The following is a 115,343-nucleotide window of genomic DNA, read 5'->3' as shown; positions in this document are numbered from 1 at the left end:
GACCGCCGTGACGGGTCCGGCGATGTTGCGCTGGGACAGCGGCGTGGTCATCGCGCCGTCGACGGTGATCGTGGTGACGGGTACCTCAGTGGTGTTCTGACCGATCACGACCGTCGAGCGGTCCCGCCACGCCACGACGGCGGCCGTCTCCCCCAACGCCCTGCCGATCTGCCGGAACGTCCCGGCGAGCGGCTGCCCGGTCTCCGCGGAGAGGGCGCCGATGAACACCTTGCCGTCGACCACCACCGCCAGCTGCGCCCCGGACGGATCGATCCTCAGACCGGTGAACCGGGAGCCCAGGGCGCGGAGCGGGGCGCCGTCCATCTCCTGGACGGACGGGGCCTGCACCCCGATGCCCACCCGCACCAGCCTCGTGTCGTCGACCATCACCCAGGCGCGCCCGTCCACGGGGTGGAAGGTCGGCCCGGTGAGGGTCCGGGCGACAAGGGCTTCGTCGGGCTCGCCGTCGACCGCGCCGATGAGCAACCGCTGGGGCGCCGCGGGGTCCTCGCCGGCGATGACCGCCAGCGCTTCCCCGTCGTGCGACAGGGTCGCATTCCGTCCCCCGCGGACCTGCGACCACGGGCCGCCCGCCGGTCTGGCGCCGGAGGCGTCCAATCTCACCAGGCCGTCGGCGGCGGTCAGCGCGTAGCGCATCGGTTCGACCGGCGGATACGGGTCGAACGTCCGGACGTCCTCCGTCGTCCACCCGTCGACGAAGCGTTCGTCGAGCGGCGCGCCGTCGCGTTCGAGCCGGTACGGCCCGGGAACGTCCGCGCGGGCCAGGGTCCACACGACCTGCGCGGCGAACTGCGTGGTGGCCTGGCTGCTCAGCACCGGCAGGCCCGTGAAGTCGATGGCGGTCCCGGCTCCCTGCCGCCCATCGGCGGAATCGTCGGGGCGAACCGAGACCGATGCCGGGATCCGGGACAGGACGGCGGACTCGAGGCCCGGTCGGGGCCCGGTGGCGAGCAGGTTGACCAGCGAGAACTCCAGATCGGTCCGGTCCGCGGCGGTCCACCGCGTGTCCGGTACCAGCGAGTCACCGGATCCGGAGAGGAAGAACAGGTCGCGCTGGGCGTAGGTGGAGACGAACTCGGTCCGCTCGATCACGACACCCGGGGGAAGCCGGTCGATCCGCCACTGGCCGTCCTGCCGGGCCAGGCCGATCGTCACCTCGAGTTGCCCGACGTCCTCCCTGAAGATGCCACCGGGGTCGAGCGACCCGACCTTCTCGGCTCGCAGGGTGTACTCCGCCCGGTCGGCGCCGCGGCCGCCCTCGGCGCTGAGATCTGCCCGCAGGACGATGGTGGTCTCCGCCGAATCGTCCCAGGTGTCCGCCGCCTCCGGGGTGAGGAACTGCCGGGCCGCGGCGTGGCGCTGGTCCGCGATCGCCGCGGCCTTGAGGAAGTCGCGGACCAGGAGGTCCGGTTCCTGGTCGGGAACCGGGGTGGGGACGGCCAGCCCGGCACCGGACGGAGAGAAGGTGTCGATGACCTGGGGGGATGACGACGAGGGCAGGGTCGCGCAGCCGGTCGCGGCCAGCACGGTGGCGCAGATCGCCGCGATCGCGACGAGGAGGGCCCGGCTGCGGCTCACGAACGGACCTCCTCGGAACCGGGGACACGCGCCAGGGGCGTCGGGGACCCGGTCCGCACCAGCCGCGCCTCGTCCTCCGGCGTCAGCGGCAGCGGGCTCGAGGTGAGGGTGCCGCCGTGCCGACGGGGAATGGTCAGGCGGAAGCACGACCCCTCGCCCGGGCTCCCCCAGCAGTCCAGACGACCGCCGTGGAGCTTGGCGTCCTCGAGCGCGATCGCCAGACCGAGCCCGGTCCCGCCCGACCGACGGACCCGTGACGGATCGGCGCGCCAGAAGCGGTTGAACACCAGCGACTCCTCGCCGGGCTTGAGCCCCACCCCGTGGTCGCGGACCGAGACCGCGAGGGCCGCCTCCGACCCCCGGAGGGTCACCCGCACCGGCTTGGACTCCGAGTGGTCGAGGGCGTTGGCGATGAGGTTGCGCAGGATGCGCTCGACCCGTCGGGAGTCCACCTCGGCCATCACCGGTTCGGACGGCATGTCCAGCTCCACCTGCACTCCCGCGGACTCCGCGATGTGCGACACGGTGGACACCGCGTCCTCGACCGCCCCCCGGACGTCCAACGATGCCACCGACAGTTCCGCCATACCGGCGTCGTGGCGGGAGACCTCGAGGAGGTCGGTGAGCAGGCTCTCGAAACGGTCGAGCTCGGACTCCAGCAGCTCCACCGCGCGCTTGGTCGGGGGATCCAGGTCCCCGGCCGAATCGGAGATGATGTCGGCAGCCATCCTGACCGTGGTCAGCGGAGTACGCAGCTCGTGGGAGACGTCCGAGGTGAACCGCTTCTGCAGGTCCCCGAACTCCTCCAACTGAGTGATCTGATCGGACAGGCTCTGCGCCATGTCGTTGAACGCCATGGCCAGTCGGGCGACATCGTCCTCTCCCCGGATCACCATCCGTTCCTTGAGGTGGCCGTTGGCGAACCGCTGCGCGATCGACGCCGCCTGGCGGACCGGAAGCACCACCTGTCGGGCGACCATCCACGCGATCGCCGCACTGAGCACGATGATCGCCAGGCCCGCGGTCGCGACGATCCCGCGCATGATCCCGAGGGTCTGTTCCTCGGCGATGAGCGGGTAGACCAGGTAGAGCTCGAGACCGGGGATCGAGGAGTCCGTGGGGGTGCCGATGATGAGCGCCGAGGTCTCCTCGTCGCGGAACACGACCGGCTCGATCTTCTGCGCCACGAGTCCCCGCTGCACCAGCGCCTGGAGATCCGCCGGCACCCGCGCGTCGGCCGGGCTGACGACCTGCCCGCGGCCGGTCTGGTCGGGGACCACCAGGATCGGCTCGAAGGTCCCCGCGTGGACGGATTCACCCTCCGCGGCGATTCCCCGTTCCCCCAGGGCGCTTCGCGCCTGGTCGAGACGGGACTGCTCGCTCGTCCCCTCGTCGGTCGCGGCGATCTGCGCCTCGACGGTGACCCGTAGCCTGCCCGTCTGCTCGACCGCGGCGTCCAGCTTGGTGGAGAGCAACTGGGCGGCCATCTGGCTCTGCAGCATGAACGCGATCGTGAGGATCACCCCCATGGAGAGCGCCAGGGTGGAGGTGACCACCCTGAGCTGGAGGGAACGCCGCCACATCCGGGCGATCCGCATCCCCAGGACCGTGAGATCCAGGTCCCGGAGTCGCTCTCTGAGCGTCGGCGACGAGTCGGCCACGTCCCTGGTGTCGCGCTCGTCGCCGGAGGACGCCGACGCGTCGTCCGTGCGACGGTCGATCACGAGACCGGACCGGCCTTGTACCCGACGCCGCGAACGGTGAGGACGACCTCGGGGTTCTCCGGGTCCTTCTCGATCTTGGCCCGCAGGCGCTGGACGTGGACGTTGACCAGCCGGGTGTCGGCCGAATGGCGGTAGCCCCACACGTGTTCGAGGAGGACCTCGCGGGTGAAGACCTGGCGGGGCTTTCGCGCGAGCTCCACGAGCAGGTCGAATTCGAGCGGGGTGAGCGGGATGGGGGTCCCGTCCCGCGTCACGGTGTGGGCGGGCACGTCGATGCTCACGTCCCCGATGTGCAGGAGTTCGCTCGGCTCGTCCTCGCCGCGACGCAGCCGCGCCCGGATGCGGGCCACCAGTTCCTTGGGCTTGAACGGCTTCATGATGTAGTCGTCGGCCCCGGACTCGAGTCCCAGGACCACGTCCACGGTGTCGGTCTTGGCCGTGAGCATGACGATCGGCACCCGTGACTCACCGCGGATGTCCCGACACACGTCGATCCCGCTCCGGCCCGGGAGCATGAGGTCCAGCAGGACCAGATCGGGCTGGACCGCACGGAAGGTCTCGATGGCCTGGACGCCGTCGCCCACGACCTCGGTCTCGAACCCCTCGCCCCGCAGGACGATGGTGAGCATCTCTGCCAGGGCGGCGTCGTCGTCGACGACGAGGATCTTCGGGGTCATTGTCACCACTTGTGTCGGCGTGTATGTCGGCATGCGTTCATGAAGACCTTACCCGTCCCGTGCGCGCGGGACGGGCCCACGCCTCGGCTCGGGGCCCGACAGCTCAGTGTCCGACCACCACGTCGGCCAACCGTCGCACATCGGGGTCGACGCCCGACACCTGCCAGGGCGAGCGCCATCCGGTGCTGGCCAGTCGACGGTAGATCTCCCCGGTCGCGGTCTGGAGAGCGGCGTCCCTCTCATAGCGGTCCCGGGTCCGACCCGGGTCCGCCGTCTCCCTGGATCCCGCCCTCTCGGCCGCCAGCGCGACAGGGGTGTCGAGCAGGATCTGCAGGTCCGGTGTGGGCAACCCGAGTCGGTCGAACTCGAGCTCACCGATCCAGCGGAGAACCTCGTCCTGCCTGCCGGGGCCGAGCCGGGCCGCCGTGTACGCGGCGTTGGACGCCACGTAGCGGTCGAGCAGGACAACGTCGTGAGAGCCGATCAGGTCGCGCAGCTCACCCAGCGCCGCGTGCCGGTCCAGGGCGAACAGCAGGGCCATCGCGTGCGGCGAGTCGGCGGCGCCGGCCTGACCGCCGTGCAGGGCGTCCGCGGCCAGGTCGGCGTGCAGGGTCCCGTACCGGGGGAAGGCGAGCCGACCGACCGACACACCCCGGTCGGTGAGCTCACCGACCAGAGCGGTCGTCAGGGTGTTCTTGCCCGCACCGTCGAGCCCCTCGACGACGACCAGTCGCGCGACCACCGGTCTGCGGGTCAGTACCGGTAGTGGTCGGGCTTGTACGGGCCCTCGACGTCCACACCGATGTACTCGGCCTGGTCCTTGGCCAGCGTGGTGAGGGATCCACCGAGGGCCTCGACGTGCAGTCGCGCGACCTTCTCGTCGAGGATCTTGGGCAGCAGGTGGACCCCGACCGGGTACTGGTCGGCGTTGCTGAACAGCTCGATCTGGGCGATCACCTGGTCGGAGAAGCTGTTGGACATGACGAACGAGGGATGGCCGGTGGCGTTGCCGAGGTTGAGCAGACGGCCCTCGGACAGCACGATGATCGAGCGGCCGTCATCATCGAAGACGAACTCGTCGACCTGGGGCTTGATGTTGATGCGCGTGACGCCCTCGGCGGACTCCAGTCCGGCCATGTCGATCTCGTTGTCGAAGTGGCCGATGTTGCCCAGGATCGCCTTGTTCTTCATCCGCGTCATGTGGTCGAAGGTGATGATGTCCTTGTTGCCGGTGGCGGTGATGATGATGTCGGCCGACTCGATGGCCTCGTCGACCGTCACCACGTCGAAGCCGTCCATGAGCGCCTGCAGCGCGTTGATCGGGTCGATCTCGGTGACCTGGACGCGCGCGCCCTGACCGGCCAGGGCCTCGGCGCATCCCTTGCCCACGTCGCCGTACCCGCAGACCAGGGCCTTCTTGCCGCCGATGAGGGCGTCGGTGCCGCGGTTGATGCCGTCCAGCAGCGAGTGGCGGGTGCCGTACTTGTTGTCGAACTTGCTCTTGGTCACCGCGTCGTTGACGTTGATCGCGGGGAACGGAAGCACCCCCTCGGAGTGGAAGTGGTACAGGCGGTGCACGCCGGTGGTGGTCTCCTCGGTCACGCCCTGGACGGATTCGGCGATGGCCGTGTACTTGCCCGGGTGGGCCGGCACGGACTCGCGCAGCAGAGCGTGGAAGACCTTCTCCTCCGCGGACCAGGCGGGGTCGTCCGACGGCACGGCCCCGGCCTGCTCGAACTCCTTGCCCTTGATCACGAGCATGGTGGCGTCGCCGCCGTCGTCGAGGATCATGTTGGGATCGGCGCCCGGCCAGGTCATGATCTGTTCGGTGCACCACCAGTACTCGGTGAGCGTCTCGCCCTTCCACGCGAACACCGGCACGCCCGACGGGGCCTCGGGGGTTCCCTCCGGGCCCACGACGACGGCGGCGGCCGCCTCGTCCTGGGTGGAGAAGATGTTGCACGAGGCCCACCGGACCTCCGCGCCGAGCGCGGTCAGGGTCTCGATCAGCACCGCCGTCTGCACCGTCATGTGGATCGACCCGGCGATCCGTGCGCCGGCCAGCGGCTGCTGCTCCCCGTACTCCTCCCGCAGCGCCATCAGACCGGGCATCTCGTGTTCGGCCAGACGGATCTGCTTGCGGCCCGCCTCCGCCAGCGACAGATCCGCCACCTTGAACTCGAGACCGTTGACGGACTGCACCTGCAGATCAGCGGACATGTGTGCGACCAGCTCCTCGTGATTCGTGGAAAGACTCCCGCACCACAGTAGCGGGGCGCTCTACCGGTGCGGCGTCCCCGTCGCCGGATCTCCGACACGGGTGCGGAAGACGGTCGCCCCGTCCACGGCCTCCAGCACGACCTCCGGAGTCGAGGCGGGCACCCACACCGCGTGGCCGGGCCCCAGTGTCTCCGTGGTCCCGTTCTCCGCCACGCGCACTCGCCCGGAGGTGCACAACAGGATCTCCGGCCCGTCTGTGGGATAGCCGACGGGACCGGAGGCGGCGGGGAGCTCGATGCGCGAGAGCGCGAAGTCCGGCTCCGGCGTGGGGTAGTCCATCTCCCCCGGTATCCCGCGGTCTGCCCGGACCGGGCGGACCGTGGGGTCCACCAGCGGGTCGAACGCGAGCACGCGCATCAGCTCCGGGACGTCGACGTGCTTGGGCGTCAGCCCCCCGCGCAGAACGTTGTCCGAGTTGGCCATCACCTCCACCCCCACCCCGCGGAGATAGGCGTGGAGCTGACCTGGTCCCAGGTACACGGCCTCCCCCGGGAGGAGCACCACCCTGTTGAGCAGCAGGGCACCCAGGACCCCCGGGTCCGTGGGGTAGCGCTCGGCCAGTTCCACCACGGTCGTGGCCTCGTGCGACCACCGCCCGGCGACGCCTTCCACCGTGAGGTAGTCGACGGCCCCGGTGACGAGGTCCGCCACCACCGTCGCCAGCGCAGAGTGCGGCATCGTCACGAAGGTGGTGAACACGGCGCGCAGGCCCTCGGCGTCCGGCTGTCCGTCCAACATCGCGCGGTAGGGGCGCAGCGCGGAGACGTCCAACGCGTCCAACAACTCCACGGTCCGGGCCACGGGACGGAATCCCACCAGCGCGTGGAACTCGGTCAGGGCCACCAGGATCTCGGGCTTGTGGTTGGTGTCGCGGTAGTTGCGATCCGGTGCGTGCAGGGCGATCCCCCGCGCGTCCTCCGCGGCGAACCCCTCTCTCGCCCGCTCCGGGGACGGATGTGCCTGCAGCGAGAGCGCCTGCTCGGCGGACAGGAGTTTGACGAGGAACGGCAACCCTCCGCCGTGCTGCGCGGCCACCCGGGCACCGAGTTCACCCTCGGGGTCTGCGGCGATCCGTGCGTCCAACCCCCGCCCGTCCGCGCAGAGCGACGAGCCGGAGTCGTGGGCACCGAACCAGTGCTCGGCGACCGGGTGCGGTGCCGGGGAGAGCGTCCCGCACAACTCGGGGAGCGCGGTCCGGGATCCCCACGCGTACGCCTGGACGACCGGGCTGAGAGCCACCACGGGTCTAGAGCCCCCCCACCAGGTAATACGCGGCGGAAAGCTCTGTCCGTGCCATGAGCGCGGCCACCCTTCCGCTCAACGGGGCCGGTGCGGCGCCGAGCGTGTCCCGACCGCGATCGGAGATCCACTCGACGTCCACGAGCGGACCCGCGGTCACGCGGACGAACTCCTCGTCCGCGCTCAACACCATACCGAGGTGTCGGATCGTCCTGTGCTCGCGCTCACCGTCCAACTCGTCATCGTGGAACAGACTCGCGAGGGGGTCCACGGCGGGCAGGCCTCGGGCACGCTCGGCCTGGGACCGGACCGCGTCCGCGACGGAGGAGGCCGCCGTGACCCTGCCGGCGTCGCAGAACGCCGCCACCGCACGGTCGCAGTACGCCGCCGAGACCGGATCGGCGTGGATCCACACGAGCGGGTCCGAGCCGGAGACGGCGGTGGCGAGGAGCTTGGCCGGGTTGACCGGGGTCGCGAGATCGGGCCCCAGACCCTCGAGTTCGACGTCGACGACGTCCGCGGCCACGCCGACGTCCAGTCCCGGCACGCCGAGGGCGGTGAGGACCGCCATCCCCGCGGCCAGGTGGTGCAGGACCCCCCGGTGCGGCGGGAGGTACGGGAGCGGGGAGAGCCAGACGGCGCGGCCCCCTCCCGACTCGCCCACGGGTCCTTCCTTCGGCACGTCCACCACGACGACGGCGCCCCTGTGGGCGGCGGAGTCGACGGCCGACGCGAGGTCACGGTCCCCGGCGTCGTCGCCCGAGACCAGGACGACATCCAGTGCCCCGACCCAGGTGGGCAGGGCGTGGGCGTGGACGAGTGGCGGAACCGCGGCCCCGCCGACGGTCTCGCAGAGAGCGGCGACCACCCGGGCGGCCTGGCGGGCCCGGGCCGACCGCCCGGTGACCCAGACGAGTGACCGCGGCCGGAACCCCACCAGGCCCTCCAGGGCCCCGGCGTCCACGGCGGTCGCGACCGACCGGAGTTGGGCACCGGCCATCGACGCGTGGAGCAGTGCGCCGGTGGCGTCGGACGAGCGGAGGGCCTCGGCGTCGTCCAGATCGACCCGGCCCGCCCCCGTGTCGCTGGTGAGGTCAGGCACGGACGATCGCGAGGACCTCGTCGACGACTGCGGCGACGCCCTCCCTGGTGGGCGCCTCCGCGTTGAGACGCAGCAGCGGTTCGGTGTTCGAGGCCCGGAGGTTGAACCACGCGCCGTCCCCGAGGTCGACCGTGACGCCGTCGAGGCGGTCGACCGACACGGCGCGACCGGCGAACGCGTCGACGACCTCCTCCATGCGGGCCACCTGCGCCTCCGCGGAGTCCAGGGTCGAGTTGATCTCCCCCGACGCGGCGTACCGGGTGTACTCCGCCATCACCTGCGAGAGCGGGGCGTCCTGTTCCCCCAGCGCGGCGAGGGTGTGCATCGCGGCGAGCATCCCCGAGTCGGCGCCCCAGAAGTCGCGGAAGTAGTAGTGCGCCGAGTGCTCACCGCCGAAGACGGCACCGGTGTCGGCCATCTGCGCCTTGATGAAGCTGTGACCGACGCGGGTCCGGACCGCCACGCCGCCCTTCTCCTCGACCAGCTCGGGGACGGCCCGGGAGGTGATGAGGTTGTAGATGATGGACGCGCCGGGCTCCTTGTCGAGTTCACGCCCGGCCACCAGCGCGGTGATGGCCGACGGGGCGACCGGCTCACCCCGCTCGTCCACCACGAAGCAGCGGTCCGCGTCGCCGTCGAAGGCGAGGCCGATGTCCGCTCCGCTCTCCCGGACCAACGCCTGGAGGTCGACCAGATTGGCCGGCTCGAGGGGGTTGGCCTCGTGATTGGGGAAGTTGCCGTCGAGCTCGAAGTACAGGGGCACGATCTCCAGTGGTAGGCCGCTGAGGACCGCGGGCACGGTGTGGCCACCCATCCCGTTGCCGGCGTCGACCGCCACCTTGAGACGTCGGATGCCCGAGAGGTCGACCAGGTCACGCAGGTACCCGCCGTACCCGTCCAGGACATCACGCTCGGAGACCGTGCCGGCGTCACCGTCGTACGCGGGTACACCCTCGACGAGCTCGTCGGCGATCGTGCGGAGGCCGGACTCCTGACCGACCGGCTTGGCGCCCGCCCGGCAGAGTTTGATCCCGTTGTAGCGGGCCGGGTTGTGACTGGCGGTGAACATGGCGCCCGGGCAGTCGAGCATCCCGGAGGCGTAGTAGAGCTGATCGGTCGAGGCGAGGCCGATCGTCACCACGTCGAGCCCCTGGGACGTGACGCCGTCGCCGAACGCCCTGGACAGCGCCGGGGAGGAGTCCCGCATGTCATGGCCCACCACGACGGTGCCCGACCCCTCGGAGCGCATCAGCCGGGCGAACGACGCGCCGACCTCGCGGACGAAATCCTCGTCGATCTGCTCACCCACGACGCCGCGTACGTCGTAGGCCTTGATGACTGCTCGGACGGACTCGGCGGTGCGTGGCACGTGCTGCTCCAGGGATGAGAGGCGGTCGGACGGTGTCATCCGTCGACCCTACCCGCCGCATTCCCACCCGGCCCGCGCCTCGCGGTCGGGGGCGGCCGGCAGCCGGTCAGCCGAGCTCCGGGTCCGACTCCCGGGCGCCGTCGGCGGGCTCCGCGGACGGGGAGTCGACAGGGTCGTTCGCGTTCGGGACGACCCGCAGGTGGGGGCGGGAACCGGAGGGCTCGACCGGCTCCTCGGCGAGCACCGGGGTGGGGTCCGAGACCCCCAGCCGCCGCAGGCGGTCGGCGTCCACGAGCGCGACCCCCGCCCGCCGCCCGCCGACGGGGCCGCCGGCGACGGCGTCCAGCAACGCGGTGAGATCGGAATCCTCCGCCGAGACGTCGATGTCGGGATGGCGGACCAGATCCCAGCCCCGGGGGCGGTGATGCGCAGGGCGTGCGCCGCGCACAGGTCCCACGAGTGGGGCTCCGGGATCGCCGGGAGCGGTCCGACGACGGCCGTCGAGTCGGCGTAGACATAGGTGAGCGTGGCGACCGCACGATTGGGGCATCCCGGGCGGCAGCAACGACGGTTCTCACTCACGAGACCCCAGCGTAGTCCCGTCGGGCCGCCGCGTGCGCCGCGACCCGCCGCCGCGGTGCCCCGGGCTGTCGGAGGCGGCGGCTACCCTCGCCTCATGACCCCACACGGACCGACCCCCGGCCGGCCGCCCACCGGGAACGCGATCCCGGGCGCCGGACAGAACGACGTGTGCTCGGGCAGCCGGATCTCCGTCCGGGACTTCCCGGGGGATCCCGGACGCCGTGGCCCGCGAGTGGTGACCTCCCGGCGTGCCGCGCGACGGGGGCACGGGCCGCGCGGCCCGATCCTGCCCCCGGAGGTCCCCCGGTGGCGCAGCCGTGCCGCCGAGTTCGACGCCGCTGCGCTCGAGGCGTTCGCCGAGATCGACCAGCACTGGCATTCCCGACTGGTGCACCTGGACCTCGCCGTGGACATGGTGCCGCGGATGCGGTTGAAGCCGGGCGAGACGTGGCCCGAAGAAGTGGTGGCGGACGGCCTGGTCCCGCTCGCCCGCCTGGTCCCGGCGGGCGTCGACCGAGCCGGCCAGCCCACGCGGGCCCGGTTGGTCCTGTTCCGCAGACCGCTCACCCGCCGCGCGCCGGGTGGGGACGACCTCCGCGACCTCATCTACTCCGTGCTGGTGGAACTGGTCTCACAGCATCTGGAGATCTCCCCCGACGACGTGGAGGCCGGCCCCGGCGAGGAGTGACCCGCCCGGGCAGGATCACATCACTGTCACCCTCACATCACGGCGTCACGCTTGATCCGACGACGTTCGCGCTCCGACAGTCCACCCCAGATGCCGAATCGCTCGTCGTTGGCCAGGGCGTACTCCAGGCACTCTGCCTTGACCTCGCATCCCGTGCAGATCTTCTTGGCCTCGCGGGTCGAGCCGCCCTTCTCCGGGAAGAAGGCTTCAGGATCGGTCTGCGAACACAGTGCCCGCTCCTGCCAGCTCTCCTCCTCGTCCTCCGCGAAGAGCGCGCCGGTTCCGAGGTCGACCAGGGCCAGTTCGGGTCCCGCTGCGGTGCGTGACTGTCGATCCACGGTCATCCCCTCGTGTTACGTTGCTCGTCGCTCGTGCGTCTGCCCGGCCCCGCGTGCCGCTCAGATACGAATGACACACCTGTGATTACACACATGCGAGTCGTCCAGGTCAAGCGAATTCGGGGATACCTAGCATTTCCGTGCGCCGCGCGCGGCAGTGACACGCCGGATCTGGTGTGGCGTGGAACACCCTCGGATCGGGGTGGTCGCCCGGAACGCCCGGCCGCCCTGCCCGCGCCGCGACCCCGTCACTACGCTTGGTCGACGTGAGGATCTGTGTAGTGGCCGGTGGCGTCGGTGGCGCCCGTTTCCTGCTCGGCGCACGTCGCCTTCTCGGACTGGACCCTGCCCCGGCAGGTCGGGGCACGCCGGGACGGGAGGCCGATCCCCACCACGCCGCCCCCACACACCGCCTCGACGCGGTGGTCAACGTCGGGGACGACGCGTGGATGCACGGTGTCCGGATATGCCCCGACCTCGACACCTGCATGTACACCCTCGGCGGGGGCATCGATCCCGATCGCGGGTGGGGTCACGCGGGCGAGACGTGGAACTGCCGCGATGAACTCGCCGCCTACGGCGTCCAGCCCGACTGGTTCGGTCTCGGGGACAAGGACCTGGCCACGCACCTGGTCCGTACGCAGATGCTGGGGGCCGGGTATCGGTTGACCGACATCACCGAGGCGTTGTGCACCCGCTGGTCGCCCGGCGTCCGTCTGCTGCCGGTGACCGACGACCGCTGTGAGACTCACGTCGTGGTCCCCGGCGGCCCCGACGACGAGCAGGGTTCCGGCGAGCGGGCGATCCACTTCCAGGAGTGGTGGGTCCGCCACCGGGCGCAGCTGCCGGCCTCGGCGTTCGTGCAGATCGGCGCCGAGGCGGCCCGGCCCACCCCGGAGACCCTCGAGGCCATCGCGGAAGCCGACCTCGTCGTCGTCGCCCCCTCCAACCCCGTGGTCTCCGTCGGCGCGATTCTCGCCGTCCCCGGGATCCGGGCCGCGCTGCGGTCCACCTCCGCGCCGGTGGTGGGGGTCAGCCCCGTGATCGGGGGCGCGGTGCTGCGCGGGATGGCCGATGCGTGCCTCACCGCGATCGGGGTCGAGACCTCCGCCCTCGCCGTGGCCCGCCACTTCGGGGCCAGGTCCGGTACGGGGTTGCTCGACGGGTGGCTGGTGGCCCCCGGCGACGGACCGGCCGGCGGTGCCGGGGACGGCGAGGTGGACGGTATCGCCGTCCGCGAGGCGCCGCTGCTCATGACCGACCCGGACGCCACCGCTCAGATGGTGGCCACCGCCATCGACCTGGCCGGGCTCGAGATCCCCGTGCGGTCGGGGCGATGACCGACGACGCCGTCCCCGAGATCCGGCGGTGGGCGGGCGAGCACGCCGCCCCGTCCGACATCCGACTGTGGGCGCCGGACGGACTACCGGAGTTCCGACCGGGCGACGACCTCGCCCGGATCCTCGCCGGAGCGCTCACCGGTCACCCGAACGGTCTGACCGACGGCGACGTCGTGGTGCTCACCTCCAAGGTGCTGTCCAAGACGGAGGGGCGCATCGTGCCCGCCCCCACCGACCCCGACGAACGGGACGCCCTGCGCCGCCGCCTCGTCGACGAGGAGTCGGTGCGGGTGGTGGCACGGGTCAACCGGACCCTGATCACCGAGAACCGACTGGGCATCGTCCAGGCCGCCGCCGGGGTCGACGGCTCCAACGTGGAGTCCCGCGAGCTCGCCCTGCTCCCAGAGGACCCCGACGGCTCCGCCGCCGCCCTCGCCCGGGACCTCCACCGACTGACCGGAGTGCGCGTGGGAGTGGTCGTGACCGACACCATGGGCCGCGCCTGGCGGACCGGTCAGACCGACGTGGCGATCGGAGCCGCCGGCCTGCGCGTCTCCGTCGGTTACGACGGAGCAGTGGACCGCCAGGGCAACGAACTGTTCGTCACCGACGTCGCCGTCGCCGACGAGATCGCCGCAGCGGCGGACCTGGTCAAGGGGAAGCTGGGCGCCCGTCCCGTCGCGGTGGTGCGGGGGGTGGGGCACCTGCTGGTGGATGACGACGACGGGACCGATACCCCGAGACGGGCCCGCGACCTCATCCGGGACAGCGGGTCGGACCTGTTCAGGCTGGGCACCGCGGAAGCGTTGGCGCAGGGCCGGCGCGAGGCCGTGCCCGGCCGTCGCTCGGTCCGACGGTTCACCGACGAGCCCGTCCCCGCGGAGGTGCTCGCCGACGCGGTGGCCGACGCGCTCACCGCGCCCGCTCCGCACCACAGCACGCCCGTGAGGTTCGTCCGCGTCTCCGGCGCCGCGCGTCACCGGTTGCTCGACGCACTCCGCGCGGACTGGGAGGCGGACCTGCGGGCGGACGGACACTCAGGCGACATCCTGGCCCGCCGCCTCGCCCGCGGCGACCTCCTACGCACCTGCCCCGAGCTCATCGTGCCGTTCGTCGACGACTCCGCCGGCGCCCACGCCTACCCGGACCCTCGGCGCAGGGCCTGCGAGGAGACCATGTTCACCGTGGCCGGTGGCGCCGCCGTCCAGTCGCTGCTGGTCTCCCTCGCCGCACGCGGACTGGGATCCTGCTGGGTGGGCTCGACCATCTTCGCCGCCGACACCACGCGCCGTGAGCTCGCCCTGCCCGCGTCCTGGCGACCCCTCGGGGCGGTGGCCGTGGGGGTCCCGGCCGACCCGGTCGCCCCCCGGGCCCCGCGCCCGGCCGGGGACGGTTTCCTGTCCGTCGAGTAGCGGAGCTACATGTCCGTGGAGTAGCGGATCCCGCCGTCGGGGATCACGACCCCGGGCCACACCCGGGCCCCGCGCAGCAGTTCGCAACGCGCACCGATGTCGGCGCCGTCGCCGATCACCCCGTCGCGGATCAGCGCCCGGTGGCCGATGCGCGCGCCGAAGCCGATGATCGACCGTTCGACCGTCGCCCCGGCCTCGATACGGGCGCCGTCGAAGACCACGGCGCCGTCCAGCCGGGCTCCGGCCCCGATCTCGGCGCCGCGACCGACCACGGTTCCCCCGATGAGGACCGCCCCGGCGCCGACCCCCGCACCCTCGTGGACGAGCGCCTCGCCGTGATGACTCTCGAGTGCAGGCGACGGCGCGATGCCGCGGACGAGGTCCGAGGACCCGCGGACGAAGTCCTCGGGCGTGCCCATGTCCCGCCAGTACGCCGAGTCGACGAAACCGTAGACCCGCTTGCCCTCGGCGAGCAGCTGCGGGAAGGTCTCGCGCTCCACCGAGACGGGGACGCCCTCGGGGATCTGCGCGATCAGTTCACGCCGGAAGACGTAGCAGCCGGCGTTGATCTGATCGGTCGGCGGGTCCTGCGTCTTCTCCAGGAACTCCAGGACCCGGCCGTCGTCATCGGTCGGCACACAACCGAACGCACGGGGATCGGAGACGCGGACAAGGTGCATCGTCAGGTCCGCGTTCCTGGCGTGGTGCAGGTCGAGGATCCGGGTGAGATCGGTACCGCCCAGCACGTCGCCGTTGAACACCATGATCGTCGATGCGGTGAGCTCGTCCAGAACGTTGCGGATGCCGCCGCCCGTCCCCAGCGGCTCGGTCTCCACCACGTACGTCAGTTCCAGGTCGAGGTCGGACCCGTCACCGAAATGCTCCTCGAACACCTCGGCTTTGAACGACGTACCCAACACCACCCGCCGGATGCCCGCCGCCCGGATCCTCGACAGCAGATGGGTGAGGAAGGGCACGCCGGCCGTGGGCAGCATGGGCTTGGGCGCCGAGATCGTCAGTGGGCGCAGGCGGGTCCCCTTCCCGCCCACCAGGACCACCGCCTCGGTGTCTGGGATCAGATCGCGCGGCGCGGCGCCGGAGGGGGTCGTCGAGGTCACAGTCCTGCTCCCGATGTCGTGGCCCCCGGGCCGCGCGCTGGCGCGGCCCGTCCGGGCCGGTGGATGGTCTCGTCGTCCGCGTCAGCGAAGGCCACGCCGGGCGGATCGGATCGCGAGTCGGCACCGTAGCGCGAGACCCACGCGGAGGGCCCAGCGTAACGGGGCCTGCCAGGCGTGCGGATGCCTGTCCGCCTGGAACAGGTACGCGCTGCGGTGATGCGCCCTGAGGGTGAACTCCGGCACGGTCCTGGCCGCGTGGCCCTGGTCGTGGTGGATCACCGACGACGGCACGTAGACGGACTGCCACCCGGCGCGCCCCAGCCGGTCCCCCAGGTCCACGTCCTCCAGGTACATGAAGTAGCGCTCATCGAACCCTCCCACGGCGTCGAAGGCCTCTCGCCGCAGCAGCAGACACGACCCGGACAACCACCCCGCGGTCCGCTCGGAATCCATGTCGGCGTCATCGAGGTAGCGGGCGGTCCACGGGTTGCCCGGCCACACCGGGCCCAGCAGCGCGTGACCGATCCCGGCGCCGAGGCTCGGCACGGCGCGGGCCGAGGGGTACACGGACCCGTCCGTCTCGGCGATCATGGGGCCGAACGCCGCCGCCCTGGGCCACCGATCGGCGGCGCCCAGCAGCGCGTCCACCGATCCCGGCTCGAACCACACGTCCGGGTTGACGACCACCACGAACTCCTGGTCGAAATCGGCCGGTCGCCGGGAGATCTCGGTCACGGCGCGGTTGATCGCGGTCCCGTACCCCAGGTTCCCTCCCGTCGGGAGGAACTCGGCGAAGTCGTGCGCGGCCGCCGCGGCCTCGGGCGCGCCGTCCGTGGAGCCGTTGTCCGCCATCACCAGCCCCACCGGCCGGGTCGTGGACCCGGGCAGGGTCTCCACGAACCGGCTCAGATGGTCGCCGGGAGAATAGGTCACCGTCACGACGGGCAGTCGGGTCGTCACCCGCAACACCCTACGACGCCGCACGCCGATTCCGTCGCCCGGCGCGCGGCGCGGTACCGTGGGGGAATCATCGGCGGCCTCGCGCGGTCCCCGATTCGACGACAAGGACGGTGGATGAGCGCCGAGGTACCAGCGACGCCCCGGCGCGCACCCGCCCCGGGACGCGGCCGGCGCCACGCGACCCCCTCCCGGCCGGTGGGGTCGCGGATCGCCCGCGCCCTCGCCGCCCTCGTCTCCGTCTTCTGCCTCCTGGTCACCGGTGTGGGCTGGTCGCTGTTCAACGGTCTGAGCTCCGACCTGTCCTCCGCCGGCGGCCTCGACATGGGGGACGGCGGGCTCGACGGTGCCGTCGACATCCTCCTGGTCGGCACGGACAACCGGACCGACGCCCAGGGCAACGCCCTCAGCCAGGAGGAGCTCGCCACCATCCGGACCGGTGAGGACGAGGGTGAGAACACCGACACCATCCTGCTCATCCGGATCCCGGAGGACGGGAGCTCGGCGACCGCGATCTCCATTCCGCGGGATGTCTACGTGGAGACCCGGGAGATCGGGGGCAGCAAGATCAACGGGGTCTACGCCGGGTACAAGCAGGCCTACCTGGACCGCGCCTCGGCCGAGGCCCCCGACGGCGCGGTCACCGAGCAGGACCAGCGCGACGCCGTCCAGGCCGGCCGCAACGGGCTGATCAACACCATCCGGGATCTCACCGGCGTGCAGGCCGACCACTACGCGGAGATAGGCCTGCTGGGATTCGTGCTGCTCACCGACGCCGTCGGCGGCGTCCCGGTGTGTCTGAACGAGGACGTCGACGAACCGCTCTCCGGGGCGAACTTCCGGGCCGGGGTCCAGACCGTGTCCGGCTCGGACGCCCTGAGCTTCGTCCGACAGCGGCACGACCTGCCCGCGGGCGACCTCGACCGGATCGTCCGCCAGCAGGCGTTCATGTCCCAGCTGGTCAAGAAGACCTTGTCCGCGGGCACCCTCGCGGACCCGACGAAGCTCGGAGCCCTCGTCGATGCGGCCCGACGCTCATTCGTCATCGACGAGAACTGGGACTTCGTCGACTTCGCGATGAAACTGCAGGACATCAGCGGCGGCAACGTCCGGTTCGAGACCATTCCGGTGACCAGCATCGACTCCTTCACCGAGTGGGGCGAGTCCATCGTCACGGTCGACCCCGCCCAGGTCGCGGAGTTCGTCGGCGGATTCGCCAGTGCCGAGGACGCGGACGAGGACCAGACCCCGACCGACACGCCCGGCGTCGACCCGGCGGCCGTCGAGGTGTCGGTGGTCAACACGACGGCGATCGACGGGCTCGCCGCCCGGGTCTCCGGTTCACTGTCCGAACTCGGGTACGGCGTCGGGGACCTGCTCACCGATCCCGCCGCCGCCTACACCTCACACGTCGCGGCGGGATCGGCTGACGACCCCGCCGCGTTCGCGGTCTCCGACGCGCTCGGCGGACTGCCCGTCCAGGTGGATCCCGCGGTGCCGCCCGGCACCGTCCGCGTGGTGCTGGCCGAGGACTACAGCGGACCCACGGGGGATGCCACCGCGACCGAGTCCTACTCCCCCGAGACCACCGACTACGCGCCTCTGCCACCCTCGATCGCACAGCGTCCGACCTTCGACGCCGGCGGCTCGGACGTCCCCTGTGTGAACTGACCGAACCGCCGTGAACTGACCGAACCCCGACCGACCTCTCGGAGGACGCCCCGTGACCACCGCCGCAGACACCGTGCTCCAACCACTACTCGCGGCGGACCCGGGTGCGCCCCTGGTCACCCACTACGACCTCGCTGCACCCTCGCGGATCGAGCTGTCCGTGGTCTCCACGGCAAACTGGGCCGCCAAGATCGCCGGTCTGCTGCGGGACGAGGTCGCGGTCGCGCCCGGGGACGTGGTGGTGTGCGACCTGCCCGCCCACTGGCTCACCGCCGGGGTCCTCCTCGGCGCCTGGTGGGCCGGGGCCGAGGTGCGGACCGGGCCGGCCGAGGACGCCGTGGCGGTGATCACGACCGCCGACGGCGTGGACCGACACCCCGCCGAGGTCGAGACACTGCTCATGACCACCGACCCGATGGGCCGCCCGTTGGGCGCGGCGGGCGTGGCCGTCCCCCGGGGGTCATCGACCTGGCCGAGTCGTGCCGGATACACCCGGACGCGTTCGTCCCCTCCGGGCGTGGGGAGGCCGCGCTCGACGGCCAGACGGTGGAGGACCTGGCGGACCCGGCACTGGTCGGCCGGGCGCTCGTCGCCGGCCGCGAGCGAGCCGACGCTCTCACCGTGCTCGCCCGGGTCTTCGCCTCCGGCGGTTCCGCCGTCCTCGTCACCGGTTCGGACGCGGATGCGCCCGACGTCGCCGACGTGGCCACGACGGAACGGACCACTCTCACCCTCTGACCGGTCGCCCCCGGACGAGAAGATCCGCCACCCACGCGCCGGATCCGCTCCCCGCGAGGGGGTGGCGGATCCGACCTCGCGAGCGGCGGATCGGCGGGGTTCGGTGCTCAGGCCCGCCCGGCTCAGGCCAGCAGCTGACGCGCCATGACCATGCGGTTGATCTGGTTGGTGCCCTCGTAGATCTGGGTGATCTTGGCATCGCGCATCATGCGCTCGACCGGGAAGTCACGGGTGTACCCGGCGCCACCGAAGAGCTGCACCGCGTTGGTGGTGACCTCCATCGCGACGTCCGAGGCGAACGTCTTGGACGCCGCGGCCATGAAGCCCAGCTTCTGTCCGCCCGGTGCGCTGCCGCGCTCGGCGTTGGCGGCGGCGGTGTACACCATCAGACGCGAGGCCTGGACCTTCATCGCCATGTCGGCCAGCATGAACTGCGTGTTCTGGAAGTCCGAGATCGCCTTGCCGAACTGCTTGCGCTCCTTGGTGTAGGCGATCGCCGCGTCGAGCGCGCCCTGCGCCAGACCCACGGCCTGGGCACCGATGGTGGGGCGGGTGTGATCCAGCGTCTGCAACGCGGTCTTGAATCCCGTGCCCGGCTCGCCGATGATCCGGTCACCGGGGATCCGGACGTTCTCGAAGTACAGCTCCGCGGTGGGTGAGCCCTTGATCCCGAGCTTCTTCTCGGTCTTGGACACGCCGAATCCCTCGTCCTCCGCGTGCACCATGAACGCGGAGATCCCGCCGGGCCCCTTCTCCGGGTCAGTGACGGCCATGACGGTGTACCAGGTGGACTTGCCGCCGTTGGTGATCCACGCCTTGCCCCCGTTGAGGATCCAGTCGTCTCCGTCCTGGCGGGCGCGGGTGCGCATGGCCGCGGCGTCGGACCCCGCCTCGCGCTCGGACAGCGCGTAGGAGGCCATGGCGCCCTCGGCGATACCGGGCAGGACCTTCTGCTTGAGGTCCTCGTCGCCGGCGAGGATCAGGCCCATGGTGCCGAGCTTGTTGACGGCCGGGATCAGCGACGAGGAACCGCAGACGCGCGCGACCTCTTCGATGACGATGCAGGCGGCGACGGAGTCAGCGCCCTGTCCGCCGTACTCCTCCGGCACGTGGACCGCGTTGAACCCCGAGGCGTTGAGGGCGTCGAGCGCCTCCTGCGGGAACCGCTCGTTCTCGTCGACGTCCGCGGCGTGCGGCTCGATCTCCTTCTCCGAGAGCGCGCGGATCGCCGCGCGGAGCTCCTCGTGCTCCTCCGCGGGCTGGTACAGGTCGAAGTCGGGGTTACCGGACATGTGCGGTCCTCCAAGAGGGAATCGTCAGTGTTGATCGCGCGGCGGACACCGTTCGGGGCACCTCCCGGCGATCCCGACGGCGCCACTTCTCCGCCGTTCTCGCCGCGGGGCCTGACGTGCCGCGCCCGACCACCCAAGTTACCAGTCGGGCACCGTCCCCCTTGCCCGGGCGGCGGGGCCCCGCCGACCAGACTCGCCGGGACTCGGGCGGACGGGATCCCCCGGGGCTCAGCCGAGCAGTCTCTGGCGGAGCGCGGCGTCCTTGCGCTCGACCATCGCCTCCAGATCCGCCTGGAACCGCTCCATCCGCGACCGGAGCTCCGCGTCGGAGGCGGCGAGGATCCGGACCGCCAGGAGCCCGGCGTTGCGCGCACCGCCTATCGACACGGTGGCCACGGGCACCCCGGCCGGCATCTGCACGATGGACAGCAGCGAGTCCATCCCGTCGAGGTGCTTCAGGGGCACCGGGACACCGATGACCGGCAGCGCGGTCGCGGAGGCGACCATCCCGGGCAGATGCGCCGCGCCACCGGCACCCGCGATCACCACCCGGATCCCCCGCCCGGCCGCCGAGCGGGCGTAGTCCAGCATCTTCTGCGGGGTCCGGTGCGCCGAGACCACCCCCACCTCGAAGGGGATGCCGAACTCGGCCAGGGCCTCCGCTGCGGCCTCCATCGTCGGCCAGTCCGAGTCGCTTCCCATGATCAGGCCGACCTGCGGCCCACCGGATGGTGTGGTCATTGCGATGCCTCTCCGTCGAAAGGAAATGGGGTCAGCGGTCGAAGTCCCCGACCGGCGGCCCCGTGTGGGGTTCCCAGCCGTCAGCCCATTCCCCGTGGGAGAGCCAGTGGGCGGCGTGCTCGGCCACCGCACGCACCGTGTCCACCTGCTCGGGGTCATCCGGGTCGATACCGGGGTCGGCGAGCACGTTGACATGTCCGATCTTGCGTCCGGGCCGCTCGGACTTGCCGTAGAGGTGGACCTTGGCGTGGGGGAACCTGGCCCCGAGGTGGTGGACCCGTTCGTCCATGCTCATCTCGGGCGTCTCCGCGGCACCGAGGACATTGGCCATCACGGTCACGGGGGCGGTCGGGACGGTGGATCCGAGCGGATAGTCGAGAACGGCCCGCAGGTGCTGCTCGAACTGACTGGTGGTGGCTCCGTCCATGGTCCAGTGCCCGGAGTTGTGCGGACGCATGGCCAACTCGTTCACCAGCACTCCCGGGCGACCGTCGGAGCCGATGACCTCGAAGAGCTCGACCGCCATCACCCCGGTCACGTCGAGGTGCTCCGCCAGGCGTAGAGCGGTGGCCTGCACCGCGGACCGGAGATCGTCGGGCAACCCGGGGGCGGGTGCCACCACGACGGCGCAGATGCCGTCCCGTTGCACCGTCTCCACCACGGGCCACACCGCACCCTGGCCGAACGGCGACCGCGCGACGAGCGCGGAGAGTTCCCGTGTCCACGGCACCCGCGCCTCGGCCATCATCGGCACTCCGGCGTCCAGCTGCTCCTGCGCGATCCGCTCGGCCTGCTCGACCGACTCCGGCATCCACACACCACGACCGTCGTAACCGCCGCGCGCGGACTTGAGGACGATCCGCCCCTGTTGTTCGTCGTGGAAGCGCCGCACGTCCTCGACCGAGTCCACGGCCGTGAACGGCGGGACGGGTGCGCCGATCTCCGCGAGCGCCCGACGCATGACCAGCTTGTCCTGGGCGTGGATGAGTGCCGAGGCCCGGGGCCGGACCGCGACCCCGGCGGACTCGAGTTCCACCAGGATCTCCGGGGGGACGTGCTCGTGGTCGAAGGTCATCACATCGGCGCCGGCCGCGACACCGCGGACCGCGTCGGGGTCGTCGTGGGCGCCGATGACGACGTCGGGCGTCACCTGTGCCGCCGGATCCTGCGGGTCGGCGGCGAGCACGCGGAGGGTCTGGCCGAGAGCCACCGCCGACTGGTGTGTCATGCGGGCGAGCTGGCCACCCCCGATCATCGCCACGACGGGCGAACCGAGTGGATTGCGGCGGATGCGCGAGTCGTCGTTCACGGGGTCCATGTTCTCACGTACGGGCGCCGGGTCACCGACGCCCCGGCAGGCCCCAGCGGGAGCGCGGCGGGGCGACGGATGGCCCGGGCGGGGGGACGGGCGGCAACCGGAGCAGTTCGTCGTAGACCGCGGCGTGGACTCGCGCCACACCGGGGACGTGGTCGATCTCCACCGGCGGCAGGTACCCGCACTCGAGGATGAGGCACCCCGTGCCCAGCGCCCGGTCGGTGAGCGTGTGCCGGAACCGCACCGCACTGATCCGGCGCAGTGGCACGTCGACACACCGTCGTGTCGACCCCGCCGGCCGGTAGAGCACCCGCTCGTCGGTCACCACCAGATCGGTGCGCGCCCACCGCAGCGCGGGCCACAGGCCGAAACGCAGGACCACGAGGAGGTAGACCCCGGCCACCATCGCCCAGGTGGCGGCGCGGTCGCCGGCGTGGACCACCTGCGTCTCGATGAATCCCCCGGCGATCCCGGCGAGACCGGCGCCGATCACCGTCACCAACCCGGGACGCACGAGCGCCCGCCAGTGCGGGTGACTGTGGACGAGCAGCGTCTCCCCCGACGCGAGAACCGAACGGACGAACCCCACGGGTCAGCCGCCCCACCGGTCGTCGGCGGGGCGGACGTGGGTGACGTCCCCGGCGGCCACCGCCACCTCTCCCTCCGGGGTGACGACGACGAGGCGGCCTTCCCTGTCGACACGATCGGCCCGACCGGTCCGGACGACGTCCCCCGGAAGGAGGACGCGCACCTCGGCACCGAGCGTCGAGCAGGCGTCCGAGTACTCGGCCAGCAGCTCGTCCGAGATGGTCGACCCGCTCCCCCTCTCGCATCCGCGCCACTGTTCGTGCCGGCGTGCCAGGGCCTCGAGGACCGCCCGCGCGACGGCGTCGCGGTCGGTGACACCACCGGCGAGAGCGAGCGAGGTGGCGTGCGGGATGGGCAGCTGTTCCCGGGTGAGCGTCACGTTGATCCCCAGACCGACCACCAGCGCCGGTAGTCGGAGGTCGAAGTCGCCCTCCGCGGGCACGGTCGTCATCTCCGAGAGGATCCCCGCGATCTTGCTCCCGTCGACGAGGACGTCGTTGGGCCATTTCAGGGTGGCGTCCACCCCGCCCGCGGTCACCAGACCGTCGCGAACGGCCAACCCCGTGACCAGCGGAAGCCAGCCGAACAGGGCGGGCGAGACCGCGCCGGGACGCAGCAGGACGCTGAGCGCCACCTGCGTCCGCGGCGGCGCCGTCCACGTCCGCCCGAGTCGTCCCCGACCGGCGGCCTGGTACTCGGCCAGGAGCACACTGCGGTCCGCCGCACCCTGTACCGCACGCTCGATCGACTCGGCGTTGGTCGAGCCGGTCTCCTCGAGCACCTCGAGTGAGGTGTAGGGCGCGTCCGGCGTCCCGACCAGCGCACGCCGGAGGGCGTCGGCGTCGAGTGGGCGCGGGGATCCGGGTCCGGTGTCTGCGTGCACGAGGACCAGAGTAGGTCCGAACCCCGCCCGACGGCGCCGCCGGTGCGGGGCAGTATGCCGGGTCACGTCGTCACGGATCCGGCCGAGTCGTTAGAGTCTTACAACATGACGACTGCCTCAGAACCGGACGTGAGTGACGACGTCCCGACCGACGCTGCGACGCCCGACATCCACACGACCGCCGGGAAACTGTCCGAACTGCGTCGGCGCCTCGACGAAGCCCGTGCCCCGATGGGACAGGCCGCGATCGACAGGATGCACGACAAGGGTCTGATGACGGCCCGCGAGAGGATCGAGAACCTCCTCGACCCGGGTTCGTTCGTGGAGATCGACGCCCTCGCCCGCCACCGCGCCACGACGTTCGGCCTGGCCGAGCGCCGGCCGCTGGGAGACGGTGTCATCACCGGGTACGGCACCATCGACGGCCGCAGCGTCTGCGTGTTCTCGCAGGACGCCACCGTCTTCGGCGGTTCTCTCGGAGAGGTCTACGGTGAGAAGATCGTCAAGGTCATGGACCTGGCGCTCAAGACCGGACGCCCGATGATCGGTATCAACCACGGCGCCGGTGCCCGCATCCAGGAGGGTGTGGTCTCCCTCGGTCTCTACGGCGAGATCTTCCACCGCAACGTCCAGGCGTCCGGGGTCATCCCCCAGGTGTCCCTGATCATGGGCCCCTCCGCCGGCGGCCACGTCTACTCCCCCGCCCTCACGGACTTCACCGTGATGGTCGACAAGACCTCGCAGATGTTCGTCACAGGTCCTGACGTCATCAAGACGGTCACCGGGGAAGAGGTCACCCAGGAGGAACTGGGGGGCGCCACCACCCACATGACCAAGTCCGGCGTCTCCCATTACACCGCGAGCGACGAGCAGGACGCCCTCGACTACGTCAAGGACCTGCTGTCCTACCTCCCCAGCAACAATCGTGCCGAGGCCCCCCGGTTCCCGGTCCCGCCGATCGAGGGCGCGATCGAGGACAACCTCACCCTGGACGACCACGAGCTGGACACGATCATCCCGGACTCCTCCAACAGCCCGTACGACATGCACGAGGTCATCTCGCACATCGTCGACGACGGCGAGTTCCTCGAGACCCAGGCGCAGTACGCCATGAACGTGATCGTGGGCTTCGGCCGGGTCGAGGGCCGCAGCGTCGGTGTGGTGGCCAACCAGCCCACCCAGTTCGCCGGCTGCCTGGACATCAAGGCGTCCGAGAAGGCCGCCCGCTTCGTCCGCACCTGCGACGCCTTCAACATCCCCATCCTCACCCTCGTCGACGTCCCCGGCTTCCTCCCGGGTACCGGACAGGAGTTCGACGGGATCATCCGCCGCGGCGCGAAGCTGCTGTACGCCTACGGTGAGGCCACCGTCGGCAAGGTCACCGTGATCACCCGCAAGGCCTACGGTGGGGCCTACGACGTCATGGGCTCCAAGCACATGGGCGCGGACATCAATCTGGCGTGGCCTACGGCCGAGATCGCGGTGATGGGCGCGTCGGGGGCCGTGGGGTTCGTCTACCGCGACCAGCTCAAGCAGGCGGCGGCCAACGGCGAGGACGTCGACGCGCTGCGCCTGAAGCTCCAGGCCGAGTACGAGGACACCCTCGTCAACCCGTACGTCGCCGCCGAGCGCGGGTACGTCGACGCCGTGATCCCGCCGTCGCACACGCGCCTGCAGGTCGCCCAGGCACTCCGCCTCCTCGACCGCAAGGTCGTCGAGGTGCCCGCCAAGAAGCACGGGAACATCCCGCTGTGACCGCCGCAGAGCAGCAGGACCCGGTGGTGGGCGCGGGCGGGGACGCGACGACGGCACCGGCGGAACCGTTCTTCCGGGTCGTGCGCGGCAACCCCACCGCGGTCGAGGTCGGCATCCTGTCCGCCGTCCTGGCGACCGCGCAGGGCAACGCCGTCCACGAGGGCGAGTTCCCCACGGGCATCAAGGACGACTGGGGGTCTTACGAGGAGCGACTGCGGCCGCCGTTCGGGTACAACCCCACGTCGTTCCTCAACCGCCGCCAGTACTGAGCCCGGCCCCCCTGGCGACATCCCACAGCCGCCCCCGACCCTGCACGCCCGCGCGCACCGACGCGCCGGCACGAGTGCAGCGGTGGGGGCGGCGGCGGTTTCCGCACCCCTTCACCACCGCGCCCACCCGCCGCCACACGCACCGTCGCCCCGCCGCGGGGGTCCGCGGCCGTGGCTACGCTGGGCCCATGATCAGAGTCGTCCTCGCCTCCGCCTCCCCGTCCCGCCTACGGATCCTCCAGCAGGCCGGGGTCGACCCGCTCATCCGCCACCCCCAGGTCGACGAGGACGCGCTCCAGGCCGCTCTCGCCGAGGGGACCCCGCATGTACGCGTGGTGGAGGAACTGGCCCGGGCGAAGGCGCAGGACGTCCTCGACCGTGAGGGCGAGTCGCTCGCGGACGAGGCCCGGGGGGCCGGGGCCGACACCCTCGTCGTCGTGGGCTGCGATTCGATGCTCCTGGTCGACGGTCGGCTCGAGGGCAAGCCGCACACCTACGAACGGGCGATGGCGCGGTGGCAGAAGATGCGGGGTCGTCACGGGGTCCTCATCACCGGCCACGCCGTCGTGCTCGCCGACCTCACCGGGGACGGGCCCCTCGTCGTCACCGGGCGAGCGACCGACACCTCCGACACCACCGTCCACTTCGGCGCTCCCTCGGACTCCGACCTCGATGTGTACCTCCGCACCGGCGAACCCCTCGAGTGCGCGGGCGCCTTCACCATCGAGTCGCTCGGCGGGTGGTTCATCGACCGGATCGACGGCGACCCGTCGAGTGTCATCGGACTCAGTCTTCCGCTGTTGCGGCGCCTCCTCGAGGACGCCGGGATACATGCACACCAGGTGTGGCGGCCTGAGCTTCGCGCCTGAACAGCAGGTCAGAGAGGCCGAGTCCCGAAGCACCCGACCCCACGGAGCAGCTCACGGACCCCCAATCCCACACATGAGGGGGGCCTCTCATTAGACTGCTGGAGAATATCGGTCCCCCACCGGGCGCACCGGTCTAAGAGACGTCCATCACCAGGAGGCCCTGAGTGCCCAGTCATGCCAGCTCTCACATCACCAAGGTCCTCGTCGCCAACCGCGGCGAGATCGCCGTCCGTGTGATCCGCGCGGCGAAGGACGCCGGCCTGGCCAGCGTGGCCGTGTACGCCGAGCCCGACGCCGACGCCCTCTTCGTCAAGCTGGCGGACGAGGCCTTCGCCCTCGGAGGCACCACCTCCGCGGAGTCCTACTTGGTCTTCGACAAGATCCTCGACGCCGCCGCCAAGTCCGGCGCCGACGCCATCCACCCCGGGTACGGATTCCTCTCCGAGAACGCCGACTTCGCGCAGGCCGTCATCGACGCCGGCCTGATCTGGATCGGCCCCCCGCCGAACGCCATCCGTGACCTCGGCGACAAGGTCACCGCGCGGCACATCGCCGAGCGGGCCAACGCGCCGATGGCGGCCGGCACCAAGGACCCCGTCGCCAATGCCGACGAGGTCGTGAAGTTCGCGGAGCAGTACGGCCTGCCCATCGCCATCAAGGCCGCCTTCGGCGGCGGCGGGCGCGGGATGAAGGTCGCCCACGAGATGTCGGAGGTCGCCGAACTCTTCGACTCGGCCACCCGTGAGGCCACCGCCGCCTTCGGCCGCGGCGAGTGCTTTGTCGAGCAGTACCTCGACAAGGCCCGCCACGTCGAGGCGCAGGTGCTCGCCGACCAGCACGGCAACGTCGTCGTGGCCGGCACCCGCGACTGCTCCCTCCAGCGCCGCTTCCAGAAGCTCGTGGAGGAGGCCCCCGCCCCGTTCCTCACCGACGAACAGCGCAAGCGGATCCACGACTCCGCCAAGGCGATCTGCAAGGAGGCCGGCTACTACGGCGCCGGCACCGTCGAGTACATGGTCCAGGGCGACACCATCTCCTTCCTCGAGGTCAACACCCGACTCCAGGTGGAGCATCCGGTCACCGAGGAGACCGCGGGCATCGACCTGGTCCTGCAGCAGTTCAAGATCGCGGAGGGCGAGGTCCTCGAGTTCACCGAGGACCCGACCCCGCGCGGCCACGCGTTCGAGTTCCGCATCAACGGTGAGGACGCCGGCCGTGGCTTCCTGCCCGCCCCCGGCACCATCACGGCGTACCACGAGCCCAGTGGGCCGGGTGTCCGCGTCGACTCCGGAGTCGAGCAGGGCGACACCATCGGCGGCCAGTTCGACTCGATGCTCGCCAAGCTCATCGTCTGGGGCGAGGACCGCGACCAGGCGCTGGCACGGTCGGCCCGCGCGCTCGCCGAGTACACGGTCGAGGGCATGGCCACCGTCATCCCGTTCCACTCCCACGTCGTCGCCAACCCCGCCTTCGTGGGAGACGGGAAGGGCTTCGACGTCTACACCAAGTGGATCGAGGAGGAGTGGGACAACCCGATCGAGCCGTGGAGCGCCACCGGCGCCCCCGCCGACGACGACGAGCCGGTCGAGCGGAAGAAGGTCGTCGTCGAGGTGGACGGCCGTCGCGTCGAGGTCTCGCTGCCCGGCGACCTCGCCTTCGGCGGATCCCATAACGGTGGCACCGTCCGCCGCAAGGCCAAGGCACGCACCCGTGGTGGGGCCGCCGGTGCCGCCGCCTCCGGGGACGCCGTCTCCGCCCCGATGCAGGGCACCGTGGTCAAGGTGGCCGTCGAGGAGGGCCAGGAGGTCAAGACCGGCGAACTCATCGCCGTCCTCGAGGCCATGAAGATGGAGAACCCGGTCACCGCGCACAAGGACGGCGTCGTCACCGACCTCTCCGTGGACGCCGGAGCCGCGGTCACCCAGGGCACGGTGCTCTGCGAGATCAAGTGATCCGCTGACCCCACCCGCATGAGACGTCGGCGCCGCCCACCCGGGCGGCGCCGACGTCTCATGCGGGGAGCGCCGTCAGGACTGCGTCCCTCCCCCGCGGGGTTCGTGCCCGGTCAGCCCGGGTGGTCGACCACCGGTTCGGCGACGGCGGGATCGACGGTCGCCTCCACCAGGAACTCGCGGATCTCGGGGACGCCGCGAAGGAAATGATCGGCTTCGTCGTCGGACTCCGTCACCTGGCTCGCCCGCTCGGCCTCGACCCGTTGCTCGAACATCCGGACCTCCCGCTCGACGCGGTCGGGACCCCAGTCCAACACTTCCGCCATGAGTTGGGCGACTTCTCGAGCACAGGCCACGCCTCCGTGCTGGTACTCCATCGAGATCCGGGTGCGGCGCACCAGGACGTCCTCCAGGTGCAGCGCGGACTCCGCCAGCGCGGCGTAGACCACCTCCACCCGCAGGTAGCGGTCGGCGCCGACGAGGGATTCCAGCAGATCCGGGCGGTCCGCAGCCAGATCGAGCACGTCCTCGAGGAGCGAACCGTACCGACCCAGCAGGTGCTGGACCTGTTCCTCCCTGATCTCGTAATCGTCCGCGATCCGGTCCGCGCGGTTGACCATCGCCGGGTAGCCGTCGGCACCGAGGAGCGGGATGCGATCGGTGGTCGAGGCCGGAACGGTCTCCGCGCGCTCGGGCCCCAACTCGGCCACCGCGGCGTCGACCGCATCAGCCGCCATGACCCGGTAGGTGGTGTACTTGCCGCCCGCCACCACCACGGCCCCGGGTGCCGCGCGCATCACCGCGTGTTCCCGTGAGAGCTTGGCGGTCGAGTCGGCCCCGCCCGAGAGCAGGGGGCGAAGGCCCGCGTACACGCCGCGGACGTCGTCTCGATCGATCGGGGTGGTGAGAACGGCGTTGACGTGTCCGAGGATGTAGTCGATGTCCGCCCCCGTCGCCGCCGGGTGGGCCAGGTCGAGTTGCCAGTCGGTGTCGGTCGTGCCGATGATCCAGTACTCGCCCCAGGGGATCACGAAGAGCACTGACTTCTCGGTCCGCAGGATCAGGGCCGCCTCGGAGTCGACCTTGTCGCGGTCCACCACGATGTGAACCCCCTTCGAGGCACGGACCGTGAAACCGCCCACCTCCCCCAACATCTCCTGCAGATGGTCCGTCCACACCCCGGCCGCGTTGAGCACCACCTCGGCGCGGACATCGGTCTCCGCTCCGCTCTCGGCGTCGCGGACCCGCACCCCGGTCACCCGGTCGCCGTCCCGCAGGTACCCGATCACCTGGGTGGAGTTGGCGACCACCGCACCGTGGAGCGCCGCGGTCCGGGCGAGGGTGAGGGTGTGACGGGCGTCGTCGACCAGGGTGTCCCAGTACCGGATGCCGCCCACCACGATGTCCTCGCGAAGACCGGGGGCCAACCGGTGCGCACCCGCGCGGCTGTAGTGCTTCTGCGGCGGGACGCTCTTGGCGCCGCCCATGAGGTCGTAGAGGACGAACCCCGCGGCCATGTAGGGGCGTTCCCAGAACCGGCGGGTCAGCGGGAACAGGAACTTCAGGGGCTTGACCAGGTGCGGGGCCAGTCGGGTCATGCTGAGTTCGCGCTCGTGGAGGGCCTCCGCGACGAGCCCGAAGTCGAGTTGTTCCAGGTAACGGAGCCCCCCGTGGAACATCTTGGAGCTGCGCGAGGAGGTACCGGCGGCGAAGTCGCGCGCCTCCACCACCGCCACGCTCAGGCCGCGCGTCGCCGCGTCGACGGCGCTGCCGGTGCCCACCACGCCCCCGCCCACGATCACGAGGTCGAAGGACTCCTCGGAGAGCTTCCGCCACGCCTCGACCCGGCGTTCCGGGCCGAGTACGGACCTGGATCTGTTCGTGGGCATCGTGCTCCCTCCGGGGCCGGGTATCGGATTCCGGCCGGTCGCGCCCGACTCTACGCCCGGCCGGACGTAGTCTGGCGACGTGACGCGTAACACCTTCATCCTCGCGATCGACCAGGGGACCACGTCCTCGCGGGCCATCCTCTTCGACCACGACGGCCTGCCGGTGCCCGCGGCGACCGCCCAGGTCGAACACCGGCAGATCCTGCCCCGGGCCGGATGGGTGGAACACGACCCGTTGGAGATCTGGGAGAACGTGCGCACCGCCATGGCCCAGGTGGCCGGCCACGCCGATCTCGAACCGGCACTGGTGAGCGCGATCGGGATCACCAATCAGCGGGAGACCGTGGTGGTGTGGGAGCGGGAGACCGGCGAACCGGTGTACAACGCGATCGTCTGGCAGGACACCCGGACCTCCGGGATCTGCTCCCGGTTGGCCGCAGCGCACCCGGACGGAGACGACCGGTTCCGGGACGCCACCGGACTGCCCCTGTCCACGTATTTCGCGGGTCCGAAGATCCGCTGGATCCTCGATCACCTCGATTCCGAGGGGCGGCGGGGCACGGAGCGGGCCGAGGCCGGAGAGCTGTTGGCCGGGACCATCGATTCGTGGCTGGTGTGGAACCTGACAGGTGGCCGCCGCGGCGGCACCGACGGCGAACCGGCCCTGCACGTCACCGACGTCACCAACGCCTCGCGCACCCTGCTCATGGACCTCCGGACCCTCGACTGGTGTGACGAGCTCTGCCGCGAGATGGGGGTGCCGCGGGCGATGCTGCCCGACATCGTGCCGTCCTCGGGGGTGATCGGTCACGTGACCGAGCGACGAATGTTCGGCGGCACCCCCATCGCGGGGATCCTCGGTGATCAGCAGGCCGCCATGTTCGGCCAGACCTGCTTCGACCCCGGCGATGCCAAGAACACCTACGGGACCGGCGCGTTCCTCCTTCTCAACACCGGCACCACGCCCCAGTTCAGTGACAACGGTCTGCTCACCACCGTCTGCTACCAGCTCGGGGACGCCGACCCCGTGTACGCCCTGGAGGGCTCCGTCGCGATGGCGGGCTCGCTGGTGCAGTGGCTGCGGGACAACCTCGGGGTGATCTCGAGTGCCGAGGAGACCGAGGATCTCGCCACATCCCTCCGGGACAACGGCGACTGCTACCTCGTGCCGGCGTTCTCCGGGCTCCTCGCCCCGCGGTGGCGTCCGGACGCGCGCGGGACGCTGGTGGGCCTGACGCGGTTCCACACGCGAGCACACCTGGCGCGAGCCGCGCTCGAGGCCACGGCCTTCCAGTCCCGCGAGATGACCGACGCGATGGCCGCCGATGCCGGTGAGACCGCCGACGCGCTGCGCGTCGACGGCGGGATGGTGGTCAACGACTACCTGATGCAGTTCCAGGCCGACATCCTGGGCATCGACGTGATCCGACCCGAGGTCACCGAGACCACCGCACTGGGCGCCGCGTTCGCCGCGGGTCTCGCGGTGGGCCAGTGGGACTCCCCCGACCGGCTCCGCGAGTTGTGGCGGGAGGACCGGCGATGGCAGCCGCGGATGGCCGAGGACGAGCGCGCACGCCTGTGGGGTCGGTGGAACGACGCCGTCGAACGGACCCTGGGATGGGCGGCCACGGAGAGCTGATCAGCCGGGGGTCGGCGGCCCGGCGTGGAAGACGGCGGGCCGCGAGGGCGTCACCTCCACCCGGTCCCCCACCTCGACGATCCGGCCGCCCGAGACGGGGACCGCGAAGCTCTGCCCGGTCCCGTCGAAGCGCATCCGGACCAGGGTCGACGCGCCGACGAACTCCACGCCCGTGCACACTCCGTGACCCTCTGCTCCGACCCGTCGGACCGCCAGGCTCTCGGGGCGCCACAGGACGGTTCCGTCGCCGTGCGCGGGCGAGTCGAGCGGGACGGTGCCGATCGCGGTCTGCGCGACCCCGCCGTCCGCGGCGGCCGGGAGCAGGACGACCTCTCCCGCGAGCTGGGCGACCTCACGACTGACCGGGTGATAGTAGAGCCGTTCGGGAGTGTCGACCTGGGCGAGACGACCGTCGATGAGCACGGCCACCCGGTCAGCGGTGGCCAGCGCCTCCGCGCGGTCGTGGGTGACGAGGACCGACGTCGCGCCGGACTCCGCGAGCAGCGCCGAGACCTCCGCGCGGACCCGCCCCCGTAGGGCGGCGTCGAGAGCGCTGAACGGCTCGTCCAGGAGGATCAAGCCCGAACCCGGGGCGAGAGCTCGTGCCAGCGCGACCCGCTGCTGCTGACCGCCGGACAGTCGGGAAGGGCGGTCGTCGGCGCGGTCCGCCAACCCGACGAGGTCCAGGACCTCGCGCACCCGGGCCGCGCGTTCCCTCCGGCTCCGCCATCGCGCCAGCGGGTCGACCGGCACGAGTCCGAACCCGACGTTCTTGGCCACCGACAGGTGCGGGAACAGGGCGCCCTGCTGGGGGACCAGACCTATCCCGCGATGTTGGGCGGGCAGCGGGTCCACCCGGCGACCGTCGACGAGAATCCGCCCCGCCGAGACGGGGTGGAGCCCGGCGATCATGCGCAGGACGGTGGTCTTACCCGACCCGGAGGCACCGAGGACGGCCAGCGCCTCGCCCGAGCCCACGGTCAGATCGAGGTCTCGGACCACGGTGGCGCCGCCGTAGCCCCCGGCGACCCCCCGGAGCTCGAGAACGCCACCGGGGCGTCTGTCGCCCGTCATGTGGCACTCACCTGGGTCTCCTCCGAACGAGCCGAGATGGCCGCCCGGGCCGGTACTCCCCGCCCGGACCCGCCCGTACCCCACCCGAAGGACCGGCCGAGCACCACGGCGGGGATCACCGCCACGGCCACCAGCATCGCGGCGTAGGGAGCGGCCTGCGAGTAGGCCGCCACCTCCGTGTGGGACCACATGGCGGTGGCCAGGGTCTGCGTCCCCGTGGGGCGGAGTAGAAGGGTCGCGGGGAGTTCCTTGGCCACGCTGAGGAACACCAGGCTCCCCCCGGCGAGGACGCCCGGCATCGACAGCGGCGCGACCACGCGGACGAAGGTCCGGAACCGGCCCGACCCCAGCGCCCCCGAGGCGTCCTCGAGGGCGGTCGGTATCGCGCCGATCGCGGACCGGACCACTCCCACGGCGAGCGGGAGGAACAGCACCACGTATCCGAACACGAGCATGGGGACCTGCTGGTACAGGCCGGGAACCAATCGGATCCCCACGAACACGACGGCCAGTCCGACCGTGATACCGGGCAGGGCGAAACCGATCTGGGCGACCGCCTCGGTGGTCCGGGCGAGCGGGCCGTCCGACCGCGCCGCGAGGATCCCGATGGGAAGGGCCAGCACGATCGTCACCAGCGCCGCGATGCCGGACACGCCCGCGGTCGTGGCCGCGGCCGAGAGGACCGGATCCCACGAGACGTCGACCTCGGCGGCGGCCCGCACCCACCGGACCAGGCCGACGAGCGGGGCGAGAACGCCGCCGGCCAGGACCACCCCCACCACCAGCAGCGCCGGCGGCATGAACCGTCCGAGCCGGACGCGGTCCGGGAGAGAGTCCACCCCGGCGCCGACCCTCGCCACCTCGCCCCGTCGGGCCCGCCGCTCTCCCACCATCACCACGAGCGCCACCAGGATGAGCACACAGGCCAGGACCGCCGCGGGCACCCTGTCGAACGAGGCCCGGTAGCTGTGGTAGATCCCGACGGTGAACGCGTCGAACCGCAGCATGGCCACCGCTCCGAAGTCCGAGAGCGTGTACAGGGCCACCAGGAGCGCCCCGGCCGCGACCGCGGGCCTGATCTGGCGCAACGTCACACCGAGCACGGCCCTGACCGACCCGCGGCCCAGCGTCCGTGCGACCTCCTCGAGACCGGGGTCGACGCTCCGCAGTGCCGCGGCGGCGGGGAGGTAGACGTACGGGTAACACGAGATCGTCAACACGACGACCGACCCGGGCAGACCGAGGAACCGTGGGAAGTCCGCCACCCACAGGTAGCCGAGGACGTAGGACGGCATGGCGAGCGGCACGCAGAGCAGCGCTCCGATCAGCGGCGCACCGGGGAGATCCGTCCTCACCGTCAGCCACGCCAGGGTCACGCCCACCACCACACTCGCCGCGGTGACCAGCACCACCAGCACGACGGTGTTGACCAGCAGTTCGGCGGACCGACCGGACCGGACCACCTCGAGGGCGTAGGCCGGGCCACGTTCCCCCGCACGGATGAACAGATAGACCAGCGGGATGAGGGCCGCGGAGCACGCCACAGTGGCGGCCGCCCCGAGGAGGGGGCGGCCGCCACGCAGACGGGGACGGGCGTCTATGGCGGAACCGTCAGATCATGCCCACGCGAGTGAGCATCTGCTGGGTCTGCTCGAGCCCGTCCAGGTCCCCGAGATCGATATCGGGCCCCCCGAGGGACTCGAGTGGGGGCAGACCGACGGCGTCCGAGGTGATGCCCGGCACGACCGGGTACTCGCTGTCCTCCTCGAGGAAGTAGAGCTGGGACTGCTCCCCGAGGAGCTCCTGGACCACCCGGAGCGCGTCCTCCTGGCGGTCCGACGAGGCGAGCACACCGACGCCGGCCACGTTGACCAGCGCACCGGGATCGCCCTTGGTCAGGTAGTGCACCCGCGCCCGCATGTTCTCCTCGCCCTTCTCCTGGGCGGTGTTGTACCAGTAGTAGTGATTGGTCAGTCCGAGCTCGACGTCGCCGGTGTCGGCCGCCTCGAGGAGCGCCACGTTGTTGTCGTAGGTCTTCGGCTCGTTGGCCAGGAAGTCGCGGAGCCACTGCTCGGCCGCCTCGTCGCCGCGGTCGACCCGCAGTCCGGTGACGAAGGACTGGAACGAGGCGTTGGTGGGGGCGTACCCGACCTTGCCCCTCCACTCGGGCTCGGTGAGGGCGTCGATGGTGTCCGGGACCTCGGACTCCTCGAGCACCTCCGAGTCATAGACCAGCACGCGGGCGCGCAGGCTCGTCGCGACCCAGGTCCCGTCGGTCGCCCGGTACTGGGCGGGGACCTGCGCGATCGTCGCCTCGTCGAGCGGCTCGAGCAGACCCTCCTTGGACAGGGCGCCGAGCGCACCTGCGTCCTGAGAGAAGAAGATGTCGGCGGGGCTGGCCTGGCCCTCCTCCGCGATCTGGGCGGCCATCTCGGGGGTGCTCGCGTACCGCACCTCGAGGTCGATACCGGTCCTCTCCCCGATCTGCGCCAGCAGCGGGCCGACGAGGTTCTCGCTGCGGCCCGAGTAGACCACCAGCGCATCGGAATCGTCTCCGGCACCGTCCGTGGTGCAGGCCGCCAGCCCCACCACCAGCGAACCGACGGCGGCGAGCGCGGCCAGGCGGCGTCGCATCATCAGGGTTCCTCCCTCACAGTCCCGGTGCCGCGTCGCCGACACCGGGTGTGAGCTTAGCCTAAACTTATTCGAGGCTTCACCCCGGTCCACCCGCCCCGGATCAGTCCAGGTCGTCGTGCCGCATGAGCTGGCGCGCGGCCTCCGTGATCGACCCGGTCATGGAGGGGTAGACGGAGAAGGATCCGGCGAGGTCGCCCACTGTGAGCTGATTCCGCACGGCAACGGAGACGGGCAGGATGAGCTCGGACGCGGTGGGGGCCACGATCACCCCACCGATCACCACCCCGGAGGCCGGTCGGCAGAAGAGCTTCACGAAACCGCGGCGGAGGCTGCGCATCTTCGCGCGGGGGTTGCCCGCCAGCGGGTACACCTCGACTCGGGCGGGGACCTCCCCGCTCTCGATCTGCGCGTGGGAGATGCCGACGGTGGCGATCTCGGGTCGGGTGAAGACCGCCGATGCGACGGTGCGGAGTTTGATGGGACTGACCCCTTCGCCCAGCGCGTGGTACATCGCGATGCGACCCTGCATCGCCGCCACCGAGGCCAGGGGGAACAGATCGGTACAGTCCCCAGCGGCGTAGATGCCGGCGGCGGTGGTGCGGGAGACGCGGTCGACCTTGATGTGCCCGCTGCGCTGGACCTCGATGCCGGCGCTCTCCAATCCCAGGTCACCGGTGTTGGGTACCGAACCCACGCACATCAGGGCATGCGACCCCTTGACGGTCCGGCCGTCGCCCAGTCGGACGATGATCCCGTCCTCGTGGTGCTCGACCGCGTCCGCGCGGGCGTGCTTGACCAGAGCGACGCCACGCTCGCTGAGCGCCTCCTCCAGCACCAGCGCCGCGTCGGCGTCCTCGTGGGGCAGGACGCGGTCGCGGCTGGAGACCATGGTGACCTTGACGCCCATCTCCGTGAACGCGGAGACGAACTCGGCACCGGTCACACCGGACCCCACGACCACCAGATGCGAGGGGAGCTCGGTGAGGTCATAGAGCTGCCGCCAGGTCAGGATCCGCTCCCCGTCCGGCTCCGCGCCGGAGATGATGCGCGGATTGGAACCGGTGGCGATCAGCACCACGTCCGCGTCGAGGATCTTCTCCTGGCCGTTGTCCAGGGACACGAGCACGCGGTGCGAGGCCATTCCCGGCCGCGAATCGTGCAGCCGCGCGGTACCCGACAACAGCCGCACGCCCTCGCGCTGGAGCTGGGACCTGATGTCGGCGGACTGGGCGCGGGCCAGTGACTTGACCCGGCCGTTGACCTGGCCGAGCCGGTAGGCGGTGGGGTCGAAGTGCATCTCGACGCCCATCTCCTCGGCGCGGCGCATGTCCGTGCGCACGCCCGTGGTCGCGATGAACGTCTTGGAGGGCACGCAGTCGGTGAGCACGCAGTTACCGCCGATCCCCTCGGCGTCCACGATCGTGACATCCGCACCGTACTGGGCGGCCACCAGGGCGGCCTCGTAACCGGCGGGACCGCCGCCGATGATGATGATGCGCTGCGTCACAGGTGGTCCTCCACGGGTCACGGGGTCGGGGCCGGGCGCCGCGGGCCACTGTGGTGGACCGCGTCGCGTCCGCCGTACACGGTAGTCGAACCGGCGGCACGGGGCCGGAGGACGCCGGGGCCACACCCGGCCGAGGGACTACTCTGGTCGCCGTGCCTCTCTACGCCGCGTACGGGACCAACATGCATCCCGAACAGATGAACGCCCGCGCGCCGCACTCACCGTTCGCCGGAACCGCGTGGCTGCACGGCTGGCGTCTGACCTTCGCGGGCGAGGACCCGACATGGGAGGGCGCCGTCGCCACGGTGGTCGAGGACCCGGAGTCGAGGGTGTTCGTGGTGCTCTACGACGTCCCCGACGACGACGCCCGCGCCCTCGACCGGTGGGAGGGCACGGACTCGATGCCGGCCCGGAAGATCCGGGTCCGGGTGGAGCGCCGTCCCGCCGTCCCCCCCGGGCCCCCGGTCGGCGCCCAGGAGTCCGAGTTCGCGGTCACCTCGCCCTCCCCCGGCCCGGCGGAGGGCACGGAACTGGTCTGGCTGTACGTCATGGACGCCTTCGAGGGAGGCCTGCCGTCGGCGCGGTATCTGGGCCTCCTGGCGGATGCCGCCGAGTGCGCCGGCGCGCCCGACCCCTATGTGCGGGAACTGCGTACCCGGGAATCCCGCAACGTCGGCCCGGGCGCGTAGGACTCCGGGTACACCTGTGTCGATGCCGCCTCTGCTCTCCCCCACCGCCGACGCCCGCGCGGCCGCGGACGCCGTCGCCCGCGCGAGCGGGCGACCCGCCCACCGGGTGACCCTCGTCCTGGGTTCCGGCTGGTCCGATCTGGTCGTGGGACTGGCCGACCCCGGAACCGCGGTGGCCGTCCCGATGGCCGGGCTGCCCGGGTTCGTGCCACCGTCGGCCGCCGGTCACCGCGGGACGGTGACGAGCTGCCTGGTCGACGGGCTGCCGGTGGTGGTGGTCGCCGGGCGCACCCACCTCTACGAGGGCGTGGGCACCGAGCCCGTGGTCCACCCCGCACACCTCGCGGCCGCGGTCGGTTCCGACGCCCTGGTCCTCACCAACGCCGCCGGCGGTGTCCGGGAGGATCTCGCGGTGGGCGAACTCGTCCTGATCCGCGACCACCTCAACCTGACGGGCCGGTCCCCCCTGACCGGCCCCGCCTTCGTCGACCTCGTGGACGCCTACTCGCCGCGCCTGCGCCGGGTGGCGGCGGAGGCGCTCCGGGCGGCCACCGGGACCCGACCGGCCGAGGGCGTCTACGCCGCGATGCCCGGCCCCCAGTACGAGACCCCGGCCGAGATCAGGATGCTGCGCACCCTCGGCGCCGACCTGGTGGGGATGTCGACCGTCCCGGAGACCGTGGCGGCCAGAGGACTCGGACTGCGGGTGGTCGGGGTGTCGCTGGTGACCAACCTCGCCGCCGGAGTCACCGGGCAGCCCCTCGACCACGCCGAGGTCCTGGCCGCGGGGACCGCCGGATCCGAACGGCTCTCGCGCGCCCTCCGCGCGCTCGTCCCCGCCGTCGCGCGGGCCTGAGCAGGACATGCCCGGGAGCGCGCCGTGCCCCTGACCTTCGGCACCGCGGGAGTCCGCGCCCAGCTTGGTCCGGGGCCGGACCGGATGAACGCCGGCACGGTCACACTGGTCGCCACCGCCGTCGCCCGCCACCTTCGGACGCGTGAGCCCGCCGGTTCGACCGTCATCGTGGGGGGTGACGCCCGGCACGGCTCGGCGGGATTCGTCGACGTGGTGGCCGCCGTCCTGACCGCGCACGGCCTCGTCGTCGTCGTCCCGGGCTCGCCCGTCCCCACCCCCGTCATCGCGGCGGCGGTGCGGTCCAGGGGTGCGGTCGCCGGACTGGTGGTGACGGCCTCGCACAACCCCGCCACCGACAACGGGATCAAGGTCTACGGCCCGGACGGAGCACAGATCGTCCCCCCGACGGACTCCCACATCGAGCAACACCTCAGGGCGGCGGAGCGTGAGGGGGTCGGCGTCCGGGATGGCACCGCGACCGGTGCGCGGGTGGACCCCACGCTCGTCGACGACTACGTGGCCTCCGTCGTGGCCGGTCTGCCCGTCCCCGCCCGGCCCCCGCGCGTGGCCCTGACCCCCGTTCACGGGGTGGGCGGCGAGATCTGCCGACGCGTCCTGGCCGGGATCGGGATCGACGACGTGACCCTGGTGCCCGAGCAGGAGCACCCGGATCCGGACTTCCCCACCGTCGAGTCGCCCAATCCGGAGCGGCCGGCCACCACCCTGCGCCTTCGACGGGTCGCGGAGGAGATCGGTGCGGATGTCGCGCTGGCGCTCGATCCGGACGCGGACCGGTGCGCGATGGGCTACCGGACCCCGGACGGGCGGTGGCGGATGCTCGACGGCGACGACACCGGCGGGCTGCTCGCCGACCACCTGCTGACCACCCCGCTCCCCGGATCGGTCCGGGCACCGGGCTCGGGGCCAGGCGTCCCGGTCGTGGCCTCCACCCTCGTGTCGTCGAGACTGCCCTCGCTCCTCGTCCCGGCCCGCGGGGGCCGGCACGTGGAGACGCTCACCGGGTTCAAATGGCTGGTCCGCGCGGCCGATCACCTGCTCTACGCGTACGAGGAGGCGATCGGCCACTGTGTGCTCCCTGAGGTGGTGGCGGACAAGGACGGCATCTCCGCGGCCGGCGCGTGGTGCGCGATGGTCGGGTCGGCCGGGCGGTCGGTCGGTGCGGGGCTCGACGCGCTCGCCGAGGAGTTCGGTGCGCACCTCCGGCGCAACGTCGCCCATCCACTCGCCCCCGGTGCCGAGCCCCGCTCGGAGCTCCGTCGCGTGGCCGAACGGCTGAGCGCGACCGGGTCCGTATCACCTGTGGACGGTTCGGCGGGTCTCCGTGTCGTGACCGAGGGTGCACGGGCGGTGATCCGCCCGTCGGGCACCGAGCCCCTGCTCAAGACCTACGTCGAAGCGTGGACGACCCCACGTCCGTCGACGTCCGACCGGGAGGATGCCGGACGACGGCTGACCGCTCTGGCCGATCGCGTCGCCGCCGCCCTCACCTCCTGAGGGTCGGAGAGCTGGGTCAGCGGGGGCCGAACAGGCGATCGCCCGCGTCTCCGAGCCCGGGGACGATGAAGGCGTCGTCGTCGAGCCGGTCGTCGACGGTCGCGGTGACGAGCCGCGACGCCAGTCCCGACGCCCGCACGGTCTCGATCCCCTCCGGGGCGCACAGGACGCACACCACGGTGACCCCGGTCGCGCCTCGTTCGGCCAGGGTCTCCAGGGTCGAGACCAGCGACCCCCCGGTGGCGAGCATCGGATCCAACACGACGACGTGCCGTCCGGCGAGGTCGTCCGGAAGGGAGCACAGATAGGAGACCGGGGCGTGCGTCTCCTCGTCGCGCGCCAGGCCCACGAACCCGACCTGCGCGCCCGGGAGCAACCGGGTGGCCGGATCCAGCAGACCCAGCCCCGCCCGCAGGACCGGTACGACGAGCGGGACGCCGTCGACCGCGACACCCGTCGTCTCTGCCACCGGTGTGGTCACGGGGACCTCGGTGGTCGGGATGGAGCGGAAGGCCTCGTAGCAGAGCATGGTGCCGAGAGCGTCCATCGCCGCCCGGAAGCCGGCGGTGTCGGTGACGGAGTCCCTCAGCGTGCGTAGCCGGTCCCCGACCAGCGGGTGGTCCACGACGATGATGTCCATGCCCGACAGGATTCCACAGCGGAGAATTCTCCGACCGGGCGGAACCGGTGCGGGCCCGCGAGGCGTCGAACCCTGTGACGGGACGAGACGGCGACGAGGGGCGAGGGAATGGCGGACGGAGCGATCGACGTCCACGTGGACGGACTGCGGGAGCTGGGTACGGGGTTGACCACGTTGGCGGACGCCCTGGGGGGCGTCCTCGGGGCCGTGGACTCGCTGCCTTTGGACGAGGTGGCCCCCGTGCTCGGACCGGTCGGGGCCGACTTCATGTCCGCCCTGCTCGCCGCCACCGCGCGGCACCGGGAGGTGCTCGCAGGTGTGGCCCGGGTGAGCGATGCCGCCGGGCACCTGGTCCTCGAGACCGGCCGGGTGTACACCGAGTCCGACGTTGGGGGTGCCGAGGCGATCGGTGCGGCGGGGAACGAACTGCCCGGGATCGCAGGTCCGGCCCGGTGATCGCCGACGCGCTGGCCTACGCGGGGCCCATCCGGCAGATCCTCGACCTGCTCTCGGCGGAGGAGTTCGTCTCCGAAGCCGCCCGGGACGTGATGCGACCGGTGGGCGACGGACTGGAGGTGGCCCAGAGGCTCGGACCACCGCTCGAGCGTCTGCTCTCCGAGACGTGGGACTCCCTCGCCTCCCTCGGCGCCGCGCACTCGGTGGCCGAGATCGGTCGCACGGTGGAGGCGCTCGGCGAGTCCGCTGGCGAGATCGCCAGGGTCACCGCCGTGGCGGCCGATATCGTCGTCCGCGGCACCGTCGAGGTGATCGGCATCGTGCAACAATTCCTCGCCAGGGCGGCCGCGCTGGGGCCCGCTCTGATGACCCCGCCCGGTCAGGTGGCGCTGCTCGGGCTGGCCACGGAGCACCTGGCCCGCGGCATCCAGGTGGCGGAGCGGGTCCAACTCGAACTCACGGGACCGACCCTCGAGATGCGCGCCATCGCCGCGGGAATCCCCGACGCGCCGCGCACGCCCGGGGTGATCGCCGACTCGGGCGCGGGTGGCGCGATCAACGCCTCGACCGCCGCCCACACGGGTTCCGGTCCGGGGTCGCTGGCCGGCCCGGGCCCCGCGTCGGCGGTCGGTGCGGTGTCCCCCGGCGGAGACCCGGCCGGGCCCGGCGGGTCCGCGGGCGTCGCCGGAGGGTCCGCGGGAGCAGGCGTCGTCGGAGGCGGCGTCGACGTGGTGCTCCCCGACGGATCGGTGGCCACCGCCCCCAACGAACAGGCCGCCGGAGCCGTCCGCAACGCGCTCAGCCAGCAGGGCGTGCCGTACGTGTGGGGCGGCACGACCCCGGGCCAGGGCCTGGACTGCAGCGGCCTGACCCAGTGGGCGTACCGGGATGCCGGGGTGGAGATCCCGCGTCTGGCGCAGGAGCAGGGCGTGGGTGCGCAGGTGGACGCCTCCGACCTCATGCCGGGCGATCTGGCCGTGTGGGACGGCCACGTCGCGATGTACATCGGCAACGGCCAACTCGTCGAGGCCGGGGACCCCGTGTCGGTGTCTGCGCTGCGCACCGACAACATCGGTATGTCCTTCCACGGGTTCTACCGTCCGACCGGCTGATGGCGCCCGACACCTGCCGCCACACCGACCCGATGACCGGCGTCGTCGCCGAGGTCGGTACCGACGGTGTGCCGGTGGGTCTGGCCCTGCCCGCCGGGCTGCTCGACCGCCCACCAGCGGACGTGGCGAGGGCGGTGCTGCGCGCCCTCACCGCCGCGGCGGGTGAGGCCCGCGATCTCCTGGACCGGTTGGCCGAAGAGGAATGGGACGGACAGGAGTGGGACCGGGCGCAGTGGCTGGGGGCGGGCGACGAGCCGGACGGGGGGTCCGGGTGAGTGCCGGAGGGCTGGACGTCGATGCCTTTCTCGACCGCCTCCGCGGCATCGCGGCCGAGTGGGAGTCCGCGCACGACCAACTCGAGTCCCTCCGGGTGGTGGCCTCGAGTCGGGACCGGATCGCGACCGCCACCGCCGATTCCGGTGGCACGGTGATCGAGTTGGTACTTGCGACCGGACTCCGCGGGCGCGGGTGCGATGCCGTGGCGTCCGCCATCCTCGAGGCCACGTCCAGCGCGGTCGTCCGGGCCAACACCCGGCGGGCCGAACTGGTCTCGGGGTCGGTCGAGCTCGCGGTCACCGCCCGCAGGCAGACCGACCGGACCCCGGCCGGAGGCCCGTCCCCTGAGCCGGCAGGCGACCAATAGGAAGTCCCGTGGGCGGGCCGTGGCACCCGGTGACGGGCCGTGGATATGCTGACCGGCATGGCCAAGGACATCGTCCCGATCGAGCTCGGTCTCCCTGAGGGAGACGTCACGACACTCTGGGCACCCAGTTGGCGAGAGGACAACGACGACTGGGAGGCGTTCCTCGGGCTCGACGAGGACCTCTATGCGTTCGACTCGACCGCCGAACTCCTCGCCCTGGTCCGGAGCGGCGCACCACACGACCTCCAGGACCACCCCTCCTGGACCGGGTTCGCGGCGTCGGACGTCCTGGCGTTCCGCGCCGCCGAGGTGAACTGTTACGACCTCGTCGGAGTACTCGAACTCCTCGGTGAGAACCCCACGGAGTCGTCGGTCGACGAGATCGATCAGGCCTTCGCGATCGCCCGCTCGATCGGGGAGGTGTGCGAACTGGACACGGTCACCAAGTTCTTCAACGGCAACCCGATCCTGGCCGCGGTCACCCGCGGTATGGACGAGTTCTACGGGCGGGACGGGCTGAAACTGTGGAAATCGATCCGCAAGACCGTCGCGAAGGGCTGGGACGACGTTCTCGACGCGATCCAGGACGTCATGACCACGCCCGAGGTGCGGCCGGACGAGGTCGACCGCGCACGCGCGGACCTGGACGCCGCCGAGGCCGCGCTCCCCGAACCCGCGCCCGAACCCGAAGCCGCCCCGACCGGCTACCCGGAGGGCTCCCTCTGGGAGACGGTCGGGATCGACCCCGTGAAGATCGTCTTCGCCGACCAGGAGTACCTCAGCCTGCGGTGCTACCTGGGCGATCGGCCGGTGTTCCTCGGCGACGGTGACCAGGCGTACGTGTTCACCAGCCCCAGGGGACTGGCCCGGTACCTGGCGGACAACGACGACGAGACCCTCAGCCACGTGGCGACCTACGAGCGCGTCAAGATCGCCGCGACCGACGGCAGCCTGGACATCCACGTGACCGAGGACAACACCTATGTTCTCGCCGGTCTCGACCGCGATATCGAGGTCGGCCCCGGGATGGTCGACGCCGATCAGCTCGGACTGGCGGTCGAACTGATCACCGACCTCGCGACCTACGTGGGCGATTCCGGCCTCGAGGCCGCCGTGACCGGCCGTGGGACCGCGCTGCGCCGATTCCTCCACTACGTCCTCAACCCGGACGACGCCAGGCTGCTCGAGCCCAGTGCCCCGTTCGACGACGAGGCCGGCGAATGGCGCGCCCTGGTCGACGACGTCGAACGCCTGATGACCACCCCCGACATCGCCTGACCTCACCCGGGCTGGCCCGGTCCGGTCCGGACTCACCGAGAAGAGCGTTCCGCACATGTCCACTCGGCCGATGCGGTCGACACACTCTTCTCGATGGGCTGGTCGGTGTTCCGGTGGAATCGGCGGGCCGGCGCCTCACCACCCGCGCAGCCGGTCCACCACCACCCCGGCCGGTCCACGAGCCTCGCCGGGTCCACAGATCCCCAGGGCCGACGAGAGCTCGGCGCACGCCGCGGGCAGTCGCGCCGGGTCCCCGGCGTGAACCGTGGCCACCACCTCCCCGAGCCGTACCGGTTCCCCCTCGACCCGGCGCAGCAGCACACCGGCCGCCGGGTCGACGGCCTCGCCCGGCCGGGTCCGCCCGGCACCGGCCAACCACGACGCCCGACCCACTCCGAGCGCATCCCACCGCACCACCCCCGAGCCGGGTGCCCGCACCTCCTCCGTGTGCGCGGCCACCGGGAGCGCCGCGTGGGGGTCGCCACCCTGGGCGGCGACCATCGCGCGGAACGAGTCCATCGCCCGCCCGTCCCCGAGCCGTTCACGGGGGTCACCGTCGATACCCACCAGTGCCAGGGCCTCCCGCGCCAGCGCACAGGTCAGATCGACCATGTCGGAAGGGCCACCCCCGGCCAGGATCTCGACACACTCGGCCACCTCGAGCGCGTTGCCCACCGCGCGACCCAGCGGCGTGTGATTGGCGGTCACCAGGGCGCTGGTCCGGACCCCGGCCGACGTGCCGATCCCGACCATCACCCGCGCCAGTTCCTCAGCGTCCGCGCGCTCGGGCCGGAAGGCACCGGATCCGAACTTGACGTCGAGTACCAGGGCGCCGGTGCCCTCGGCGATCTTCTTGCTCATGATCGACGCCGCCACCATGGGGATCGACGGCACGGTCCCTGTGACGTCCCGCAGGGCGTAGAGGGCCCGGTCCGCGGGCGCGAGATCGGCCCCGGCAGCACAGATCACGGCCCCGGTCTCCTCGAGGATCCGGCGCCGGGAGTCGGCGTCCAGATCGGCGCGCCAGCCGGGGATCGACTCGAGTTTGTCCAGTGTCCCGCCCGTGTGACCGAGCCCGCGTCCCGAGAGCTGGGGCACCGCCAGCTCCCAGGTCGCCAACAAGGGTGTCAGGACGAGCGTCACCGCGTCTCCGACCCCGCCGGTCGAGTGTTTGTCCACCGTGGGAACGCGCCGACCGGCCCGGGTCAGACCGGACAGGTCCAACCGGGTACCGGACTCCACCATGGCGGAGGTCCAGCGCGCGATCTCACGGTCGGTCATGCCCCGGAAGTACACCGCCATCGCCAAGGCCGCCATCTGCTCGGGCGGGACGCGTCCTCGGGTGTAGCCGTCGACGATCCAGTCGATCTCGTCGTCGTCGAGCTCGTCGCCGTCGCGCTTGGCCTCGATGATCCGCACGGCATCGATGATGCGGCTCACGTCAGATCCTCCGGCCCGAAGGCGTCCGGCAGGAGGTCGGCGAGGCGGATCCGCCCACGGGACGTGTGGACCACCAGCTCCGGACCGCCGTGTTCGTGGAGGAGCTGGCGGCACCTGCCGCACGGCGCCAACGGGTCGCCGCCGGCCGTGACGACGACGATCTCGAGCAGTCGACCGCCGCCCGTGCGGTGGAGATCGGACACGAGCGAACACTCAGCGCAGAGGGTGAGCCCATAGGAGGCGTTCTCGACGTTGCAGCCGGTCACGATCCTGCGCCCGTCCCCACCGGGTCCGGACGCCAGCGCGGCGGCCCCCACCCCCAATCCCGAGTAGGGCCGGTAGGCGTTCCGCGCGGCCGCGGTCGCGGCCTCGCGCAAACCGGTGTCGGCCTCGTTCCCCTGTGCTGCGGTTTCCTCGAACGACACCCTTTTCTACCCCTCAGTAACTTCGTTTAGGGTCCCCTTACAGGCATTACCCGTCCGGACCACGGTACCCACCCTGCTTCTCGTCCGCGGCCTGACAGGTCTAAAGTCCTAGTAGGCGCCCGCTGTGCTTTCGGGCAGGAACCGCGCGCCGATGGCACCACGCCCAGACGATTCGGAGGCACGACAAGCCCATGAGTACTGCGCAGGCGCCGGCGCGTCCGGCCCCCAATAAGAAGATCAGCATCTACAAGGGTGACCCGGGAATGTGGTCGTGGGTCGCGCACCGTGTCTCCGGCGTGGCGATCTTCTTCTTCCTCTTCGTGCACGTGCTGGACACCTCGCTCGTCACGGTGAGCCCGGAGACCTACAACGCGGTCATCGACTCGTACAAGACCCCGATCGTCGGGTTGCTGGAGGTCGGCCTGGTCGCACTGGTCCTCTTCCACGGGCTCAACGGACTGCGCATCGTCGCCATCGACTTCTGGTCCAAGGGCGCGAAATACCAGCGCCAGATGCTCTGGGCCGTCCTGGCGATCTGGGTCGTGGTTTTCGCCGCGGCGACCGCCCGCCTCCTCTTCCTTCTCTTCCAGCACATCTAAGGAGAACGATCATCATGGCAGACGCACCTGTTCTCCAGACGTCGTACGATCGCCCCGCCTCGCTCGCCCAGCCCCGCTCCCCGCGCCTGCGGTCACGAGGCAACTTCGAGCGGACCGCCTGGATCTTCATGCGCGCCTCGGGCGTCGCACTGGTCATCCTCACGTTCGGCCACCTGACCATGGGCCTCATGATCGACGAGGGTGTGCACAGGATCGACTGGGCCTACGTCGCCGAGCGTTGGCAGAGCCCGTTCTGGGCCTCGTGGAGCCTCCTCATGCTCTGGCTCGCACAGCTCCACGGCGCCAACGGCGTCCGGACGGTTATCGCCGACTACGCGCGCAAGGACTCGACGCGCTTCTGGCTCAATTCCCTTCTGGTCGTCGCGACCATCCTCGTTCTGGTCCTGGGTACCTACGCCATCTTCGGCCTCGCCTACGACATCTGATCGACGCCTGCGGACCGTTCCACTTCGAAAGCGAGCACTGAGAATCCCATGACCGATCGTCAGGTCCACCAGCACCAGTACGACGTGGTAATCGTCGGCGCCGGCGGCGCAGGCATGCGCGCGGCCATCGAGGCGGGCCCGCGGACCCGCACCGCCGTCCTCACCAAGCTCTACCCCACCCGCTCCCACACCGGCGCCGCGCAGGGCGGCATGTGCGCCGCCCTCGCGAACGTGGAGGAGGACAACTGGGAGTGGCACACGTTCGACACGGTCAAGGGCGGCGACTACCTCGTCGACCAGGACGCCGCGGAGATCATGGCCAAGGAGGCCATCACCGCGGTCATCGACCTGGAGAACATGGGTCTCCCGTTCAACCGCACGCCCGAGGGCAAGATTGACCAGCGCCGCTTCGGTGGCCACACCCGTGACCACGGGAAGGCACCCGTGCGCCGGGCCTGTTACGCGGCCGACCGCACCGGGCACATGATCCTGCAGACGCTGTACCAGAACTGCGTCAAGCACGACGTGGAGTTCTTCAACGAGTTCTACGTCCTCGACCTGTGCCTCACGGAGACCCCCGACGGGCCGGTCGCCACCGGGTGCGTGGCCTACGAGCTCGCCTCCGGCGACCTGCACGTCTTCCACTCCAAGGCCACCGTCTTCGCGACCGGCGGGTCGGGCCGGATGTACAAGACCACCTCCAACGCCCACACCCTCACCGGTGACGGCATGGCCGTGGTGTTCCGCAAGGGTCTGCCCCTGGAGGACATGGAGTTCCACCAGTTCCACCCGACGGGACTCGCCGGCCTGGGCATCCTCATCTCCGAGGCGGTCCGCGGCGAGGGCGGCATCCTGCGCAACGCGGACGGCGAGCGCTTCATGGAGCGATACGCCCCCACCATCAAGGACCTCGCGCCGCGCGACATCGTCGCCCGCTCGATGGTCCTCGAGGTGCGCGAGGGCCGCGGTGCCGGGCCCGACAAGGACTACGTCTACATCGACGTGACCCACCTCGGGGCGGACGTCCTCGAGGAGAAGCTGCCGGACATCACCGAGTTCTCCCGGACCTACCTGGGCGTCGACCCGGTCACCGAGCTGGTCCCGGTGTTCCCGACGTGTCACTACGTCATGGGCGGCATCCCGACCAACGTCAAGGGTGAGGTCCTGCGCACCAACGACGACGTGGTGCCCGGCCTCTACGCGGCGGGCGAGTGCGCCTGCGTGTCGGTGCACGGCTCCAACCGGCTGGGCACCAACTCCCTGCTGGACATCAACGTGTTCGGCCGCCGGGCAGGGATCGCCGCGGCGGAGTACGCCGCGGGTCACGACTTCGTCGAGCTCCCCGAGGAGCCCGAGAAGATGGTCCGCGAGTGGATGGAGAGCATGCTCGCGGAGCACGGCACGGAGAACGCCAACGACATCCGCACCGAGATGCAGGCGATGATGGACGACAAGGCGTCGGTGTACCGCACCGAACAGTCGCTCACCGAGGCCCGGGACGAGCTCCGCGCCCTCAAGAAGCGCTACGCCGACGTGACCGTCAGCGACAAGGGCAAGCGATTCAACACCGAGCTCCTGGAAGCCGTTGAGCTGGGCTTCCTCCTCGAGATGGCAGAGGTGACGGTGGTGAGCGCGCTCAACCGCAAGGAGTCCCGCGGCGGCCACGCCCGGGAGGACTACCCCGACCGCAACGACGACGAGTTCATGAAGCACACGATGGCGTTCAAGGACGGCCTCGGCCTCCTCTCGGAGGTCCGGCTGGACTGGAAGCCGGTCGTGCAGACCCGCTACGAGCCGATGGAGCGTAAGTACTGATGACCACCGCAGTCGACACCACCAAGGCCACCGACGGCAAGGACCCGGGCTCGAACCGTCCGGTGCCGCCCGGCTCCACCATGGTCACGCTCAAGATCGCCCGGTTCAACCCGGAGGATCCGGACGCGGCGGGCTGGAAGGAGTACGAGGTCCCGGCACTGCCGTCGGACCGTCTGCTCAACCTGTTGATGTACGTCAAGAACTACATCGACGGCAGCCTGGCGTTCCGACGCTCGTGCGCACACGGCATCTGCGGCTCCGACGCCATGCTGATCAACGGGGTCAACCGCCTGGCGTGCAAGGTCCTCATGAAGGACATGCTCCCCAAGGACGGCAAGTCCATCACCATCACCATCGCCCCGATCCGTGGGTTGCCGGTGGAGAAGGACCTGTACGTCGACATGGAGCCGTTCTTCAAGTCGTTCCGTGACGTCATGCCCTACCTCATCACGTCCGGGAACCAGCCGACGGCCGAGCGTATCCAGTCCCAGACCGACCGGGCCCGCTTCGACGACACCACCAAGTGCATCCTCTGCGCCTGCTGCACGACCTCGTGCCCGGTGTTCTGGGCTGACGGCTCGTACTTCGGCCCGGCGTCGATCGTCAACGCCCACCGGTTCATCTTCGACTCCCGTGACGAGGGTGCCGCCGAGCGTCTGGAGATCCTCAACGACGCCGAGGGTGTGTGGCGGTGCCGGACGACCTTCAACTGCACCGATGCGTGCCCCCGTGGCATCCAGGTGACCAAGGCGATCCAGGAGGTCAAGCGCGCCCTGCTGTTCGCGCGCTGACCCCCGGTCTCCCCTGCGGGGCCGCACCCTCCCGAGCGGAGGGTGCGGCCCCGCCGGCGTTCGGGGCAGGCGCCCGCCCGGGAAGGTCGCACAGCACGGTGACCACACAGCCCGGTGGGTCCGGCCCGGTTCCGGCCCGTCCGGACGTAGACTCGCTCTCCGTGACCCGCCCACGACGACCCCGGCCGCTCCGAGTCGCGGCCCTCGTCACGGCCGTCCTCGTGGGATCGGCGCCGTTCGCTCTCACCGCCCCGGCGACGGCGGCCGAGCCGGAACTGACGACCGCGCTCGCGGAGCCCCCGCCGGCCGCGGTGTTGCCGTCGACCACCTCGCCCGAGTACTTCGACACCCCCCGCGACATCACCGAGTGTCCGTACCGCACCTCCCCGCCCGCCCCCGTCGACGAATCCGAGGTGCCGCTGCCCGGCCAGACCTCTCCCGCACCTCCCCCGGTCCCGGAGACCCCGCCGGGCGGCGATGCCCTGGAAGGCTGCGAGGTCGTGGCGCCGGACGGGTTCGAGGTGCCCCGCGACGTCACCGCCAGCGCGTGGATGATCTCGGACCTGGACACCGGAGAGGTGGTGGCCGCGCGGGATCCCCACGGTCGCTACCGCCCGGCCAGCCTCATCAAGACCCTCCTCGCCACGGTGGCCCTGGACGCCCTCGACGCCGACCGGGTCGTCACGGTGACCGACGAGGATCTCCGGGGCGCCGAGGGCAGCCTGGTGGGTATCGGCCCGGGCGGTCAGTACTCCGTGGACCGTCTGGTGCGGGGCCTGCTCATGTCGTCGGGTAACGACGCCGCCCTCGTGCTCGCGCGGCGGATGGGCGGGGTCGAGGCGACTCTGGAGGCGATGAACGCCCACGCGGCCGGATTGGGTGCCGTCGGTACCCACGCCGCCACCGTGAACGGCCTGGACGGGCCGGGCATGATGTCGACGGCATACGACCTGTCGTTGATCTTCCGCGACGCCATGACCCGCCCGGCGTTCGCCCGCATCGTGGCCACGCAGATGTCCGGGTTCCCCGGGTACCCGGCGGGTGAGGGCGCGGGCGCACCCGATCCGGCCGCCGCGCCACCGCAGTCCGGCCCGACCCTCCGCGGGGACGGGGTCGCGGTCAACCCCGGGTTCGTGCTGGCGAACGACAATCAGCTGCTCTACAACTACCCGGGGGCGATCGGCGGCAAGACCGGCTTCACCGATGACGCCCGGCACACGTTCATCGGTGCGGCCGAGCGGGACGGGCGACGCCTGGTGGTGGTCCTCCTCGACGGCACCCGCGTGCCCGCGTCGCCGTGGGAACAGGCGGCGCGACTGCTCGACGCCGGGTTCGACACCGACGGCTCCGTGGGGCACCTGGTGACGGGTCCCCCGATCGAGCCGGGAGCGGGCACCGAGCACCTGGCCTCCGGGCCGCTCGGGGCCGTGGGTCCCGGCGATCAGCGCAGCCCGACCACCGCACCCGGGTCCGTGCTCTCGAGGAACGGTCCGTGGCTCGCCGTGGTCGCGGCCGTGGTGGTCGTGGCGGCGGGCGCGGTGATGGCGATGCGGTCCCGCCGCTGATCAGACGCCCCGCCGAGGGGGACACCGATCACCCGGACACCGTGCCGGCTCCTGCGAGGATGATCCGCAGGCGGCCGGTGCACTCGTCGGCGGCCGCGCGGGCGTCGTGTCCCACCGCCACCTCCACGACGAGTCGCAGCAGGACGACGACGACGAGGTCGGCCGCGACGTCGACCGCGTTCCCGTCCGCGCCCGACAGCGTCTCGAGCCGACCCAGCGCGATCCCCACCCGTCGGCGCGCGGCGTCGACGGCCGCCGAGAGAACCCGGTGGTCGGCGTGGGTGGTGTCGACGAGCCCGCGGGCGAGCACCGACCAGTTCTGCGGCTCGCGGACCGCCAGGGCCGAGGCCCGCTCGGGCCAGTCCACCGCGGGATCGGATGCGGGTTCGGCCACCAGGGCGTCGACCAGACCACCCAACGCCTCGGCGGCCCCGGCAGCGATCTCGGTGGCCAGGGCGTCCACCGACTCGAAATGCCGGTAGAACGCGGTGGGGACGATGCCCGCCTCTCGTGCGATCTCGCGGACGCCGAGGCCGGAGAAGCCCCGCGTGGCCACTGCGTTGCGGCCCGCGGCCACGATCAGTGCACGCGTGTGCCGCTTCTGCTCCGCGCGTGAACCCGGTGTCGTCACGCCCGTGATCGTATCGGCTGAGGGGCGAACAGGCACGTCGGGGACCCCCGACGCACTGTGACCCAGTAGACACCAGGAGCCCTCTTCTCATTTCAGAGAACGTCTGTACACTCAAATTCGTCCGGTGGTCGAACCGGATGGATACGCCCCCGTGGTGCGACCACGGCTTCGAGTTCGGGGCCGCACCGGACGGCGGTAGGCCGCGTCCGACGGCGCACGACCACACCGACCGCTACTCTCCGGAGGTCCCCATGACCGCCCCGACCATCAGCAGACTCTTCTCCCGCGGGATCACCCGCACCCTGCTCACTCCGCACCCGGTGGAGCACTACGTCCGATCACTCGGAGTGAACTGGGCTGACGACCCGACCGGCGCGACGGTCGTCGCCGTCGACCGGCCCGTCGCCGACGTCACCGTCATCACGCTGCGTCTCCCGGCGGGGGTCGAAAGGCCCGCCCCCGGAGCCGCTCTCGAGGTCGGCGTGGTGGTCGACGGCGTCGTCCAGCGCCGCCACTACTCCCCGGTCGATCCCGCCACCCGGTCCGACGGCCTCGCGACGATCGCCGTCCGACGGCATCCGGGAGGCGTGGTCTCGGAGTATCTGTGGTCCGAGGCCGCACCCGGGATGCGGCTTCTCCTCGGCGATCCCGTCGGGGAGGTCACCCTGCCGGAGACGCGCCCGGCCGACGTGGTGCTCGTCAGCGGCGGCAGCGGCATCACCCCGATGCTCTCCATCGCCTCGACGCTCGTCGGGGAGGGCCACTGCGGCGCCGGCGCCACCGGCCGGGTGGCCTGGCTGCACTACGCGCGCCGGGCCGAGGACGTCCCGTTCCGTGACCGGATTCGTGAGCTCTCGCGCGCCGGGGTCGAGGTCCGGGTGGTCGCGACCGCAGACTCCGACCCGTCAGCGCCCTCGGACCCGGTGTCGGGAGGCCTGGTCGGCCACCTCACGTCGGACCACCTCGACGACGTGGCGCCGTGGCACTCCGACGCCACCATCTTCCTCTGTGGACCCGACGGCCTCGCCGACGGCCTCGCGGAGACCCTCGGCCCCGATCGCTACGCGGACGTCCTGCGTGAGCGGTTCACCGCCTCCACCGGCCCCGTTCCCGACGGCGACGGTGGCACCGTCACCCATGTCAGGAGCGGGGTGTCGGCTCACAACCCCGGCACCACCCTGCTGGAGGGCGCGGAGGCCGCGGGTCTGTCCCCGAAGCACGGGTGCAGGAGGGGCATCTGCCACACCTGCACCGCCGTCCGCGTCTCCGGCGCCACCCGCGACCTGAGGACCGGAGAGATCGACACCGAACCCGGCTGCCTGGTCCAGATCTGCGTCTCCGCGCCCGTGGGCGACGTCGAGATCGAACTCTGACCGCCCCGGTCACCGTCACGCTCCCGGACCGACGTACCCGCACGACCCACCGGAACACCCGGAAGGAATCCCATCATGACCCTCCTGCAGATCCCCAGCTTCCGCTCCACCAAGTCGACGTCCACCAAGTCGAAGTCCGCAGCGACCACCCCCGCCGGCCCCGAGCCGATCGTCCTGTCCGCCGAGTCGGTGGAGATCATCGGACGGGAACTCGACGCCATCCGCGACCGCGTGGCGGCCGACCTCGGGACCGCCGACCGCGACTACATCCTTCGTGTCGTCCGCATGCAGCGTCGACTCGAACTCACCGGTCGTGGGCTCATGTTCCTGGGCTTCCTGCCGCCCGCGTGGCTCGCGGGGGTGGCCGCGCTGAGCGCCTCCAAGATCCTCGACAACATGGAAATCGGCCACAACGTCATGCACGGCCAGTACGACTGGATGCGTGACGACATGCTCCACTCGTCCAGCTTCGAGTGGGACAACGTGTGCCCGTCCGACCAGTGGCGCCACTCGCACAACTACATGCATCACACCCACACCAACATCCTGGATCTGGACCGGGACATCGGGTACGGGATCCTGCGCATGGAGTACGAGCAGAAGTGGACCCCCCTGCGCCTCGGTAACCCCGCCTACGCGTTCGCACTCATGATGTTGTTCGAGTGGGGCGTCATGCTCCACGACCTCGAGTACGACAACGTCCTCAAGGGCAAGCGCAAGTGGTCGGACGTCAAGGGCCTGCTCGCCGGCTGGTGGGGCAAGGTCCGCGGACAGGTCGCCAAGGACTACATCGTCCACCCCGCGCTCACCGGGCCGCTGTTCCCGCTCACCTTCGCCGGCAACCTGACCGCCAACCTCGTCCGCAACGTCTGGGCGTTCTCGGTGATCTTCTGCGGCCACTTCCCGTCCGGCGCCCAGGTGTTCACCCAGGAGGAGACCGCCGAGGAGACGCGCGGCGAGTGGTACGTGCGGCAGATGCTCGGGTCGGCCAACATCTCGGGCAGTCCGTTCATGCACCTGGCCACCGGGAACCTCTCGCACCAGATCGAGCACCACCTCTTCCCCGACCTGCCCGCCCACCGCTACCCCGAGATCGCCGAGGAGGTGCGGGCGATCTGCGAGGAGCACGGACTCCCGTACACGACCGGCCCGCTGTGGAAGCAGGTGACGAACGTGTGGGTCAAGATGTTCCGGCTGGCCCTGCCACTTCCGCCCACCCCGGCGGACACGCCGGCCGTGCTCATCGAGCGTCGGAAGGTGACACCGGCGGCCTGAGCCGGGGTAGCTTCGTGGACACCACTGACGAAGGGAGCGACTCCGATGGGCGACTTCGAGCGCAACAAGGACCAGGTCCAGGCAGGTGTCCAGGCGGGGGCGTCACTCGTCGGCCGGATCGCCGTCATCATCACCGACGCGGTGGGATCCATCGCCAAGGAGATCGGCGACTTCGTCACCGACGGGATCGAGATGCGGGAGGCCGCCCGTGCCGCGCGACTCGATGAGCGCAGGCGGTCACCGATGATCGATCTGGACGGCATCGAGGACGGCGAACTGCAGGGATGAGTCCCCAGGTGACCCGATGACCGTGGCCGGTGGACTCCCCCACCGGCCACGGTGGCAGGATCGCGTGACGTGACGATCATCGCCGCCGCGGACGGCTCCGCTCTCGGAAACCCCGGCCCTGCCGGATGGGCCTGGTACATCGACGAGTCCCGATGGCGCCGCGGCGGATGGGCCAGGGGCACGAACAACCAGGGTGAACTCACCGCCGTCCTGGACCTCCTCCGCCAGACCGCGCACTCCCCCGAGCCGCTCCACATCCTGTGCGACTCGCAGTACGTCATCAACTCGGTGACCAAGTGGATGGCCGGGTGGAAGCGCAAGGGGTGGAAGAAGGCCGACGGGAAGCCGGTTCTCAACGTCCAGGTCATGAAGGCGCTCGACGAGGCCATGGCCGGCCGCGAGGTCACCTTCGAGTGGGTCAAGGGACACGCCGGGCACGAGCTCAACGAGAAGGCGGACATACTGGCCAACGGCGCTGCCAAGGCCTACGCGGCGCGGCGGGTGCCCGGAGCCGGCCCCGGATTCCCGGGAGCCCGGTCGGTCGGCGCGGGTGACGACCCGGCCGTGCCCCCCGCGGTCGACGGGGGCACGCGGACCGGGACCGCGGCGGCCGCGCGCGCCGCCACCGCCCCGCCCAGCGAAGCGACGGGTAGCGCGGACTCCGAGCCGGACCTGTTCAGCCTCGCGGATCCGGCGCCTACCGAGTCTCCGTCCGCACCGCGTGCACCGTCGTCGACGACCCCGCATGCCGCATCCGGCGAGTCGGCCGTCGACCTCGTGGTCGAGCTCGAGCAGTCTCTACTCAGCGATGCCGTCCGAGCCGATCGACGCCGACTCGAGACGCTCCTGGACCCCTCGTGGAGACACGTGTGCGCCCGCGGAGAGGTGTGGTCACGCGAGGACAGGCTCGCCGCCTCCGGATCACCCGATCAGACCTCCGCAGAACGGACGATGGAGATCATCGAGGCGCGGGAGCTGACCTCGGACACGGTCCTGCTCGTGTGGCGGGAGCATATGGGTGGGAGCTCGATCCTGCGCAGCTCGGTGTGGGTCCGCTCACAGGACTCCTGGCGGCAAGCCTTTCAGCAGGGGACCGCCGAGTCCTGAGCGCTTCCGCACACGCAACGGCGCCCCTCTCCACGTCTGGAGAGGGGCGCCGCCAGTCGAGCGTGGGCTTGCGGCCTACAGGCCACCCAGCAGCAGGTGGAGCAGATCCCCCACGATTCCGATCAAACCGGCGACTAGACCCATGATTCGACTCCCTACAGGTGATGTGTTGCCCGGCGGGATCCTCTCCCCGTCGAGCTGACAGCGACTCTAAAGTTGTAAAGTAACCGAGGTGTTTCCGAGGACGCTCAGGCCTGTGAACACGCGTTTCGTTGTCGTAAAGCTACATCTGTATAGAAGTATCTTCACTAAGCTGGAGTAGATGGTCGGCGGTTCACCCGCGGCGCGGGGCCGTGAAACCGACCGTCTGATACACCTGCGAGAGCACCGGGCCCGCGACGGCTCTCGCCCGGTCCGCGCCGTCTGCGAGGATCTGCTCGAGTTGAGCCCTGTCCGACATGTACTCGTCGAACCGACCGCGCAGCGGGGTGACGAATGACTCGAGCGCGTCGGCGGTGTCGGTCTTGAGCGCACCGTACCCCGCCCCCGAGGTCTGGTAGTCCGCCACGAGCTCGGCCACCGTCCGCCCCGTGAACGCCGACTGGATGGTCAGGAGGTTGGAGACGCCCGGCTTCATCTCACGGTCGAATCGGATGTCGCCGTCGGAGTCGGTCACCGCGCTGCGGATGCGCTTGGCGGAGACCTTGGGGTCGTCGAGAAGGTTGACGATCCCCTTGGGGTTCTCCCCCGACTTGCTCATCTTGGCCGTGGGGTCCTGCAGATCGTAGATCTTGGCCGAGCCCTCGAGGATCTTGCCCTCGGGAACCACGAAGGTCTTCTTGAAGCGGGAGTTGAACCTCATCGCCAGGTCGCGGGTCAGCTCGAGGTGCTGCCGCTGGTCCTCCCCCACCGGGACCAGGTGCGGGCGGTAGAGCAGGATGTCGGCGGCCATGAGCACCGGGTAGGTGAACAACCCCACGGTCGTCCCGTCCGTGCCGTGTCTGGACGACTTGTCCTTGAACTGTGTCATCCGCGCGGCCTCGCCGTACCCGGTGATGCACCCCAGGACCCAGGCCAGCTCGGCGTGTTCGGGAACATGCGACTGCACGAACAACACCGAGCGGGCGGGATCCACCCCCAGGGCGAGCAACTGCGCGCACCCGCGATAGACCCGCTCCCGCAGCTCCTTGGGGTCCTGCCTGACCGTGATCGCGTGCAGGTCCGGGATGAAGTAGTAGGCGTCGTACTCGTCCTGGAGCTCGACCCACTGCCGCACGGCACCCAGGTAGTTGCCGAGGTGGTACGAATCGGCGGTCGGCTGGATGCCGGACAGGACGCGCTGGCGCTTCGCGGGGACTCCCGTCTCGGACGGCCCTGTCGTGGGCGCGGGAGACACGGTCGAGGACTGCTCAGACATGGCATCCATCTTCCCACGGAAGACCCCGGCGCCCCGTCACACCCTCATCAGCCCGTGTGCTGGTCCGACTCCGGCGGGGGGAACCCGCCCGTGGCGACAGGCCCCCAGTCGTCGATCGTCACCCGGATGAGGCATTTGCCCTGCCGCACCATGGCCGCGCGGTACTCGTCCCAGTCGTCGTGCTCGCCGGCGACGCTGCGGAAGTACTCGACCAGCGGCTCGACGGCCTCGGGCAGGTCCACGATCTCCGCGGTGCCGTCGAGGTGGACGTACGGGCCGTCGAACCCGTCGGACAAAACGCACACGCTCACGGCCGGGTCGCGGCGGATGTTGCCCACCTTCGCCCGCTGCGGGTAGGTGGCCACGACGAGTCTGCCCTCGGAGTCGACGCCGCAGGTCACGGGCGAGGACTGCAGCCCGCCGGAGGACCTATGGGTGATGAGGACGGCGCGGTGCCGGGGGCGGAGGAACTCGTCGAGCCCGGCCCGGTCAGGGCGGTCTGCGGTGGCGTACTTCGGCATGAGCCGAGGCTACGGGGCCGCCCGATCAGCAGCATCCGCGACCGAGGGCCGGCCCGCCATCGTCACCGTCGTCGTCGTCACTCGTAGACGACGGTCACCGGCGCGTGGTCGGACCACCGCCTGTCGTAGGCGCTCGCGCGATCCACCCGGTCGGCCACGGCGCGCTCGACCAGCCCGTCGGTCACCACGTGGTAGTCGATGCGCCAGCCCGCGTCGTTGTCGAAGGCCTTGCCCCGTTGGCTCCACCAGGAGTACGGGCCGATCTCGTCGGGGCGGCGATGGCGGACGATGTCCGTCCACCCGCTGCCGTCGGCGAACAGCTCGGACATCCACTCGCGCTCGTGGGGCAGGAAGCCGGAGCTCTTGTGGTTGCCCTTGTGGTTCTTCAGATCCGCCTCGCGATGGGCGATGTTCCAGTCACCGCAGACGATCATCTCGTGACCGTCCCGGGCGCCGACGACCTCCGCGCTCTCGGCCAGATGCTCCCGGAAGCTCGCCATGAAGCGGTCCTTCTCGTCCTGCTTGGGGGTGTCGGCCGACCCCGAGGGCAGATAGAGGCTGGCCACGGTGACCGTCTCCCCGTCGACGGCGCCGGGGTACACGGCCTCGATGTAGCGACCGGACTCGTCGAACTCCGGGTCGCCGTGACCGATGCGCACCTCGGCGGGCTCGTGACGGGACAGCAGCGCCACGCCGGCCCGGCCCTTGAGCGAGGAGGCCGAGCCGACCAGATGCCACCCGGCGTCGAGGGCCGGGGCCAGGGCCTTGCGGGTCTGGTCCTCATCGGCGCGGACCTCCTGGAGCGCGACCACGTCGGCGCCGCTGCCCTCCAGCCAGGGCAGGAATCCGAGGTTGGTCTCCGACCGCTGCTTGACGGCGGCACGGATCCCGTTGACGTTGACGGTGCTGATGGTGAGGCTCACGCCGATCAGGCTACCGACCCGTCGTGACCTCGTCCCGCCCCGATCGGCGGTCCAGCGCGACCGCGCCCACGAGTATCCCCAGTCCGGCCGCCGCGAGGGTTGCTCCGGCGAGGGCGGGCGAGGTGTAGCCGAAGCCCAGCGCGATCACCACTCCCCCGAGCCACGCCCCCGACGCGTTGGCGGCGTTGAGCGCCGAGTGGTTGAGTGCGGCCGCCAGCGTCTGTCCCCGGCCCGCGTACTTCATCAGCCGGGCCTGCAGTCCGGGCACGAGTGCGGAGCCCGTCGCACCCACGAGGAACAGACCCACCAGCGCCGTGACCGGATGATGGGCGGCCACCGCGAACAGGGCGAGGACCGCGGTCATGGCCGTGGCGATCACCACCAACCCGCGGTCGAGATCCCGGTCCGCGACCACACCGCCCACGAGGTTGCCTGCCACCATGCCGAGACCGTAGACGGCCAGGACCGCCGGCATCCACGCTCGGTCGATACCGGCGACGTCGACCATCGTCCACTGGATGTAGGTGTAGACCGCGAACATGCCGCCGAAACCGACCCCGCCCACGGCGAGGGTCGCCAGAATCTGTGGGCGGGCCAGGGCGGCCAGTTCCTCGCGCGCCCTGACCGCCACCGCGCCCCGCGGTTCGGGGACGACGACGAAGATCGCCGCCACGGTCAGTGCGCCGATCACCCCGACCGCGAGGAAGGCCGCCTGCCACCCCGCGGCCTCGCCCAGTCCGGTGGCCGCGGGAACACCGATCACCGTCGCCACCGACAGCCCCAGCAGGACCAGCGACACCGCCCTCGCCTGCTTGCCCGGGCCCGCGAGCGAGGCCGCCACCAGCGAGGCCACGCCGAAGTAGGCCCCGTGCGGGATGCCGGCCAGAAAGCGTGCGGCCACCAGGACCTCCGCGGAGGGGGCGAAGGCGGCGGCGGTGTTGCCCACCGTGAACAACCCCATGAGCACCAGGAGCAGGGTGCGGCGGCGCCACCGGGAGGTCCACACGGTCAGCAGCGGTGCGCCCACGACCACACCGAGCGCGTACGCGGTGATCACGTGCCCGGCCTGGGGTTCGGTGAGCCCGAAGTCGTCCGCGATCGACCTGAGCAGACCCATCGCCGCGAACTCGGTGACGCCGATGCCGAACCCACCGAGGGCGAGGGCGAGGATCGCGAACGACACGCGGCGTGCGGAGACGCCTCCGCCCGGATCGGGCGGGGTGCTGGAGGGGGCGGGGTGGGCCTCGGTCACCCGTGCAGGCTACGCATGCCGCGCGAGCAGGCCCCCTCATCGACCAGCCCCACCACCCCTCCGTCCCCTCACCAGTGCGACCGCCACGACGATCGCGAGCGCGACGACGAGCAGGCCACCGGCCATCCACGCCCAGCCCGTGCCATCGTCGGCCCCCTCGTCCGCCGCCGCGATGGGCTGGTCGTCGACCGCCGTCGGGTCCTGGTCGGATGCGGTGGGGGCCACACCGCCCGGACCCGGTTCGGGACCGTCCTCGAACACCGGCCGCCAGTCCGGCCCCGGGGCCGGCTCGCCGTCGATCGCGACCGCGAGCTCGAAGGGCTGCTCGATCCCCCGCGGCAGCGAGGTCGACCCGTCGTTGAGCGACACCATGACGTAGTGCTCGCCCGCCTGCGACTGGACGCTCATCTCCCGGTCGCCGTCACGATTGCGGTACTGCACCGGGGCCGTGTCGAGCAGGAACACCTCCTCCGGCCCGTCCTCGAAGGTGGTGCGGACCGCGTTGGAGGGCTTCACCCGGAACGGGTTGGCCACCTCCAGTTGGATGTGGTCCAGCGCACCGCGGACGGACCCGGGGACGCGCAGGCCGAGCGCCAGCCGTTCACCCCACTCCACCGGGACCCGGTAGAAGCGGGTCTCCCCGGGCACCAGGGCGTCGGAGTAGGTGCCCGGCCCGACCGCGTCCGCACCGTTGAAGCTGGTGCCACCGGCCACCGGGACGGCCTCACCGAAGTCGGGGGTCGGTGCGTCCGCCGGCACGGACCGCACCGCCGGATATCCGGTGAGCTCGTCGTCGGAGGGCACGGGCTCGAACTGGACCAGCACCTCGACCTCGAGTTCGGAGGCCGACACCCCGGTGCGCTGCGCGATCACGCGGTATCCGTCCGGACCGCACGCGGGATCATTCTCCGCGGAGGGGATGACGAGATGTGTCGCTCCCGGCGACTTCCACCCACCGCCGACCTCGTAACTCGTGTCCGAACCGGTCACCCGGCACTCCTCCGAGACGTGCTCGGCCTCGATCCGCAGGCCCGCGGCCGTGACTCCACTGGTGGGATCGGGGTCGACGGGCGGGATGAGGGTCGCCGCCACGTGCGCGATGTGCCCGTCGGGTATCTCGACGCCCAGGTGGCCGGCGGGCCCTCGACCACCGCTCACCGCGGCCCCGGTGAGCTCGGAGCGATAGAGCCCCTCCCCCAGCATCGGCGCGTCACGCAGGGTCCGGCCCATCTCGAAGGGGGTCCCGCGGGTCTGGTATCCCTCGATACCCCGGCGCGTCAGGAACTGCAGTCGTCCGGACAACGAGGCCGCGTCGGAGGCCTCGGTGAAGCGACCGCCCGTGGCCCCCGCGATGCACTCGAGTTGGGCTCGCGCCGCGTCGTCGACGAGGAACCCCACCGTGTGCACGGTCATGTCGACGCCCGCTCCGGCGAGGTCACCCGCGACCTCGCACGGGTCCGGCGGCGCGCAGGTGTCGAGCCCGTCCGAGACCAGGACGATGGACCGCTCACCCTCGTCGCCGAGCTCTTCTGCCGCGGCGAGCAGGGCGTTGCCGATCGGGGTGTATCCGCGCGCCGTGAGTCCGTCGATCCGATCGGTCAGGACCGCCTTGTCGACAGGGTGAACGGGGGCGAGCGTGACGACGTCGCGACAGGCGGCGTCCCGGTTGTCCGGTGCGTCGGACTCCTCGCTCCCGTACGCCAGCATTCCCACACGCGCACCCTCGGGTAGTGACTCCACGAGTTCGCGGGCGGCGGACTGGGCGGCCGCCAACCGGGTGCCGCCCACATCGGCCTCGAGCATGGAACTCGAGGCGTCCATGACGATCGCGACACTGCCGTCACCGGGAGCACCGCCGGCGGGAGAGGGATCCGCGGGCGACTGCTGGCCGAGCACCCGGGGCGCGCTGACGAGGCCCGCGCCGGCGATCAGCGCACACAGGCAGAGGACCGCGATCACCGCCGTCAGGCCCCGTCCGGTCGATGTGGTCGGAGGGCGGGGCGGCACTGACACGAAGGCTCCTCAGCTGCGGTGGCGTCGCCTGCGCCACCCTACTTCCGCGATCCGGGCGCCGGCCCCGAATCGACTGAGCGCCCCCGCCGGGACCGCGATGTGTTCTACGCGGCGGTGCGCATGAGCCGCCGGCCGCCGTAGACCACGAGGAACGCGGTGAGGTACATGACGATGCTGTAGACGGCGGCCGCCAGCCCGACCTCCTCGTCGCCGATCACGGTGAAGGCGATGAGCAGGGTCAGGGTGGTGTTCTTGATGCCGAACTCGACCGCGATCGCGATCTGCTCGGCCCGGCGCAGGCGGCAGATCCACGCGAGTAGGCCACCGATCACGATCAATGCCAAGTTGAGGACGACCACCGCGGGCCCCACGGCCACGATGAGGTCCACGATCCGGTCCCTCTCGCCGAGCACGATGCCCACGATGAGCAGTACCAGCACGACGAGTCCGACGATGCCGACGAAGCGTTCGATGCGGCCCGCCAGGGCGGGCTTGCGCGCGCGGAGGATCATTCCGAGAAGGACGGGGATGAGGATGACGCCCAGCAGCAGGCCGAAGGTCTGACCAAGCGGGACGGTGACCTCTTCGTCCGCGGCTCCGGGGATGAGCCGCGCGCCGATCCCGAACCACATGGGCAGCGTGAGGATCACGGCCACTGAGGTCAGGGCGGTGAGGATGACCGACAGCGCGACGTTGCCCCGGGCGAGATAGGTGATGAGGTTCGACGTCGCGCCTCCGGGCGTCGCCGCCACCAGGACCAGACCGAGGGCCAACATCGGGGAGAGCCCGAACGCCAGCGCCACGGCCACGCCGGTCAGCGGAACCAGGACCAGTTGGCCGAACAACCCGACGATCGTCGCCCACGGCGACCTCGCCTGGACCGCGAAGTCCTCCTTGGTCAGGCTGAGCCCGATGCCGACCATGATGATCGCCAGTGCGATGGGCAGGCCTATGTCGATCAGGGGACTCTGGTCCACGTGGGACTCCTCGGGTGCTCGCGCGTCAACGGGTGACGGCCATCGGGTGAGATGGACCACTGTCCGATCACCGTAACCGGTCGGACGCCGACCTTCCGGGGGTTCCGCCCGGACTCGGGATCGGGGTGACTGACGGGCGGCCAGCTCGGGCCTTTACCCCGCGTTGCCGCCGCCGAGCGGCTTAGGCTAACCTCTCCCCAGGTCATGAGTTCCAGCGACAAGCCCCGGCTCGCTGGGCGGCAACCCTCCACCGCGGTGGGGTGCCCCGGGAGACGACCTGGCCACCACCCACCCGGGTGACAGGCAAGCGCGGGTCCGCTGTCGTGACGCGGCCGGACCCTTCTGACGAGAGGAGGGGCTCCGCCCCTATGACGTACGACAACAGCAATCCCGACTGGGCCTTCGAGACCCGCCAGGTCCACGCCGGGCAGCCGGTCGATTCGGACACCGGTGCCCGCAATCTGCCGATCTACCAGACCACCTCGTACGTCTTCGCGGACGCCAAGCAGGCCGCGGACCGGTTCGCGCTCGCCGAGATGGGCCCGATCTACACCAGGATCACCAACCCCACGGTCGCCGCCGTGGAGGATCGCCTCGCGTCCCTCGAGGGCGGTGTCGCCGGTCTGCTCTTCGCCTCCGGCCAGGCCGCCGAGACCGCGGTGATCCAGGCCATCGCCCAGTCGGGCGGCCACGTGGTCGCCTCCCCCCGCCTCTACGGCGGTACCGACACGCTGCTGCGGCACACACTCCCCAAGTACGGCATCGAGACCACCTTCGTCGAGAACCCCGACGACCCCGCCTCGTGGGAGGCCGCCGTCCGGCCCGACACCAAGCTGTTCTACGGGGAGTCGATCTCCAATCCGCTCAACGACATCCTCGACATCCCGGCGATCGCCGAGGTCGCGCACCGCAACCAGGTGCCGCTCGTGATCGACAACACCGTGGCCACCCCCTACCTGATCCGGCCGCTGGAGTTGGGGGCGGACGTGGTCGTGTCCTCGGCCACCAAGTACCTCGGTGGCCACGGCGCCTCCCTCGGCGGCATCCTCGTCGACGGCGGTACGTTCGACTGGCGCGTGCAGCGCGACGGGCAGGACGTGTTCCCGTCCTTCACCACGCCGGATCCCGCGTACCACGGTCTGGTCTACGCGGACCTCGGTGCGCCGGCACTCGCTCTCAAGGCCCGGGTGACGCTCCTGCGCGACACCGGCGCCGCGGCCTCGCCGTTCAACGCGTGGACCCTCATCCAGGGCATCGATACCCTGAGCCTACGGATCGAGCGCCACGTGTCCAACGCCCAGCGGGTGGCCGAGTGGCTCGAGTCGCGCGAGGACGTGGCGAAGGTGCAGTACGCCGGTCTGGCCTCCTCGCCCTACAACGCCCTCCAGCAGAAGCTGTCCCCCAAGGGGGCGGGCGCCATCGTCACCTTCGACCTCGCGGTGCCGCAGGGCGCGTCGGAGGAGGACGTCAAGGCCCGGGCGTGGACGTTCATCGACGCCCTCAAGCTGCATTCGTGCCTGGTCAACATCGGCGACGTCCGGTCGCTGGTGTGCCACCCGGCCACGACCACCCATTCCCAGGGCACGCCCGAGGCCAACGCGATCGCCGGGGTCACCACGGCGACCATCCGCCTCTCGGTGGGCATCGAGGCCGTCGACGACATCATCGGCGACCTCGAGCTCGGTTTCGCCGCGCTGTCCTGACCCCTGCCCGGATGATCCGCCCCACCGATCCGCTCACCCTGCTGCCCCCGGGTGACGGCACCCTCGGCCGTGTCGCCATCGGCGACCTGACGCTGTCCACGGGTGTCGTCCTCCCGGGGGTCTCCCTCGCGGTGCAGCGGTGGGGCCGGATCGCGGACGATCGATCCAACGTCGTCCTGGTCGAACACGCGCTGACCGGGGACTCGCACGTCATCGGCTCCGTGGACTCGCTGCACCCGACGCCCGGGTGGTGGAACGGTCTGGTCGGCCCCGGGTTGCCCCTGGACACCGATCGCTACTGCGTCCTGTCCGTCAACGTGCTCGGTGGGTGTCGCGGTTCGACGGGCCCCAGTTCGCTCCACCCCGACGGCCACTACTGGGGTGCCCGCTTCCCCGCCGTGTCCGTCCGCGACATGGTCGAGTCCGAGCGCGCCCTGGCCGATCTGCTGGGTATCGACCGCTGGGCCGCGGTGGTCGGCGGCTCCATGGGCGGGGCGAGGGCGCTCGAGTGGATGGTCGGACACCCTGACCGCGTCGGGGCCGGCTGCGTCCTGGCGGTGGGTGCGCGCGCCTCCGCCGATCAGATCGGTGTGCAGACCGCGCAGATCATGGCCGTGACCTCCGATCCGCACTGGCAGCAGGGCGGGTATCACGGCACCGGCCGCACTCCTGTCACCGGTCTCGGTATCGCGAGACGTATCGCGCACCTGTCCTACCGGGGCGAGGTGGAACTGGACGAGCGGTTCGCCAACCGACCGCAGCCCGGCGAGGACCCCCGTGGCGAGGACCTGTCGATGTCGGGGCGGTTCGCCGTGCAGTCCTATCTCGACCACCAGGCCGGGAAGCTCGTCTCCCGCTTCGACGCCTGCAGCTACGTGCTGCTCACCGATGCGCTCAACCGTCACGACGTGGGCCTGGGCCGCGGGGGGTCGAGCGGGCACTGCGCTCCTGCCCTGTCCCGTGCGTCATCGGTGGGGTGACCACCGATCGTCTCTACCCCCTGCGGCAGCAGGAGGAACTGGCCGCGCTGTTGCCCGGGGCCGATCCTCTGGTGGTGATCGACAGCCCCGCCGGTCACGACGGGTTCCTCACCGAATCCGACGTGGTGGGGCCCATGCTCGCCAGGACCATGGAACTCGCCGCCCACGGGACGCCCGACAGATCGCGAGGACCCGCATGACCGACCGTGACCGTCCGAACCGGTCCGCCGCCCTCGGGCTGACCGGCCTGGCCGTGGGTCTCGGCATCATCGGGGGGGCCATCGGCTTCGCCACCCTGTTGGGAATCACCGCGACCGCGAGAGGCGGCTACGACACGGCCGAGTACGGCCCGATGGCGCTGACCGCGGCGTCGTCACTGGTGTTGAGCGTGCTGCTGATCACCGGCGCGGTGATGCTGTGGCGCGCCCACCGCGCTGCCCGGGCCGTCATCGGGGTGGCCGTGACACTGTTGGCCGTGAGCACGCTGGCGCGGATGGTATTAGACAGCGTCACGTTCATCTCGGTGCTGGGCAGCGTTCTGTCCCTGTGTGCACTGGTGGCGATGGGCCTGCTGCTCGCGTCGAACGGGGTGCGCGACCACGTCCGCGACGGCGTGCCACTGCGACTGAACTAGGCCCGGCGGAGGAGGTCGACTCAGCCCGTCCCGAGCGAGTCGATCGATGTGGCGAGCCACAGCACGACCACGCCGACCGCCAGGTAGAAGGCCACATCGAAACCCTTGCCCCGCACACCGAGGAGTCGCGCGCGCTCGTCAGGCACCACCGCCCGCAGTACCGCGGCGGCCAGGGCCATGATCCCCAGCAGGAACGCCCCGCGGCGCCACCGCTCGAACATCACGAACCCCAACGACACAACGATCCCGACCAGGACCAGTGCGAGCGGCCACTGGGCCCGGATCTGCGACCAGCGAAGCCGCGCGGGACGGGTGCGGCGGGGCCGGGCGTCGGTCTGCCGGGGCCGGTCCGGGGCGGGATGGGTCATGTGGGCCCCTAGGCACCCGTGGCGAGCCGCTCGCAGCGCTCGACCACGTTGGACAGCAGGAACGCCCGCGTGAGCGGACCGACCCCTCCCGGGTTCGGGGAGACCGCGCCCGCGACGTCCCACACGTCCGGGTGCACGTCACCGGCGAGCTTCCCGTCGAGTCGGGACACCCCCACGTCGAGGATCGCCGCGCCGGGCTTGACCATGTCCGGGGTGAGGATGTGGGCCACTCCGGCGGCGGCCACGATCACATCGGCACGCCGCGTCTCGGCGGCGAGGTCGCGAGTGCCGGTGTGGCACAGGGTGACGGTCGAGTTCTCGCTACGACGGGTGAGCATCAGCCCGATCGGGCGTCCCACGGTGACCCCGCGGCCGATCACCACCACGTGTGCCCCGTCGAGTTCGACACCGAAACGGCGGAGGAGGTGGATGGCGCCGTTGGGGGTGCACGGGAGCGGGGCCGGCGCGTTGAGCACCAGCTTGCCGAGGTTGACCGGGTGCAACCCGTCGGCGTCCTTGGCCGGGTCGATGCGCTCGAGGATCGCGTTCTCGTCGAGGTGAGCGGGCAGCGGGAGCTGGACGATGTACCCGGTGCACGCCGGATCGGCGTTGAGTTCGTCGATCACGGCCTCGAGCTCGGCCTGACCGGTGTCCGCTGGTAGGTCACGGCGGATGGAGGCGATCCCGACCTGTTCGCAGTCACGGTGCTTCATCTTGACGTACGAGTGGCTGCCCGGGTCGTCGCCGACGAGGACCGTTCCCAGCCCCGGGGTGATGCCCTTGTCCCGCAACGCGGCGACGCGGGTCGAGAGGTCGGCGACGATCTCGTCGCGGGTCAGCTTTCCGTCCAACTTCGTAGCGGTCACGGGTGCCAGTATCCCACTGCGGAGCGGTCACGTCGCCAGCGCACTGCGAGAATGGTGGCCATGACCGGAGCCGGCGTACGTGTGTTGTTCGACCGACCCCGCATCCCGCCCAACACCGGTAACGCGATCCGGTTGGCCGCGGGCGCGGGCTGCGAACTCCATCTGGCCGGGCCGTTGGGTTTCGACCTCACCGAGCCACGGTTGCGGCGGGCCGGGCTCGACTACCACGACCTGGCGCACGTGGAGGTCCACGCCGACCTCGACGCCGCGTACGCCCGTCTGCTCCCGGCGAGGGTGTGGGCGTTCACCGTGCGAGCCGACCTCTCGCTGCCGGAGGTCCGCTTCTCCCCCGGCGACGTCCTGCTGTTCGGACCCGAGCCCACCGGACTGGCCCAGGACGTGCTGGCGGACCAGAGGGTGACGGCCACGGTGCGCATCCCCATGATCGCGGGACGTCGGTCGATGAACCTGTCGAACGCGGCCGCCGTGGCGGTGTACGAAGCCTGGAGGCAGCAGGGATACGCAGGCGATATGGGAATTCCGCCTGATTGACTTATTATTTCGGCATGCCGAAATCTCGTCCGGTCGGTGACCGCAATCGTCCGGGAGGTCGCCGACGGCCCGGGCAACCGAGGACCGTCGTCCTCGCCTCCCTGCCCGCCCTCGCGGCGGTGGTCATGACCGCGGCGTGCACGACCGGGTTCACGGGCGCGGCCGATGTGCACGACCGCCCCCGGTTCGCCCATCAGGAGTCCGGGGATCGCGTCGTGGTGGCCACGACCTTCACGATCCTCGCGGACATGACGCGCCGGGTCGGGGGCGATCGTGTCCGGGTGGAGTCGGTCACCACCCCCGGGGCCGACGTGCACCAGTACGAACCGTCGGTCGACGACCTCAAGCGGGTCGAGGGCGCCGACCTGGTGGTGAGCAACGGCCTCGGCATGGACGACTGGCTGCTGCGATTCCTCGACGGGACCGATGCCCGACACGTGGTCGGCTCCGAGAGGGTCGACCCCATGCCCGTACGCTCGGGCAACTACACCGGTCGCCCCAATCCCCACGCGTGGATGTCACCCCACGAGGGCATCGGCTACGTCCTCACGATCGCCGACGCACTGGCCGAGGTCGACCCGGACGGTACCGAGGAGTACCTCGCCCGCGCCGGGGACTACGTGGCGGACCTCGAGGACATGGCCACCCGCGCACGGGCGGCCGTGGCGGCGGTGCCGGAGGAACGACGCGTCCTGGCCACGTGCGAGGGCGCATTCTCCTACCTGGCGCGCGACCTCGGGCTGGAGGAGCTCTACCTGTGGCCGGTCAACAGCGAATCGCAGGGGCTTCCGCGGCAGGTCACCTCTCTGATCGACGAGGTGCGTGCCCGGGAGATCCCCGCGCTCTTCTGCGAGTCGACGGTCTCCGACGCCGCGATGGAGCAGGTGGCGCAGGAGACGGGCAGCAGGGTCGCCGGAGTCCTGTACGTCGACTCGCTGTCCGCCCCCAGCGGCCCGGTGCCCACGTATCTGGACCTGCTCGACCACGACCTCGAGATCATCACCCGGGAGCTGACGTCATGACCGACCGACCACTGCCCTTCTCGTCGCACACCGGCCCGCCCGCCGTGGTCGTCACCGACCTCACCGTCGACCGGGGTCAGATCCGCGCACTCGACTCGGTCTCCCTGTCCGTGCCCACCGGGGAGATCACCGTGCTGCTCGGGCCCAACGGGTCCGGCAAGTCCACCCTGCTCCAGGCGATGCTCGGTCTGGTCACCCCGACCGGTGGATCGGTGCGTGTTCTCGGCTCCCCGGTGGGCCGGGCGCTGCGCACCGGCCGGGTGGCGGCGGTACCCCAGTCGGACGGCGTCGACGATCGCTTCCCGGTCACCGCCGGCGAGGTGGTCATGCAGGGCCGTCGACGCTTCACCGGTCCGTGGCGTCGCCCGTCCTCCGCCGATCGGCTGGCGGTGGAGCAGGCACTGGCCAGGGTCGGCCTGTCCCCGATCGCCGGGCGGAGAATCGGGGAGCTGTCGGGGGGACAACGCCGACGGGTTCTGCTGGCCCGATGCCTGGCGCAGGAGGCCGAGCTACTGCTCCTCGACGAGCCGTTCAACGGGATGGACGCCGGCAGCGAGGAGGTCTACATCGACGTGCTGCGCGACCTCACCGCCTCGGGGAGGACCGCGGTGGTCTCCACACACCACCTGGCCACGGTCGAGAGGCTCGCGGACTCGGTCGCCCTGCTCAACGGTGGACTGGTGGCGCACGGGCCCGTCGCCGAGACCACCACCCCACAGATCCTGTCCACCCTGCTCGGTGCGCGACCACCCGCCGTCGACGACCGGGCACCGGCGACCGAGGGGGCACCGGGATGATCGATCTGCTCGTCGAACCCATGGGGTACGAGTTCATGCGCCGTGCCCTGCTCGTGGTGGCCGCCTCCGGAGTGGCCGGCGCACTGCTCAGCTGCTGGCTCGTCCACATGGGGTGGTCACTGATGGGCGACGCCGTCTCCCACGCCGTCCTGCCCGGAGTGGTGATCGCCGCCCTGACCGGCATCCCGTTCGCCGTCGGCGCGCTCGTCGCGGCGTTGGTCGCGGTGGCGCTGATCGGCGGGGTCCGCGAGAGCGGGACGGTTCGGGAGGACGCCGCCATGGGCATCGTCTTCACCGCCCTGTTCTCGCTCGGCCTGGTCCTCATCGCGCGCTTCCCGAGCGGGCAGGACCTGCACTCCATCCTGTTCGGCAGTGTGCTCGGCGTTCCGGACCCCGTCCTGGTGCAGGTGCTGGCCGTCTCCGCGTTCACGGTGATCGTGTTGCTGGCCTTCCGCCGGGATCTGATCATGGTGGCCTTCGACCGGCTGCACGCGCACACACTGGGCCTCAGGACGCGGGCGCTGACCGGGCTCCTGCTGGCCACCCTCGCCACGGCCACCGTGGCGGGAGTCCAGTCGGTGGGCGTGATCCTCGTGGTGGCCACGCTCATCATCCCCGGCGCGACGGCCCAGCTGCTCGCCGACACCATGCGGGGGACGATGATCCTCGCCGTCGTCGTCGCCCTGGCCGGCGGCCTCACCGGGCTGTACGCCGGGTACTACGCCGACCTCCCCCCGGGGCCGGTGGTGGTACTCGCGCAGGCCGCCATCTTCACCGCGGCCCAGTTGTTCGCGCCCCGGCGCGGCGTGATCCCGCGGGCCGCGGCGGGCGCCCGGGCCCGACGATCGGGGATGATGACGGCATGACCGGCGACCGGCCCCGAGACGAGGCCCCCAGCGCGACTACACCCGGCGGCCTCGGCGATCTCACCCCCACCGTCCAGGCCTACCTCATGGCCGCCCACCACCTGGAGGCCGCAGGCCAGTCCGTCACCCCGGGCGCGCTCGCGGATCGACTCGGGGCCTCCCCCTCCTCCGTCACCGAGGGCGTCCGCAAACTCGCCGCGATGGGTTTGGCGCGGCACCGTCCCTACGCGCCCGTGGAGCTCACCGACGCCGGGAGGTCGTTCGCAGTGGCGATGGTCCGTCGTCACCGGATCCTCGAGACCTTCCTGGCCCGGTGCCTGGACTACCCCTGGGATGAGGTCCATGCCGAGGCCGACGCCCTCGAGCACGTGGTGTCCGACCGGTTCGTCGACGCCCTGGACGGCTTTCTGGACCACCCGCGCCGCGACCCCCACGGCGACCCCATCCCCACCCGTGACGGGCGGCTGGTCCACCTCACCGACATCCCCCTGGACCGGGTGCCGGAGGGCGGCGCGGGCGTCGTCACCCGGGTGTCCGACCGGGACAATTCCGTGCTCCGGCACCTAGCCGAGATCGGTCTGCGTCCCGACTCGCCGGTTGAGGTGGTCTCCCGCCAGATCGAGCTGGGGATCATCACCGTGGCTCTGCACGGCCGGGCGATCCCGGTGGGCACGCCGGTCGCGGCGGCGGTCCGGGTCCGGGTCCCGTCCGGCGAGGACAGCGCCGACGACACCGCCGGCGACGACGTCAGAACATCGTCCCGGGGTTGAGGAGCCCCTGCGGGTCCAGCGCGGTCTTGATGCGGCGGTTCAACTCCATCGCGTCCTCGCCCAGCTGGGCGGGCAGCCACGGCGCCTTGAGTCGTCCCACGCCGTGTTCGCCGGTGATCGTCCCTCCCATCCCGATCGCCAGATCCATCACCTCGCCGAACGCCGCCTGGGCCCGGTGAGCGCGGTCCGGGTCGTCGTCGGTCAGCACGATGATCGGATGGGTGTTGCCGTCGCCGGCGTGAGCGACCAGCGCGATCGGCACGTCCCGCCGAGCGGAGATCGCCTCGATCCCGGCGACCAGCTCCGGCAGCGCGGGCAGCGGCACCCCGACGTCCTCCAGCAACAGAGTCCCGGTCTTGCCCAGGCTGGTGAACGCGGCCCGACGCGCGACCGTGAACTGCTCACCCTCCTCGGGGTCGTCGGTCGCGAACACCTCCGTCGCGCCGTGCGTGCGGAACGCCTCGGCCATGAACTCGGTCTCGACCGCGCGGTCGGGTCCGGTGAGGTCGGACTGGGCCAGCAACATCGCGCCCGCCGAGGTGTCCAGCCCCATCCTCAGGTCCGCCTCCACGGCCCGGATCGAGACGGTGTCCATGAACTCCAGCATCGCCGGGCGGATCCGGCGCGTGATGGCCAGGACCGCGTCGCTGCACGCCACCACGTCGGGGAAGATCCCCACCACCGTGGAGCGCGGTGGTTGCTCGGGGATGAGCCGCACGATGATCTCGGTGACGATCCCCAGCGTGCCCTCACTGCCCACGAAGAGCTTGGTCAGGCTCAACCCGGCGGTGTCCTTGAGGCGCGCACCACCCAGACGCACCGCGGTGCCGTCGGCCAGCACCACCGTCAGACCGAGAACGTAGTCGGTGGTCACGCCGTACTTCACGCAGCACAGGCCACCGGCGTTGGTGGCGATGTTGCCGCCGATCGAACAGATCTCGTACGACGAAGGATCGGGGGGATACCAGAGGCCGTGCGCGGCGATGGCCCGTTTGACCTCGATGTTGAGAAGACCCGGCTGGACGGTCGCGGTCCGGGTCACCGGGTCGACGTCGATGTCCCGCATGAGCTCGGTGGACAGCACGATCCCGCCCTCCACCGCCGTCGCTCCCCCGGAGAGCCCCGAACCGGCACCCCGCGGGACCACCGGCACCCCGTGGGTCCCCGCCCAGCGCATGACCTCCTGGACATCCTCGGTCGACCGTGCACGAACCACGGCCAACGGCATCCCGGGGTCCGGAGCCTTGGCCCAGTCCTGGCGGTATCCCTCCAGCACGTCCGCGTCGGTGAGGACGGAGGCGGTGTGGAGGCGGGCACGGAGGTCGTCCAGGATCATGACCCGAACCTACGGCGTGGCCTCCCGGATCCGCAGGCGGTCGAAGACAGCTCGCAGGGGCCGCGGCGCCCACCAGTTGGCGTCGCCCAGCAGCAGCATCGCGCTCGGGACGAGCAACAGCCTGATGACGAACGCGTCCACCAGCACCGCGAGTGCCAGACCGAGGCCGAGAAGCCGGACCACGCTGATACCCGATGTACCGATGGCGAGGAACACCACCGCCACCAGAACCGCCGCCGCCCCCACGACGGGGGCGGTGCGGGACACCCCGTCGACCACGGCCCGGGTGGTGTCGCCGTGGCGGTCGTACTCCTCGCGGACCCGCGAGAGCAGGAACAACTGGTAGTCCATCGACAGTCCGAAGGCCAGGCACGCCATCAACAGCGGTGAGGAGCTGTCCACCACCCCCGTGGCCGTCACGCCCACCAGATCGGCCAGGTAGCCCTCCTGGAAGACCAACACCATCACACCGAAGCTCGCGGTGAGACTCAGCGCCGCCATGACCAGCGTCTTGAGGGTCACCAGCACTCCGCCGGTGAGCAGGAACACCAGGGGCAGCACCACCGCCATGACGAGGAGGGCGACCGGGACCGCCCGCTCGCTGATCGCCTTCCGGGTGTCGACGTCGTCGGAGTAGGTTCCCGCCACCGGTGCGGGGGCCACGACCTCCCGGACCCGTTCGGCGAGGTCCTGTTGCTCCGGCTGGGTCAGACCCGGGGCCGTCACCACCTCCACCGCGGCAACGGAGCCCCGCCTCAGGTCGGGGTCGCCGGGACCCACCGCGAGCCCGTCGGACAGGGTCTCGTCCGGTCCCCGCGTCGCCGTGACGCCGTCGATACGCGACACCCGCTCCGCCAACACCCCGGGATCCACGCCGTCCGCGAGGATCACCAGCGGATCGGATCCGAGGTCGGGTCGCTCGTCGCGCAACCGCTCGGCCGCCACCCTGGACTGCGCGTCCTGTGGCAGGACCCTGTCATCGAGCGTGCCCAGCCGGAGGCCGAACGCCGGCGTCAGCAGGATCAACAGGAGCACCGACACCCCCAGCGCCACCGCCACCGGGTGGCGCCGCGAGACCCCCAGCATCGCCGTGACCGAGCGACCGGGCCGGGTCGGGTCCACCCGTCTCACGGACCACGCGTCGATCCGCCGGCCGAGAACCCGCAGGACCGGGGGCAGCACCACCAGCGTGAGGATGGCGACGAGCGCCACGACCGCGACACCGGTCAACGCCATGGACCTCAGATAGGGCATGTCCACCGCCGTGAGCGCGGCCAGACACAGGCCGACCGTCACCGCCGAGATGACGATGGTCCTCCGGCACCGGCGCATCGTGCCCTCGACGGCCTCCGGCGGGTCGACCCCGGTGGCCAGTTCCTCACGGAACCGGGTCACCACCAGGAGGCTGTAGTCGATCGAGAGACCCAGTGCCAGACCGATCACGAGGTTGAGCGCGAACACCGAGACGTCGATCAGGTGGACCAGCCCCGACAGGATGACGAACGTCGAGAGCATGGCGAGCACCCCGATCGCGACCGGGACCGCGGCGGCCACCACGGAGCCGAAGAACAGCACGAGCAGGACCAGGGTGACCGGGACGGCGATGAGCTCGGCGCGGGTCAGGTCCTCCCGCGCGATCAGGTCGTCCTCACGGAGCACCTCGGCCCGGCCGGTCAGCTGCCGCTCGACGCCCTCGCCGGGCGGAGGGATCTCCTCGCGGACCGCGTCCAGTGTGCGCCGGGACTCGGAGTCACCGCCGGACAGCACCGCGTTCACCACCGTGGGGCCGTCCCCCGGCGCCGGCGACACCGTCACGCGACCCACTCCCCCGGCGCCGGCGAGGAAGGACGCGACCGCCTCGCTCTCCCGGGCCACGTCGGCCGGGTCGGCGCCCGAGACCAGGACGACGAGGCCGGGGGTCCCGACCCCCACGTCCGCGTCGAGCCGTCGTTCGGCGACGGCGGACGGTGTGGAGTCAGCGCGGAACCCCCCGGGGGTCAACTCCTCCTCGACTCCGGCGGCGGCCAGGGCCCCGAGGACGGCCAGGATCAACGCCGCGGCGAGCGGCCACCCCCTGGCCAGGACTGCCCGCCCGCGCCGGACGCGCCGCGTCATCCGCAACTCGGCTCTGTGACTCATGGGGCTCCTCACTCAGGCGTGCCCCTCATTCGTTCCTGATCCCGGGGCGGATGGGAGGAGGGTCTCGCCCGGGGATGTGGGCCGGTGGTGAGGATTCGCTCGCCTGACCCATCCGGTCCGGACAGGGGGCCGAACCACCCGGACATCCCACAGGAAGGACTTCCCGTGAACCATCCGCTCATCAACCGCCTCGCGACAGACGAACGGGTCCAACTGTTCTCGACTCTTCAGGACACCGGGCAGAGCCCCTACTACCGCACCATGCACTCCGGCACCGGCGCGACGAGCAACGTCCAGGGCGTCGACCGGATCATGCTCGGTTCCAACAACTATCTCGGCCTGGCCAGCCACCCCGAGGTCATCGAGGCCACCACCGAGGCGGTCCGCAGGTTCGGATCCGCGAGCACCGGCAGCCGACTGCTCAACGGGACGATGTCGCTGCACGAGGAACTGGAAGCGGAGATCGCGGACTGGTTCGGCACCGAGGACGCGCTGTGCTTCTCGACCGGGTACCAGACGAACCTCGGCACCCTGGGTGCCCTCGTCGGTGAGCGGGACGCGGTGGTCATCGACGAGTTCGCCCACGCCTCACTCCGCGACGGCCTGCGGATGGCGCGGACCACCGTCCACCCGTTCCACCACAATGATCTGGGCGCACTCGAAGAGGCCCTCATCGCGGCCCGCGGGTCCTCCCCGGAGCAGATCCTCGTCGTCGTCGACTCCCTCTACTCGATGGAGGGAAGCCTCGCCCCCCTGCCCGAGGTCGCGGAGCTGGCCCGTTCCTTCGGCGCCGCACTCATGGTCGACGAGGCGCACGCCATGGGACTGTTCGGCCCGACGCGGCGGGGCTGGGTCGAACAGACCGGGACGGCGGACGCCGTGGACGTGACCATGGCGTCGTTCTCCAAGTGTTCCGCCTCCTGCGGTGGGTTCATCACCGGTAGCTCCGAGCTCGTCACCGGACTCAGGGTCACGGCGCGGCCCATGATCTTCAGCACGTCCTCGGTCCCCGCCGCGACCGCATCCTCGCTGGCCTCGGTCCGGGTCATGCGGACCGAGGAGGGGGCCCGGCGGACCGAGGCGGTGCGCCGCAACTCGATCCTGCTGCGCGCAGAACTGGGCGGCAAGGGCCTGGAGTGCGGCTCCGGCCTCACCGGCGACGAGTGGTCGCCCATCGTGCCCGTCCCCGTCGGCGACGACCTCCGCGCGGTCCACGTGTGGAACCTGCTGCTCGAGCGGGGCGTGTACACCGGTGTCGCGGTCCATCCGGCGGTCCCGGCGACCGGGGCGATCCTCCGACTGTGCGTGACGGCGGACCACACGGAGGAACAGCTGGTCGAGGCCGCCGCGGCGATCGCCGACATCCTCGCCGCCACCCGGGAACTGTCCGCACTATGAGGGTGGTGCTGACCGGGGCCTCCGGAGACTTCGGCACGGCACTGCTGCGCGGGCTGATACTGCGGGACGAGGTCGACCGCGTGGTCGCGCTCGCCCGGTCGCCGTTGCGGGTCCGACACCCGAAGATCGACCGGCGGGCCGTCGACATCACCTCAGGCGACCTCGACGAGGTGGTCGCGGGCGCCGACGCTGTGATCCACTGCGCCTTCATGGTCGAGGAACCGCGCGACAAGGAGTCGGCGCGGATCGTCAACGTCGACGGGTCGCGACGGGTCCTGTACGCGGCCGAGTCCGCCGGTGCCCGGGTGTGCGTGATGACCTCGAGCATCAACGCCTACGGCCCCCGCGGGGGCGCCGAGGTGATCGATGAGACGGCGCCGATCGGCGCCGATGAGGACCACTACTACTTCCACCACAAGGCGCTCGTGGAGGAGGACGTCCGCCGGTGGCGACGGGGATCCGATGGCCGCATGGCGGTGGCGGTCCTGCGCCCGACGTACGTGGTGGGTCCCGACATGTCCAACTCCGGGCTGGACACCATGCGCTCTCGCGTCGTCCTGCACCCGAGCCCAGGGCGGTCCTACTTCCAGTTCCTGCACCAGGACGACCTCGTCGACGCCTACCTGCGGGTGATCCTCGCCGGCGTCGACGGGGAGTTCAACCTGGGTCCCGAGGGGGCCCTGACCGTCTCCCAACTGTGCCGGATGAACCGGTCCGTGTGCATCCCCGTGCCACTCGGTGCCGCCCGTCGCATGGCCGACCTCGGGTACCGGATGCGGTTGCTGCCCTTCTCCTCACACTGGGTGACCTGCGGAGAGCCGGTGACCACGTCACGACGACTCCGGGACGCCACCGGGTGGACTCCCCGATACGACTGCGCCGAGGCCGCCCGCCTGATGCTCACCGGGTGATCCGGACCCGAGCCCGTACCCACCCGACCGTGTACCGAAAGGACCCCCATGCTCCTCACCTCCGAGAACCAGACCCTCGACTCCTACGCCCCCGGATTGCGCGATCGCCTGTACGAGCACGGCCTGCTCACCAACGAGGGTGCCCGGAGCACCGCCGTGGCGGACTGGTCCGCCACCGGTGGGACCGGTCTGATCGTCCCCGCCGCGCTGGGCGGAGCGGGCGCGAGCGCGGTCGACGCGGTGCGGTTCCAGACCGCCATCGGCGCGGTCGCCCCCTCCCTCGCGGCCGCGACCACGATGCACCACCTGTCGTGCGCGACCCTCTTCGAGGCCGCCGAGGACGCCTCGCAGGACGAGCGCGACCTCATCAAGGCGCTGGTCGAGGGCGGCACCGTGATGGCCTCCGGTTTCTCCGAGGGGACCCCCGGGGGATCTGTGTTCCGTCCGACCATGGCCGCCCGCCGGGACGGTGACGACTACCTCCTCTCCGGCCGCAAGGCCCCCTGCAGTCTCTCGAGGTCCATGAGCCTCCTGGTGGCGAGCGCGCTGGTGGACGAGTCCGAGCGGGCCGTCGTCCTGGTCTTCGACGGGGCCGAGGGGCTTCATCGGGAGGAGTTCTGGAGAAGTCCCGTCCTCGCGGCAGCCGAGAGCGACGCACTGATCCTCGATGACGTCCGGGTCGGTGCCGACATGGTGTTCCTCACCTCCGAGAACGACCCCGACGATGTCCACGAGATGACCGGTTATGTGTGGTTCGGACTGCTCATCAGTTCCTGCTACCTCGGGGTCGCCACGCGGATGGTCGAGCGACTCACCGACCGCGACCGTCTCGATCCGAAGCTGTTCTCCTCGGCGCTCGCCGAGGTCGAGACCATGCGGACCGCTCTGCACGCCGTGGCCCGCGAGTTCGATGAGGGGGCCCGCGGCGGCGACATCTCGGCTCGCCTCGCGCTGGTCCGGTGGTCGATGCGCGACGCTCTCGTGAGGGTGCAGTCGATGGTCCGCGAGGCCGTGGGCGGGTTCGCCTACATGCAGGACCCTGAACTCGCCTACGCCTTCGAGGCCGTTCAGGTGTTCGGATATCACCCGCCGTCGCGGCGGGACACCGCGGACAGATTGGTGCAGTGGGCCCGCGGGGAGGACTTCCGCTACGTCTGACGATCCTGTCTCGGTGGGGCGAGGAACTGCTGGTCACCGGAAGTCCCGGCTGCGGCCGATCGCCATGCCCAGGTGGAGGCGTTCGATCTTGTCCGCCACCACGCTCACCGCGCCCGAGCGGTTCTCCACGGTACCGCGGACGATGAGCGCCGGGGCCGAGGAGACGATCGGGCGGTAGCGTGCCCACAGCCCCACCGAGCACACGATGTTGGTCATGCCCGTCTCGTCCTCGAGGCTGAGGAAGGTCACCCCCTCGGCGGTGGCCGGCCGCTGCCGGTGGGTGACCGCGCCGGCGACCTCCACCCGGCTGCCGTCGGGGACGTGCGCGAGCCCGGCGGTGGTGCACACCCCCCGGGACTCCAGCCACGGCCGGGCGTGAACCGTCGGGTACTCCTCGGGACTGATCCCGGTGGCGGTCAGATCTGCGGAGGTGAGTTCGAGGAGGCTCATCCCCGGCAGTGCCGGGGCGTCGACCTGGCTCAGCCCGGGCAGCATCCCGGGCCGTTGCCGGGCGGCGGTGGCGGCCGACCACAGGGCCGCCCGCCGCCCCCCGACGCCGAGCGCGTCGAGTGCTCCCGCGGTGGCCAGTGCCTCCATCTGCCGGACGGTCAGTCCGGTGCGGCCGGCGAGGTCGGCAGCCGAGGCATACGGCCCGTGGGTGTCGCGCTCGTCGGCGATCGCCGCGGCGAGGTCGGTGCCGATCGCCCGGACGGACTCCAGGCCGAGGCGCACCTCGGTCCCCTCGTTCTCGCAGGTGGCTCCGCCGATCGAGCGGTTGACGCAGGGCCGGTGCACGGTGACGCCGTGCCTGCGGGCGTCGGCCACGAGGGACTGCGGCGAGTAGAACCCCATCGGTTGACTACGCAGCAGCGCCGCGCAGAAGACTGCCGGGTGGTGGCACTTGAACCACGCCGAGTAGTAGACGATCGCCGCGAAGGACTGGGAGTGGCTCTCCGGGAAGCCGTAGTTGGCGAACGCGCACATCTTCTCCCAGATCCGCTCCCCCACCTCGGGCCCGGTGACCGGGGTCCCGGGTGGGCTGGTGCCGATGCCGTGGAGATCACGCATTCCCGCGAAGAACCTCTCCCGCAACCGTGCCATCCGCTCGGGTGAACGTTTGGCCCCCATCGCCCGGCGGAGCTGGTCCGCCTCCGCCGCGGTGAACCCGGCTATCTCGGTGGCGATCTGCATGAGTTGCTCCTGGAACAAGGGGATCCCCAGCGTCCTACCCAGGGCGGCCTCGAGTGCGGGGTGGTCGAACACCACCTTCTCCTTGCCGTTGCGTCTACGGATGTAGGGGTGCACGGAGCCGCCCTGGATGGGGCCGGGGCGGATGAGCGCCACCTCCACCACGAGGTCGTAGAACGTCCGCGGCCGGAGTCTGGGCAGGGTCGCCATCTGCGCCCGCGACTCCACCTGGAACACCCCCACGGAATCGCCGCGGCACAGCATCTCGTAGACCTCGGGATCGGAGAGGTCCAGCCGGGCCAGGTCCACCTCGAGGTCCTTGTGCTCGGCCGCGAGGTCGATGGCGTGGTGGAGCGCCGTGAGCATCCCCAGCCCCAGCATGTCGAACTTGACCAGGCCGACCGCGGCGCAGTCGTCCTTGTCCCACTGCAGGACGGTCCGTCCGGGCATGCGCGCCCATTCGACGGGCACCACATCGGCCACAGGCCGGTCGCAGATCACCATGCCGCCGGAGTGGATGCCGAGATGCCGGGGGAGCCCGACGAGTCTGCGGGCCAGCGCCAGCACGTCGGCGGGCACCGTGTGCTCGGTGGCCTCCCGCTCGTGGTTCTTCAGACCCGACCACCGGTCGACGCTCTTGGACCACGCGTCCTGCTGGCCGACGGAGTACCCGAGCGCCCGGGCCACGTCCCGCACGGCCGACCGCCCCCGGTAGGTGATGACGTTGGCCACCTGCGCGGCGTGATCCCGCCCGTAGCGGGAGTAGACGTACTGGATGGCCTCCTCCCGGCGGCCGGACTCGATGTCCACGTCGATGTCCGGTGGACCGTCCCGCTCCGGGGACAGGAAACGCTCGAAGAGCAGGTGCGCCCCCACCGGGTCCACGTTGGTGATGCCGAGGGAGTAGCAGACGGCCGAGTTGGCGGCCGATCCCCTGCCCTGACAGAGGATGCCCTCCCTGCGACAGAACTCGACGATGTCGTGGACCACGAGGAAGTAGCCGGGGAACCCCAGCTCGGCGATCACCCCCAGCTCGCGGTGGATCTGCGCGTAGGCCTCCGGAGCCGCGCCGGGGGCCCCGTAGCGCCGGGCGGCCCCCGCGTAGGTGAGCTCGGCGAGCCGGCTGTCCTCCGTGTGCCCCTCGGGAACGTCGAACGGAGGCAGTTCGGGGGCGATGAGCCGGAGGTCGAATGCACACTCGCGACCCAGGTCCGCCGCCCTGGAGACGGCGCCCGGCCAGCGGTCGAACAACTCGGCCATCTCCTCCCCCGAGCGCAGGTACGCCCCTCCGGCCGGGGGCAGGTGCGCGGCATGGGTCTCCAGGGCGTCGCGGGCTCCGAGCGCCGCCATGACAGAGGCCAGACGGGCGTCCTCCGGGCCCGCACAGTGCGCGGCGGTGGTGGCCACGACGGGCAGGCCCGCCGCGGCCGCGAGCGTGGCCAGCGCGTCACATCGCTCGGTGTCCTCGGGAACGCCGTGACAGGTCAGCTCCACGACCACCCGGTCCCGTCCGAACAGGTCGACGAGCTCGCCCATCGCTGCACCCGCAGCCGCGGTGTCGACGCCGGGCACACCCGCGCCGCCGCGTTCGAGGGCTCGCCGCACCCGCCCTCTGCGACACCCGGTGAGCACGTACCAGTGACCACCGGCGGCCTCGGCGAGCTCCCCGATCTCGTACCGCGGTTCACCCTTCGCACCTCCCCTGAGGTGGGCGTGGGCGATCGCACGCGAGAGTCTGCGATAGCCCTCCCCTCCGCGGGCCAACACGAGCAGGTGTTCACCCCCGGGCAGCGAGAGCTCGGCACCGAAGACGGTCGCCAGACCCAGCTCGGACGCCGCCTCGGCGAATCGGACGACCCCGTACAAGCCGTCGTGATCGGTGATCGCCAGCGCGGTCAGCCCCAGTTCCGCCGCCGCCTCCGCCATCGCCTCGGGTGAGGAGGCGCCGTCCAGGAAGCTGAAGGCGGAATGGGCGTGGAGCTCGGCGTAGGGCACCCGTCCCGGCGTCCGGCGCCCGTGAGGCGGGGTGTACTCACCCCGTCGACGGGACCAGGCGGGGGCGTCGCTGCCGTCACCGGGGTGCGGGTTGTGAGGCCCACGCGGGTTCGGCCGGCCGGACAGAACCCGCTCCAGCTCGGTCCAGGTCCTGGGGCCGTGGTACCAGTTCACCGGGCCTCACCCACCGGGGCCCGGTGCATGGGCTCAGAGTTGGGTGAACGACTCCACGACCCACGCCGACGCCTCGCCGGGCGGTTTACGGCAGCTCTGGGACCGTGGAGGCAGTGGGCGGGTGCCCGCCTCGACGCGCCAGGCGCGTCCGTCTGTGTGGCGGACCACGGCCACGCGCGGGGAATCGGGGTCGATCGTGACGACGAGGTCGCCCGGCCCCGCCTCCACACCGGAGTTCCGCACGGCCACCTCCGCCACCTGACCGGCCGGTGGCCAGGTGCTACGGCCCCGCAGGTTCTCGGTGACGACCCGGCCGTCCAGTGCCGCCTCGACGATCCCGGCCGCGTGGGCCACCTCCGCGGGCCCATAGGTGTAACCGGTGCCGGGCAACAACAGGACCGGGGCGAAGCGGTGCCCCCCGGTGTGGGAACACTCCCACACCGCGGCATCGGGGTCGAGCGCTGCCAGGCGCCCGCCCAACAGTGACTCCAGGCCGGCCGCGACGGGGCGGCCCCGCACAGCGCAGCACTGGTCACGCTTGGCGTGGGTGCACACGAGTGGCACAGGTGCCGCGACCTCGCGGGTACCGGCCACGTGCCCGTCCGGAGACAGGTCCAGTCCGAGCAACTCCTCAGGCCCGTCGACGCGGCCGGCGCGGATGCTCTGCCGGTCGGGGCGGGTGTCGCAGAGGTAGAAGCGGTGCCGGTCGAGGCGCTGCCCCTCGCGGCCGGGCCGACGGATGAAGAGCATGCGCGACCCGCAGTCCGCGATGTGCTCCTTGAGACGTCGGGACAGGTCCTCGCCCAGGGCCTCACCGTCGAAGATGTCGCGCCCCCAGCGCCCGGGGACCTCCAGCAGCACCCACGACTCCTCGTGGGCGGCGGTGCCTGCCGGGGGCTCGTCGGCGGACTGCAGGGAACACCAACCCGGGTGTGTGGCGGAATCGGTATCTGACACGACCCCATGGTGCCCCATCCCGCGGGGAGGCGTAACTGTAGCCACCTTGTGGGACAAAAGTGACCAGAGGGATCTAGGGTGGACGTATGCGTATCCATCACCGCCGCTTCGCCGCGGCCGCCGCCCTCACCGCCGTCGCGTCCCTGGGGCTGGCGGGATGTGGAGCCGACACCTCGACCGAATCCCCCACCACCAGCCAGACCACCACGGCGGGATCCTCCCCGGCCGCGCTGGCCCGGGCCCTTGCTCCGGACGAGACCGAGACCTCCGATCCCTCTGCCAGGCCTGCGGACTCCGGACCGAAGAGCGAGGACCCCGGCGAGACCGCCGAGCGCGCCCAGCTCGTCGTGACCGATATCCGCGTGGGCGACTACCAGGGCAAGGATCGCGTGGTCTACGAACTCCAGGGCCAGGGCGTCCCGGGATACTCCGTGGACTACGTGGACGCACCCGCCCAGCAGGGCAGCGGCTCCCCCGTGGAGGTGCCCGGGGACTCGTTCCTCCAGGTGATGATCCGCGACCAGGTCCTTCCCACCATGACGTCGATGACGGAGGTCCCCGTGGGCACCGTCTCGAGCGACGAGGCGACCGGAGTGGCCGGGGTGGCCTTCGCCGGCCAGTTCGAGGGCCGGGCACAATCCGTCATCGGTCTCGAGGGCACGGACCGGCCCTTCTCGGCCTTCCTCCTCCAGAACCCGACCCGACTGGTGGTCGACATAGAACGCTGAGCACACCCGACGAGCGACGAGGGTCACTGCCACGAAGAGTCGTGGACGGTTCATTCGTACACCCCCTCGACCGTCCAACTCCCCGGCTCGTCCCCCACCAGGCAGCACAGCAGCAACGCGGCCGCCCGCTCGGGGACGACCTGTATCCGGGCCTTCGGCCGACGGGGCGCACCACCGGGGCCGGGCTCCCACCAGGCCTCGTCGATCAGCCACGGTCGTGACCAGCCGGCCACCGCACATGGACGGCCCGTGATCTCGACCGCCTCGGGTCGCCCGGTGAGCAGGCCTCGTGGGCCGACCCCGACCGCAACCCCCGCAGCGGTGCGCAGGACGACCCCCCCGGCGAGGGAAACCCGTGCCACGACCCCTGACGCGGGGTCACGGCCCTCGCGGATCTCCAACCTGTAGCCCGGCCCCGGCCACACCACCGACGGCGACGGCGCCGGCAGAGACCCCGGCCACGGCCCCTCCGCGACCGGGTCGGCCGGGGCGTCCCCGTACGGTAGGGACCGCACGCGATCATCCGGGCCCCGGCCGCCGACCTCCACGGGGACACGGACCGCCTCCGGCCCGAGCAGTCCCTGCACCCGCACGAGAGCGCGGTGCACACGCGCCTCCGCCAGCCCCGCCTCACCCCACAACCCCTCCTGGACGCGGCCGGCGGGTACCACCTCCACCGGCTCCAGGACGAGAGCGGTGACCGCCCCTCCGGCACCACCGGCGATCGCGGTACCGGTGAGCCAGCCCTCCAGCTGCCAGCGCAACCGGTCGGCGGTGCCCTCCGGGGTGAGCGGAGCGGAGCACCGCCACACCCGGTTGACCTCCACGCCCCCTTCGACCCGCGCGGTGATGCGCAGGCGGAGGCACGAGACCCCGGCCGCGGCGAGGACGGCATGCAGCTCCCCCGCCAGCCGACGTCCGAGGAACGCCGCCTCGTCCACCCGTTCCAGTGGCGGATCGCACCGGTGCTCGACCGCCGACCCCGTGGGTACCGCGGTGACCGACGGGGGCCTCCACGGCACGGCGCGGGCGATACGATGCGCCACCGCTCCCGCCTCGCCGAAGCGGGCGGCCACGTCCCGCAACGGGAGCGCGGCGAAGTCTCCGAGCGTCCGTACGCCGAGCCGGTGTAGCAGCCCGACCAGCTCCGCCAGCTCGCCCGGGTCACCCAGCGCGGGCTCCACCACGAGCGCGTCCACGGGCAGGTCGGCCAGATAGCCGGCGTCCCCGCCCGGATCCAGCAGCGCCGATCCGCGCGCGCCGAGCACGGCCGTGGGCAGCTCGTCCGCCAAGCCCACCTGGCACTCCGTCCCGGCCTCCGCCACCGCATCCACCACCCGGGTCACGACCTGCTCCACGCCGCCGTGGAACCGCAGCGCCCCGGCAGCGGAGAACACGAACAGACCGGGACGCAGCACCTCGATGCCCGGCACCACGGCGTCCAGCGCCTGCACCACGGGTTCGAACCACACGGCATCCCGCGCCGGATCCGCCGGCGCCACGACGAGCTCCGGGCACCTGAACTGCGCCTCGCGCCGGCGCAGCCCGCGTCGCACCCCGACCGCGCGCGCGACGGCGTTGCACGCGAGCACCCCGCGCGGGCCGACCACCGCGAGCGGCAGGTGCAGACCGTGTCCCCCGCCCCGGGCCGCCGCGACCGCCGGCCAGTCCGGGCACCACACCGCCATGACCCGCGCACTCATCCCGCCGCCACCCACTCCGCCGTCCGCGGGGGTGCCGCCCGGCCGGTGCACCGCACCATGGTGGACACCGAGGCCAGCCTCCCCGCGCCCGCACCCAACCCGCCGTAGCGGCAGTGCCGCCCGGTCAGTGCGAGTTCCGCCCCGGGCCAGTCCGCACCCACGAGCAGCACCGCACCCGCGGCCCGCACCCGTCCGGCGAGAACACGGGCCCGCGACGGGGCGACCACCCGGACCCCGGGCCCCAGCAGGACCAGGTCCAGGCCGTCGAGCAGCACCGACACCACAGCGGCGGGATCCGGGCCGGGATCCGGGACCAGTGCCAGACAGTCCAGCCGGCCACCCTGCTCCGCCACCGCGGCCACCCCGAGTTCCGGCCAGCCCACCACCGCACATCTGGCCCCGGCGGCGGTGGCCGCGGCGAGCAACCCGACCCGGAGGGTGGCACTGCCGGATACCGCGGTGACCCGCCCGGCGGGCAGGACGCCGCCCGGCAGCAGGGGCGCCACGGAACACGGCACCACCACTCCGGGCACGCGCGCACCGGAGGACACCGCACCCGACCCACCTTCGCCCGCGTCCGCCGGCACCGCGTCCGCGAGCATCGTGCCGCGGGCGGTCCCGACCGGCTCCACGACCGCGCCCCCCTCCGGGTGCGCGGTCGCCGGCGCCCCCGAGCGTGCGGCGGCGGGCGGTCCCCCGCCCGGCATCGCGGCCAGTCGGCGACGCAGCTCAGCAACGCGGTCCGCCGTGCCGAGGCCGGACATGTCGACGGCAGAAGTGCCCATTACCATCACCAGAACCTCCCGACCCGGACGACACGCCGCCAACCGCTCTGATCGAACTATTTTTCGATCACGGGGAATAGTGAACACCACCGGTCCGACACGGCGCAAGAACACCTGTTCGAACAGGGTTCTCCTCGTCGTCGCCCCCAGTCGCCGTTCCAGTCGCCGCCCCTCGGCGTTCACCCGGAGCCTCTACCCTCGGGAACCATGAAGGCCTCCATCGGGAACCGCATCGTGCTCATCGGCGCCGGGGACGTGGGCATCGCCTACGGGTACGCGCTCGTCAACCAGGGCCTGGCCGACCACCTGTCCATCATCGACATCGACCACGACAAACTGGTCGGCGAGGTCATGGATCTCAACCACGGCGTCGTGTGGGCCCCCTCCCCCACCCTCGTCACGGAGGGCACCTATGACGACTGCGCGGACGCCACGATGGTGGTGATCTGCGCCGGCGCCGCCCAGCGACCCGGCGAGACGCGACTCGACCTGGTCGGCAGGAACATGGCGATCTTCGAGGGGATCGTCGGCGACGTCATGGCGACCGGCTTCGACGGCATCCTGCTCGTGGCCACCAACCCCGTCGACATCCTCACCCAGGCCTCCTGGCGCTACTCCGGCCTTCCCTCCGCACAGGTCATCGGCTCCGGGACGATCCTCGACTCGGCGCGCTTCCGCTTCATGCTGGGCGAGTACTACGACGTCGCCCCGATGAGCGTGCACGCCTCGATCATCGGCGAGCACGGTGACACCGAACTGCCGGTCTTCTCGTCCGCCAACGTCTCGGGGGTGCCACTGCGCCGGGATCTCGACGGGGACCCGGCCACGCGGGAACGACTGGCCCGGATCTTCACGGAGACCAGGGACGCCGCCTACCGGATCATCGACTCCAAGGGCTCCACGAGCTACGGCATCGGCATGGGGCTGGCCCGCATCACGCGAGCCGTGCTGCGCAACGAGCAGGTGTCGCTACCGGTCTCCACGTTGTTGCGGGGCGAGTACGGGCAGGACGGGATCTTCATCGGCGTCCCCGCGGTGATCGGCCGGACCGGGGTCCAGCGCGTGGTGGAGTTGGAACTCGACGCCACCGAGATCGAACAGTTCGCCCGCAGCGCGTCTGCACTGCGGGCGGTGTCGGAGCAGTTCGAGATACTGCGCTGAGTCAGGGGGTCGGGGTCAGGGGGTGGCGGGGGGATCGCTTGCGGGGAAGGACTCGTCACCCCACTCGTCGACCAGCTCATCCTTGGTTTCCGGACGGTCATCCCGCGTGTCCTCGGATGTATCGTCGGTGCGGTCAGAGTTCTGCGGACCAGTCATGCATCAATCTCCTCCCGCCGTACGAGGGCGTACGGCGGGACTCAGATTACCGGACCCGGCGGGGCCCGGCGCCGAGGGACGCCCCCGTCGACGCCTCACTACAGATGCAGAGGGTCTCCGACCGGACGGCCGGACGCGAACGGCCTTCTCCGACGGCCACCCCCAGAGCACCCCCCCGTTGACCAGGACGTACGGCGTCCCCGCTACCCCGGTTCTTCATCCGGTAGGGAGCCCAACCACTCGAGCACCGGGCCTGAGACGACCCGGGCGAACTCCTCGTACCCCGCGCGGCCGGGGTGCGCCCCGTCGCCGGCGGTGACCTCCCGCATCCACGCCCCACCGGGCCGCAGGGAGTCGAAGGTCGGCACGAACGGCACCCCGGCCTCGGAGCACACCGCGGCAATGGCCGCGGCGCGGGCGGCGATCCGCTCATTGACCTCCTCCCACACGACCGGTGGCGGCCCCACCACCAGGAACCGCCCCTCGGGAGCACGGGCGATCATCCCGCGCAGGGCCGCGACCGTGCCCGCCTCCTCGACGCGCAGGGCGCCCTCGTGCTCCATCACGTCGTTGACGCCGAACTCCGCGATCACCGCCGTGGTCGGGAACGCGGCGCGTCGGCGGTCGACCTCGTCCCACCGGGCCAGGATCATCTCGGAGGTGTCCCCACCGATCCCCGCGACGGTGGTGTGGAGGCTCAGGCCCACCCCGGCACCCTCCTCGACCAGGTGCGCGGTCCATCCCCGGCCGGTCTCGTCGCCGTATCCGGCCACGAAGGAGTCGCCGATGATGCAGACGGGGAGGTCACGCGGTTCGCTCACGACGCCACCGTAGCGGCTCGGCGTCAACGCCAAGAGCGTTCCGTACACCCCACTCCCGGCCGATGTGTGCGGAACACTCTTCGCGATGTCAAGACACCCAGGACGGTCCGGCGAGTCAGTCCAGGTGGCGGGACTGCGCCCAGCGGGTGAGCGCGTGCCGGTTGGACTGCTGGGTCTTGCGCAGCACGTTGGAGGCGTGCGTCTCCACGGTCTTGACCGAGATGAACAACGTCTCGGCGATCTCCTTGTAGGTGTACCCCCGTGCCAACAACCGGAGCACCTCCTTCTCCCGCGGGGTGAGGGAGTCGACCTCCGGATCGTGGACCGGCTCACCCCGCTCCTGGAGGCCCGGGGCGGCACGGGCGAACGCGTCCAGGACGAACCCGGCCAGGCGCGGGGAGAACACCGCGTCCCCGTCGGCCACGCGGCGCACGGCGTCGGCCAGTTCCCCGCCGGAGATGGTCTTGGTGACGTACCCGCGCGCCCCGCCGCGGATCACGGCGATCACGTCCTCCGCGGCGTCCGAGACACTCAACGCCAGAAAGGTGGACACAGGCGCGTCAGACGCACCGGATGTGCCGGACGTGTCGGCTGTGGCGGGCCCGCCACTGGGATCGGTCCCCAGCACCGAGCGGAGCACGGCCACCCCACCGCCCTCGGGCATGTGCACATCGAGCAGGACCACGTCGGGCCGTACCCGTCCGATGCCGGCGACGGCCTCCGCGACCGACCCCGCCTCGCCCACCACCTCGATCCCGGCCTGACCGGCCAGCTCGGCCCGGACACCGCTGCGGAACACCGCGTGGTCGTCGACGAGGAACACCCGGCACACCCTGACGCCACCCACCGGCTCGTCCGTCATTCGCCCTCCAGCGGCATCTCGATCCCGATCTCGGTTCCGCGACCGAGAGTACTGCGCACCGTCACGCTGCCGCCCCGGCTCTCGACACGGTGCCGGATGGACTGGGACAACCCGTGTCGATCACCGCCCACGTCGTCAGGGTCGAAACCGCAGCCGCGGTCACGGACGAAGGCGGTGAGCACCTGGTCGTCGTTCTCCACGAACACGTCGGCGGTGTCGACGCCGGCATGCTTGGCCACGTTGACCAGGCCCTCGCGGACGGCGCCCAGCACAGCCTCCTCGGCGTCGCCGACCGGACCGTCGCCGCCCACCACCACCTGGTCCACCCGCAGACCGTAGGCGTCCTCGACGTCCCCGACGATCACCTCGACGGCCCCGGCGACGGTGGTCGCACCCGAGGACATGCGTGACCCCGCCCCGAAGAGCCACTGCCGCAGCTCGCGCTCCTGCCGACGGGCCAGCCGTGACACCTGGGCGGGGTCGTCGGAGCGCTTCTGGATCAACGCCAGCGTCTGCAGCACCGAGTCGTGCAGGTGGGAGGCGATGTCGCTGCGCTCGGACTCACGGATGCGGGCCGCGCGTTCCTCCTCCAGCGACCGCCACAGCCGCAGCCCCACGGGAACGCTGAGCAACGCCACTCCGACCAGGGTCGCCAGCACCGCCAGGAACGACGACCGCAGGGCGGCGAACTCGACCTGCCCCAGCACCACGACGGCCAGTCCGACGACGACGAGGGTCGCCCCGGCGGTGACCCTGGCCCAGTCGAAGACGGACCGGGGAGCCACCCGTCCCCCACCGTCGTACTGCTGCCAGACCAGCCCGGCGCCCAGTGCCACGATCAGGACGGGCACGATCACGTGCAGTCCCGTCGCGGTGGTGACCATGAACGACAGCACCGACCCCACCACCGCCACCACGGCGAGGGCCATGCCGCGCCGCCGCTCCCGCGCGTCCACGGAGGCGGCTCCCTCCAGGGCCCGCGCCGACGGGGTCAGAGCCCATAGGGCGGCGTAGAACAGCACACCCGCACCGGACAGGGTGGCGAGCACCACCATCGCCAGGCGCACATGGGTGACCCGCACCCCCAGATGGGCCGCGAGTCCCGCGCACACACCGGCGACGACGGATCCATCGGAGATCCTGGCCAGCGGCGGATACCATCGGAACCCCACCGGCTGCACAGCCGGCACGGGAGGCCGTGGGACGACCGGCGGTTGCGGCGCGGGGGCCGATACCTGATCGGTCGCCTTCTCACTCATACCGCCATGGTCACAGATCGCGACCCGGGGCGCATCGGGGGTCGACCCCGAGAATCCCGGGGTCCGGATCTCAGGGTCGGCCCCCGATGTGGAAAGGCGTCCCGCCCGCCACGATGGAGTCATGTCCAGCTCCAGCACCCACGACGTCCCATCAGAGCTCCGCTCCCTGTGGCGGACCCGACCCGTCCGGACCCCGGACGACGCCAAGGTCGCCGGCATCTGCGGCGGCTTCGGCCGACGCTACGGCGTGGACCCCGTCCTGTTCCGTATCGCCTTCGTGATCGCCGCACTCTGGGGCGGGGCCGGGGTGTTCCTGTACGCACTGTTGTGGCTCCTCCTGCGCTCCGCCGGAGACGAGGTCTCCAAAGGGGAGGCGCTGATCGGGAAGGGCCGGGCATCCGGCTCCAGGATCACGGCGGTGATCCTCGTCGTGGTCGTCCTCCTCAGCGCACCGACGTTCGGCGGTTCCGGGGAGAGCCTCTTCGTGGGGGCGGGATTCCTCATCGCCCTCGCCATGCTCGCGGGCTGGTACGGACTCCACCGCCGCACCCCCGTGCCACCCGCCGGGTGGTCCGAGGTGTCGGCCGTACGGCCTCAGTCGGCCCGGGCCGACGCCGGCCGCACCGCCGGGGCGTCACAGGAACCGGGCTCCGGACCCGGCGCGCCCCACGGCCCGCCGGCCCCGCCCTCCTGGGACCCACTGGGAGCCGCGCCGTTCGCCTGGGATCTGCCCGACCCCGCGGCCACGCCTCCGCCCGCGGCCGCACCGCCGCGCCCCCGGTCCCGGCTGACCAAGGTCACCCTCGGTCTGGCGCTCATCGCGGTGGCCGTGGCCGGTGGACTGGCGACACTCGGCGGGGTGGTCTGGCTCGACGCCACGAGGATCGCCGCGATCGGACTCGCCGTGGTGGCCGGCGGGCTACTCGTCGGCGCGGTCACCCGCAGAGGGCACGGACTGCTGGTCGTCGCCGGCCCCCTCGCCGGTTTCGTCCTCCTCGCCTCGCTGGTCCAGGTGCCCGAGGGCGGCTGGGAGGGCACCGGCGAGCAGCTGATCGAGATCACCGACCCCGCCCAGTTGGACGCCCCGATCAACCATCAGGTCGGCAGCATCACCGTGGACATGCGCGAGTTGGAGCTGGACCGCGATCGCAGCTACAGCATCGCCAACAACGTCGGAGAAGTGCAGGTACTGCTGCCCGACGGGGTCGCCGTGGAGACGAACTGCACCACCGACATCGGGAGCGTGGACTGCCCGACCGGCCTGTCCGGCGATGTCTCCGGCCCCGTCCTGACCCTCAGCGTGCACTCCGGCGTCGGAAGCGTCGTGGTGACGCGATGAGTGACCCGCGCGCCCACGACCCGACAGCTCACCCAGACCACACCGACGACACGGACCACGAAGAACCGCAATCCACCGGGAGCCCCGACATGACCAGCCTGCACTCCGACTCCACGACCCGCCCCGACCAGCCGCTCCAGGACCCGCTTCCCTACGGCTCCGGCGTCACCGACGCGCAGGGGTTCCCGTACGGGACCTCCCCCGCGTACGGGGTCGCAGCCGGGTACGGGGCCGCCCCCGTGCACGGGATCCCGGCCGGGTACGGGGTGGCCTACGAGCCCGCGACGGACGCGGTCGCGCGGCGCGAACGTTCTGGGTCGCCGGTGCTCGCGGTGGCCGGACTGCTCTCCCTCGGGGTCGCCGTGTGGGCGATCCTGGGCGCGCCGGTGATCACGACGACCGTGATGATCGCCGCGTCACTCGTGCTACTGGTCCTGGTCGGGCTGGCGATGGTCATCCGACGCTGACCCGCACACCGACGTCGGATACCCGGCCGGCCCCGTCCACAGGGGGCCGGCCGGTTGTCACGGTCGGGGGATGACTCCGCGCCGAGATGTCCCCGCCGACCGTCACTCCCACTCGATGGTGCCCGGCGGCTTGCTGGTCACGTCCAGCACGACCCGGTTGACGTCCGGGACCTCGTTGGTGATGCGGCCCGAGATCAGCGCGAGGGTCTCGTACGGCACGCGCGTCCAGTCCGCGGTCATGGCGTCCTCGGAGCTCACCGGGCGCAGCACTATCGGGTGGCCGTAGGTGCGCCCGTCGCCCTGGACGCCCACAGAACGGACGTCGGCGAGCAACACGACCGGGCACTGCCACACCGAGGCGTCGAGCCCGGCCGCGGTCATCTCCTCGCGCACGATCGCATCCGCCGCGCGCAGGGTCTCGAGCCGGTCCCGATCGACGGCCCCGACGATCCGGATGGCCAGGCCCGGGCCGGGGAAGGGGTGCCGCCCGACGATGGCCTCCGGCAGCCCGAGTTCCCGGCCCACGGCCCTGACCTCGTCCTTGAACAACAGTCGCAGCGGCTCCACGAGCGAGAACTCGATGTCGTCCGGCAGGCCGCCCACGTTGTGGTGGCTCTTGATGTTGGCCGTTCCCGCGCCCCCACCGGACTCGACGACGTCCGGGTAGAGGGTGCCCTGGACGAGGAAGTCGACGGAGGCGGCGTCGTCACCCTGGAGTTCGAGGGCCTGGGTGACGGCACGCTCGAAGGACCGGATGAACTCGCGGCCGATGATCTTGCGCTTGGACTCGGGGTCGGTCACGCCGGCGAGGTGACCGAGGTAGGTTTCCGAATCGTCGAGTGTGATGAGGCGGGCACCGGTGGCGGCCACGAAATCGTTCTCCACCTGCTCCCGCTCGCCCGCGCGCAACAGTCCGTGGTCGACGAACACGCACGTGAGTCGGTCCCCGATGGCCTTCTGCACCAACGCGGCCGCGACCGCGGAGTCGACGCCACCGGACAGCCCGCAGATCGCCCGGCCGTCACCGATCTGCTCACGGACGGCCTCCACCAGCTGGTCCGCGATGTTGGACGCCGTCCACGTGGGTTCGAGGCCCGCGATCTCGGTGAGGAAGCGGGTGAGCACCTGCTGCCCGTGAGGCGAGTGCATGACCTCGGGGTGGTACTGGACGCCGGCCATCCGGCGTTCGGCGCACTCGAACGCCGCGACCGGGGCACCGGGGGACGTGGCCGTCACCGTGAACCCCTCGGGCGCGGTCGTGACCGCGTCCCCGTGGCTCATCCACACCGGGTGGTGCTCGGGCAGTCCGGCGTGCAACAGGCCACCCGACACCGTCACGTCGGTGCGCCCGTACTCGCGGCTTCCCGTGTGCGCGACCTCGCCGCCCAGGGCGCCCGCCATGGACTGGAAGCCGTAGCAGATACCGAAGACCGGCACCCCCAGATCGAGCACCGCCGGGTCGAGAGCCGGGGCATCGTCGGCGTAGACGCTGGCCGGGCCACCGGACAGGATCAGGGCGACCGGGTCCTTGCCCCGGATCTCCTCCACCGTCGCCGTGTGCGGGATCACCTCGGAGTAGATCCTCGCCTCACGCACCCGCCGCGCGATGAGCTGCGCGTACTGGGCACCGAAATCGACGACGAGGACGGGGCGGGGAGCCGCTGCCTCGGCGGTGAACTGGGAGTCGGTCTGTGCGTTCTCGGCCACGGGGTCGAGTCTAGGCGCAGCCCGCCCGCAGCCGAACTCGGCCACGCCCGCCCGCCACCCGGACTCACACGCGGGCGGGGGCACCCCCACTGGAGACCCCGACGATCGGCAGACGCAGCGCGCCGGGCGCCGCCTCCGGCACGACCGGCGACGCGGGCGGCACCGGGGTCAGGCGCTGGTAGGGCTCGCCCTGCGCGGGACGGGGGTCGGCCTCGCCCTTGTTGGGCCACAGCGACATGGCCCGCTCGGCCTGGGCGGTGATGCTCAGCGCCGGGTTCACGCCGAGGTTGGCGGAGATGGCCGACCCGTCCACGATGTGCATCGTCGGGTAGTTCCACACCCGGTGGTAGGGGTCCACGACGCCACTGTCCGGCGAATCGGAGATCGCACATCCACCCAGGAAGTGCGCGGTCATCGGCATGTTGGCGATCTCGCCCCACGTCCCGCCGGCCAGTCCGCCGATGTTCTCGGCGATCCGCCGGGTGGCCTCGTTGCCCGCGGGGATCCAGGTCGGGTTGGGCTCGCCGTGGCCCTGCTTGCTGGTGACGTACCGGAACGGACCGCGACGTTTGACCGAGGTCTCCAGAGAGTTGTCGAGGTTCTGCATGACCAGGGTGATCACCGACCGCTGGCTCCACCGCCGCAGGTAGAAGAGCTGGAAGAACATGCCCGGCTTGCGGCGGATCTCGTCGACCAGGGTGCGCCACCGCGGGAGCGGCCCGTCCCCGTCCGTGAGAAGGGTCTGCAGGATCGCGATGGCGTTGGAGCCCTTGCCGTAGCGGACGGGCTCGATGTGGGTGTCCGGCCGGGGATGGAACGACGACGTGATCGCCACGCCCTCCGAGAAGTCCTGTTCCGGCAGGTAATTGGGGCGCATCGCCCCGAGGATCGACTCGGAGTTGGTGCGGGTGAGCTTTCCGAGCGCCGGCGAGAGCCGGGGCAGTGCGCCGTCGTCCTTGGCGTAGTGCAACAGATGCTGGGTACCCCAGGTCCCGGCCGCCATCACCACGTGAGAGGCGGTCACCGTGGTGGTGCGCTTACCCCGTCTGGTCCAGGCGCCGGTGCGCTCGAGTGTCACCTCCCACGTGCCGTCGGCCCGCTCGTGCACCCCACTGACGGTCGTGCGGTCGAGAACCCGGGCCCCGGCCCGCTCGGCCAGGCCGAGGTAGTTCTTGAGCAGGGTGTTCTTGGCCCCGTGCCGGCAGCCGGTCATGCACTCGCCGCACTCGATACAGGCGGTCCGATCCGGCCCCACACCGCCGAAGTACGGGTCGCGGACGGTCTCGCCGGGCTTGCCCTCTCCCCCGGTCTTCTCCCCGAAGAACACACCGACCGGCGTGTAGACGAAGGTGTCCTCGGCGCCCATGTCGCGGGCGACGGCCTTCATGACGTCGTCCGAGTGGGTGTGGGTGGGGTTGGTGACCACACCGAGCATCCGGCGCCCCTGGTCGTAGAACGGGGTGAGCTCGTCCTCCCAGTCGGTGATGTGGCCCCACTGCCGGTCGGTGAAGAACGGGGGGTTGGGCTTGTAGAGGGTGTTGGCGTAGTTGAGCGAGCCACCGCCGACGCCTGCCCCCGCCATGACCATCACATCGCGCAGCAGGTGCACGCGCTGGAGACCGAACAACTTGAGCTTGGGCGCCCAGACGTACTTGTTGAGACGCCACGACGTCTTGGGGAAGTCCGAGTCCTCGAAGCGACGACCCGCCTCGACCACCGTCACGCGGTAGCCCTTCTCGGTCAGACGCAGGGCCGTGACACTTCCGCCGAATCCGGACCCGATGACGAGGACGTCCGTGTCGGTACTGCCGGTGGGGGCGGTGGTGGTCGAGGGCGACGGCGCCGATGTCGTCATGGTGGATCTCCCTGGTGATCGAGGTGTGGGTCACAGTACCCGAGCACCACGAACCTACCCGACAGTAGTGCTCGATTTGTCCACCGCCTCAGGGACGAACGGACAGGTCCACCTTCTGGAACCCCTTCACGTCCGAGTAGCCGCACTTGGCCATGGCGCGGCGCAGGCCACCCATCAGGTTCCGCGTCCCGTCCGGGGCACTCGTGGGCCCCTCCAGCACCTCGGCCAGGGGGGACAGGGCCGTCTCGTCGTCAATCTCCGCGACATGCCCCCGGGGGACCTTGGGGTGGGCGGAGACGGCGTCCCAGTACACCCCCCGCCCCGGGGACTCCAACGAGCCCGCCAGGAGCGGACCCAGGACCACGGCGTCGGCACCACAGGCCACCGCACGGGCGATGTCGCCCGAGGTGTAGATATCACCGTCGGCCAGCACATGGACGTAGCGGCCACCCGTCTCGTCCAGGTAGTCGCGTCGCGCGGCCGCCGCGTCGGCGATCGCGGTGGCCATGTGCACCTCCATCCCGAGTACGGAGCCCGTCGTGGTGACCCCGTTGACGCCGCCGTAACCCACGATCACACCCGCCGCGCCTGTGCGCATGAGATGCAGGGCGGTCTTGTAGTCCACCACGCCGCCGGCGATCACCGGCACGTCGAGCCCGTGGATGAAGTCCTTCAGGTTCAGCGGTTCGTCCTCGCCGCTCACATGCTCGGCGGAGATGATCGTGCCCTGGACCACGAGCAGGTCGATCCCGGCGGCGATCAGGCCGGGCGTGAGGTCGCGGGCGTGCTGGGGAGAGACCCGGACGGCGACGGTCGCACCCTCGTCGCGGATCCGCCGTACCGCCGCCGAGAGCAACTCCCGGTCGATCGGGGCGCGGTGCAGCTCCTGGAGTCGAGCCACCGCGCGGTGGCCGGTCACGTCCTCGAGGGCGATCTCGCGCAACTCGTCGATCGCCGCCTCAGGGTCCTCGTGCCGCGCCCACAGGCCCTCGCCGTTGAGCACCGCCAGGCCGCCCAGCCTGGAGAACTCCACCGCCGACTCGGGTGAGACCACCGCATCGGTCGGGTGGGTCATCACGGGCAGGTCCATCCGGTAGGCGTCGATCTGCCAGGACGTCGACACCTCCTTCGAACTGCGGGTGCGACGGGAGGGGACGATGTCCACCTCGCCGAGCCCGTACATCCGTCGGGCCTCGCGGCCCATTCCGATCTCCACGACGTTGCGCACGCGGCTTCAGTCCTTGACGTTGTAGTTGGGGGCCTCGACGGTCATCTGGATCGCGTGGGGGTGGCTCTCCTTGAGCCCCGCCGCCGTGATCTGGACGAACTGGGCGCGGTTCATGTCGGGAATGGTGGCCGATCCCGTGTACCCCATTCCCGCACGCAGCCCGCCGTTGAGCTGGTGCAGGACCTGCGCGACGTCGCCCCGGTACGGCACCCGTCCCTCGATGCCCTCGGGGACGAGCTTCTCCTCGGACAGCACGTCGTCCTGGAAGTAGCGGTCCTTGGAGAACGACTTCTCCTGTCCGGGCTTGCCCCGTCCGCGCATCGCGCCCACCGATCCCATCCCGCGGTAGACCTTGTACTGCTTACCGTCCACGAAGATCAGGTCGCCGGGGGACTCGGTGCAGCCCGCGAGCAGGGAGCCGAACATGCACGCCGACGCGCCGGCCGCGATCGCCTTGGCCACGTCGCCCGAGTACTGCATACCGCCGTCGGCGATCACGGGGACGCCTGCGGCATGGGCCGCCACGGAGGCCTCCAGGATCGCGGTGATCTGCGGCGCGCCCACCCCCGCCACGACACGGGTGGTGCAGATGGAACCGGGGCCGATGCCCACCTTGATGGCGTCCGCACCCGCGTCGATCATCGCCTGGGCGGCGCCCCGGGTGGCGAGGTTTCCGCCGATCACCTGGACCCGGTCGCCGAGCTCGCGCTTGACCCGGGCGACCATCTCGAGTGCATTGCGGTTGTGGGCGTGAGCGGTGTCGACGACGAGGACGTCCACGCCGGCCTCGGTCAGGGCGCCCGCGCGCTGCCAGGCGTCCTCGCCCGTCCCGATGGCCGCGGCCACCCGCAGTCGACCGTCCGAGTCCTTGGTGGCGTCAGGGTGCTTCTCGGTCTTGACGAAGTCCTTCACCGTGATGAGTCCGGTGAGACGACCGTCCCCGTCCACGATCGGCAGCTTCTCGATCTTGTGACGGCGCAGGAGCCCGAGCGCGGCCTCTGCCGTCACCCCCTCCCGCGCGACCACCAGCGGTGCGCGGGTCATGACCTCGTCCACCCGCCGCGACTTATCCACCTCGAACCGCATGTCACGGTTGGTGATGATGCCCACGAGCTCACCCCGCTCATCGGTCACCGGCAGGCCGGAGATCCGGTAGCGGGCGCACATCTCGTCGACCTCGGCGAGGGTGTTGGCGGGAGCACAGGTGACCGGGTCGGTGACCATGCCCGCCTCGGACCGCTTGACGGTGTCGACCTGGGCCGCCTGGTCGGCCACCGACAGATTGCGGTGCAGCACCCCGATCCCGCCCTGGCGGGCCATGGCGATGGCCATGCGTGCCTCGGTGACGGTGTCCATCGCGGACGACACCAGCGGCACCCGCAACGTGATGTCGCGGGTGAGTCGGGTGCTCGTGTCGACCTCGCTGGGGACCACGTCGGAAGCGGCCGGGAGCAGTAGCACGTCGTCGAAGGTCAGCCCCACCATGGCGACCTTGGTGGGATCGTCGCCGCCGGTGCGCACGGGGCCTCGCGACTCGCTCATCTGCCGTCCTCCTGGGGGTCGTCTCGGTCTGGAGTCCGAGGATAGTGCGTCCGGGGTCCCGGGCTCGAACCGTCGGCCCCGCCGGCTGGCGTCCACGGGTACGGTGAGGGGGTGAACGATCCCCTACGGCACGGCATGCCGCCCGACCCGTTCGCCGGCGATCCGGATGATCCGACGGCGGAACTGGCCGGGCTCGACCCCGCGGACGACGGCATCCCCTCGGGCCCGCTCGACGCGGAGGAGCGCCGCGCGATCGAGGAGGACCTGGCCGATCTCGCGGAGTTCCGCGAGCTCCTGGCACCCACCGGTGTCAAGGGCGTGGCCGTGCAGTGCGAGGACTGTGCGGAGGAACACTTCCACGAGTGGGACATGCTCCGCGCCAACCTCATGCAGCTCCTCGAGGACGGTTCGCTCCTGCCCCACGAGCCCGCGTTCGACCCGATCCCCGACGACTACGTGTCGTGGGACTACTGCCGCGGGTACGCCGACGCGGTGCGGGCGATTCGCCCGCGCCGGCTCCACTGGCGCCGCTGAGGGCCGGTTCGCGGCCCCGGCCTGGCGAGGCCCCGGTTCGAGGCCTAGCTCGTGGGCGGCGCGGTCGCCGGTGCACTGGTGGCCGCCGGCCCCGAGGTGGGGACCTGGGTCACCGTCGTCCTCGGCGGGGTCGGCGCCGGGGTGCTCCCCGCGACCTCGCCCGGGTTCGGGCGGCCGGTGGTGGGCGCCAGGAAGTCCTGGATGCGCTGGGTGTCGATCGGGATCTGCAACGTCGTCGAGATCCGTAGCCCGTCCAGCGGCAACGGGATGACCGGCATACCCGGGGGTGGCGGCGCGATGAGGTTCGACGGCAGGGGGACGGGCACCCCGGGAACCAGTGTGGCGGAACCCTGACCGGGTGCGGGGGCCGGGGCCGGCGCCGGTTCCGGGGCGGGCGCGGGGGACGGCACCGAGGTCGGCGTGATCCTGCTCAGGTCGCGCCTGATCGCGTCGCGACGCTTCATCAGCTCGACGCGTTCCGAGGCATCCGAGACCTCGTCCAGTCGGCCGGACACCTCGTCGAGGAGACGCTCGGCCCGCTCACGATCCCCTTCGCGAGCCGCCAGATCCGCCGCGGCCAGGTGCTCGGTCAGGTCGCTGACCAGCTCCACCTCGCCGGCACGGTCGGCGAAGATCGTCTTGGACACGCCCCAGAGGGGATCCCCCGGCATGGCACTGTGCGCGGCGACGGACAGGCCACCGACGATCACGGCCGCCACCGCCGCCGCCCCGGTCACCGCCTGCCACAACGCGGGCCGTTGCCCGTGGTGGTGTTCATGGGATCTGGCCCAGCCACGGCGGGGCCAGAGACGGGAGACGTTGGGCGCGAGTGCGACCCCGATCTCCTCATCGCTCGGCAACTCGGGCAGGGGTGCGGAGTCGATCTCCCCCCGCCAGTCGGCGAGCAGCGTCGCGAGGGCATCGCCGTCGGTGGGACGGTCGCCCGCCCCGAGGGTGTCGAGGAGCAGGTCGTCGCGCTCCACCGCCTCTGTGTCCGGACCGTGCCCGTCGAGCGAGGCGGCGTCGTCCCGGGTGCCGGGGTCGACATCGTCGTCGTTCATCGCCATCGCTCCTCTCCGTCCTGCTCGATCCTCGCCCGGAGCTGCTTCATCGCCCGGTGTTGGGCCACGCGTACGGCTCCGGCCGTACTGTCCACGATCTCCGCGGTCTCCTCCGCCGAGAGTCCTACCACCACCCGCAGCCGGATGATCTCCCGCTGCTTCTCCGGCAGGGTGTCCAGGAGTCGACTCATCGCCCTGGTCACCTCGCCGTCGAGGATGTGATCCTCCGGCCCCGTCTCCGTCGAGAGCACCTCCGGCAGGTACTCCACGGGGTCCGACTTGTTCCGTGCGGCGCCCCGGTGCGCGTCCGCGACCTTGTGTGCCGCGATCCCGTACACGAATGCCATGAAGGGACGTCCCTGATCCCGGTACCCGGGCAATGCCGAGAGCACCGCGATCAGCACCTCCTGTGCGACATCGTCAGCAGAAAGGTTGACCCTCTCCGCACCCCCGACGCGAGAGCGGCAGTACCGCACCACCCCGGGACGAACGAGTTCGAGCACCCGGGTGGCCGCGGTGCGGTCTCCTCTGACCGCGGCGGCGACGGCGAGCTCCAACTCGTCTGCTGTACCTGTCATCGAATTAGGGGGGCCTCTCGTTACACGGGTGTGCTACGGGCCACGGCCTTTCTGTCGGGGTGCACGCCGGGCTCGCGGGGTCGGGTCCGGACCGTGGCGGCCGGCGGGGCGTGGGCACAGGATACTTCCACGGCACCTGTGCGGCAGGTCATCCGGTGAGGGCCCAGCGTAACCCCTCGGAGCCGGGCGGGACGACACCCCGGTCGTTCCACGACGACCGGGCCCCGGTCCCGCGGATGCGGGAGCCGGGGCCCGGTGTGGGAGAGGTCAGTGGGAGTGACCGGCGTGCGAGTGCCCGCCGGGCGCCTCCTCCTCGGGCTTGTCCACGATCGCGGTCTCGGTGGTCAGGACCATCCGCGCGACGGAGCAGGCGTTGACGACGGCGGAGTGGGTCACCTTCACCGGGTCGATGACGCCCGCCGAGACCAGGTCACCGTACTCGCCGGTGGCGGCGTTGAAACCATCCCGCGGCCCGAGGTCGGAAACCTTGCTGACCACGACGGAACCGTCCTCGCCGGCGTTGGCGGCGATCCAGAACAGCGGAGCCGACAGCGCCTTGCGGACCACGTTCACCCCGACGACCTCATCGGGGTCGGAGATGCCTGCCGAGAGACGGGTGAGCGCGGCGGCCGCCTGGACGAGCACGGAACCACCACCGGCGATCACACCCTCCTCGACGGCGGCCTTGGCCGAGTTGACCGCGTCCTCGACACGGAGCTTGCGCTCGGTGAGCTCCGTCTCGGTGGCCGCGCCGACCCGGATCACCGCGACGCCACCGGCGAGCTTGGCGATCCGCTCCTCGAGCTTCTCGCGGTCCCAGTCGGAGTCGGTGGCCTCGGCTTCGCGGCGCAGCTGCGCCACCCGGGCGTCGACGTCGGCCTGGTCGCCGTCACCGTCGACGATGATGGTCTCGTCCTTGGAGACGGTCACGCGCCGGGCGTGGCCGAGGACCTCGAGCCCGCAGTCGGACAGCTTCATGCCCAGGTCCGGGCTCACGACCTGCCCCTTGGTGACGATCGCGAGGTCGTCCTGGAAGGCCTTGCGCCGGTCCCCGAAGTAGGGGGCCTTGATCGCGACGACCTTGATGGTCTTGCGGATCGAGTTGACGACAAGCGTCGACAGGGCCTCGCCGTCGACGTCCTCGGCCACCACGAGCAGCGGCTTGCCGGTCTCGGCGACCTTCTCCAGCAGCGGGAGCAGGTCCGGGAGGGAGCTGATCTTCTCGCGGTGCAGGAGGATCAGGACGTCCTCGTAGATGGCCTTCTGCTCGTCGGGATCGGTGACGAAGTAGGGGCTGAGGTAGCCCTTGTCGAAGGCGATGCCCTCGGTCACGGAGACCTCGGTGTGCAGGCCCTGGGACTCCTCGACCGACACGACGCCGTTGACGCCGACGGCGTCCATGGCCTCGGCGACCATGCGACCGACCTCGGGGTCACGCGAGGACACCGTGGCGACCTGCGCCACGCCCTCGGACCCCGACACCGGGGTGGCGGCGGACTTGAGGAACTCCACGACGGCGGCCGAGGCCTTCTCGATGCCCTTGCCCATGGCCATCGGGTTGGACCCGGCGGCCACGTTGCGCAGCCCCTCACGGATGAGCGCCTGGGCGAGCACGGTCGCGGTGGTCGTACCGTCGCCGGCGACGTCGTTGGTCTTGGTGGCGACACTCTTGACCAGCTGGGCGCCGAGGTTCGCGAACGGCTCGGAGAGCTCGATCTCGCGGGCGATGGAGACACCGTCGTTGGTGACGGTCGGACCACCGAACGCCTTGGCCAGCACGACGTGCCGGCCCTTGGGGCCGAGGGTGACCTTGACTGTGTCGGCGAGTTGGTCGACACCGGCGAGCATGCCCTTACGGGCCTCCTCGTCGAACGCTATCAACTTGGACATGGATGGGACTCCTGGAAGGAAGAGGGTGTTCGGGACGGACGGATCGTTCTGCGTGAGACCACGGCGAGACACCGGTGAGACACCTCCGCCCCGGCGGGCCGGACACTGGCCGGCGCCACCGGGGCGGGGGTTACGAGCTCACGTCAGTCGATGACCGCGAGAACGTCGCGCGAGGAGAGGATCAGGTACTCCTTGCCCTCGTACTTGATCTCGGTCCCGCCGTACTTGGAGTAGATGACCTTGTCACCCTCCTTGATGTCCATGGGGATGCGGTCGCCGTCCTCGTCGAAGCGGCCCTTGCCGACCGCGACGACGGTGCCCTCCTGGGGCTTCTCCTTGGCGGTGTCCGGGATGACGAGGCCGGACGCCGTGGTGGTCTCGGCAGCGGTGGCCTCGACGAGAATCTTGTCCTCAAGCGGCTTGATCGCCACGATGGATCCTCCGTGTGTAGATGGCTGGTGTGCTCAGGGGGGCGGGGCTCCGGGTGGCGTCGTCGCGGGTGACGCGGCCGGGTCCATGCCTATTGGCACTCTATATGTGCGAGTGCCAGCACTCAAGTGTCCCGGGTGCACGATTCGACCGAGTTCGCCGAGGGCGAACACCGTACGACACAACACACCAGGTTCCGGACACGGACGTGTGCGCGGCCCCCGCGTACGATCAGCGGGAGGTCCCGCCACCCCGCGAGGAGTCGACGCCCATGTCCCGTACCCCCTCCGGTGACGCGGGCGCGCCCGGTGGACGCGATCCGGGCAACCACGCACGCGATTCCGAGGCCGGCCCTGCCGAGGTCAACGGGACGGCACTCGCCGCGATCGTGGTGGCGGTGGGAAACGTGGTCTTCGGGTCCTTCCTCGGACTCTTCGTGCCCCTGCTGCCCCCGGTCTTCGCCCTGGTGTCGGTGGTACTCGGCCATCTCGCCCTGGCGAGGATCCGTCGGACCGGTCAGGCCGGGCGCGGTCTCGCCCTCACTGCCCTCGCGGTGGGATACCTGTGGCTGTTCGTGATCGCCCTGCTGATCTCCGGCATGATGATGCTCACCGGGTACGGCTTCGCGCTACTCGGCTTCTGACCCGCGCGACTCCCCGTTCCCTCCGGGCGCGGGACTCCTCACCCCACCTGCGTCACCCCGACCGTGAGCCCGGGATCCGCGGCGACGGTCAGGGAACTGGGCTCGGCGCCGGCGGCGAGGAGTGCTGACGCCACCGCGACGACCATCGCGCCGTTGTCCGTGCACAACCGCGGCCGGGGTACCCGCAGGCGGATGCCGGCCGCCGCGCACCTCTGCGCCGCCAGTTCGCGAAGCCGGGAGTTCGCCGCCACACCGCCGCCGACGAGCAGGGTCCCCACGCCCAGGTCGGTGCAGGCCCGCACCGCCTTCATGGTGAGCACGTCCGCCACCGCCTCCTGGAAGGACGCGGCGACGTCGGCCACCTCGAGCTGGGACCCGTCACGCTCGGCGGCCTCGATCCGACGCGCGACCGAGGTCTTGAGACCGGAGAAGGAGAAGTCGTGGCGGGCGTCCCGGGGTCCGGTCATGCCGCGCGGGAACGGTATGGCCGCGCCGTCCCCGGACGCCGCGAGACGATCGATCACCGGCCCGCCCGGGTATCCCAACCCCAGCAGCCTCGCGACCTTGTCGTAGGCCTCCCCCGCCGCGTCGTCCACCGTCGACCCGAGCTCGACCACCGGTTCGGTGAGGGACCGCACGTGCAGCAGTTGGGTGTGCCCACCGGAGACCAGCAGCGCCACGCACTCCTCGAGTGGTCCACCGTCGAACCCGGCCACGGCGACGTGTCCCACCAGGTGGTTGACCGCGTAGAACGGCGTGCCCCACGCGGCGGCGTAGGCCTTGGCCGCCGCGGATCCCACCAACAGGGCACCGGACAGTCCGGGGCCGATGGTCGCGGCAACGGCGTCGGGACGGTCCACCCCCGCCTCGGCGAGCGCCGCGCGCACGGTGGGCACGAGTGCCTCGAGGTGCGCGCGGGAGGCGATCTCGGGTACCACCCCACCGAACCGCGCGTGCTCGGACATCGACGAGGCCACCACGTCGGAGAGCAGTTCCGCGCGCCCGTCGTCGTGGATCCGCGCGATCGCCACACCCGTCTCGTCACACGAGCTCTCGATCCCCAGTACGGTCCTCACGGGTTGCCACCCCCTCGCTCGTCGGGTCCGCCGCGCGCCGGACGCACCATCAGGTACGCGTCGGCCATGCTCGGACGGTAATACCGGGGCCGCAGCCCCACCACCTCGAAGCCGTGGGCCTCGTAGAGCGTGCGGGCCGGGACGTTGTCGGTGCGCACGTCCAGGAGGACGGGAGCCGCCTCGGCATCCGCCACGTCGAGCAGCAGGCGCAGCAGGGTACGTCCGATCCCCCGGCCCCGATAGGCGGGATCGACGCCGATGGTGTGGACCTCGAACTCCCGGTCCCCCTCCCGCCCGAGCGCCGCCAGCACGGCGTAACCGACCACCACGTCCTCGGTACGGGCGGCGAGACAGGTGGTGTGCCCGGCACCGATCTCGGACAGGAACGCCGCGGCCGACCACGGTCCGTCACCGCGAAAGAGCACGCGCTCGAGGTCCGCGCATCGCATCGCGTCGCCCGCGACCAACTGGTCGTAGACGACGTCGTCCACGTCGGTCTTCTCCGGTACCCGGCCGCTCACCCCCGTGGCCCTCCGGGTTCGGTGCCCCGCAGGGCGGGCGACGGTTCCACCCGGCGGGGCGGTACGGCATCCGGACGGCGCAGGTAGAGAGGCTCGAGAGGGGCGGGGGCCACTCCGTTGAGGAGGTCCGCGGCGGCGGCCGTGACGAGCCCGGCCGGGTCCGGTGACACCAGCCGGTCCGGCGCGCCGGTCCTCCCGCCACCCGTCCGGGCGCGGGGCGTCCGGCCGACGAGCTCACCGAGTCGGGTGACGTCGCCGACCACGTGGTCCACCCCCTCGGTGGAGATGGCCGCCGCGGGACCGACCGTGGGACCGGCCACGCGGCGGCCGTCCGGGGAGTACCGGGCGTGATAGGCCTCGCGGCGACGGGCGTCGGTGACGACGAGGAGGTCGCCCGTCAACCCGGCTGCGCGCGCCCGCCACGCGAGCCCGTCGAGCGAGCACACCCCGTGCGCCGGTCGGCCGAGGGCATCGGCGAAGGCGGCCGCGGTCGCCATGCCCACCCGGAGGCCGGTGAACGGCCCCGGCCCCACGCCGACCACCACGGCATCGAGGTCCTCGGGGGCCAGGTCCGCCTCCGCGAGGCAGTCCAGGATGTGAGGGGTGAGCAGCTCGGCGTGCGCCCGTGCGTCCTCGGTCACACGGGTGGCCAGGGGGGTCACGGCCGGGCCGCGACCCCCCTCGACGAGGCGGCAGACCCCTGCCGTGACGGCGGGGGTCGAGGTGTCGACGGCGAGAACCAGCACGGTGGTCAGGGTACCGCCGGGCCGGGCGCCCGACCGGCCCGGCGCCAGGTGGCCGAGCGCACCTCCGTCTCGGCACCGCGCTGGAGGGTGACGACGAGTGGCGCCGCGACCAGGGACTCCACGAACCCGGCCCCCCACTCCACCACCACCACGTCATGGTCGAGCGAGGAATCCAGGTCGAGGGACTCCAACTGGTCGGCCAGATCACCGGACGAGGGCTGCGACCCGTCGGGGTTCTCACCCCCCACCAGGCGGTAGGCGTCCACGTGGACCAGCCCGGGGCCGCCCGGGGCTCCGGGGGCGTGCCGACGGGCGATCACGAAGGTCGGTGAGGTCACCCGGCCCCGGACGCCCAGCCCGGCGGCGATCCCGGCGGTGAGTGCGGTCTTGCCTGCACCGAGGGGCCCGTCGAGGACCACCACGTCGCCGGCCCCCAGCAGTGCCGCGAGTTCCACGCCGAGCTGACGCGTGTCCTCCACGGTCGGGAGGGTCCGCGCCCCCGGTACCCCGATCGTCACGACGCCGTGCTTCGGCGCCCCGGCGGCCCGTGCGTGCGTGCGCGCCACTCGACGACGGCGTCCGCGATCAGGTCACCGAGCACCTCCGACACGTGCGCGGGCTCCTCCAGCATCACCATGTGACCGGCTCCGGGGACCACCACGAACTCGGCGTCCGGCAACGCCTCGGCGATGTCCACCGAGCGGTCCAGGGGGGTGAGCAGGTCGCGGTCTCCGCACAACACCGTGGTCCGTACGTCCCGCAGCACGGGGACGGCCGCGGACTCGTCGTGCTGGGTGAGGGTCTCGAAGAAGTTCGCGATGGTCAGCATGTCCGTCGAGGCGATGAGCTTGTCGACGAACCGCGCGACGGTCGGGCTCATCTTGGCCGGGTCGCCGAACGAGCCGCCATAGATGAACGGGGAGATGACGGCCCCGAGGGCCTTGCGGCTGCTGGTGAACACCCCCGGCGTGCGGCCGGCCAGGCCCACGAACCTGCTGACGGCCCGGCTGTCGAGTACGGCACCCAGGCCCGACTCGGACAGTTCCGCCATCGCGGTGGCGACCAACCCCACACCGAGCACCCGATCGCGGACCGCCTCGGAGTGACGGGCCGCATAGCCCAGCACCGTCATCCCCCCCATGGAATGCCCGATCGCCACGATCGGGCCGGTCGGGGCGGTGGCCGAGATCACCGAGTTGAGGTCGGCCGCCAACTGGGCGATCGTCGAGTTCTCGCGTGAGCTCTTCCCGCTGAGCCCGTGACCACGCTGATCGTAGAAGACCAACCGGACCTCGGACCCGAACCGGTCCTGGAGGTGTCGACGCTGGAAGTGCCAGGAATCCATCGACAGCGTGTAGCCGTGGGCGAACACCACGGTCATCGGCGCGTCAGTCGGGCCGGCCTCACGCACCGCGAGCGGGACCCCGTCCGAAGCGGCGACCATCGAACCCCGGTCGACCCCGAGCTCCCACATGTCCTCTCCGGCCCACGGGTCGCTCGCCCGGCGCCCGGGTAGGAGGGTGCCGACGGATCCGATCGTCGCCGCGCCGAGCGCGCTCAGCCCCGCGGCGAGCCCTCCGGGGGTCCGGATCTGCTCGTCGACGGCCTCGGCGTCCCGGGCCTCCCCGCCCACCAGCTCGGGCGAGCGGACCTCGACGGGCTCCCTCGCGGGCGACCTGGAGGGGCGCCGGGGGAGCCGGAGTCTGGGCATCGACCTCCGGCGCCCGGGCGAGCCGTCTTCTCCACTCATGTCGACCCCTCCTCGCGCCGGTCCGAGGTGTGGCGGGCCCCGAGCACGTGACGGCGCACCGCGCGGCCGCGGACCGCGGTGACGACCTCGTAGTGGATGGTCCCGAGGGACCGGGCCCACTCGGCGGCGGTGGGTCCGCCGTCGGAACCGTCGCCGAACAGCACGGCGGTGTCCCCCGCCCGCACCGTGTCGCCCGGGTCCGGGCCGAGGTCGACGACGAACTGGTCCATGCAGACACGTCCGACGTTGGGGTAGCGACGCCCGTTGATCTGCACGTCGAGGCCGCCCGAGAGCAGACGCCACACCCCGTCTGCGTACCCCGCCGCCACGAGAGCCACGGTGGTGTCGTGCGGGGCGTGCCATGTGTGCCCGTAGCTCACTCCCTGACCGGCGGCGATGCGCTTGACCATGAGCACCTCGGCGGAGAACGTCATCGCCGGGACCAGGTCCGCCTCGAGACCGTCGACGGGGTTGAGCCCGTAGAGCGCGATCCCGGGGCGGACCATCTCGAACCCGTCGTCCGGGCGGGTGAGGGTGGCCGCGGAGTTGGCGTGGTGGTTCACCGGGCACTCCAACCCCCGGGCGCGAGCCTGCGCCACGCACGTGTGGAGCCTGGCGACCTGCTGGTCGATCACCGGGTGGCCCGGGTCGTCGGCGTGCGCGAAGTGCGCCATCAGCCCTGTCACCTCCACGAGGCCCTCCTCGGAGGCGGCGACGAGCCGGTCGAGCAGGACCGGCCACTCCTCGAGGGTTATGCCGGAGCGCGCGAGACCGGTGTCGATCTTGGGCGTCACCCTGGCGCGGCGTCCGGTCCGGCGGGCGGCGTCGAGCACCGTGTCGAGGTGTCCCGGGCTGGGGACCGCCAGGTCCACCTCTGCGGCCAGCGCCGCGCCCACGTCGTCACCGACCGAGAACAACCAGGCCAGGATCTCGGCGTCGATACCCGCCATCCGGAGCTGGACGGCCTCGGCGATCGTGGTGACACCCAACGCGTCCGCCCCACCGCGCAGTGCGGCGAGGGACACGGGTACGGCCCCGTGGCCGTAGGCGTCCGCCTTCACCACGGCCATGACGCGCGCACCGCTGGCGGCCCGCGTCAGGACGCGGGAGTTGTGCTCGATCGCGTCCAGGTCTATCTCGACGCGACACGGCGACTGGGGGACAATTGGACCCATTTCGTCCATTCTGCCAAACCTTGGCCGTGAGAGGCCATTCACGCTCCGCGGATCGCGGAGATCGCCGTCGGGACCGCACGCACCAGATCCCCGGCGCCGATCGGCGCACCGGGACCGCCCGTGCGCCGCGCCGCGAACCGCGCGGCCTCGCCGTGGACCACCGCGGCGGCGACCGCCGACCACGCGACCTCCCCACCGGAATCCGTGTCGCCGTACCCCACGCCGCCCCCGCCCAGACCGTTCGCGAGCAGGGCGCCGGCCATCCCGGACAACACGTCCCCGGATCCCGCCGTCGCGGCCCAGGAGGAGCCCGGGTCGACCGACCAGGCGGTCTGCCCGTCGTCGACGAGCGTCACCCGCCCCTTGAGCAGCACCGTCGCCGGGATCCCCCGGTTGCGCAGATCCGAGACGTACCTGCGCAGGGCGCCCGGCCGATCCGACCGGTCCCACCCCCCGGTCAGCCTGTCGAACTCCCCGGCGTGGGGGGTGAGCAGTACCGGGGCCCTCGCACTCCGCAGCACCACGGGATGGCTCGCGATGCAGGTCAGTGCGTCGGCATCCAGGACGGTCGGTCGCGCCCGGGCCAGGATCGCCTCGATGTCGGCGACCGCCGCCGCCCCGGTCCCGGCTCCCGGTCCCACGACCCAGGACTGCGCGGTCCCGGTCTCGGCGACCGACGGGTGACACACCACCTCCGGGCGAGCGGCGAGTACGTCAGCCGCTCCGGAGCCGACGTACCGGACCATCCCCGACGTGGCCGCCACCGCGGCCGAGGCGCACAGCACGGCCGCTCCGGGGAACCGGCCGGATCCCGCCCGGATGGCCACCACGCCCTGGGTGTACTTGTCGTCCTCCGGCCCGGGGACCGGCCAGGCCCGGCCCACCTCTGACGGGTCGGGCCGGTACACCGTCAGCGGTCCCGAGGCGGGTTCCGCCAGTCCGATGTCGACCACCTCGACCCGGCCGCACGTGGGCGAGGCGAGCAGGTGGGCGCGCCGGAGGGCCCCGAACGTGACGGTGACGTCTGCCCGGACGTGTGCGTCGTGCACCGTGCCGGTGTCGGCGTCCACCCCGCTCGGCAGGTCCACCGCCAGGAAAGGCGACCCGGCCCGGGTGAGCGCGGCGACCGTCGCCGCCGCGGGCTCCCGCAGCGGGCCGGATCCCGCGAGCCCCACGACGCCGTCGATCACCACGTCCGGCGCGGCCGCCGCGCCGCAGACCGCGTCGACCCCGCCGGTGGTCACCCGACCCCCGGCACCGCGCAGGGCCCGCAGCGCCCGCGCGTGGACCCGGTCGGGGTCGAGGAGGACGGCCTCCACCCGACACCCCCGCCCACGCAGGGCCGCGCCGGCGTAGAGGGCGTCACCGCCGTTGTCCCCGGTGCCCACGAGCAGCACGACCGAGCGACCGTAGACCCCTCCGGTCCGCCTCCGCAGGAGCGCCGCGGTGTGGTGGGCGACCCCCGATGCGGCGCGGCGCATCACGGCGTCGGGTTCCCCCGCGGCCTCGGCGGCCTCGATGAGCGGGCGCTCCGCGGATCGGATCGCCTCGACCGGATGCGCGCGCAACATGATGTCCACGTCCTTCCTCGGACCCGGGGGCGGGTCACTCCACAGTGACGGATTTGGCGAGATTGCGGGGCTTGTCCACGTCGTAGCCGCGGGCGGCGGCGACCTCGGCGGCGAAGGCCTGGTAGGGGATCGTCGCGAGCAACGGTTGCAGCAGGGTGGTCGACGCCGGGATCGGGATGAAGTGGTCCGACAGCGGTCGCACCACCTCGTCCCCCTCCTCGGCGATCACGATGGTCCGTGCACCACGGGCCCGGATCTCCTGGATGTTGCTCACCAGCTTGGAGTGCAGGACCCCGCGTCCCTCGACCGGCGGCATCACGATGAACACGGGCAGGTCGTCCTCGATCAGCGCGATCGGACCGTGCTTGAGCTCGCCCGCCGGGAAACCCTCGGCGTGCATGTACGCCAATTCCTTGAGCTTGAGCGCTCCCTCGAGGGCGGTCGGGTAGCCGACGTGGCGGCCGAGGAACAACACCGACTTCGACCCGGCGAGCTCCCGGGCGATCTCGCGGACCGGGTCGAGGGAGTCGACCACCTTCTGGATGGCGACGGGCATCTGCTCGAGCTGACGGAACTCGGCCGCCACCTCGTCGGGGTACTTGGTACCGCGGGCCTGGGCCAACGCCAGCCCGACGAGATAGTTGGCGGTGATCTGGGCGAGGTACGCCTTGGTGGACGCCACCCCGATCTCCGGGCCGGCGTGGGTGTAGAGCACGGCGTCGGCCTCACGCGGGATCTGCGACCCGTTGGTGTTGCAGACCGCCAGTACGCGGGCCTTCTGGGACTTGGCGTGACGGACGGCCTCGAGGGTGTCGGCGGTCTCACCGGACTGCGAGATGGCCACCACGAGGGTGGACCGGTCCAACACGGGGTCCCGATAGCGGAACTCCGAGGCGATCTCGACCTCGCAGGGCAGACGGGTCCAGTGCTCGATGGCGTACTTGGCCACCATCCCGGAGTGGTACGCGCTGCCGCAGGCCACGATGAAGACCTTGTCGATGTCCCGCAGGTCCTGGTCGCTGATCCGCTGCTCGTCGAGCACGATCCGACCGTCCTGGAAGTGTCCCAGCAGGGTGTCGGCGACCGCCGCGGGCTGCTCGGCGATCTCCTTGAGCATGAAGTAGTCGTATCCGCCCTTCTCCGCGGCGGCCAGATCCCAGTCGATGTGGAACGGGCGTCCTTCGGCTGGCTCACCGGCGAGATCGGTGATCTCGTAGCCGTCGGCCCGCAGGACCACCACGTTGTCCTGGCCGAGTTCGACCGCCTCTCGGGTGTGCTCGATGAACGCCGCGACATCCGAACCGAGGAACATCTCGCCCTGACCGACGCCCAGCACCAACGGGGTCGACCGCCGGGCCGCGACAAGGGTTCCCGGGTGGGCGGCGTGACTGAAGACCAGGGTGAACGCCCCCTCGAGGCGGCTCAGAACGGCCCGGCACGAGGCGACGAAGTCCCCCGCGTGGGGACCGGACCCCATCTCCCGCGCCAGCAGATGCGCGGCGACCTCGGAGTCGGTGTCCGAGACCAGGTCGACCCCGGCGGCCTCCAACTCCGCACGCAGGGGGGCGAAGTTCTCGATGATGCCGTTGTGCACGATCGCCACGTCGCCGGAGACGTGCGGGTGGGCATTGCGGTCGCTGGGCCGTCCGTGGGTGGCCCAGCGGGTGTGACCGATCCCGGTGGTCCCCGGGAAACCGTCGCGGCCGGCGGAGTCCAACGCGGCCTCGAGGTTGGCGAGTTTGCCCTCCTTCTTCTCGACGCGGGACCCACCCGAACCGTCCAGGACGGCCACGCCCGAGGAGTCGTAGCCGCGGTACTCCATCCGCCGCAGGGCCTCGACCACGACAGGGAGGGCAGCCTGGTGCCCGACATATCCGACGATTCCGCACATGGCCGATCAGTCTAGTCCGGCCGACCCGACTCCCCGGCACCGTCGACCCCCCGGAGGCGATACTGTGGCCCTCGTGGCCACCAAGACCAAAGCACTGCTCGACAAGGTGAACCGGCGGGGCCCCTACGGGGTCGATACGGGCGACCTCGGTTTCACCGGGACGCCGGGCGCCGTGTTCGTGCCCAGTGACGCACCGTCGCCCGCCCCGCTGGTGGGCTTCGCCCACGACTGGACCAAGGGCCCCCGCGACTACACCGACACGCTCAAGCACCTCGCCTCGTGGGGTTTCGTCGTGGTGGCGCCCGCGACCGACCGGTCTCCCCGGCCGAATCACCAGCACTTCGCCGACCACCTCTCGGCCGCGATCGAGGACGTCCTCCAGGCCAGGCTCGGCCGGGGAACGGTCCGCGCGGACCCCCGACGCATCGGTCTGGCCGGCCACGGACTCGGGGCCGGGGTCTGCGCCCTGCTGGCCTCCCAGCGCACCGACATCGACGCAGTGGCGATGGCGTTCCCCACCGCGACCGTCCCGTCCGCCGCCGATCGGGCGATCACCATCGATGCGCCGGGCCTGCTGCTGTCGGCCTCGGGTGGCGTGCACGCCGAGGACGCGCGGGCGATCCACCTGGCATGGCGCGGTCCGATCGTGCACCGGCGTCTCGAGAAGGCCATCGAGACCGGCCTTGTCGAGGGCGCGCCGTTGATCAAGTACGTCGGGCTCGCGGACCCGGATCGTCGGACACAACGCACGGTGCGCCCGCTGCTGGCGGGTTATCTCCTGAACACGCTCGCGGGCGATGCGACCTACTCGGCGTTCGCCGACCCGGAGGAGACGCTCAAGGACACCGTCACGGTGACCGACGCGATGCTGGACGAGGAGGACGACGACCTCACGGCCGGCGGGCCGCCGCTGCTCCGACTCTTCAAGAGCTTCACCGGGAGCTGAGCCCGCCGGATGACCCGGCAGGCCCGGGCCCGCCGGGGTCCCGGGGCCGCCGGGGTCCCGGGGCCGCCGGGGTCCCGGGGCCTCGTCAGACGGTGGTGACGAGTCCCGCCAACCTCTCGGCCACCCTGCGGGCGCAGTGCGCGTCCTCCGCTTCCACCATGACGCGGACCAGTTGCTCGGTGCCCGACGGGCGCAGCAGTACCCTGCCCGTCGCCCCCAGTCGTGCCTCTTCCTCGGCCACAGCGTCGCCCACCAGCGCGGACGACACGACAGCGGCCTTGTTCTCCACCGGCACGTTGATCAGGATCTGCGGGAGCACGGTCATCACTCCGGCGAGCTGGGCCAGGGAGCTACCGGTCTCCGCCATCCGGGCCATGATGCGAAGGCCGGTGAGAACCCCGTCGCCGGTGGTCGCGTGGGCGGGGAGGACGAGGTGACCGGACTGCTCGCCGCCCAGGCTGTACCCACCCTCACGAAGGCGTTCCAGAACGTAGCGGTCCCCCACCTTGGTCTCGGTGACGTGGATCCCTGCGGCCTGCATCGCCACCTTGAGGCCGAGGTTGCTCATGACCGTCGCCACGAGGGTGTTCTCCACGAGTTCTCCGGCGTCCCGCATTGCCAGCGCGAGGATCGCCATGATCCGGTCACCGTCGACGACCTCACCGGAGGCGTCCACGGCCAGGCAACGATCCGCGTCGCCGTCGTGCGCGAGGCCGAGATCCGCGCCGTGCTCGAGGACGGCCGCGCGCACGTCGTCCAGGTGTGTGGAGCCGCACCCGTCGTTGATGTTGTACCCGTCGGGGCTGGAGTGGAGCTCGATCACGGTCGCCCCCGCATCACGGTAGGCGCGCGGCGCCGCCACACTCGCCGCCCCGTTGGCGCAGTCGACCACCACCCGGAGGCCGTCCAGCCGTCCCGGCGTCGCGTCGAGCAGGTGCCGGACGTATCCGTCCAGGGCGTCCTCCGACGGCGCACGTGAGATCCGGCCGACCTCCGCCCCGGTGGGTCCGGTGATCCTCCCCTCGGCGAGCGCATCCTCGATGCGGTCCTCCAGGTGGTCACCTAGCTTGTGCCCGCCGGCGGCGAAGAATTTGATGCCGTTGTCGGGCATCGCGTTGTGCGAGGCCGAGATGACCGCCCCGAGCGCCGCACCGTGCCAGGCCGTCAGATGGGCGACGGCCGGGGTCGGGAGTTCCCCGACGCACAGCACGTCCACCCCCTGGCTGGCCAGACCCGCGGCGAGCGCCGCCTCCAGCATCTCCCCCGACGCCCGGGGGTCGCGGCCCACGACGGCCAGTGGCCGGGCCGGGGCGACCTCGGGCCCGGTGGCGCGGGTCTCGCTCGCGAGGACGGCGGCGGCAGCGGCTCCGAGCCGGACCGCCAAGTCCACCGTGAGCGTCTGATTGGCGAGTCCGCGAACCCCGTCGGTACCGAAAAGTCGGGTCATGATGCGTGATCCTCCGGGATAGGGGGACCGCCACCGCACGCGGCGTGGGTGGTCCGGACCGGGTAAGGATAACCCCGGCCGTGCGGTCCCTCGGGAAACGAGCCAGAGCAGGCCCCCGCGGTAGCGGGCGCCTGCTCTGGGATATCGAGCGCGTCGATCAGCGCTTCGAGTACTGCGGTGCCTTACGGGCCTTCTTCAGGCCTGCCTTCTTGCGCTCGACGGCGCGGGCGTCCCGGGTGAGGAAGCCGGCCTTCTTGAGCGCCGGGCGGTCATCCGAGGAGTACTCGGTCAGCGCACGGGCGATCGCCAGGCGCAGTGCACCGGCCTGACCCGACGGTCCTCCACCGTGGAGCAGTGCCACGATGTC

Annotated in this window: 105 protein-coding genes, 2 pseudogenes and 1 riboswitch (2 of these 108 running past the window's edge); of the genes and pseudogenes, 45 read left to right on the top strand and 62 right to left on the bottom strand. The window is 71.4% G+C overall.

All coding sequences use genetic code 11. The features are described 5' to 3' along the window. The 10 genes and pseudogenes from CT688_RS04590 to CT688_RS18055 all read right to left on the bottom strand — a co-directional run. Positions 1 to 1,599: the 5' portion of an LpqB family beta-propeller domain-containing protein gene (locus CT688_RS04590; protein WP_107755937.1), read on the bottom strand. It extends 141 nt beyond the left edge of the window; only the first 1,599 of its 1,740 coding nucleotides appear in the window; the start codon lies at positions 1,597 to 1,599; the stop codon falls past the left edge of the window. Further along, entirely contained in the window at positions 1,596 to 3,323 is a 1,728-nt protein-coding gene (mtrB, locus tag CT688_RS04585; protein ID WP_107755936.1) for an MtrAB system histidine kinase MtrB, read from the bottom strand. The genes CT688_RS04590 and mtrB overlap by 4 nt, the downstream gene beginning before the upstream one ends. Beyond that, positions 3,320 to 4,000 (bottom strand): MtrAB system response regulator MtrA, encoded by a 681-nt coding sequence (gene mtrA / locus CT688_RS04580; RefSeq protein ID WP_107755935.1) that lies wholly within the window; start codon positions 3,998 to 4,000, stop codon positions 3,320 to 3,322. The genes mtrB and mtrA overlap by 4 nt, the downstream gene beginning before the upstream one ends. A 103-nt stretch (positions 4,001 to 4,103) precedes the next feature. After that, on the bottom strand, positions 4,104 to 4,742 hold the full coding sequence (locus CT688_RS04575) for a dTMP kinase (RefSeq protein WP_107755934.1): 639 nt from the start codon (positions 4,740 to 4,742) through the stop codon (positions 4,104 to 4,106). Between the two features lie 11 nt (positions 4,743 to 4,753). Then, entirely contained in the window at positions 4,754 to 6,220 is a 1,467-nt protein-coding gene (gene ahcY, locus CT688_RS04570) for an adenosylhomocysteinase (RefSeq protein WP_107755933.1), read from the bottom strand. 60 nt (positions 6,221 to 6,280) lie between these two features. Continuing rightward, positions 6,281 to 7,522, bottom strand: coding sequence for a mannose-6-phosphate isomerase, class I (manA, locus tag CT688_RS04565; protein ID WP_107755932.1), 1,242 nt, complete (start codon positions 7,520 to 7,522; stop codon positions 6,281 to 6,283). A gap of 4 nt (positions 7,523 to 7,526) precedes the next feature. Further along, positions 7,527 to 8,621 carry a hypothetical protein gene (locus tag CT688_RS04560; RefSeq protein ID WP_107755931.1) on the bottom strand — a complete coding sequence of 365 codons (1,095 nt, stop codon included), beginning with the start codon at positions 8,619 to 8,621 and terminating at the stop codon, positions 7,527 to 7,529. Beyond that, on the bottom strand, positions 8,614 to 9,990 hold the full coding sequence (locus CT688_RS04555; protein WP_107758003.1) for a phosphomannomutase/phosphoglucomutase: 1,377 nt from the start codon (positions 9,988 to 9,990) through the stop codon (positions 8,614 to 8,616). Before CT688_RS04555 ends, CT688_RS04560 begins: the two co-directional genes overlap by 8 nt. 106 nt (positions 9,991 to 10,096) lie before the next feature. Then, the gene (locus CT688_RS04550) at positions 10,097 to 10,447 is read right to left on the bottom strand and encodes a hypothetical protein (RefSeq protein ID WP_370446364.1); all 351 of its coding nucleotides are present in this window, start codon (positions 10,445 to 10,447) and stop codon (positions 10,097 to 10,099) included. Positions 10,448 to 10,461: 14 nt separating this feature from the next. Then, positions 10,462 to 10,572 (bottom strand): annotated as a pseudogene (locus CT688_RS18055) (DUF3499 family protein); the annotation flags it as partial. A gap of 235 nt (positions 10,573 to 10,807) precedes the next feature. On the opposite strand from CT688_RS18055, the gene CT688_RS04545 reads away from it, so the two are divergent. Further along, positions 10,808 to 11,260 (top strand): metallopeptidase family protein, encoded by a 453-nt coding sequence (locus CT688_RS04545; RefSeq protein ID WP_107758002.1) that lies wholly within the window; start codon positions 10,808 to 10,810, stop codon positions 11,258 to 11,260. Positions 11,261 to 11,292: 32 nt separating this feature from the next. On the opposite strand, the gene CT688_RS04540 is transcribed toward CT688_RS04545, so the two are convergent. Next, positions 11,293 to 11,604 carry a WhiB family transcriptional regulator gene (locus CT688_RS04540; RefSeq protein WP_107755930.1) on the bottom strand — a complete coding sequence of 104 codons (312 nt, stop codon included), beginning with the start codon at positions 11,602 to 11,604 and terminating at the stop codon, positions 11,293 to 11,295. Between the two features lie 260 nt (positions 11,605 to 11,864). Here CT688_RS04540 and cofD point away from each other — a divergent pair, with 260 nt between their 5' ends. Then, positions 11,865 to 12,938, top strand: a complete 1,074-nt coding sequence (cofD, locus tag CT688_RS04535) for a 2-phospho-L-lactate transferase (RefSeq protein WP_107758001.1) — start codon at positions 11,865 to 11,867, stop codon at positions 12,936 to 12,938. Beyond that, positions 12,935 to 14,350, top strand: a complete 1,416-nt coding sequence (locus tag CT688_RS04530) for a coenzyme F420-0:L-glutamate ligase (protein WP_231750494.1) — start codon at positions 12,935 to 12,937, stop codon at positions 14,348 to 14,350. Before cofD ends, CT688_RS04530 begins: the two co-directional genes overlap by 4 nt. A gap of 5 nt (positions 14,351 to 14,355) precedes the next feature. On the opposite strand, the gene CT688_RS04525 is transcribed toward CT688_RS04530, so the two are convergent. Both CT688_RS04525 and CT688_RS04520 read right to left on the bottom strand, forming a co-directional pair. Further along, positions 14,356 to 15,468: a sugar phosphate nucleotidyltransferase gene (locus tag CT688_RS04525; RefSeq protein ID WP_231750493.1), complete on the bottom strand. Its 1,113-nt coding sequence runs from the start codon at positions 15,466 to 15,468 to the stop codon at positions 14,356 to 14,358. Positions 15,469 to 15,549: 81 nt separating this feature from the next. Beyond that, positions 15,550 to 16,428, bottom strand: coding sequence for a glycosyltransferase family 2 protein (locus CT688_RS04520; protein ID WP_107755929.1), 879 nt, complete (start codon positions 16,426 to 16,428; stop codon positions 15,550 to 15,552). 114 nt (positions 16,429 to 16,542) lie between these two features. On the opposite strand from CT688_RS04520, the gene CT688_RS04515 reads away from it, so the two are divergent. Beyond that, positions 16,543 to 18,096, top strand: coding sequence for an LCP family protein (locus CT688_RS04515; RefSeq protein ID WP_231750492.1), 1,554 nt, complete (start codon positions 16,543 to 16,545; stop codon positions 18,094 to 18,096). Positions 18,097 to 18,148: 52 nt separating this feature from the next. Continuing rightward, positions 18,149 to 18,982 (top strand): TIGR03089 family protein, encoded by an 834-nt coding sequence (locus tag CT688_RS04510; protein ID WP_234414846.1) that lies wholly within the window; start codon positions 18,149 to 18,151, stop codon positions 18,980 to 18,982. Here CT688_RS04510 and CT688_RS04505 read toward each other — a convergent pair. The 5 genes from CT688_RS04505 to CT688_RS04485 all read right to left on the bottom strand — a co-directional run bounded on the left by CT688_RS04505 (position 18,957) and on the right by CT688_RS04485 (position 23,653). Further along, the gene (locus CT688_RS04505) at positions 18,957 to 20,126 is read right to left on the bottom strand and encodes an acyl-CoA dehydrogenase family protein (protein WP_107755927.1); all 1,170 of its coding nucleotides are present in this window, start codon (positions 20,124 to 20,126) and stop codon (positions 18,957 to 18,959) included. The genes CT688_RS04510 and CT688_RS04505 overlap by 26 nt on opposite strands. A gap of 228 nt (positions 20,127 to 20,354) precedes the next feature. Continuing rightward, positions 20,355 to 20,867 carry a 5-(carboxyamino)imidazole ribonucleotide mutase gene (purE, locus tag CT688_RS04500; RefSeq protein ID WP_107755926.1) on the bottom strand — a complete coding sequence of 171 codons (513 nt, stop codon included), beginning with the start codon at positions 20,865 to 20,867 and terminating at the stop codon, positions 20,355 to 20,357. Positions 20,868 to 20,898: 31 nt separating this feature from the next. Further along, the gene (locus CT688_RS04495; RefSeq protein ID WP_107755925.1) at positions 20,899 to 22,185 is read right to left on the bottom strand and encodes a 5-(carboxyamino)imidazole ribonucleotide synthase; all 1,287 of its coding nucleotides are present in this window, start codon (positions 22,183 to 22,185) and stop codon (positions 20,899 to 20,901) included. A gap of 22 nt (positions 22,186 to 22,207) precedes the next feature. Then, positions 22,208 to 22,771, bottom strand: a complete 564-nt coding sequence (locus CT688_RS04490) for a PH domain-containing protein (protein ID WP_107755924.1) — start codon at positions 22,769 to 22,771, stop codon at positions 22,208 to 22,210. A 3-nt stretch (positions 22,772 to 22,774) separates the two neighbouring features. Further along, a complete protein-coding gene (locus tag CT688_RS04485; RefSeq protein WP_107755923.1) occupies positions 22,775 to 23,653 on the bottom strand; it encodes a biotin--[acetyl-CoA-carboxylase] ligase in 879 nt (292 codons plus the stop codon). A gap of 105 nt (positions 23,654 to 23,758) precedes the next feature. Between CT688_RS04485 and CT688_RS04480 the strand changes: the two genes are divergently transcribed. The 4 genes from CT688_RS04480 (at position 23,759) to CT688_RS04465 (ending at position 28,498) form a co-directional block, all read left to right on the top strand. Then, a complete protein-coding gene (locus tag CT688_RS04480; protein WP_107755922.1) occupies positions 23,759 to 25,408 on the top strand; it encodes an acyl-CoA carboxylase subunit beta in 1,650 nt (549 codons plus the stop codon). After that, a complete protein-coding gene (locus tag CT688_RS04475) occupies positions 25,405 to 25,677 on the top strand; it encodes an acyl-CoA carboxylase subunit epsilon (protein ID WP_309230148.1) in 273 nt (90 codons plus the stop codon). The genes CT688_RS04480 and CT688_RS04475 overlap by 4 nt, the downstream gene beginning before the upstream one ends. A 188-nt stretch (positions 25,678 to 25,865) precedes the next feature. Next, positions 25,866 to 26,546: a nucleoside triphosphate pyrophosphatase gene (locus CT688_RS04470; protein WP_107755921.1), complete on the top strand. Its 681-nt coding sequence runs from the start codon at positions 25,866 to 25,868 to the stop codon at positions 26,544 to 26,546. Positions 26,547 to 26,710: 164 nt separating this feature from the next. After that, positions 26,711 to 28,498, top strand: a complete 1,788-nt coding sequence (locus tag CT688_RS04465) for an acetyl/propionyl/methylcrotonyl-CoA carboxylase subunit alpha (RefSeq protein WP_107755920.1) — start codon at positions 26,711 to 26,713, stop codon at positions 28,496 to 28,498. A gap of 113 nt (positions 28,499 to 28,611) precedes the next feature. On the opposite strand, the gene CT688_RS04460 is transcribed toward CT688_RS04465, so the two are convergent. Then, positions 28,612 to 30,387, bottom strand: coding sequence for a glycerol-3-phosphate dehydrogenase/oxidase (locus tag CT688_RS04460; protein WP_107755919.1), 1,776 nt, complete (start codon positions 30,385 to 30,387; stop codon positions 28,612 to 28,614). 79 nt (positions 30,388 to 30,466) lie between these two features. Between CT688_RS04460 and glpK the strand changes: the two genes are divergently transcribed. Next, positions 30,467 to 32,026, top strand: a complete 1,560-nt coding sequence (glpK, locus tag CT688_RS04455; protein ID WP_107755918.1) for a glycerol kinase GlpK — start codon at positions 30,467 to 30,469, stop codon at positions 32,024 to 32,026. Here the strand turns inward: glpK and CT688_RS04450 are convergent, their stop codons facing one another. The 4 genes from CT688_RS04450 to CT688_RS04435 all read right to left on the bottom strand — a co-directional run bounded on the left by CT688_RS04450 (position 32,027) and on the right by CT688_RS04435 (position 37,244). Beyond that, positions 32,027 to 33,100 carry an ABC transporter ATP-binding protein gene (locus CT688_RS04450; RefSeq protein ID WP_107755917.1) on the bottom strand — a complete coding sequence of 358 codons (1,074 nt, stop codon included), beginning with the start codon at positions 33,098 to 33,100 and terminating at the stop codon, positions 32,027 to 32,029. Beyond that, on the bottom strand, positions 33,097 to 34,644 hold the full coding sequence (locus tag CT688_RS04445) for an iron ABC transporter permease (protein ID WP_107755916.1): 1,548 nt from the start codon (positions 34,642 to 34,644) through the stop codon (positions 33,097 to 33,099). Before CT688_RS04445 ends, CT688_RS04450 begins: the two co-directional genes overlap by 4 nt. A 67-nt stretch (positions 34,645 to 34,711) precedes the next feature. Further along, positions 34,712 to 35,737 (bottom strand): iron ABC transporter substrate-binding protein, encoded by a 1,026-nt coding sequence (locus CT688_RS04440; protein WP_107755915.1) that lies wholly within the window; start codon positions 35,735 to 35,737, stop codon positions 34,712 to 34,714. A 100-nt stretch (positions 35,738 to 35,837) separates the two neighbouring features. Beyond that, positions 35,838 to 37,244, bottom strand: coding sequence for an NAD(P)H-quinone dehydrogenase (locus CT688_RS04435; protein ID WP_107755914.1), 1,407 nt, complete (start codon positions 37,242 to 37,244; stop codon positions 35,838 to 35,840). A gap of 152 nt (positions 37,245 to 37,396) precedes the next feature. On the opposite strand from CT688_RS04435, the gene CT688_RS04430 reads away from it, so the two are divergent. Genes CT688_RS04430 through CT688_RS04420 form a run of 3 tightly spaced genes read left to right on the top strand, consistent with a single transcriptional unit; the run spans position 37,397 to position 40,304 of the window. Further along, complete coding sequence (locus CT688_RS04430) at positions 37,397 to 37,933, top strand: gamma-glutamylcyclotransferase family protein (protein WP_107755913.1); 537 nt, start codon at positions 37,397 to 37,399, stop codon at positions 37,931 to 37,933. A gap of 22 nt (positions 37,934 to 37,955) precedes the next feature. Beyond that, positions 37,956 to 38,789, top strand: a complete 834-nt coding sequence (locus tag CT688_RS04425; RefSeq protein ID WP_107757997.1) for a purine-nucleoside phosphorylase — start codon at positions 37,956 to 37,958, stop codon at positions 38,787 to 38,789. Positions 38,790 to 38,813: 24 nt separating this feature from the next. After that, positions 38,814 to 40,304, top strand: a complete 1,491-nt coding sequence (locus CT688_RS04420) for a phospho-sugar mutase (RefSeq protein WP_107755912.1) — start codon at positions 38,814 to 38,816, stop codon at positions 40,302 to 40,304. Between the two features lie 16 nt (positions 40,305 to 40,320). On the opposite strand, the gene upp is transcribed toward CT688_RS04420, so the two are convergent. Further along, positions 40,321 to 40,944, bottom strand: coding sequence for a uracil phosphoribosyltransferase (gene upp / locus CT688_RS04415; protein WP_107755911.1), 624 nt, complete (start codon positions 40,942 to 40,944; stop codon positions 40,321 to 40,323). Between the two features lie 108 nt (positions 40,945 to 41,052). Between upp and CT688_RS04410 the strand changes: the two genes are divergently transcribed. Genes CT688_RS04410 through CT688_RS04390 form a run of 5 tightly spaced genes read left to right on the top strand, consistent with a single transcriptional unit; the run spans position 41,053 to position 44,433 of the window. Then, the gene (locus CT688_RS04410) at positions 41,053 to 41,400 is read left to right on the top strand and encodes a type VII secretion target (RefSeq protein WP_107755910.1); all 348 of its coding nucleotides are present in this window, start codon (positions 41,053 to 41,055) and stop codon (positions 41,398 to 41,400) included. Further along, a complete protein-coding gene (locus CT688_RS04405) occupies positions 41,397 to 42,512 on the top strand; it encodes a C40 family peptidase (protein WP_107755909.1) in 1,116 nt (371 codons plus the stop codon). The genes CT688_RS04410 and CT688_RS04405 overlap by 4 nt, the downstream gene beginning before the upstream one ends. Further along, positions 42,512 to 42,787: a hypothetical protein gene (locus tag CT688_RS04400; RefSeq protein WP_107755908.1), complete on the top strand. Its 276-nt coding sequence runs from the start codon at positions 42,512 to 42,514 to the stop codon at positions 42,785 to 42,787. Before CT688_RS04405 ends, CT688_RS04400 begins: the two co-directional genes overlap by 1 nt. Further along, on the top strand, positions 42,784 to 43,155 hold the full coding sequence (locus CT688_RS04395) for a hypothetical protein (protein ID WP_107755907.1): 372 nt from the start codon (positions 42,784 to 42,786) through the stop codon (positions 43,153 to 43,155). The genes CT688_RS04400 and CT688_RS04395 overlap by 4 nt, the downstream gene beginning before the upstream one ends. Positions 43,156 to 43,212: 57 nt before the next feature. Beyond that, the gene (locus CT688_RS04390; RefSeq protein ID WP_197431470.1) at positions 43,213 to 44,433 is read left to right on the top strand and encodes a primosomal protein; all 1,221 of its coding nucleotides are present in this window, start codon (positions 43,213 to 43,215) and stop codon (positions 44,431 to 44,433) included. Between the two features lie 135 nt (positions 44,434 to 44,568). Here CT688_RS04390 and CT688_RS04385 read toward each other — a convergent pair whose 3' ends face one another. Continuing rightward, positions 44,569 to 45,873 carry a thymidine phosphorylase gene (locus CT688_RS04385; protein ID WP_107755905.1) on the bottom strand — a complete coding sequence of 435 codons (1,305 nt, stop codon included), beginning with the start codon at positions 45,871 to 45,873 and terminating at the stop codon, positions 44,569 to 44,571. Continuing rightward, positions 45,870 to 46,298 carry a cytidine deaminase gene (locus CT688_RS04380; RefSeq protein ID WP_107755904.1) on the bottom strand — a complete coding sequence of 143 codons (429 nt, stop codon included), beginning with the start codon at positions 46,296 to 46,298 and terminating at the stop codon, positions 45,870 to 45,872. Before CT688_RS04380 ends, CT688_RS04385 begins: the two co-directional genes overlap by 4 nt. A gap of 191 nt (positions 46,299 to 46,489) precedes the next feature. Here CT688_RS04380 and sdhC point away from each other — a divergent pair, with 191 nt between their 5' ends. From sdhC to CT688_RS04355, 5 genes are all read left to right on the top strand, one after another. Continuing rightward, a complete protein-coding gene (gene sdhC / locus CT688_RS04375; protein WP_107755903.1) occupies positions 46,490 to 46,897 on the top strand; it encodes a succinate dehydrogenase, cytochrome b556 subunit in 408 nt (135 codons plus the stop codon). Positions 46,898 to 46,911: 14 nt separating this feature from the next. Continuing rightward, positions 46,912 to 47,343 carry a succinate dehydrogenase hydrophobic membrane anchor subunit gene (locus CT688_RS04370; RefSeq protein WP_107755902.1) on the top strand — a complete coding sequence of 144 codons (432 nt, stop codon included), beginning with the start codon at positions 46,912 to 46,914 and terminating at the stop codon, positions 47,341 to 47,343. Positions 47,344 to 47,391: 48 nt separating this feature from the next. Further along, entirely contained in the window at positions 47,392 to 49,158 is a 1,767-nt protein-coding gene (gene sdhA, locus CT688_RS04365; RefSeq protein ID WP_107755901.1) for a succinate dehydrogenase flavoprotein subunit, read from the top strand. Then, entirely contained in the window at positions 49,158 to 49,949 is a 792-nt protein-coding gene (locus CT688_RS04360) for a succinate dehydrogenase iron-sulfur subunit (RefSeq protein WP_017836676.1), read from the top strand. The genes sdhA and CT688_RS04360 overlap by 1 nt, the downstream gene beginning before the upstream one ends. Before the next feature lie 161 nt (positions 49,950 to 50,110). After that, positions 50,111 to 51,514, top strand: a complete 1,404-nt coding sequence (locus CT688_RS04355; protein ID WP_107757996.1) for a D-alanyl-D-alanine carboxypeptidase family protein — start codon at positions 50,111 to 50,113, stop codon at positions 51,512 to 51,514. 28 nt (positions 51,515 to 51,542) lie between these two features. Here CT688_RS04355 and CT688_RS04350 read toward each other — a convergent pair whose 3' ends face one another. Beyond that, complete coding sequence (locus tag CT688_RS04350) at positions 51,543 to 52,145, bottom strand: TetR/AcrR family transcriptional regulator (protein WP_107755900.1); 603 nt, start codon at positions 52,143 to 52,145, stop codon at positions 51,543 to 51,545. A 251-nt stretch (positions 52,146 to 52,396) separates the two neighbouring features. Between CT688_RS04350 and CT688_RS04345 the strand changes: the two genes are divergently transcribed. The 4 genes from CT688_RS04345 (at position 52,397) to CT688_RS04330 (ending at position 56,188) form a co-directional block, all read left to right on the top strand. Further along, positions 52,397 to 53,518: a flavin reductase family protein gene (locus tag CT688_RS04345; RefSeq protein WP_107757995.1), complete on the top strand. Its 1,122-nt coding sequence runs from the start codon at positions 52,397 to 52,399 to the stop codon at positions 53,516 to 53,518. Between the two features lie 75 nt (positions 53,519 to 53,593). Beyond that, on the top strand, positions 53,594 to 54,793 hold the full coding sequence (locus tag CT688_RS04340; protein ID WP_107755899.1) for an acyl-CoA desaturase: 1,200 nt from the start codon (positions 53,594 to 53,596) through the stop codon (positions 54,791 to 54,793). Between the two features lie 45 nt (positions 54,794 to 54,838). Beyond that, positions 54,839 to 55,081 (top strand): hypothetical protein, encoded by a 243-nt coding sequence (locus tag CT688_RS04335; RefSeq protein WP_017836681.1) that lies wholly within the window; start codon positions 54,839 to 54,841, stop codon positions 55,079 to 55,081. Between the two features lie 69 nt (positions 55,082 to 55,150). After that, entirely contained in the window at positions 55,151 to 56,188 is a 1,038-nt protein-coding gene (locus CT688_RS04330) for a ribonuclease HI family protein (protein WP_107755898.1), read from the top strand. A 334-nt stretch (positions 56,189 to 56,522) separates the two neighbouring features. Here CT688_RS04330 and trpS read toward each other — a convergent pair whose 3' ends face one another. From trpS to CT688_RS04300, 6 genes are all read right to left on the bottom strand, one after another. Further along, positions 56,523 to 57,605, bottom strand: coding sequence for a tryptophan--tRNA ligase (gene trpS, locus CT688_RS04325; RefSeq protein WP_370446330.1), 1,083 nt, complete (start codon positions 57,603 to 57,605; stop codon positions 56,523 to 56,525). Positions 57,606 to 57,652: 47 nt separating this feature from the next. Next, positions 57,653 to 58,126, bottom strand: coding sequence for a PPOX class F420-dependent oxidoreductase (locus CT688_RS04320; protein WP_107755897.1), 474 nt, complete (start codon positions 58,124 to 58,126; stop codon positions 57,653 to 57,655). A gap of 77 nt (positions 58,127 to 58,203) precedes the next feature. Then, positions 58,204 to 59,049 (bottom strand): exodeoxyribonuclease III, encoded by an 846-nt coding sequence (locus CT688_RS04315; protein ID WP_107755896.1) that lies wholly within the window; start codon positions 59,047 to 59,049, stop codon positions 58,204 to 58,206. 10 nt (positions 59,050 to 59,059) lie between these two features. Continuing rightward, a complete protein-coding gene (locus CT688_RS04310) occupies positions 59,060 to 60,232 on the bottom strand; it encodes an MFS transporter (protein ID WP_231750580.1) in 1,173 nt (390 codons plus the stop codon). Between the two features lie 105 nt (positions 60,233 to 60,337). Further along, the gene (locus tag CT688_RS18000) at positions 60,338 to 62,314 is read right to left on the bottom strand and encodes a VWA domain-containing protein (RefSeq protein ID WP_156607110.1); all 1,977 of its coding nucleotides are present in this window, start codon (positions 62,312 to 62,314) and stop codon (positions 60,338 to 60,340) included. 104 nt (positions 62,315 to 62,418) lie between these two features. Further along, on the bottom strand, positions 62,419 to 63,291 hold the full coding sequence (locus CT688_RS04300; RefSeq protein ID WP_107755895.1) for a bile acid:sodium symporter family protein: 873 nt from the start codon (positions 63,289 to 63,291) through the stop codon (positions 62,419 to 62,421). Positions 63,292 to 63,491: 200 nt separating this feature from the next. Beyond that, a riboswitch (SAM riboswitch) is annotated at positions 63,492 to 63,607 on the top strand. A 52-nt stretch (positions 63,608 to 63,659) separates the two neighbouring features. On the opposite strand from CT688_RS04300, the gene CT688_RS04295 reads away from it, so the two are divergent. The 3 genes and pseudogenes from CT688_RS04295 (at position 63,660) to CT688_RS04285 (ending at position 66,608) form a co-directional block, all read left to right on the top strand. Further along, a complete protein-coding gene (locus tag CT688_RS04295) occupies positions 63,660 to 64,994 on the top strand; it encodes an O-acetylhomoserine aminocarboxypropyltransferase/cysteine synthase family protein (protein ID WP_107755894.1) in 1,335 nt (444 codons plus the stop codon). A gap of 11 nt (positions 64,995 to 65,005) precedes the next feature. Next, positions 65,006 to 66,174 (top strand): annotated as a pseudogene (locus CT688_RS04290) (homoserine O-acetyltransferase). Continuing rightward, on the top strand, positions 66,171 to 66,608 hold the full coding sequence (locus CT688_RS04285; protein WP_107755893.1) for a hypothetical protein: 438 nt from the start codon (positions 66,171 to 66,173) through the stop codon (positions 66,606 to 66,608). Before CT688_RS04290 ends, CT688_RS04285 begins: the two are co-directional and overlap by 4 nt. Positions 66,609 to 66,628: 20 nt before the next feature. Here the strand turns inward: CT688_RS04285 and CT688_RS04280 are convergent, their stop codons facing one another. Further along, the gene (locus tag CT688_RS04280) at positions 66,629 to 66,976 is read right to left on the bottom strand and encodes a DUF3017 domain-containing protein (RefSeq protein ID WP_107755892.1); all 348 of its coding nucleotides are present in this window, start codon (positions 66,974 to 66,976) and stop codon (positions 66,629 to 66,631) included. An 8-nt stretch (positions 66,977 to 66,984) separates the two neighbouring features. Beyond that, positions 66,985 to 67,842 carry a bifunctional methylenetetrahydrofolate dehydrogenase/methenyltetrahydrofolate cyclohydrolase gene (locus CT688_RS04275; protein WP_107755891.1) on the bottom strand — a complete coding sequence of 286 codons (858 nt, stop codon included), beginning with the start codon at positions 67,840 to 67,842 and terminating at the stop codon, positions 66,985 to 66,987. Positions 67,843 to 67,902: 60 nt separating this feature from the next. Between CT688_RS04275 and CT688_RS04270 the strand changes: the two genes are divergently transcribed. The 5 genes from CT688_RS04270 to CT688_RS04250 are packed head-to-tail and all read left to right on the top strand — an operon-like array spanning position 67,903 to position 71,849. After that, positions 67,903 to 68,394, top strand: a complete 492-nt coding sequence (locus tag CT688_RS04270) for a tRNA (cytidine(34)-2'-O)-methyltransferase (protein ID WP_107757992.1) — start codon at positions 67,903 to 67,905, stop codon at positions 68,392 to 68,394. Between the two features lie 14 nt (positions 68,395 to 68,408). After that, positions 68,409 to 69,416 carry a metal ABC transporter solute-binding protein, Zn/Mn family gene (locus tag CT688_RS04265; protein ID WP_107755890.1) on the top strand — a complete coding sequence of 336 codons (1,008 nt, stop codon included), beginning with the start codon at positions 68,409 to 68,411 and terminating at the stop codon, positions 69,414 to 69,416. Beyond that, a complete protein-coding gene (locus CT688_RS04260) occupies positions 69,413 to 70,213 on the top strand; it encodes a metal ABC transporter ATP-binding protein (protein WP_107755889.1) in 801 nt (266 codons plus the stop codon). Before CT688_RS04265 ends, CT688_RS04260 begins: the two co-directional genes overlap by 4 nt. Continuing rightward, positions 70,210 to 71,079 (top strand): metal ABC transporter permease, encoded by an 870-nt coding sequence (locus tag CT688_RS04255; protein ID WP_107755888.1) that lies wholly within the window; start codon positions 70,210 to 70,212, stop codon positions 71,077 to 71,079. Before CT688_RS04260 ends, CT688_RS04255 begins: the two co-directional genes overlap by 4 nt. Next, on the top strand, positions 71,076 to 71,849 hold the full coding sequence (locus CT688_RS04250) for a metal-dependent transcriptional regulator (RefSeq protein WP_107755887.1): 774 nt from the start codon (positions 71,076 to 71,078) through the stop codon (positions 71,847 to 71,849). The genes CT688_RS04255 and CT688_RS04250 overlap by 4 nt, the downstream gene beginning before the upstream one ends. Here the strand turns inward: CT688_RS04250 and CT688_RS04245 are convergent. Both CT688_RS04245 and CT688_RS04240 read right to left on the bottom strand, forming a co-directional pair. Further along, positions 71,827 to 73,185 (bottom strand): FAD-binding oxidoreductase, encoded by a 1,359-nt coding sequence (locus CT688_RS04245; protein WP_107755886.1) that lies wholly within the window; start codon positions 73,183 to 73,185, stop codon positions 71,827 to 71,829. The two genes, CT688_RS04250 and CT688_RS04245, sit on opposite strands and share 23 nt — an antisense overlap. Positions 73,186 to 73,194: 9 nt before the next feature. Then, positions 73,195 to 75,324, bottom strand: coding sequence for an MMPL family transporter (locus CT688_RS04240; RefSeq protein ID WP_107755885.1), 2,130 nt, complete (start codon positions 75,322 to 75,324; stop codon positions 73,195 to 73,197). A 165-nt stretch (positions 75,325 to 75,489) separates the two neighbouring features. Between CT688_RS04240 and CT688_RS04235 the strand changes: the two genes are divergently transcribed. The 3 genes from CT688_RS04235 to CT688_RS04225 are packed head-to-tail and all read left to right on the top strand — an operon-like array spanning position 75,490 to position 78,791. After that, positions 75,490 to 76,722 carry a pyridoxal phosphate-dependent aminotransferase family protein gene (locus CT688_RS04235; RefSeq protein ID WP_231750490.1) on the top strand — a complete coding sequence of 411 codons (1,233 nt, stop codon included), beginning with the start codon at positions 75,490 to 75,492 and terminating at the stop codon, positions 76,720 to 76,722. Next, on the top strand, positions 76,719 to 77,633 hold the full coding sequence (locus tag CT688_RS04230; protein WP_107755884.1) for an NAD-dependent epimerase/dehydratase family protein: 915 nt from the start codon (positions 76,719 to 76,721) through the stop codon (positions 77,631 to 77,633). Before CT688_RS04235 ends, CT688_RS04230 begins: the two co-directional genes overlap by 4 nt. A gap of 48 nt (positions 77,634 to 77,681) precedes the next feature. Next, entirely contained in the window at positions 77,682 to 78,791 is a 1,110-nt protein-coding gene (locus CT688_RS04225) for an acyl-CoA dehydrogenase family protein (protein ID WP_107755883.1), read from the top strand. A 33-nt stretch (positions 78,792 to 78,824) separates the two neighbouring features. Here the strand turns inward: CT688_RS04225 and CT688_RS04220 are convergent, their stop codons facing one another. Continuing rightward, positions 78,825 to 82,148, bottom strand: a complete 3,324-nt coding sequence (locus CT688_RS04220) for an error-prone DNA polymerase (RefSeq protein WP_197431469.1) — start codon at positions 82,146 to 82,148, stop codon at positions 78,825 to 78,827. A gap of 33 nt (positions 82,149 to 82,181) precedes the next feature. Continuing rightward, complete coding sequence (locus tag CT688_RS04215) at positions 82,182 to 83,105, bottom strand: sucrase ferredoxin (protein ID WP_231750489.1); 924 nt, start codon at positions 83,103 to 83,105, stop codon at positions 82,182 to 82,184. Positions 83,106 to 83,191: 86 nt separating this feature from the next. On the opposite strand from CT688_RS04215, the gene CT688_RS04210 reads away from it, so the two are divergent. Continuing rightward, positions 83,192 to 83,833, top strand: coding sequence for a hypothetical protein (locus tag CT688_RS04210; protein WP_107755880.1), 642 nt, complete (start codon positions 83,192 to 83,194; stop codon positions 83,831 to 83,833). A 50-nt stretch (positions 83,834 to 83,883) separates the two neighbouring features. Here the strand turns inward: CT688_RS04210 and CT688_RS04205 are convergent, their stop codons facing one another. Continuing rightward, positions 83,884 to 85,536: a DNA polymerase Y family protein gene (locus tag CT688_RS04205; RefSeq protein ID WP_107757990.1), complete on the bottom strand. Its 1,653-nt coding sequence runs from the start codon at positions 85,534 to 85,536 to the stop codon at positions 83,884 to 83,886. Next, a complete protein-coding gene (locus CT688_RS04200) occupies positions 85,533 to 86,321 on the bottom strand; it encodes a hypothetical protein (protein WP_107755879.1) in 789 nt (262 codons plus the stop codon). Before CT688_RS04200 ends, CT688_RS04205 begins: the two co-directional genes overlap by 4 nt. Before the next feature lie 207 nt (positions 86,322 to 86,528). Here CT688_RS04200 and CT688_RS04195 point away from each other — a divergent pair, with 207 nt between their 5' ends. Next, complete coding sequence (locus tag CT688_RS04195) at positions 86,529 to 87,482, top strand: L-lactate dehydrogenase (protein ID WP_095717867.1); 954 nt, start codon at positions 86,529 to 86,531, stop codon at positions 87,480 to 87,482. Between the two features lie 359 nt (positions 87,483 to 87,841). On the opposite strand, the gene CT688_RS04190 is transcribed toward CT688_RS04195, so the two are convergent. From CT688_RS04190 to CT688_RS04180, 3 genes are all read right to left on the bottom strand, one after another. After that, a complete protein-coding gene (locus tag CT688_RS04190) occupies positions 87,842 to 88,459 on the bottom strand; it encodes a GDSL-type esterase/lipase family protein (protein WP_107757989.1) in 618 nt (205 codons plus the stop codon). Between the two features lie 115 nt (positions 88,460 to 88,574). Further along, on the bottom strand, positions 88,575 to 89,321 hold the full coding sequence (locus CT688_RS04185) for a response regulator transcription factor (protein WP_107755878.1): 747 nt from the start codon (positions 89,319 to 89,321) through the stop codon (positions 88,575 to 88,577). After that, positions 89,318 to 90,580, bottom strand: coding sequence for an ATP-binding protein (locus CT688_RS04180; protein ID WP_231750488.1), 1,263 nt, complete (start codon positions 90,578 to 90,580; stop codon positions 89,318 to 89,320). The genes CT688_RS04185 and CT688_RS04180 overlap by 4 nt, the downstream gene beginning before the upstream one ends. A 121-nt stretch (positions 90,581 to 90,701) precedes the next feature. Between CT688_RS04180 and CT688_RS04175 the strand changes: the two genes are divergently transcribed. Beyond that, positions 90,702 to 91,919 carry a PspC domain-containing protein gene (locus CT688_RS04175; protein ID WP_107755876.1) on the top strand — a complete coding sequence of 406 codons (1,218 nt, stop codon included), beginning with the start codon at positions 90,702 to 90,704 and terminating at the stop codon, positions 91,917 to 91,919. A gap of 89 nt (positions 91,920 to 92,008) precedes the next feature. After that, the gene (locus tag CT688_RS04170; protein ID WP_156607106.1) at positions 92,009 to 92,386 is read left to right on the top strand and encodes a hypothetical protein; all 378 of its coding nucleotides are present in this window, start codon (positions 92,009 to 92,011) and stop codon (positions 92,384 to 92,386) included. Between the two features lie 102 nt (positions 92,387 to 92,488). Here the strand turns inward: CT688_RS04170 and guaA are convergent, their stop codons facing one another. From guaA to guaB, 4 genes are all read right to left on the bottom strand, one after another. Then, positions 92,489 to 94,093, bottom strand: a complete 1,605-nt coding sequence (gene guaA / locus CT688_RS04165; protein WP_107755874.1) for a glutamine-hydrolyzing GMP synthase — start codon at positions 94,091 to 94,093, stop codon at positions 92,489 to 92,491. A 64-nt stretch (positions 94,094 to 94,157) separates the two neighbouring features. Then, positions 94,158 to 95,948, bottom strand: a complete 1,791-nt coding sequence (locus CT688_RS04160) for an FAD-dependent oxidoreductase (protein ID WP_107755873.1) — start codon at positions 95,946 to 95,948, stop codon at positions 94,158 to 94,160. 88 nt (positions 95,949 to 96,036) lie between these two features. Continuing rightward, positions 96,037 to 97,176, bottom strand: coding sequence for a GuaB3 family IMP dehydrogenase-related protein (locus CT688_RS04155; RefSeq protein ID WP_107755872.1), 1,140 nt, complete (start codon positions 97,174 to 97,176; stop codon positions 96,037 to 96,039). A 6-nt stretch (positions 97,177 to 97,182) separates the two neighbouring features. Continuing rightward, positions 97,183 to 98,718, bottom strand: a complete 1,536-nt coding sequence (guaB, locus tag CT688_RS04150) for an IMP dehydrogenase (RefSeq protein ID WP_107755871.1) — start codon at positions 98,716 to 98,718, stop codon at positions 97,183 to 97,185. A gap of 111 nt (positions 98,719 to 98,829) precedes the next feature. On the opposite strand from guaB, the gene CT688_RS04145 reads away from it, so the two are divergent. Continuing rightward, positions 98,830 to 99,252 carry a DUF5319 domain-containing protein gene (locus CT688_RS04145; protein ID WP_370446329.1) on the top strand — a complete coding sequence of 141 codons (423 nt, stop codon included), beginning with the start codon at positions 98,830 to 98,832 and terminating at the stop codon, positions 99,250 to 99,252. Positions 99,253 to 99,296: 44 nt separating this feature from the next. Here CT688_RS04145 and CT688_RS04140 read toward each other — a convergent pair whose 3' ends face one another. The 4 genes from CT688_RS04140 to groES form a co-directional block, all read right to left on the bottom strand. Next, positions 99,297 to 100,313, bottom strand: a complete 1,017-nt coding sequence (locus CT688_RS04140) for an anti-sigma-D factor RsdA (protein WP_231750487.1) — start codon at positions 100,311 to 100,313, stop codon at positions 99,297 to 99,299. Further along, positions 100,310 to 100,891: a sigma-70 family RNA polymerase sigma factor gene (locus CT688_RS04135; protein WP_107755868.1), complete on the bottom strand. Its 582-nt coding sequence runs from the start codon at positions 100,889 to 100,891 to the stop codon at positions 100,310 to 100,312. Before CT688_RS04135 ends, CT688_RS04140 begins: the two co-directional genes overlap by 4 nt. 267 nt (positions 100,892 to 101,158) lie before the next feature. Next, a complete protein-coding gene (gene groL, locus CT688_RS04130) occupies positions 101,159 to 102,781 on the bottom strand; it encodes a chaperonin GroEL (protein ID WP_107755867.1) in 1,623 nt (540 codons plus the stop codon). A gap of 143 nt (positions 102,782 to 102,924) precedes the next feature. After that, a complete protein-coding gene (gene groES, locus CT688_RS04125; protein WP_017837219.1) occupies positions 102,925 to 103,212 on the bottom strand; it encodes a co-chaperone GroES in 288 nt (95 codons plus the stop codon). A 269-nt stretch (positions 103,213 to 103,481) separates the two neighbouring features. On the opposite strand from groES, the gene CT688_RS17270 reads away from it, so the two are divergent. After that, the gene (locus tag CT688_RS17270) at positions 103,482 to 103,853 is read left to right on the top strand and encodes a DUF4190 domain-containing protein (RefSeq protein ID WP_159077983.1); all 372 of its coding nucleotides are present in this window, start codon (positions 103,482 to 103,484) and stop codon (positions 103,851 to 103,853) included. Between the two features lie 38 nt (positions 103,854 to 103,891). Here CT688_RS17270 and tsaD read toward each other — a convergent pair whose 3' ends face one another. Genes tsaD through glmS form a run of 8 tightly spaced genes read right to left on the bottom strand, consistent with a single transcriptional unit; the run spans position 103,892 to position 112,583 of the window. Then, positions 103,892 to 104,929, bottom strand: coding sequence for a tRNA (adenosine(37)-N6)-threonylcarbamoyltransferase complex transferase subunit TsaD (tsaD, locus tag CT688_RS04115; protein ID WP_107755865.1), 1,038 nt, complete (start codon positions 104,927 to 104,929; stop codon positions 103,892 to 103,894). Beyond that, positions 104,926 to 105,450 (bottom strand): ribosomal protein S18-alanine N-acetyltransferase, encoded by a 525-nt coding sequence (gene rimI / locus CT688_RS04110; protein ID WP_370446328.1) that lies wholly within the window; start codon positions 105,448 to 105,450, stop codon positions 104,926 to 104,928. Before rimI ends, tsaD begins: the two co-directional genes overlap by 4 nt. Then, positions 105,447 to 106,196, bottom strand: a complete 750-nt coding sequence (tsaB, locus tag CT688_RS04105; protein WP_107755864.1) for a tRNA (adenosine(37)-N6)-threonylcarbamoyltransferase complex dimerization subunit type 1 TsaB — start codon at positions 106,194 to 106,196, stop codon at positions 105,447 to 105,449. Before tsaB ends, rimI begins: the two co-directional genes overlap by 4 nt. 5 nt (positions 106,197 to 106,201) lie before the next feature. After that, positions 106,202 to 106,714, bottom strand: a complete 513-nt coding sequence (locus CT688_RS04100) for a tRNA (adenosine(37)-N6)-threonylcarbamoyltransferase complex ATPase subunit type 1 TsaE (RefSeq protein ID WP_197431468.1) — start codon at positions 106,712 to 106,714, stop codon at positions 106,202 to 106,204. Beyond that, on the bottom strand, positions 106,711 to 107,946 hold the full coding sequence (locus tag CT688_RS04095; RefSeq protein ID WP_107755862.1) for an alpha/beta fold hydrolase: 1,236 nt from the start codon (positions 107,944 to 107,946) through the stop codon (positions 106,711 to 106,713). The genes CT688_RS04100 and CT688_RS04095 overlap by 4 nt, the downstream gene beginning before the upstream one ends. Beyond that, the gene (alr, locus tag CT688_RS04090) at positions 107,943 to 109,121 is read right to left on the bottom strand and encodes an alanine racemase (RefSeq protein WP_370446327.1); all 1,179 of its coding nucleotides are present in this window, start codon (positions 109,119 to 109,121) and stop codon (positions 107,943 to 107,945) included. Before alr ends, CT688_RS04095 begins: the two co-directional genes overlap by 4 nt. Before the next feature lie 38 nt (positions 109,122 to 109,159). Continuing rightward, complete coding sequence (locus CT688_RS04085) at positions 109,160 to 110,692, bottom strand: NAD(P)H-hydrate epimerase (protein ID WP_107757987.1); 1,533 nt, start codon at positions 110,690 to 110,692, stop codon at positions 109,160 to 109,162. A 34-nt stretch (positions 110,693 to 110,726) separates the two neighbouring features. Next, positions 110,727 to 112,583 carry a glutamine--fructose-6-phosphate transaminase (isomerizing) gene (glmS, locus tag CT688_RS04080; RefSeq protein ID WP_107755860.1) on the bottom strand — a complete coding sequence of 619 codons (1,857 nt, stop codon included), beginning with the start codon at positions 112,581 to 112,583 and terminating at the stop codon, positions 110,727 to 110,729. Between the two features lie 73 nt (positions 112,584 to 112,656). Here glmS and CT688_RS04075 point away from each other — a divergent pair, with 73 nt between their 5' ends. Continuing rightward, positions 112,657 to 113,529 carry a dienelactone hydrolase family protein gene (locus CT688_RS04075; RefSeq protein WP_231750486.1) on the top strand — a complete coding sequence of 291 codons (873 nt, stop codon included), beginning with the start codon at positions 112,657 to 112,659 and terminating at the stop codon, positions 113,527 to 113,529. Between the two features lie 85 nt (positions 113,530 to 113,614). Here CT688_RS04075 and glmM read toward each other — a convergent pair whose 3' ends face one another. Continuing rightward, entirely contained in the window at positions 113,615 to 114,976 is a 1,362-nt protein-coding gene (gene glmM, locus CT688_RS04070; protein ID WP_107755858.1) for a phosphoglucosamine mutase, read from the bottom strand. A 157-nt stretch (positions 114,977 to 115,133) separates the two neighbouring features. Further along, on the bottom strand, positions 115,134 to 115,343 hold the final stretch of the coding sequence (gene rpsI, locus CT688_RS04065; protein WP_370446350.1) for a 30S ribosomal protein S9. The gene runs 264 nt beyond the window's last position; only the last 210 of its 474 coding nucleotides appear in the window; its start codon lies beyond the right edge, outside the window; it ends in the stop codon at positions 115,134 to 115,136.

The sequence above is a fragment of the Dietzia sp. JS16-p6b genome, assembly GCF_003052165.1.
Taxonomy (GTDB): domain Bacteria; phylum Actinomycetota; class Actinomycetes; order Mycobacteriales; family Mycobacteriaceae; genus Dietzia.
This window is presented reverse-complemented; position numbering and strand designations above follow the sequence as displayed.

Coding starts and splice junctions, on each gene's coding strand:
- trpS (WP_370446330.1), bottom strand. CDS start 57,605: ATGTCTGAGCAGTCCTCGACCGTGTCTCCCGCGCCCACGACAGGGCCG.
- CT688_RS04135 (WP_107755868.1), bottom strand. CDS start 100,891: ATGACAGGTACAGCAGACGAGTTGGAGCTCGCCGTCGCCGCCGCGGTC.
- CT688_RS04250 (WP_107755887.1), top strand. CDS start 71,076: ATGACCGGCGACCGGCCCCGAGACGAGGCCCCCAGCGCGACTACACCC.
- CT688_RS04450 (WP_107755917.1), bottom strand. CDS start 33,100: ATGACGGGCGACAGACGCCCCGGTGGCGTTCTCGAGCTCCGGGGGGTC.
- CT688_RS04230 (WP_107755884.1), top strand. CDS start 76,719: ATGAGGGTGGTGCTGACCGGGGCCTCCGGAGACTTCGGCACGGCACTG.
- sdhA (WP_107755901.1), top strand. CDS start 47,392: ATGACCGATCGTCAGGTCCACCAGCACCAGTACGACGTGGTAATCGTC.
- CT688_RS04180 (WP_231750488.1), bottom strand. CDS start 90,580: ATGAGTGAGAAGGCGACCGATCAGGTATCGGCCCCCGCGCCGCAACCG.
- groL (WP_107755867.1), bottom strand. CDS start 102,781: ATGTCCAAGTTGATAGCGTTCGACGAGGAGGCCCGTAAGGGCATGCTC.
- CT688_RS04295 (WP_107755894.1), top strand. CDS start 63,660: ATGACGTACGACAACAGCAATCCCGACTGGGCCTTCGAGACCCGCCAG.
- upp (WP_107755911.1), bottom strand. CDS start 40,944: ATGGACATCATCGTCGTGGACCACCCGCTGGTCGGGGACCGGCTACGC.
- CT688_RS04205 (WP_107757990.1), bottom strand. CDS start 85,536: ATGAGTGCGCGGGTCATGGCGGTGTGGTGCCCGGACTGGCCGGCGGTC.
- CT688_RS04335 (WP_017836681.1), top strand. CDS start 54,839: ATGGGCGACTTCGAGCGCAACAAGGACCAGGTCCAGGCAGGTGTCCAG.
- purE (WP_107755926.1), bottom strand. CDS start 20,867: ATGACCACACCATCCGGTGGGCCGCAGGTCGGCCTGATCATGGGAAGC.
- CT688_RS04470 (WP_107755921.1), top strand. CDS start 25,866: ATGATCAGAGTCGTCCTCGCCTCCGCCTCCCCGTCCCGCCTACGGATC.
- CT688_RS04410 (WP_107755910.1), top strand. CDS start 41,053: ATGGCGGACGGAGCGATCGACGTCCACGTGGACGGACTGCGGGAGCTG.
- CT688_RS04245 (WP_107755886.1), bottom strand. CDS start 73,185: ATGATCCTGGACGACCTCCGTGCCCGCCTCCACACCGCCTCCGTCCTC.
- CT688_RS04460 (WP_107755919.1), bottom strand. CDS start 30,387: ATGCCCACGAACAGATCCAGGTCCGTACTCGGCCCGGAACGCCGGGTC.
- CT688_RS04495 (WP_107755925.1), bottom strand. CDS start 22,185: ATGGACCCCGTGAACGACGACTCGCGCATCCGCCGCAATCCACTCGGT.
- CT688_RS04160 (WP_107755873.1), bottom strand. CDS start 95,948: ATGACGACATCGGCGCCGTCGCCCTCGACCACCACCGCCCCCACCGGC.
- CT688_RS04400 (WP_107755908.1), top strand. CDS start 42,512: ATGGCGCCCGACACCTGCCGCCACACCGACCCGATGACCGGCGTCGTC.
- CT688_RS04285 (WP_107755893.1), top strand. CDS start 66,171: ATGACCGACCGTGACCGTCCGAACCGGTCCGCCGCCCTCGGGCTGACC.
- CT688_RS17270 (WP_159077983.1), top strand. CDS start 103,482: ATGTCCCGTACCCCCTCCGGTGACGCGGGCGCGCCCGGTGGACGCGAT.
- CT688_RS04260 (WP_107755889.1), top strand. CDS start 69,413: ATGACCGACCGACCACTGCCCTTCTCGTCGCACACCGGCCCGCCCGCC.
- CT688_RS04390 (WP_197431470.1), top strand. CDS start 43,213: ATGGCCAAGGACATCGTCCCGATCGAGCTCGGTCTCCCTGAGGGAGAC.
- CT688_RS04360 (WP_017836676.1), top strand. CDS start 49,158: ATGACCACCGCAGTCGACACCACCAAGGCCACCGACGGCAAGGACCCG.
- CT688_RS04185 (WP_107755878.1), bottom strand. CDS start 89,321: ATGACGGACGAGCCGGTGGGTGGCGTCAGGGTGTGCCGGGTGTTCCTC.
- CT688_RS04280 (WP_107755892.1), bottom strand. CDS start 66,976: ATGACCCATCCCGCCCCGGACCGGCCCCGGCAGACCGACGCCCGGCCC.
- glmS (WP_107755860.1), bottom strand. CDS start 112,583: ATGTGCGGAATCGTCGGATATGTCGGGCACCAGGCTGCCCTCCCTGTC.
- CT688_RS04440 (WP_107755915.1), bottom strand. CDS start 35,737: ATGATGCGACGCCGCCTGGCCGCGCTCGCCGCCGTCGGTTCGCTGGTG.
- CT688_RS04425 (WP_107757997.1), top strand. CDS start 37,956: ATGCCGCCTCTGCTCTCCCCCACCGCCGACGCCCGCGCGGCCGCGGAC.
- CT688_RS04195 (WP_095717867.1), top strand. CDS start 86,529: ATGAAGGCCTCCATCGGGAACCGCATCGTGCTCATCGGCGCCGGGGAC.
- glmM (WP_107755858.1), bottom strand. CDS start 114,976: ATGACCCGACTTTTCGGTACCGACGGGGTTCGCGGACTCGCCAATCAG.
- CT688_RS04340 (WP_107755899.1), top strand. CDS start 53,594: ATGACCCTCCTGCAGATCCCCAGCTTCCGCTCCACCAAGTCGACGTCC.
- guaB (WP_107755871.1), bottom strand. CDS start 98,718: ATGAGCGAGTCGCGAGGCCCCGTGCGCACCGGCGGCGACGATCCCACC.
- alr (WP_370446327.1), bottom strand. CDS start 109,121: ATGGGTCCAATTGTCCCCCAGTCGCCGTGTCGCGTCGAGATAGACCTG.
- CT688_RS04540 (WP_107755930.1), bottom strand. CDS start 11,604: ATGACCGTGGATCGACAGTCACGCACCGCAGCGGGACCCGAACTGGCC.
- CT688_RS04480 (WP_107755922.1), top strand. CDS start 23,759: ATGACGACTGCCTCAGAACCGGACGTGAGTGACGACGTCCCGACCGAC.
- ahcY (WP_107755933.1), bottom strand. CDS start 6,220: ATGTCCGCTGATCTGCAGGTGCAGTCCGTCAACGGTCTCGAGTTCAAG.
- sdhC (WP_107755903.1), top strand. CDS start 46,490: ATGAGTACTGCGCAGGCGCCGGCGCGTCCGGCCCCCAATAAGAAGATC.
- CT688_RS04170 (WP_156607106.1), top strand. CDS start 92,009: ATGACCAGCCTGCACTCCGACTCCACGACCCGCCCCGACCAGCCGCTC.
- CT688_RS04265 (WP_107755890.1), top strand. CDS start 68,409: ATGCCGAAATCTCGTCCGGTCGGTGACCGCAATCGTCCGGGAGGTCGC.
- CT688_RS04140 (WP_231750487.1), bottom strand. CDS start 100,313: ATGAACGACGACGATGTCGACCCCGGCACCCGGGACGACGCCGCCTCG.
- CT688_RS04505 (WP_107755927.1), bottom strand. CDS start 20,126: ATGTCCGGTAACCCCGACTTCGACCTGTACCAGCCCGCGGAGGAGCAC.
- CT688_RS04345 (WP_107757995.1), top strand. CDS start 52,397: ATGACCGCCCCGACCATCAGCAGACTCTTCTCCCGCGGGATCACCCGC.
- CT688_RS04200 (WP_107755879.1), bottom strand. CDS start 86,321: ATGGGCACTTCTGCCGTCGACATGTCCGGCCTCGGCACGGCGGACCGC.
- CT688_RS04210 (WP_107755880.1), top strand. CDS start 83,192: ATGCGTATCCATCACCGCCGCTTCGCCGCGGCCGCCGCCCTCACCGCC.
- CT688_RS04225 (WP_107755883.1), top strand. CDS start 77,682: ATGCTCCTCACCTCCGAGAACCAGACCCTCGACTCCTACGCCCCCGGA.
- CT688_RS04255 (WP_107755888.1), top strand. CDS start 70,210: ATGATCGATCTGCTCGTCGAACCCATGGGGTACGAGTTCATGCGCCGT.
- CT688_RS04515 (WP_231750492.1), top strand. CDS start 16,543: ATGAGCGCCGAGGTACCAGCGACGCCCCGGCGCGCACCCGCCCCGGGA.
- CT688_RS04320 (WP_107755897.1), bottom strand. CDS start 58,126: ATGCCGAAGTACGCCACCGCAGACCGCCCTGACCGGGCCGGGCTCGAC.
- CT688_RS04175 (WP_107755876.1), top strand. CDS start 90,702: ATGTCCAGCTCCAGCACCCACGACGTCCCATCAGAGCTCCGCTCCCTG.
- CT688_RS04530 (WP_231750494.1), top strand. CDS start 12,935: ATGACCGACGACGCCGTCCCCGAGATCCGGCGGTGGGCGGGCGAGCAC.
- CT688_RS04270 (WP_107757992.1), top strand. CDS start 67,903: ATGACCGGAGCCGGCGTACGTGTGTTGTTCGACCGACCCCGCATCCCG.
- CT688_RS04370 (WP_107755902.1), top strand. CDS start 46,912: ATGGCAGACGCACCTGTTCTCCAGACGTCGTACGATCGCCCCGCCTCG.
- mtrA (WP_107755935.1), bottom strand. CDS start 4,000: ATGACCCCGAAGATCCTCGTCGTCGACGACGACGCCGCCCTGGCAGAG.
- CT688_RS04085 (WP_107757987.1), bottom strand. CDS start 110,692: ATGTTGCGCGCGCATCCGGTCGAGGCGATCCGATCCGCGGAGCGCCCG.
- CT688_RS04240 (WP_107755885.1), bottom strand. CDS start 75,324: ATGAGTCACAGAGCCGAGTTGCGGATGACGCGGCGCGTCCGGCGCGGG.
- CT688_RS04095 (WP_107755862.1), bottom strand. CDS start 107,946: ATGAGTGGAGAAGACGGCTCGCCCGGGCGCCGGAGGTCGATGCCCAGA.